Below are 109706 nucleotides of genomic sequence, written 5' to 3'. Positions count from 1 at the left end.
GTTCTGAACCTGTTAGGAAACCTCTCCCTAATGGGGAGAAGGCCATGAAGCAGGCCCCCCGCGCCGTGGTGGCAGCGACTTCCTCGATCTTCTGGCCGGTCACCAAGGACAGCTCGTTTTGCACAGCGCTAAGGGTGTGTTCCATCGGTCGCCCTGCGATTTGATCGGCAGAAACGCTGGAGAGCCCGAACTCGCCGACCTTGCCTGCGGAGATCAGATCCTCGATGCAGGCCTGAACTACGTCGTCCGGCGTATCGGGATCGCTACGATGCTGGAGTAGAAGGTCGATACGATCACGCTTTAGGCGCCTCAATGAGGCCTCGACAGACTGCCTGATCGCTTCGGGCCGACTATCGCGATATAAACTACCCCCAGCATCGGAATAGAGGCCGAACTTGGTGACGATGGTCGTAGTGGGGAGGCCGCAGAGCACTTCGCCCAACAACTTTTCGTTCGCGCCGTTGCCATACAGCGGTGCTGTGTCAAAAAGCGTGACACCGTTATCTAGGGCCGCGGTGATCGTCGCGACGGCTTGCTCACGGTCAACGGCTCCATAAATCCCGGTCAGCGCCATGCAGCCGAGGCCTAGGCGGCGCTTTCCCGCGAGTGCGATCGCCCGGTCTTCAGCGATCCTAGCAGGATCATTATGCTCGCGAGCCATATTCAGACACCGCGGTGTTGGTCGTCGAAAGCTGCGATGGCGAGCGCCAACGCTGCGTCCGCGCCGCCATAGCGAAGAAGGTGGCGGTCGGGCATGAACCTATCGACCACTCGGGCCACCTCCTCGGCGGCCCTCACGCGAAAAAGCACATCCCCGTCTCGCCCCTCACCGAGTTCGACGGATGGATCAAGTACCGTAACGAAAGCGAGGTCGTATTCGGGCGCCCAAGCCTCGCAGATCCTCTCCAGTGCCTGTAAGCGGGCCGGTGCTATCGACCTGGAGGTGTGCAGGAGCGCAGCCTGAAGGTATCCGAGAGCGTCCGTCACAGGACGGTCCACGAGGATGACGTCTGCCGAGATGGTGGCCTCGGTTTCCAGCTCGATGGCCCTCGCAATCAGCCAGGCCGTGCTTTCAAAGGTGTGGTCCGTAAGGATCGGGAAGCCTTTCTGCTTGGCATTGGCCGCGCTGTCGTGGACGTAGACCACGGCAAGCCCGCGCTGCTCAAACAGCTCCTTCAGCCGTGTGAGGAAGGTCGTCTTGCCGGTGGAATGCGTTCCTGCGACCGCAATGCGGAATGGTGAGCGTCTCATAGAAACGAGCCCTGGGCGCTGTCGAGAATGTCCGCACCGGCAAGAATCGCGCGCTGGTCTTCCTCTGTCCGGTCACGCAGCATGTGGTCCAGAAGGATAGCTGACAACACCGCATCAAAGGGAGCAGAATGGCTGTTCCCGCCGGTGATTTTCTCAGCCCGTGGGCTCAGGCCCAGCTTGGATCCGAGGTACTCCAGCCCGTGCTTCTCCTCTGCGGGGAGTAGGCGCCGCGCGATCTTTAACGTGTCATAGGCCGCTGTGGGTTCCCACCCTTCAAGTGCCTGGCTGAGGATGTCTACCTCGACTTTGACATTATGACCGACGATGGCCTTGTCCTCCAGCCACATTAGGACGTCATCGGCCACATCCTCGATATCGGGCGCATCGACCACGTCCTCATCCCAGATGCCATGGATGTGGGATGCCATCGGGGAGATGCCCTTCTTCGGCTTGAAGCGCCAATGCTTGCGGCGCCCGGTCAGGGTCAGCCCCTTCATCTCGGCGATCGCCAACTCGACGATCTCAGGGGGAGATTTTCCGCTGCCCTCTACATCGACAGCCCACATTATCTCGTTCAATTCCAGCCCTCCTCGGCGCGGCCGTGTCGCTCAGGCAGATGCGGCTGCGTACGATCATGTACCTGGAACCCTAAGGAATGCTGGATGAAATAGCGCTGCTGCTCGGTGCTGCCCTCAACAATCACCTTTCCTTCAGATACTTCAATCCGTCCAGGGTCCAGACCGACCATCTGGACGAGCGATGACAGCCGGTTGGGTGAGGGCCTCCGATGCCCCGCCGCGCAGATCCTGATCTGGTCCGGCGGGCAGATGTCGCATATTTCCCGGATGCCATAATGACCGTTGTAATCGGCTTCGCCGTGCGCGTAGGCGATACCACAAGAGGTCTTGCGGAAAATCGGAGCGCCAAAGTATCGACGCAGGATGTGTTGCTCGACCTCGCGCGGGAGGATCTTGCGCCTAGGCACGTCATGATAGATATCTTCGACACCTGCGGAGCGAAAGTGTGCGCGGATTTGCTCCCGATGAAACAGGCCAGTGAAGACGGTGGCGTCTGCGAAGCGCGACAGCGCACTAGCCCTGGCGATACATTCATCGGTGTCGTTCACACCGGCTATTATAGGGCGCCAGTAGAGGATCCTCTTTGTACGGCTGGCATGCTTACAAAGTACCTCAAGCGACCTTTCCGCGATTACGCTATCGACCGGTTCGAGACGAGGGTCCGCAATGCCAGACCAAGTCACCAGAACCGTGACCTTGAGATGACGTAGGCGCTCAAGGCGCTCGGCATCCTCAGGCGTGACCTTCCAGCGGGTGATTACTAGCACGTGATTTCCAAACCCATGCCCATCTAGCAGTTCGAGAGTGTGCAGCATGTGCTGCTTCACGAGAGGCAGAAAGGGGTCAGTCGCGCGATTGAATATTTGGACGGGGGTGACATGAGGAACAAATGCCCAATGCGAGATCAACGCGCTTACAGCCTCTTCATCATCCACCACGAGGTGGGGCCGCTTCATCTCGAAGTTGTCGAACATATGCCGTACGCAGTAGCCGCAATCGAGCGGGCACCCGACAACGTGGTTCAGACTGAGGCCGGACTTTCGGTATTCTACGACATTGCGAAGGGAGGCGGGGAGATTCCTGGGTGCTTTTCTAAGATGCCTTTCCCGCTCCAGATCGCCAACCGCTTCCATTGCAACTTCCTCCTCAATCCCGTGTCCTTTTCGCCAGAAGGGCGGACATTTCTATTCCGTAATGACGGTTATATATAATTTGCTCGTGGCGAAATGCCGAGAAAACGGAGCAGACTTTCGGGGGCTACGATGTTCATCCCTGTACCTCGCTCGCGCTCACCGGTATCTACAATTCTGTTAAATATGGCCATTCTGTTAGCATCCATCTCTATTCCACCCCAGACAGCCTGCTGGATGTATCTAGAAACAAAGCCAGCGAGGACATCGGCAATCTGAATGCCGATGCTGTCGTGAGAGCAAACGAACTCCAGCTCCGCTGATGCTGAGAACTCGAAATCCGCCGTCTTTAGCGGCAGCTGCATGTTTAGAGCGTTGAAACTCTCCATCACCCCCTTATTCTGGCGCAAGACGTCTCCGAACTGAAGCTGCTCGTCATGGAAGAGCGTCACGCCCGAGACCTGCTTTTCTAGGAAGCGGTTGATCCGGGCATAAACGTGGGTGAAGGATGTCAGATTTGGCAAGACCCATAGAAGCTTGCCCTTTGGTGAGGTGTCCGGGATTGGCAGTGCATTCTCCACCGCCTTTGCCTTCGGAAGCTTTCGAAAATCCTTGAGGCTGTCACGGGTAAAGCGGACGAAAGCATCGGCAACCCCTTCAGTTGGAAGCCGGCTTGTCTCAGCCCACCGGATGATCTGCTTGTAGAAGTCGCGGACCTCGGCGTAGTCACGGCTCTGGCAGCAAGCGACGAAGGCCTGGGCTAACTCAGGCGGCCCATAAATCGCCATATGATCCGCCATTACCCCCTTTATCCATAGCGAGCGCGGCTGGACGTCGCATGCCCCGAGATAGGGAACGACGATCCGATCTATGATATTCGCGATAACGAAATAGTGTTTGTCAACGGCCTCGATGAAGATCGGGCAACCGCGCTCCTCGAGCAGATCGAGAAGGTCGGAGACGAATTGTGGCCGTTCATAGGCTTGTCGAGATTTTACTTCTGGAGATTGCATGCGATGCGCTGTCCTGAGGACATTGAACCTCTCCATGAACGCATCGTCGAGCTCGCAGCCCACAGCGGCAAGCGTGAACATACGCTGCTCAAAGCCATAGGTTTCGCCCCCTGCCTTGGTCAGGTCGCCAGTATTTCCGCTTTCATCGATATAGTATGCCAAGGGCGCAGAATGGGCACGGTCGATGAAGGCTTCTGTCTGTCCCATGGTTTGACGGCCCTCTTATGCCTGTTCGAAAAGTCACTTGTTCCAACCTGAACGATCATTGATCATTTGACCAGCTAGTAGCCATCGCACTTTCAATTGCCCAGTTCGACCCGGTTGAACTCCCGAGGTCCGTGGTGAGCTGGACCACCCTTGGTCTTATGATTTCTGTAGCACCCGTGGCATTATGGCATCCATCACGCGCGTTTCACTGCGCCACTCATCGCAAGAACGTTTGGACAAATGTGGCAACGCAGCATCCCGGTCATTCGAATGCTGGTTTTGGGCGGTATGCGGATCGGCACGAGGCAGGCATCGAGGACGTGGTCGTGCAGTGGAGGCGATGGACCGTTCGAGCGGCAAATCGCACCTGTGATCGGGGGCGTTACGTTGGGCGGGGCGCCTGGAGCGTGATGCGCATGGCCTGTCACGGGTAAGCAAATCCGCCGGTGAATTCGTTGCCGGTCAGGCTGATGAGCATCCGCCGTTGCCATCGTCTCCGTTCCTTGCTCGTCCCATGTCCGCTCCATACGGCCCTTTCAATGGCCTGATCTGGCCGAAGATCGGCTACGCCTCGACCGGCTTGGCGCAACAGCGCCGCCATAGCTTTCTTCCCCTGACGGCAGAGCCGCCATTCCGCGCGGAACAAGAAAGTTCTGCCTTTGCTGTCCGGCCCCCGGCACGCCGGGGGTGCGCCGTCGGTCGTCTCCGGCCTGTCGATCGCCATCGGGCCGCAATGGTGCGGACCCGGAAACGGAAAACGGAGACTTAAAATGGCAACCATCGGCACCTTCAAGAAGGCCGGCAACGAATTCACCGGCGAAATCGTCACCCTCAGCGTCCAGGTCCAGGGCGTGCGCATCGTTCCCGACACCCGCGCCACCGGCGAGAACGCCCCCAGCCACCGGGTCCTGGTCGGCCGCGCCGAGATCGGTGCCGCCTGGTCCAAGCGGTCCAATGAGGGCCGCGACTATCTGGGCCTCAAGCTGGACGATCCGAGCTTCACCGCCCCGATCTACGCCAACCTCTTCGACGACGAGGACGGCGAGAGCTACGCTCTGATCTGGTCCCGCCCCAACGGTCGCCGCGGCGAATAACGCCGTCGCGAGGCCCCGGTCGAAAGGCCGGGGCCGACCGCCAAGCCGGGCAACCGAATCAGTTCCCGAAATTTGCAAGGCCAAAGCGGAACCGCGATGTAAACACGTCAGAATTTTAGTGGCGAATTTTCATTATGCGACTATAATAGTCGTAGTTCTGGCGTTTGCGCCGGGCCGGATGGGAGGTGATCTGCATGATCACCGCCCGACAATCACGGGCCGCGCGGGCGCTTCTTGGCTGGACACAGGAGCAGCTTGCGGATGAGGCCCGGGTATCTTTGACCGCGCTCAAGCGCCTCGAATCCGAAAGCGGGCTCGAGGTCTATGAGACCACGCGCGATCAGGTCCGACGGGCTTTCGAGGCGAATGGCATTCTGCTCCTGAATTCCGACCAGGGGATTGGAGTGATGCATGTTCAGGCGAAGGCCGCCTCAAAGGCCTGACCTTTCCGGCGGGTTTTGCAGGGAGCCGAATTGCGCTAACGCCGTGCTCACAAAACTGTCGACTGGCTGTGTTAGGTTTGTGCAGCAAACGCCGTGGGGATGCGCGTGACGATCAGCAGCTTGCAGGGTGTGCCGCCGCAGGGGGGCGTGGTCACGGAGTATGACCGTCGCCACATGGCGCAGTATATGCGTTTGCTCGATGCTGCAGACGAGGGCGCGAGCTGGCAGGAAGCGGCGCAGATCATCTTGGGCCTCGATACGCAGAAAGAGCCGGAGCGGGCGCGCCTGGTCCACGACGCCCATCTTGAACGCGCGCGCTGGTTGAGTTCCGAGGGCTATCGGCAGTTGGCGGCGGGGCGAACCGGCTGAGGAGGTGATGCGCCGTGCGCATCACCTGATGCCTTGTAGCGGGCTTCCCAAGTGATTGATCTCTTGGAATCCTTTCTCATGATCAACCTAGGGGAGAAGCGATGCCATGCAACCTGATCGCTCGAATTGGCGTGACCAGGCCGCCTACGACTATCTCGATAATCTGGCCGCGCCGGACCTCGGCTGGGAATGCCTGCGCCGCAATCCCGAATATCAGCATGATTACGCGAAGCTCGCAGGAGAACCCCCGGAGAGGGTTGATCTGATGGATCAGGTCGGCCGTCGATGGGGGTTGTGCTTTCCCGATCCGACCCGGGCTGCCCGCTTGCGTAGCGGAGGTGTTCTGGTGTCCGGCGGTCGACACGAGTGCCGTGGTGCTCGTTGCCGCCCCCGAGGCACTTGGCGGAGAGGCTGATCGTCTCAGCGAGGACATCGTCGCCTCGACGGACAGACCGTCCCCGATGGGGGAGCACCTGCGCCACAGGCTGCCGGACGGGACGTACCTGCATCTTGTCGCCCCTTCTGGGTCCCGCCACAGGCTTGTGGCCACCGTTCCTCTCGGCCCTGAGGGTCTCGACCGCATCGAGGCAATCCAGCGGCTCCTGGCGAACCAGCACCGCCGTCGATCCATCCCCCGCGACACCCGTCTGACCGCGCAACAAAAAGCGCGCCTCCGGCGTGTCCTTCAAGCCTCGGACGCCGCCTTCCATGGTGCGACCCAGAAGCAGATCGCCGAGGTCCTGTTCCGGACCGGTCGCCTGGACCGCGATGAATGGCAGGTCTCCTCGGCCCGCTTTGCCGTCTCCAGCCTCCTTCGCGAGGGGCGTGACCTGATCGCTGGCGGCTATCGCAAGCTCCTTCGCCACCAGCGCCGCCTCTAGTTCGGCGATCCCGCGCCGCGGTGTGCGGATTTACCCCTGCTACCTTCCCACTGCATCTGACCGGACGCGCTTCGCCATCGTGACCGTCATCAGCCGCTGTTTCGCGGCACTAGTCACACACAGTAGGGAGACGCCCGATGTCCGCCATCTCAACCGAACTTCCCCCGCGCTATCTGCGCACCAAGGAGGCCGCGCAGTTCCTGAGCCTGTCGGCTCGGACGCTGGAGAAGCACCGGACCTATGGCACCGGTCCCGCGTACCACAAGCTGGGCGGACGCGTGGTCTATGCGATCGAGGACCTGCAGGCCTGGGTCGGACGCGGCGCTGTCACCTCGACATCCGACCCGCGCGGGCAGGTGTTGCCGGCGAAACGCCACACGCTCGCCAATCTGCCGCAGCCCCGCCGCTTCGTGCGCTGACGCAGCGGCAATGCCGTCATGACCGATGGACGCAAACCCCGTTCCGAGCGCGGACAGCTCGATCTGTTCCGCGCGCTGCCCGGGGATTTCGCCCCCAGAGATGCGCAGGACCTCATGGCCTATCCCTTCTTTTCTCTCGCCAAGTCGAAACGGGTCGCACCGATCGACTTTGCCGCTGGCAGCGTCAGCATCCGGGTCGAAGCGGTTCCCGATCACGGCATGGCCACAATCTGGGATGCCGACATCCTGATCTGGGCGGCGAGCCAGATTGTCGAGGCGCGTGACGCGGGGCTGCGCACCTCCCGGCTGATGGCGGCCACCCCATATGAGATCCTCACCTATGTCGGCCGCGGAACCAGTGCGCGGGATTACCAGCGCCTGAAGGCGGCGCTGGATCGTCTCCAGTCGACGACGATCTCCACCTCGATCCGGCAGCCGGCGGAAGGACGCCGCCATCGCTTTTCCTGGATCAACGAATGGCAGGAGCGCAGCGACAGGGATGGGCGGCCGGACGGCATCGAGTTGATCGTGCCCGACTGGTTCTACCGGGCCGTGCTCGACAATGCGCTCGTCCTCACCATTGATCGGGCGTATTTCGACCTGACCGGCGGACTTGACCGCTGGCTGTATCGCCTGGTGCGCAAGCACGGTGGTCGGCAGCGGGATGGCTGGCGTTTCGACTTCCATCATCTTCACCAGAAGTCCGGGGCACTGTCGCCCTTCAAGCGGTTTGCCTTCGAGCTTCGCGACATCATCAGGCGGCAGCCGCTTCCGGGCTACACGCTCTTTCTCGAGACAGAGGTTGGTGGCCGCAAGCTGTTGGCTTTCGAGCCTACTCCGGGCTGTAGAAAACCTGTGAATGGGCTCGTGCTATCGGGAACCCGGGCTATCGTGCTATCGGGAACCGGAGACTCGTGCTATCAGGAACCCAAACAGGGGGTAACGCACGGAAACGAAATAGGAAACCGCCCCCTTAACTTAGAGTCTAACAAAGAGTCTAACTTTGAAGAGCGCGCGCGTGATGTGGAAAACCTCATCCGTGCCACCGCAAAAAGCCTCAGCCAGGCCGGTAAGACGAAGGCAGCCGTCGCCCCATCGGTGCCGCGAACGGCTTCCGATCAGGGTGTCGCAGCAGCCTCCGATCATCCAGATACGCCCCGCCTTCCTCTCGAATTGCCGGGAGGTGGCGAATGATCATCGCTCTGCTCAATCAGAAGGGTGGCGTCGGCAAGACGACGCTGGCGCTCCATATTGCTGGTGAATTGGCGATACAGGGCAAGCGTGTCACCCTGATCGATGCCGACCCGCAAGGCTCCGCCCTGGACTGGTCGCAGCAACGCGCCCGCGAAGGTCTGCCGCGGCTCTTCGGCACCCTCGGCTTGGCCCGTGACACCCTGCACCGCGAAGTCCCTGAACTTGCCCGCACAGTCGATCATGTCGTTATTGATGGCCCACCGCGTGTTGCTGGGCTCATGCGCTCAGCGCTGCTCACCGCCGATCTGGTGCTGATCCCGGTACAGCCCTCGCCATTCGATGGCTGGGCCTCTGTCGAGATGCTGTCCCTCCTTGGGGAGGCCCGCATTTATCGGCCGGAACTTGTCGCCCGCTTCCTGCTCAACCGCTGCAGCGCGCGCACCGTCATCGCCCGGGACACCGCCGAGGCGCTGGCGGATCACAATCCTCCAGTGCTTGCCAGCACGATTGGTCAGCGCGTCGTCTTTGCAGATGCGGCGCAAACCGGTCGCCTCGCCAGTGACATCAACCGTCAATCGCATGCTGCCCGAGAGATCGCGGCGCTGACATCTGAGATCGGGCGCCTCGGTCTTGGAAAGGTGGCGGTATGAGCGGGCGCAATGACAAGCGTGGTTTCGCCGCGCGGCCAGTCGATGCCGAGACCTGGATCAAGGTTGGCGAGGCGCCATCTGCACACGGTCGCGCGGCGGCGATCTACACGGCCCGGCTCACCATCGACATTACCCCGGACCTGCGCGGTCGCATCAAGGTCGCAGCTTTCAGCCGCGGCGTCACTGTCGCTGACATGCTGCGCGAGTTGCTCGGGCGCGAATACCCGGAACCCGAAGGAGAACCACAATGACCGGCTTTGTGATCCCTGGCGTGACCGGAGACGGATCTTTCGACGCCCATTCCGGCGGCGCGCTGACGCGCGTAGAACTGACCTGGGTGGAGAAGCGGATCGAGTTCTGGATCCGGTTCGGCCAAGAAGCCGGAACGCAGATCCTCGACCGCAGCCGCCGCATCGTCTTTTTCCGTCCCGGCGCCGTATTTGGCTTCGTCCGCTGGACGTCGAATGACTATGGAACCGTTGTTTCGCGCATCGACATCGTGCGCGCGATCGCGGCTTGTAACTCCTATCAAACGCTGCCTTTCGTACGCCCCGGTGGCGAGATTTTGTTGAAGATCGAAGGCTGGCCCAAGGTTGAGAAGGTCCTCCGCCATGTCGATGCCATCGAGGGTCTCGGCATCGGTCCTGCCGACGTCGATCCCGACCACTGGCGCCATGTCGCGCATTGGATGAAGGCGGGCGAAGCGCCGCGCGCCTATACGGCGGAACGCCATGCCGCATGGCTCCGGCGTCAGGAGGTGAGCTTCGGTTCGCGCAGCGTGTCGAACGCTCCGGTGAGGCTTTCGAAGAGGCGAACGCAATGAGCCGCGCCCGCTACATCATGGTGACGGTTGCCGCGCTCGCCGCTGTCATCGCCGGCAGCATTCCGACTGCGCCACGGCTGGTCTGGAACGCCTCGGCCAGTGTGCCAATTGGTCTCTACACCATTGCGCCGGTGGGCCGACTCGCGGCGCCAGATCTGGTCGCGGTCATGCCGCCCGAACCCTTTGCAGGTTTCATGGTCGCGCGCGGCTATGTCGGTCGCGATGTGCCGATCCTGAAGCACGTCACCGGGCTGCCGGGACAACGGATCTGCCGTGACGGCGCTGCGATCACCGTCGATGGCAGACACCTGGGGGAGGCGCGAGAGCGCGACAGCCAGGGCCGCGATCTTCCCGTCTGGCAGGGCTGCCGCACCATCGTAGAGGGCGAAGTCTTCCTGATGAACCCGGCGGTCTCTGACAGCTTCGATGGCCGCTACTTCGGTCCGTTCCCCACCTCGGCAGTGATCGGCCGAGCCAGTCCACTGTTCACCGACGAGGGTGGCGATGGCCGCCTCGTCTGGGACGCGCCGGAGCGGTGACGCGCGTCCATCGCGGGGCGCGCAAGCGACCCGCCTCCCATTCACCGCATGAGGAAGGAGCCTCCAATGCCACAGATCGGTCAATTCACCCGCACCCCGTCTGGCTATGCCGGACAACTGCGTACGCTCTCTCTCGACCTGGAACTGACCTTTGTTCCCACCGACGCCGTCGATACCGAGAAAGCTCCCGCCTATCGCATCCATCTCGGTGACGAGGAGGGTCCGGAGGTTGGCGCGGGCTGGAAACACACCGGCGAAACCGCAGGGGCTTTCGTTTCGGTCCTGCTCGATGATCCGGTTTTCCGGCATCCGATACGCGCGCGCCTGTTCCAGTCGGACGAGGAGGGCAGGGCGTGGGGGCTGCACTGGACCCGCCCTAAGAAACGCGACGAGCGGGACTGACGATGATTATGTCCCGCACCCGTCCCGCGTCGGGGAGAGGTGGCATCTGCCGCCGCCTTCTCCTCCTTCTTCTTTCCGGCCTCCTCATCCCGGTCACCGCCACGCAGCCGCTCTTGGCGCAAACCAGTGTGCCCGAACACGCAATCGCCGCGCATCCCTACGCCGCCCAGGTCACCGAGGCGTCGCAGCGCTTCGGCATTCCGACGACCTGGATCATGGCCGTGATGCGGGCAGAGAGCGCGGGCGATCTGCGTGCGGTTTCTTCCGCTGGCGCGATGGGGCTGATGCAGGTCATGCCCGACACCTGGACCGGGCTGCGCATCCGTCATGGTTTTGGCCGAGACCCTTACGATCCGCGTGACAACATCCTCGCGGGCACGGCCTATCTGCGCGAGATGTGGGACCGCTATGGCAATGTCGCGGCGATGCTGGCGGCCTATAACGCCGGTCCCGCCCGCTACGACGAATACCGTTTGGCGGATCGTCCGTTGCCGGCCGAGACGCGCGCCTATGTCGCTGCGCTTGCGCCCGTGCTGCTTGGCGAGCGGCCATCGGGCGGCACTGTTGCTGCAGCCCGGCCGCTCGATTGGCGTGAGGCGGCGATCTTCATCAGCCGCGACGACGGCGGGTCTGCGATCGGTTCTGTGTCGCCTCACCGGACGGTCGGCGGCGCTCCTTCGCCCGTCCCGGCGTTGCCGCAGGCGGGCCTCCCCCCGCAATCTGAGGGCCTCTTCGTCCATCCGGAGACTGGTGAGGTCCGGCCATGATCCGCGCGACGACACTTCGCATGCTATCGTGCTCTGGAGTGCGTTTGAGGGGACGGCCGGTGGTGGCGGGCACCACGACCGAAGGATGGCAGGATAAAAGGGCGCACGGTGCGCGGCGGTTGGGCGGTTGTTTTTGTTCATGTTTTTGCCGCGCTCCGCACCGTGTGGCGCGTGCCTGCACCGTGCGAGATGTGCCTAAGGTTCTGATATTCAGTGTAGTTTCGCACTGTGTGGGGATTTGCCATGCGCGGTGATCGCGAGTTCCGCATCCGCCCGGGGCGTATCCGCTCTACCCGGGCGCAGCAGGCCCGGCCCTTCATCGCACAGGCTCTGGCTGCCGCGAAAAAGGCCGGCGGTGGCGTCTCGCGGGCCGGGCGCGTCACCACGGGCAATCGGTCCAGATTCGGGCGCGGTCAGCGTGCCAGCATTCAGGCCAACCGCCTCATCACCGCCCGCACACGCGGCGCGGTGTTCAAGGCGCGTGTGGTCCGGCACAGCGGGAAATCCGCGCCCCTCGGAGCCCACCTCGATTACCTGCGCCGGGACGGCGTGACCCGGGACGGGGAGAAGGCCAGGCTCTTCGGGCCCGGAACGGAGGATGCCGATGGCCGGGCCTTTGCCGGGCGGTGTCGCGATGACCGTCATCATTTCCGTTTCATCGTCTCACCCGACGACGCGCCGGACATGTCCGACCTGCAATCCTTCACCCGCGATCTCGTCCGGCGGATGGAGCAGGATCTCGGCACATCTCTTGACTGGGTCGGCGTCGATCACTGGAACACCGCCCATCCGCATGTCCATCTGATCGTTCGGGGTACGCGCGACGACGGCCAGGATCTCGTGATCTCGCGGGACTACATCAAGGAGGGCATGCGGGACAGGGCACGGGATCTCATCACCCAGGAACTGGGCCCACGTAGCGATCTCGACATCCGCCGGACACTTGAGCGACAGATCGGGGCCGAGCGCTGGACGCAGCTCGACCGTCAGTTGCTGCGGGATGCAGGGCGTTCGCGCATCCTCGACATGGCGCCGGATGCGGATCGGCAGCCGGATGCGTTTCACACACTGAAGGTCGGGCGGTTGCGCCGGCTGGAAATGCTCGGCGTCGCCGACCAGATCGGACAGTCGCAATGGCACATCAGGGACGATGCCGAGGCAGTCCTGCGCGAGATGGGGGAGCGTGGCGACATCATCAAGCGGATGCATCGTGCCCTGACGGACCGGGGGATCGAGCGCGGGGCCTCGAGCTTTGTGCTTGCCGCGGAGAGGCTCGATGTTCCCGTCATCGGTCGTCTGGTCCAGCGGGGTCTCGATGACGAGCTGAAGGGGACAGCCTATGCCGTCGTCGATGGTGTCGATGGCCGGAGCCACCATGTCCGTCTGCCCCATCTCGACGCTGCCGGTGACAGCGCCGCCGGCTCGATCGTGGAACTCCGCACCTATGACGATGCGCGCGGCCAGCGTCGTGTCGCACTGGCGGTTCGGTCAGACCTGGACCTCGCTGCGCAGGTGATCGCGCCCGGGGCGACCTGGCTCGACCGGCAGGCCATCGCGCGGGAACCGCTTGCGCTGTCGGACCAGGGCTTTGGTGCCGAGGTCCGGCAGGCCCTGGACGCCCGGGGCGATCATTTGACCTCGGAGGGGCTGGCCGAGCAGCGGGGCGGCAGAGTGGTCTTTGCCCGGCGCCTGCTCGGAACCTTGCGCGACCGGGAGCTGCAGGCGGTTGGCGCGCAGCTCTCGGGGGAGACCGGGTTGCCGTTCAACAAGGCGGAAGCGGGCGACTACGTCAGCGGCCTATATCGCCAGCGTCTCGCGCTGGCTTCGGGGCGCTTTGCAATGATCGAGGGCTATGGAGCTGACGGCGCGCTCGGCTTCCAGCTGGTGCCCTGGTCCCCTTCCCTCGAAAAACACCTCGGACGGGACGTTACCGGCGTCGCGCGCGGAGACGGCGGGGTCGATTGGGACTTCGGCCGCAAGCTCGGTCTTGGCCTCTGATCAAAACACAGGAAAGGAGCGACAGTCATGTCCGCAACAAAAATCCTTTGGGGGCAGATCTCCATCGTCTTCCTCATCATTCTGGCCACCACCTGGGGCGCGACGCAATACGTGGCCGCGAGCCTCGGCTATCAGGCACAGCTGGGCCCGCCCTGGTTCGTGCTGTTCGGGACGCCCGTCTACTATCCTCCCGCCATCTTCTGGTGGTGGTATTTCTATGAGGCCTACGCGCCACCGGTCTTTGCGACAGGTGGGATCATCGCCGCCTCGGGGGGCTTCATTGCTATCGGGGTGGCCATCGCTATGTCGGTCTGGCGCGCCCGCGAGGCCCGCAACGTCGCGACCTATGGATCTGCCCGATGGGCGGAGATGGGCGAGGTGAAGGCGGCCGGACTTCTTGATCCGGATGGCGTGGTCCTCGGTCGCTATGACCGGGAATACCTGCGCCACGATGGGCCGGAGCATGTGCTCTGCTTCGCACCGACGCGCTCCGGCAAGGGCGTAGGGCTGGTCGTGCCCACTCTTCTCACTTGGCCCGGCTCGGCCATCGTTCATGACATCAAGGGCGAGAACTGGCAGTTGACCGCCGGGTTCCGGGCCCGGCACGGTCGGGTCCTGCTGTTCGATCCGACCAATCCGAACTCTTCGGCCTACAACCCGCTGCTGGAAGTGCGTTGCGGGGAATGGGAGGTTCGCGATGTCCAGAATATCGCGGATATTCTCGTCGATCCCGAGGGAAGTCTGGAGCGGCGAAACCACTGGGAGAAGACCAGCCACAGCCTGCTCGTCGGTGCGATCCTGCACGTCCTCTATGCCGAGAAGGACAAGACGCTGGCCGGTGTCGCCAACTTCCTGTCCGACCCGCAGCGTCCCGTGGAGTCCACACTCCGCGCGATGATGCGGACGTCACATCTGGGCGGGGCGGGGCCGCATCCCGTGGTCGCCAGTGCCGCCCGCGAATTGCTCAACAAATCCGAGAATGAACGCTCCGGTGTGCTGTCGACGGCGATGTCTTTCCTTGGCCTCTATCGCGACCCTGTCGTCGCCCAGGTCACGCGCCGCTGCGACTGGCGGATCGGCGACATTGTCGGGGGAGCGCGACCTGTCACGCTGTATCTCGTGGTGCCGCCATCTGACATCAATCGCACCAAGCCGCTCATCCGCCTGATCCTCAACCAGGTCGGCCGACGCCTGACCGAAGACCTGCAGGGCAAGGATGACCGGCATCGGCTGCTGCTGATGCTTGATGAGTTCCCGGCGCTCGGCCGGTTGGATTTCTTCGAGAGCGCGCTGGCCTTCATGGCGGGCTACGGGCTGAAGAGCTTCCTCATCGCCCAGTCGTTGAACCAGATCGAGAAGGCCTACGGCCCGAATAATTCGATCCTCGACAATTGCCACGTCCGGGTGAGCTTCGCGACCAATGATGAGCGTACGGCCAAACGGGTTTCTGATGCTCTTGGCACGGCAACCGAGATGAAGGCGATGAAAAACTATGCCGGGCACCGTCTGGCGCCCTGGCTCAGCCATCTCATGGTGTCCCGGTCGGAAACCGCGCGGGCCTTGCTCACCCCCGGAGAAATCATGCAGCTGCCGCCTTCAGAAGAGATTGTCATGGTGGCAGGCACTCCGCCGATCCGCGCGACGAAAGCACGGTATTACGAAGATTCGCGGTTTACCGAACGGGTCTTGCCGCCACCCGACTTGGTGGAGGTGGGCGCCTCGGGGAAGGATGACTGGAGCGGTCTGGCCGTACCAACGCAGGACGTCGAGCTGGAGCCAGTCTCCGAGACGGGACCGGAGGATGAGGACCCGACAGCGTCAGAGCGCCGTCTTCAGCCGGAGCTGGCGCAGCCTCAGCCGGTCGACAAGCAGACGCTTCTCGAGAACGAGTTTGAATTCGACCCACCCGAGGATGAGGAGGATGGCGCCGTCCGTAACCGCAGTGTCATGCAGCAGATGCGTGGTGTTGCACGTCAGATCTCCCTCAATCCCGATGATGGCATGGAGCTTTGATCATGACCACCAGCCGCAAGAAGACGAAGATTTCGGTCTACCTCGATCCTGAGGTCATGCAGATGCTGGCGGAGTTTGCCGCCCGGCGTGATCGATCCCAATCGATGGTGGCCGAGGCAGCGATCGCATCCTTTCTCTCCCCGGATGACGCAGAGCGCCGCGAGGCGGTTCTGGCCAGGCGCCTGGATCAAATCGACAGGCGGATCACCCGGCTGGAACGCGATGTCGGGATCTCCGTCGAAAGCCTGGCGGTGTTCATCCGTTTCTGGCTTGCGACAACACCGGCTCTGCCGGAACCCGCGGCCAAAGCGGCGCGGGCAAAGGCTGGGGAGCGCTACGAGGCGTTTATCTCAGCTCTCGGTCGGCGCCTCGCACAGGGGCCGAAGCTGCGGCAGGAGGTGTCGGAGGATGTGGACGGGGGGCTCAGGTAGCTGAAAGGATGTCACCTGTCTCAGCCGCAGACGTCGGAACTGTAGCCGTGATCACCGTGTCCGGGTTGATCGGCCCACTGCCGCCGTTCAGGATCGCGCCTCGCTGCTATGCGGCATTCACCATACCTGCCGTTCGATACACAGTGCAGCATTTTCAAAGGTCAGACGGGAGCGATGCGGGACGAAGCTGCCGGTCGCTCTGCATCATGCGGATCAGCATTCTAACGCGCGGCGATAGAGATCAAATCAAGCCCTGCCGCGAAATTTCCATCAGCACCTTGTCGAGATATCGCGTGTTGGTTGGCCAAACTGACCCATTGATTTGGTCTACACATTCGGCCACGGTGGCGTCAGGCAGGCTAAAGAGTAGAGCAGCTTGTTCGTCGTTAGGCTCAGCGCACAGGGTATTAGCATGAGCAATTTCTTATGACCAATGCGCATACCGATAAGTATTCAGCCGGCGAGCAAGGTCTTGGATATATCTATCAGGCGCGTCTTTCCCTGCTGCACCTGCTTCAGTTGCCGGAGGATACGACCGTTTGTCTCGAAAAGGACGATGATCTCGATTTCATTGCTACCGACGGTGGCAAGTCCCTCGCTTCACTCAAACACAAAGCAGTCGGTGACAAGTTAACCGATCTGTCGACCGATTTCTGGAAGTCCGTCAATATTTGGCTGCTGCGGTATAAGCGGGATGGTCGTGCTGCATCAAATTTGCGGTTCTTCCTGTTCACCACCGGCACGGTATCGTCGGACTCTTTCCTTGCTGGCCTCCTCCCGGATCGACCAGTCGCTTCGGGTGATGCGGCAACACTGGCCCAGCTTGCCAACGAAGCACTCAGCAAGTCGAGGTCGAAACTTATCACGCCGATTGCCGTATTATTCAATGAACTTAGCGATTCAGAGAAGCAGGACTTCCTGGAACGCGTCCTGATCCTCGATGGTAGCCCGCGCATTGTCGACATCCCGACAATCATAAGGGACAAACACATGCGAAGCATCCGGCGCGAGCACAGGGAGTTCGTCTTTCAGAGACTGGAAGGCTGGTGGACCGACGCAGTGATCAAACACTTGACTGGTGCCAGACCGGAAGGGATCTTCGGCTACGAAGTGTCGGACAAGCTCTCAAGCTTCGCCGAAGAATACAAGGCAGACAACCTTCCTATCACCTTCCGCGGAAAGCTGCCTGCCGACGAGATTGACACCGATTCAGATCCACGCCTGTTCGTGGCGCAACTGCGCGAGATTGGTATTTCCTCCAATCGGATCAGGAGCGCGATTCTGGATTATTATCGGGCGTTCGAACAACGATCGGCCTGGGCCCGCGAGAATCTGCTCGTATTGGGAGAGGTCGAGGAGTACGAAGATCGCCTCACCGATGAATGGGGTCGCTATAAAGACGTCGCCTTTGAGAAGCTGACGGACGACAGTGCGGAGGATGCGCTGCGCGAAGCCGGCGCGACTCTCTACAACTGGGCGGAATTTGAGACTGGAAAGATCGAATCTCTACGCATTCGCGCACGGGTGACGGAGCCCTATGTCCTTCGCGGCAGCTTTCACATTCTGGCGGATTCCACCCCCGGACCCAAGGTTTATTGGCACCCAAGATTTCTCGACCGACTTGGCAATGTCCTGGGGGTCGCCTCGTGAAGCGATGGGATCAGCGCCCCTTTGAAATTCGGAACCTTTTCAATCCTGCATTCTGCGGCTTGGTCCTGTTCCGTGCCCTGCACGGCTACGAGGAAGAAGACGATCGCGGCATGCCCTTTTCGCTGTCGCTGCTTGTATTGCCACTGTGCCTACACAAGGATTCGCGCGAGATAATCGCCGGCAGTCCACGCAGTTACCTGCTCAAGACCGCAGAGAAGAACCAGCAAATCATGGTGGGCTTCGCCGACCGTGTCACGCAGATGCTGCCGTATGCCTTCGAGGGGTTCGGTCTGCTTATGGAACGGGGCTGCATCGACGTCTCGGACGACGGTCGCATCCAGACCGTACCCAAGAAGGTCCGCAAGAGCGTCGATGGAACCGCCGAAACCGTCGCCTGCCAGAAGGTGGCTCGGATCGTCGGAAAGGAATTTGCACGCATTGCCGACCGGGCGACGGTTTATGCGACTTTCGGGATTCGACCATGAAGATCAGATCCATCCACATCTACAGCCATGACGGCCAGCGCCGTGACATCCGGTTTAAGGTAGACGGGCTCAACGTCATCACCGGTCGCTCCTCTACCGGCAAGTCTGCGCTCTCCGAGATCATCGAGTACTGCATGGGACGCTCCTCGTTCAACGTCCCCGAAGGCATCATCCGTGACAAGGTGTCTTGGTTTGCCGTGATCTACCAGTTCGAGAAAGAACAGGTGCTGATTGCCAAGCCAACCCCGCCAGGAGGTGGCGCGAGTTGCAGCACGGCGATGTTGCGAAGGGGTGCCCAATTGGAGGTGCCCGAGTTCAAGGATCTGGCGGTCAACACTGACGATGACAGTATTGTCGAACTGCTGTCGCGCTTGCTCGGCATTCCCGAGAACCGCACGGAAGTCGCGCCTGAGCACAGCAGAGTTAGCTACGACGCGAACGTCAAGCACACGTTCTACTATCTGTTCCAGAAGCAGGGGCTGGTCGCCAACAAAGATCAACTTTTCTATCGCCAGAACGAGCAGTTCCAACCGCAGGCGATCCGCGACACGTTGCCAATCTTGCTTGGCGTCTCGTCACACGATCGCTACGAGTTGGAATCCAGGCTGCGCTTAGCGCAGCGCGATCTGAGGATCAGCAACAAGAAGCTGGATCAGGCACGCGACGCTGTCGACACGTCGCACGAACAAGCTATCGGCCTCTACTCGGAAGCCAAGACAGTCGGGGTCATCGGCAACACCGACGAGAACCCGAATGCCGACGGGATCATCGACGCATTGAGGTTGGCTCTGTCGTGGAAGCCCGAAACCGTGCCAGACGACGACGGCAGCCGGGTTTCGTTTCTGGAAGATGAGCTGGCCCAACTGCGTCAGGATCGCCGTGATACGCAGGCCCGGATTGACGCGGCACGACAGTTCGCCAAGCGGGCGCGCGGCTACGAAAATGAGGCCGCCGAACAGATAGACCGGCTGGCCTCAATCAAGGCACTGCCGAAGAACCCCGACAGCGGCGAATGGCGATGGCCGTTCAGCGAACAAAACTTGGCGCTGGAATCCCCGGTCGCCGTCGTTCTGCTCAATGAATTGGAAACGCTCGACAAAGAGTTACGCATCGCCACCGGCCAGCGCCCCAAGCTCGAAGCCTACCTAGCCGAACTGGTCGGCAAAGCGGATGGGATCGCGGGCGATATCAAGCAGAAGGAAGCGGAGCTATCCGCGGCGATCTCAGCCAACGAAGTCATCGCCCAAATGGGTACCCGCAACAACGCGGCCGCGCGCGTGGTTGGCCGTATCAGCCTGTTCCTGGAAACGCTCCTCCCGAATGAGGATCTTGCCAAACTGGAATCGGAGAATCGCCGTCTCAACAACAAAGTTAAGCAGCTTGAGGAGCAGATAGGCGCTGACGACAGCAACGAACGCCTGACCTCGATCCTCAACAACATTTCCGCACAGGTGTCGCAATACATCCAGAAGTTCAACGCCGAATTCGGTCCTTACCCTGCGCGGCTCAACCTGCCGAAGTTGACAATCGTCTTCGATCGACCCGAGCGTCCTGTGCCAATGGGCAGGACTGGCGGCGGCGAGAACCATTTGGCCTACCATCTGTCAGCATTGCTCGCCCTGCATCTATTCGCGGCTCAGAACAACCGTCCGATTCCGCGCTTCCTGTTGATCGACCAACCAACCCAAGTCTACTTCCCCTCCGAGCAGGTATACAGGGATGCCGATGGTTCGGTGCAGAAGACGGAAGCCGACGCCGACCTCGATGCTGTGCGCCGGTTGTTCGAGCTGTTGCTGAAGTTCACCCAAGACGATGTTCCAGGCTTCCAATTGATCGTCACTGAGCATGCGAATCTTCGTGATCAGTGGTTTCAGGACGCACTCATCGAAATACCATGGACTAAACCCCCCGCATTGGTCCCAGAGGATTGGCCGCAAGAAAAGGAGAACTGAGCAGTTGAACGATCGCAATGCCCTGAAGCGCATCCCATCGTTTTCGTCGACCCGGTTTCCTCTCTTGATCACCTGCACCGTGATCGAGTTGCCGCGCGCTTGGCCGAAGTGGGCGCCAGCCGCCAGGTGATCGTGTTTACGCATGACATGGCCTTTCTGCTGCTACTCGACGAAGCGTAAGCATGCGCCGAGGGCCGTCTGGCGGGAATGCTGTCTTTCAGGCTACCGGACGCCCTTATGGACGCACACGAAGCCCCCCGCATTCAGGTTTTGGCGGTTTCCGACTTTGGGCGCCGTCGCCGTTGGACGGATGCCGAGAAGGTCCGGATTGTTAAGGAGAACTACGGTCCAGGCTTGAAGATGGCCGAGAAAGCGCGACGGCATGAGATTTCGCGGTCTGTGCTCGCCGGCATTCGAGTTCGCCAAGAGAAGGCCGCATGATATTGCTCTGTCGTGCCAATGAGATTTCTGAGAGGCTCTCACAGAGTGGAGGTGTTTTATGCAATACAATCGGGAAATGGCTGATTTGGCGTCGGAACTTTTCCGTGTCTTCGCCCAGTTTGAATACTGTCTGAAGGTAACCGGCTACTGCGTTGCTGGCCCTGGCAATGCCGCTAATCCCGACTGGACACGATTTGCCCGTGAACTGCCTCCCCTTACAGAACAAGCGGGTGCGGACGTTGCAGTAGCCATCGCCTACATGCTGGGACATCCTCCGAAAAAGCAGGTCTATGTGGATGATGTGCTTCAATGGCGCATTGTTGCTCCGCAGGCGCAGAACGAAAACGACCTCATCTTCCTCTATGTCAGGCGCGTCCGGAACAACCTGTTTCACGGGGGAAAGTTTAATGGGCGTTTCTTCGACCCTGAGCGGAGCAGGGAATTGCTGGAATATTCCATCACGATTCTGATGGCAGCGATCATTATGTCACCGCGCATGTTGGAAGCCTACGAGCATAGAACCGACTGATGAATTGAAGCTGTTCTTGTCCCCGTGCTTTACCAACCTCCCATTTCGTCATTCAGCATCCGTACTTGGGCTTCGCGCAGTTCTTCCATCGTCTGGATCGTCGGGGTGATCTCAAGCTCATACATGGGGATCTGCCAGCGCTCATACAGGGTCATAACGTCCCCATCCTCCGCGCTCTCGGAGATCAGTCCGGTCGCTTCCATCTGTTCCAGCGTTGCCTGCATTAGCGCTTTTGACGTGTGCAGGGTTTGTTTCTCGGTGAACCGTGTCCCGCTCCAGATGGATGCGACGATGCGCAGGCCATCGAGGCTGAGCACCCCAAGCCGCTGCATAGCATTGGCAACCCGCAGCGCGTCGGATTCTTCCGGCCCAAACAGTGACGGCCGGGTTCGCGGTTCGTGCCAAGCCAGTTCGCCGTTGTCGTATGACTGAATGTCCGCGTACAGAGCGCTTTCCCGTTCGTGGACCGGCCCGCCCGGCAGGATAAACTCTCCCGCGAATCCCTCCAGCGTGTGCTCTTCGCATTCGGTTTGCAAATAGTGCTGGAGCTGGGCAACGCTCACAGGCTTCCAACTCGTCGCCTTCGCGTAAATGAGCCGTGCCAGATGATCGTAAAACCAGCGCATCAGCTTGCCGATATGCTGGTTTACCTGGGCCGGGGGGCAACGAACAATGTCCATTAGGATCAGGATTTTCGCGGCTTCTTCATCCGAGAAGCTGACCATCACGTCTTCTTCCCTAGGACGATCATGTAGGCGAGCGGCAGCATCCTGAAAGCCCTGAGCGCTCGCAAGTAAAATAGGCAAACCTTCAGCAATGAAGGCCAGCCGGTCCTCGTGCCTCATCTGGCACAATCGTAGCCCCTTTCGAAGGCCTATGTCGGGTTTTCTTGCCATGCTGCATGTATAGCGGGAAGCTGCCCGTCACGTCGATCCAAAGGGTGCCTGTGAACGACGGCTATCACCGGTCTTTGCGGGTGCGATGCTGCCCCCTCACCGGCAGCTATCCGCCCGACGGGTCGGTCACGGCCAAGGTCTCGCTGCGGCGCGCGCGAACGGCGGCAATTGCCAATTGCTGCAGGTGCTTTGCTGCTGCGCCGCAAGTCGGCTCACCGCCGATTCTGTGGAAAAACACCCGTTTGCTGGCGCAGAATGCGGCGCCCAGATTTGAGCGCGAGCGCCTTTCCTGTCAGGCTTTTCGCGGTTGCTGCGGTGCAGGAAGGAGCTTGGCCATCTTGCGGAGGTTTTGGGCGGTTGCGGCCAGGAGGAATTCGTCATTTGCGCCGCATGGGCCACGTAATCGGAGCCGGTTCAGGCCCAAGATCCGTTTGAGGTGGGCGAAGAGCATCTCGACCTTCTTCCTCAGCTTCATCGAGATGACGTATTGCTCGGTTTTGGCGATGTCGCGGGCGACCTGCCGGGCATCCTCATGTTCTTCACGGGTGATCTTGCGCGCATCCGCGTTGGGGCAGCACTTTGCCTTGGATGGACAGGCCTGGCAGACCTCTTTCAGCGCCCGATAGCGCGCTGTTCCCTTGCCTGTCGGCCCCCGGTTCGGGTCGGAATAGTTCCGGCGGAATTGCTTCAGCTCGTGCCCCTCGGGGCAGAGGTATTGGTCGTTTGCAGCGTCCCACTCGAAGTCGGCGCGGGTCCAGGTGCCATCGCTGCGTCCAGACTTGTCGAGGACAGGAATGTGGGGCGCGATTTTGCGGTCGACCAACCAGCCCAGCATTGGAGCGGTTCCGTAGGCGGCGTCTGCAATCAGACGCTCGGGATGGAGGTCGAACCTGGCTTTGACGCGCCCCAACATGGTCTTGGTTGAACCGACTTCGGCTTGCCGGTTGGACCGCGTCGCTTCAACATCCACGATGACGCCGTGGTCCGTGTCGATCAGGTAATTGTCGGAATAGCTGAAGAATGCCGGTCCCTTACGGGCGGCCGTCCATTGGCTGGCCGGGTCGGAATGCGACGTGAACTTGGGCTGCACCTCGCTGGCGGCACCGAACGCCGCCTCATCCAGGGTGGCGAGATACTCACGCACAGCGCGGGGCGCGTCGTCCGGATCGACCTGCGCCGGATCCCACTCTTCCTTTGGTGTCGAGTTCTGCTTGTTGGCATCGGCCTCAATCAGACTGGCGTCGATGGCCATGCGCTGGCCGCTGACCAAGCCCTCTTCGATACAGCGGGCCACCGTGGTCTCAAACAGGTGCCGCAGCAGTTCGCTGTCGCGGAACCGTCCATGCCGGCTCTTGGAAAATGTCGAGTGATCCGGGACGCGATCGCTAAGGTCGAGGCGGCAAAACCACCGGTAGGCAAGGTTCAGATGCACCTCCTCGCAGAGCCGCCGTTCTGACCGGATGCCGAAGCAATAGCCCACCAGAAGCATCCGGATTAGCAGCTCGGGATCGACCGAAGGCCGACCGGTGTGGCTGTAGAAATCGGCAAGGTAGGTGCGGATCCCGGACAGGTCGACGAACCGATCAATGGAGCGCAGCAGGTGGTTCTGCGGAACATGATCCTCAAGCGAGAACTCGTAGAACAGCGCCGGTTGCGCCTCCTGCCGCGGTCCCATCATCGCCGATCCTCCCACCCTCTTCAGGAATTGAATCAGCCGACGGCCCTTCGATCAAGCGCGAGTTTTTCAACAAAATACGCCCGAAACCACCAAGTTCGCATGACGGTTGCCACGACGCCTTCCTTCTGAAGTGGATCTGGAGGCAAAGTCGCCGTTTTCCTGTCTTTACACGCCACGCTACTACCCCCTCGGAAACCTGTTGAGCTGTAGGCATTTACGGCTTTCTTAATCGACCCCGATCCAGGGCGGCCTGTTGGAGGCGCCCGCAAGGGAACGGGGCCGGCATGGGAAAGACTGATCAGAGACCAGAGGTGATCCGGAGAGGCGCGCGGATGCTGCGCACCGCGCTCGGGCCGGCGATCGCCGGGTTTCTGGACGACCCCATGACCGTCGAGGTGATGCTCAACCCCGATGGGCGGCTCTGGGTCGACCGACTTTCCGAGGGGCTGGCCGACAGCGGCAAGATGCTGAGCGCAGCAGACGGCGAGCGCATCGTTCGACTGGTCGCGCACCATGTCGGCGTCGAAGTTCATAGCCTGTCCCCGCGCGTTTCCGCGGAACTGCCGGAAACCGGCGAGCGCTTCGAGGGGCTGTTGCCTCCCGTGGTCGCGGCGCCGACGTTCGCCATCCGCAAACCCGCCGTCGCCATCTTCACCCTCGAAGATTATGTCATCGCCGGAACCATGACCTTTATGCAGGCCGAGGCGCTGCGCCAGGCGGTTGCGACCCGTGCCAATATCCTGGTGGCGGGGGGTACCTCGACCGGCAAGACCACGCTGACCAATGCACTGCTCGCCGAGGTGGCCAAGACCTCCGATCGCGTCGTGATCATCGAGGACACCCGAGAGCTTCAATGCGCCGCGTCGAACCTCGTGGCGATGCGCACCAAGGACGGTGTTGCCAGCCTGTCCGATCTGGTCCGGTCCTCGCTGCGCCTGCGCCCCGATCGTATTCCGATCGGTGAGGTGCGTGGCGCCGAGGCGCTTGACCTGCTCAAAGCCTGGGGCACCGGCCATCCCGGCGGCATCGGCACCATCCATGCCGGTACCGGGATCGGCGCGCTGCGTCGTCTCGAGCAACTCATCCAGGAAGCCGTCGTCACTGTGCCGCGGGCCATGATCGCGGAGACCATCGATCTCGTGGCCGTCCTGGCCGGGCGCGGTTCCGCGCATCGTCTGGCCGAACTTGCCCGCGTCGAGGGCCTGGGGCCGGAGGGCGACTACCGGATTTCACCTTTCATTTCAGAACCCACCACTCACGAACCAGGAGACCTCGAATGATCCGTCACGCCCTGCGCATCCGCCAGCACATCGCCACCGCGGCCACCGCCACCTATGTCAGCCTGTTCATCGCCCCGGTCGCTCATGCCTCCGGTTCTTCCATGCCCTGGGAAGCGCCGCTGCAATCCATCCTCGACTCCGTCGAGGGGCCGGTGGCCAAGATCGTGGCGGTGATCATCATCATCGTCACCGGTCTGACACTGGCCTTCGGCGATACCGGCGGCGGATTCCGGCGCCTGATCCAGATCGTGTTCGGCATCTCCATCGCCTTTGCGGCCTCGTCCTTCTTCCTGAGCTTCTTCAGCTTTGGTGGCGGAGCGCTGATCTGATGGCGGTGAGTTTCGAGGTCCTCGACGCAGTTCCGGGGTTCAGCGTTCCGGTCCACCGCGCGCTGACCGAGCCGATCCTCCTCGGCGGCGCACCGCGCTCGGTTGCCATCCTGAATGGCACGCTCGCCGGTGCGGTCGGCCTCGGGCTTCAGCTCTGGCTGGTCGGAATCCTGATCTGGGCCGTTGGCCACATCGCAGCTGTCTGGGCGGCCAGGCGCGATCCGCTCTTCGTCGAGGTCGCGCGCCGCCATTTGCGCATTCCCGGTTATCTCTCGGTGTGAACCCCCATGATGAATCTTGCTGAATACCGCCGCACCGCCTCGCGCCTCGCCGACTACCTGCCCTGGGTGGCGCTGGTCGGGGAGGGCGTGGTCCTCAACAAGGACGGCTCGTTTCAGAGGACGGCGAAGTTTCGGGGGCCCGATCTCGACAGCGCCGTCGCGGCCGAACTGGTCGCGGTCGCCGGCCGGCTGAACAACGCTTTCCGTCGCCTCGGTTCCGGGTGGGCGATCTTTGTGGAAGCACAGCGCTCTGAGGCCGCGACCTATCCGGTGAGCACCTTCCCGGATGCGGCATCGGCGCTGGTCGATGCCGAGCGCAAGGCCGGTTTCGAGGAGGAGGGGAGCCATTTCGTCTCCGGCTATTTCCTGACGCTCCTCTGGCTTCCGCCTGCCGAGGACGCGGCGCGTTCGGAGTCCTGGCTCTACGAGGGCCGCGAGACCTCGGGTGTGAACCCTTGGGAACAGGTGCGCGGCTTCATCGACCGCGCCGATCGCGTGCTGGCGCTGCTCGACGGCTTCATGCCGGACTGCCACTGGCTCGATGACGCCGCTACGCTGACCTACCTGCATTCGACGATTTCGACCAACCGGCACAGCGTGCGCGTGCCCGAGGTGCCGGTCTATCTCGACGCGCTCTTGCCTGACCAGCCGCTGGCCGGCGGCCTGGAGCCGCGCCTGGGCAATCACCATCTCCGCGTCCTGACGATCACCGGCTATCCCGGCGCCACGACCCCGGGCCTGCTCGACGAGTTGAATCGGCTGGCCTTTCCCTATCGCTGGTCGACCCGGGCCATTCTCATGGACAAGCTGGACGCAACCAAGCTGCTGACGCGGATACGCCGTCAGTGGTTTGCCAAACGCAAGAGCATCGCCGCGATCCTCAAGGAGGTGATGACCAACGAGCAATCCGCGCTGGTTGATACAGACGCGGCGAACAAGGCCGCTGACGCAGATATGGCCTTGCAGGAACTCGGCGCGGATCTGGCTGGCATGGCCTATGTCACGGCCACGATCACTGTCTGGGACGAGGACGTCCGCCGCGCTGACGAGAAACTGCGGCTGGTCGAGAAGATCGTCCAGTCCCGCGATTTCACCGTCATGGTCGAGACGGTCAACGCCGTCGATGCCTGGCTCGGAAGTCTGCCCGGCCATGCCTATGCCAATGTCCGGCAGCCACCGATCAGCACATTGAATCTCGCCCATATGATCCCGCTCTCGGCGGTCTGGGCGGGGCCGGAACAGGATGAGTATTTCGGCGACGCTCCGTTGCTCTACGCCAGGACCGAAGGCTCCACCCCGTTCCGGTTTTCTCTCCATGTCGGGGATGTCGGTCACACCCTCGTCGTCGGCCCGACCGGCGCGGGAAAGTCCGTGCTGCTGGCACTGATGGCGCTTCAGTTCCGCCGGTATCCGCGCAGCCAGGTCTTCGCCTTCGACTTCGGCGGCTCGATCCGCGCCGCTTCGCTCGCCATGGGAGGCGACTGGCACGACCTCGGCGGAGAGCTGACCGAGGCGGACGAGAGTTCCGTCTCGCTACAGCCGCTGGCCCGCATTCACGAGACGTCGGAGCGCGCCTGGGCGGCCGACTGGATCGTCGCCATCCTGACGCGCGAGAACATCCAGATCACTCCGGATGTGAAGGAACATATCTGGACCGCGCTGACCTCGCTGGCCTCGGCCCCTGTGGGCGAGCGGACCATGACCGGCCTCGCGGTCCTGCTGCAGTCCAACGAACTGAAGCAGGCGCTTCGCGCATACTGCGTGGGTGGACCCTATGGCCGGCTGCTCGATGCCGAGACCGAACAGTTGGGATCGGCGGATGTGCAGGCTTTCGAGATCGAGGGGCTGGTGGGAACCGGCGCGGCGCCCGCCGTCCTTTCATACCTGTTCCACCGGATCGGTGATCGGCTTGATGGACGCCCCACGCTGCTCATCATCGACGAGGGCTGGCTGGCCCTTGATGACGATGCCTTCGCGGAGCAGCTCCGCGAATGGCTGAAGACGCTGAGAAAGAAGAATGCTTCGGTGATCTTCGCGACGCAGAGCCTCAGCGACATCGACGGCAGTTCCATCGCGCCGGCGATCATCGAAAGCTGCCCGACACGGCTCCTGCTGCCGAACGAGCGGGCGATCGAGCCGCAGATCACCGCTATCTATCGTCGCTTCGGCCTCAATGACCGGCAGATCGAGATCCTCGCGCGGGCCACGCCCAAGCGCGACTACTACTGTCAGTCGCGGCGTGGCAACCGGCTGTTCGAGCTGGGCCTCAGCGACGTCGGTCTGGCCCTCTGCGCGGCGTCGTCCAAATCGGCCCAGGCGCTGATTGCCGAGATCTGCGCCGGACACGGCCAAGACGGCTTCCTCGCCGCCTGGCTGAAGGCGCATGGCCTCGATTGGGCCGCCGAGCTGATCCCCGACCTCACCAATCTCACCATCGACGCGGACGGGGCCTTTCCGGCCACTGCTGTTGTTGAGGACGCCGACATCGACCTTGAAGAAGAGGAAGTCACACCATGACACGCAAGATTACGTTTCGGTTCGCCGGCCCGTCGCTGTTCGCCCTCGCGCTGGCGATGCCCATGGCCATGTCGCCCATCGCAGCGCCGCCCGCACACGCGCTCTTCGGCATCGGCGGGGGACCTTTCATCGTCTACGACCCGACCAACCACGCGGAAAATCTCCTGACCGCAGCGCGGGCTCTGGAGCAGATCAACAACCAGATCGCACAGCTCCAGAACGAAGCGCAGATGCTGATCAACCAGGCGCGCAATCTCGCCAACCTGCCGTATTCCGCGCTCCAGCAGATCCAGCAGAACGTCAGCCGCACGCAGCAGCTCCTGGCGCAGGCGCAGAACATCGCCTTCGACGTGCAGAGCATCGACCAGATGTTCCAGCAGGACTATGGCAACCTTTCCCTGACGGCGACCGACCAGCAACTGATCGCCGAAGCCCGGTCCCGTTGGGAGAACACCGTCGTTGGCCTGCAGGATGCCATGCGCGTGCAGGCCGGAGTCGTTGGCAATATCGAAGCCAATGGCGCCGAGATGTCCGCGCTCGTGGGGCAGAGCCAGAACGCGGTCGGTGCTCTGCAGGCCACGCAGGCGGGCAACCAGCTCCTCGCGCTGCAATCGCAGCAGCTCTCAGATCTGATCGCGGTGATCTCGGCAAACGGCCGCGCCAACGCGCTGACTGAGGCCGAGCGCGCCACCGCTGCTGAACAGGGCCGCATCCAGCGCGAGCGCTTCCTGACGCCGGGCTCGGGCTACCAGCCAGGCAACGCGCAAATGTTCAACTGAGGCCGGGAGGGGAGACGATGGAGGGGAAGGTGCTGGCCCGGATCGCGGCCATCGTATTCGTAGCGATCGCGATCACAGCCACGGTGATCGAGATGACACGCGAGGAAGCTCCCGTGTCGGCCAGCAGTGCGCCCGCGCTCCAGCCGTCTGCCGATCCTCTCCGCGCGACGCTGCGCCGGTGCCAGCAGCTTGGCGAGGCCGCTTCCAGCGATGCCGATTGCCTCGCCGCCTGGGCTGAGAACCGTGACCGGTTCCTCGGTCGGACGCCTGCATCTGACGCGCCGCAGCATTCGGGAGATCACTGAGCCATGGGTGGAACCGGCGTCATCGACAACTTTCTGGGCATCTTCACCAGCTACATCGACAGCGGGTTTGGGCTGCTTGGCGGCGAGGTCGCCTTCATCGCCACCACGCTGATCGTCATCGACGTGACGCTGGCGGCCCTGTTCTGGGCCTGGGGCGCCGATGACGACATCATCGCCCGGCTGGTGAAGAAGACGCTCTTTGCCGGGGTCTTCGCCTATATCATCTCCAACTGGAACAACCTCGCCCGGATCGTCTTCGAGAGCTTCGCGGGCCTCGGTCTGATGGCCTCGGGCACCGGGTTTTCCGCCGCAGATCTTCTGCGCCCTGGCCGCGTGGCCCAGACCGGGCTAGAGGCCGGGCGACCGCTGCTCGAAAGCATCTCCGATCTGATGGGCTGGGTCGCGGTCTTTGAGAATCTCGTCCAGATCCTCTGCCTGTTCTTCGCCTGGGCGCTGGTGATCCTCGCCTTCTTCATCCTCGCGGTGCAGCTCTTCGTTACCCTGATCGAGTTCAAACTCACGACCCTCGCGGGCTTCGTGCTGATCCCCTTCGGCCTCTTCGGCAAGACCGCCTTCATGGCCGAGCGCGTGCTGGGCAACGTCATTTCGTCCGGCATCAAGGTTCTGGTCCTCGCCGTGATCATCGGCATCGGATCGACGCTCTTCGGCCAGTTCACCGCAGGTTTCGGCGGCGTGACGCCGACCATCGATGACGCCATGGCGATTGTTCTGGCCGCCCTGTCTCTGCTGGGCCTCGGAATCTTCGGCCCCGGCATCGCCTCAGGTCTGGTGTCCGGCGGGCCCCAACTCAGCGCGGGGGCGGCCATAGGCACCGGCCTTGCCGCTGGTGGCGCTGCGATCGGGGCCGGAGGGGCAACCATGCTCGCAGCACGCGGAGCTGGATCTGCACTCTCCGGAGGCGCCGCCCTGGCACGTGGCGGCGCCTCCGCGGCGGGTGCTGCCTCGAGCGCCTACACGCTTGGCTCGATGGGCGGAGGTGGTCTCCCCGGCGGGATGGCTGGTGTGGCGCGCGCCGGGGCCGCTGCCGCGGCATCACCGCTCAAGAAGGCGTCCTCTCGCGCGGCTGGCGGGATCCAGTCCAGCTACGCCGAGGGCGTCAAGGGCGGTGTTGCGGCGACGGGCGGAACCACCTCGATGGGCACGGTCGGCAGCGCGGCATCCGAGCCTGGCAGCTCCGGCCCGTCCTTCGCCGATGGCCCGCCAGCCTGGGCGAAGCGCATGCGCCATAGCCACGCCGTGAGCCATGGCGTGCGCGCTGCGGCCCATGCCGTCCGGTCGGGCGACAGCCACGGCTCGGGCTCCTCCGTCAATCTCTCCGAAAGGGATCGCTCATGAACCTCTTCAGGCGCTCCGCCACCCATTATGGCAAGACACCTCAGCCAGAGACGCCCTATCAGAGGGCCGCGCAGGTCTGGGACGAGCGTATCGGCTCCGCCCGCGTCCAGGCCCGCAACTGGCGCTACATGGCCTTCGCCAGCCTGATCCTAGCGGCGGGCTTTGCTGGCGCCCTGGTCTGGCAATCTGCGCGTGGTACCGTCGTACCCTGGGTCGTTCAGGTCGACGCGCTCGGCGAGGCCCAGGCTGTCGCGCCGGCCTCGGCCGACTACGAGCCCACCGATCCGCAGATCGCCTTCCATCTTGGCCGTTTCATCGAACAGGTTCGTTCCATCCCCGCTGACCCGATCATCGTGCGGCAAAACTGGCTGCGCGCCTATGAGTTCACTACGGACCGTGGCGCGGCAGCACTTAACGACTTCGCCCGCGCCAACGACCCGTTCACCCGCGTCGGTCGCCAACAGATCGCTGTCGAGGTGTCCTCTGTCATCCGGGCCTCACCGGGATCGTTCCGCGTCGCCTGGACCGAGCGCCACTACGAGAACGGCCAGCTTTCCACGACCGAGCGATGGACCGCGATCCTGACCGTCTTGATCCAGACCCCGCGCAGCGCCGAGCGCCTGCGCGCCAATCCCCTCGGAATCTATGTCAATGCGATCTCCTGGTCGCGGGAGATGGGCCAATGACTGAACAGCATCTTCATGCAACCAGGTCTCCGGACATCAGGACGCCGATGTTGGTGGCCTTGTTGCTTTCCGCATCCATGCTGGCGGGGTGCGCCAGTAACCCGGTACCGGAATTCAGCTACGACGAGTCCGTGCCGCCGTTGCCCACTCCACCTGTCTCGGTCACCGAGAAACGCCCTCGGCCGCTGCATACGCCGCCCGTCTGGATAGTGGCGCATGGCGGAGCGGCGGCAGGCACACCGACCGGACGTATCGAAAACGCCAATGCCGCCGCCCGGGTCGAGCCGCGCCGCGAGGGCTACTACAATGCGATCCAGATCTACCCTTGGTCGGAAGGCGCGCTCTATCAGGTCTATGCCGCTCCCGGTCAGATCACCAACATTGCACTCGAGCCAGGCGAACGTCTGACCGGCGCGGGTCCGATCGCTGCGGGGGATACCACGCGCTGGATCATCGGCGACACGGAGAGCGGGTCCGGATCCACTGCCCGCGTCCACATCCTCGTCAAACCGACGCGGGACGACATCTCGACCAACCTGGTAATCAGCACTGACAGGCGGGTGTATACGATCGAGCTGCGTGCACGCGAGGCGCTCTACATGCCCTCGGTTGCCTGGGCCTATCCGGCAGCGCCTCGTGGTGGGCGACAGGCTGTGGCAACCGCGCCGACCATTCCGGCGCCCTCTGCCCGCAATCATCGCTACGGCTTGCAGATCCAGGGGGAAAGCCCGCCCTGGCGCCCGGTTTCTGTCTTCGACGACGGCCGCCGCGTCTATGTCGTTTTCCCGGCTGGTATCGCCCAGGGCGAGATGCCGCCGCTCTTCGTGCTCGGCGCCGACGGAGAACCACAGATCGTCAACAGCCGCATTCACCGGAACGTGCTGATCGTGGATCGCCTCTTCGGTGCGGCGGAGCTCCGGCTGGGGGCAGGAGACCGCCAGCAGGTGGTCCGGATCGTGCGCATGGAGGAGCGCGAGGCGGATGCGCGGGCGGAGGGGGATGCGCGAAAGGGAGGGGCGTCATGAGTGACACCGATCCCGCGGCTCCGATGCGTCTGCGTCCCGATCCGCCCCGCGTGACCAGACTGTCGCGCAAGGTTCTGGCCGGTGTCGGAGCGGTCGCGCTGTTGGGAATCGGGGGGGCGCTGATCTATGCGCTCCAGACCCGTGAGGCTGGGCCGGGAGGTGGAGAACTCTATTCCATAGACAACCGACCGGCAGCGGACGGCCTGGAAGGGCTGCCGTCCGACTATACCGGCCCGGTTCTGGGACCCGCACTGCCCGGTGACCTCGGGCGACCGATCCTCGATGCGCAGGAGCGCGGAGTGCCCGTGACCCCTCCGCCGATTGTGGGCCCGACCGTCGATCCGGAAGCGGAGCGCCGCAGGGCAGAGGAGGAAACCGCGCGTCTGAGCGGTGTCTTTTTCCAGACGGCATCTGGCAGGGCGACGACGGCCGGGGTCGGCGTGAACCTTCCGGGTCTGGGCGGCACCGAACAACCCGAGGGCAGCCGGCATACTTCTTTCCTCAACGGTCCGGTGGACCGGCAAACCGTCGCATCGGATCGCATTCAGCCGCCAGCCTCGCCGTACATCCTTCAGGCCGGAGCGGTGATACCCGCCGCGCTTGTCACCGGCATTCGCTCCGATCTCCCGGGGCAGATCACCGCGCAGGTCACCGAGAATGTCTATGACAGCCCGACCGGATCGCTGCTGCTGATCCCACAAGGAACCCGCATCATCGGCCAATACGATGACGGTGTGACGTTCGGCCAACGCCGCGTGCTGCTGGTCTGGAACCGCCTGATCCTTCCCGGAGGCCGGTCCATCGTTCTCGAACGTCTGCCGGGCGCGGATGCGAGCGGCTATGCCGGCCTCGAGGATGGCGTCGACTACCACTGGTGGGATCTTATGCGCGCAGCGGGTCTGTCCACGCTGCTCGCGATCGGCGCGGACCTCGCCACCGATGACGAAGACCGCCTGGTCCAGGCGATCCGCGATGGCGCGGTGGACACGATCAACCAGGCCGGACAGCAGATCGTCCAGCGTCAGTTGCAGGTCGCGCCGACACTGACCATTCGCCCGGGGTTCCCGGTCAGGATCATCGTCACCCGCGATCTGGTATTCGAACCGGCAGGAGGTTGATCATGTCGAAACTGAAGCTTGGGCCGCTGCCCGATGACAAGCCGGTGAAGGTGACAGTGGAATTGCCCGCGACCGTTCATCGCGATCTTGTCGTCTATGCCGAGGTGCTGGGACGGGAGACGGGGCAACCTGTTGCCGATCCTGTCCGGCTGATCGTTCCCATGCTCGAAAGGTTTATGGCAACGGATCGCGGCTTCGCAAAAGCACGTCGCTCGCCCCAATCTGCGAAGCCGCTTGCCTAAGCTTCGCGGCCTTGGCAGATGCCGCCTTTGCCATGGAGAGCAACCTGCGGAACGAGGGATTGTCGTTCGCCGGAGACCAGACCGCCGAAAATGGAAGCATCTCGCCGGCGATGGGCCGGTATGTGATGCCTGGAAGCGCGGCCACTGTCATGGCCTCGCTTACCAGCGTAAGGCCCTGGCCGATCGCCACCAGAGGCAACAGATTGTCCCGGCCGACCGATTGAACCTGGATTTCGGGATGCCGGCCGAGGTCCGCCAACTCCCGCACCAGATGGTCATGGATCTCCTGGCCCGGCGCAGCTTCGCTGACGATGAAGGGCTCATCGGCGAGGTCTCTCCACATCACCTCGTCCAAAGCCGCCAGGGGGTGGAGATCGGGCAGCACAACGAAAACCCGCTCGGACCACAGAGGCGCCCGGTCGCATCCGGGCCATTCCCGGTCGCCGGTCAGGAAGGCGACGTCGAGGCGGAACTGGCGGATGGCCGCGACGTGTTCGGCAGGATTGCCATCGATCAGTTCGATCCTGACGTCTTTATGAGACCGACCATAGCTTGCCAGCAGCTTTGCCAAAAAGCCCGAAGCGATGGACGAATAGATGCCGATCCGCACTCGTCCCTGCTCGGATCGTCCTGCGGCGGCAACTTCGTGAGCGCCTTCGTCTATCGTCTTGATAGCCCGACGCGCGCGATGAAGGAAACGCTGCCCCGCAAAGGTCTGCGATACGCCCCATGCGTGCCGGTGAAAGAGTGACGCGCCCATCCTGTCTTCGAGGTCGGCGATGCAACGGCTGATTGCCGATTGCGATAAACCTAACGAACTCCCTGCCTTTCGGAAGCTGCCATGTTCGGCAGCGGCTATGAAGTAGCGAAGGTGACGAAACTCGATGGAGTCAGGGAACTTGGCGGTCTCCTTCATCCGAGGGCCGCCGTCCGGATCATATGCTCACGGACCATAGGCAAGCCAATTGTCCCTCTCCGATTGTCGAGCATTCACGCGATGACGAGATGTATCGCGCGTAGCGGGTCACAGCCAGATTATACGACATTTGAACACATAAACAACTGTTCAATATTTGTATGGAGACGGGAGATGATCGAGAGAGGCGATGCCACCGCCAGTCCATCATGCCGGGGTCTTAAAACGAGCCCGTGGCGCTTGAGGATCGCGGTCTTGGCATGTCGGATGCTTGCGGCTTACAACAGTGGCAAGGTCAAGCAGATAGTTTCTGAACTTTGCCTCTTGACCTTCCAACGGTGGAAAGCCCCATTTCCCAGAGGACTCAAATCAAGGAGCCCTCCATGTATCTCTTCACCGTTCCCAACATGACATGCGGCAGTTGCGCCAAGTCGGTAACCAAGGCGCTGCAAAGCGTTGATGCCGCCGCGAAGATCGAGACTGATCCGCCCAAGCGTGAGGTCCGTGTTGAATCATCCGCGACCGAGGCGGACCTGCGTGCCGTTCTCACCGAAGCGGGCTATCCGGCCGAAGGCGCCGCGGCGGCCGCCTGATGCTACCTCCTGCCTACTGATCGCGAGCGCCAAGCCGCTACCGAAGGTGTCCCCAGGTTCATAGCAGTGTCAAAATGGGCAGTCCTTGGACTGCCCATTTTGTTTTCGAGGATGAGCCAGATCTTCAACGTCGAAGGTGTCAGCATTGCTCTGTACGCGGTCACTGCCCATCGGCTCTAGAGGCTCCGGGCAGATGGCAAAAAAATCGCGCAGCCGGTTGACAGACATATACTTGAACACCTATTCAATTGTTGACTTGATGTAATCGGAAACGAGCAATGGCAAACTCATCACACTCCCACAGCGACCATGACGGTCACGACCACTCCAAGCACGACCATAGCCACGGTGGCAGCCACGATCATGACCACTCGCATGTCCCGACAGTCACGAAGGACAACGAGCGCAAGATCCTCATTTCGTTCTTCATCATCTTCACTTTCATGATCGTGGAGGCCGTCGGCGGCGTGATCTCGGGCTCGCTCGCGCTGCTTGCCGATTCCGGCCACATGCTGACCGACGCAATTGCGCTCGGCCTCGCCTATGTCGCCTTCCGCCTCGGCCGCCGCGCCGCCGACAGCCAGCGCACCTTTGGCTATGCCCGCTTCGAGGTAATCGCCGGCCTGGTCAACGCCCTTACACTGTTCGGCATCGTCGGCTTCATCGTCTATGAAGCTATCGAACGGTTCCGGGAACCCCAGCCGGTCCTCGCTGGCTCGATGTTCGTCGTTGCCATTATCGGCATGCTCGTGAATCTCTTCGTGCTTTGGTATCTGACGCGCGGAGATTCCGAGCACGTCAACGTCAAGGGCGCCATCCTGCACGTCATGGGCGACCTGCTCGGCTCGGTCGGCGCGATCGTTGCAGCTATCGTGATCTGGTATACGGGCTGGACCCCCATCGACCCCATCCTGTCGGTCTTCGTGTCCCTGCTGATCCTGCGCAGCGCATGGAGCCTGCTCAAGAACACCTTGCACATCCTGCTCGAAGGCGCACCTGTTAACGCCGGAAGCACCCAGATCTCCGAACATCTGCTCAAGACCGTTCCGGGGCTTCAGAAAGTCAGCCATATCCATGTCTGGTCGCTGACCTCCGGTCGTGTGCTGGCGACGCTTCAGGTGCAGCCGACGGAAGATGCCGATATTCGGGGTGTCTGCAAGCAGGTCGAGCATGAGTTGAAGAGGAAGTTCAGCATCGAACACCCGACGATCGGCATCGACTGGGACGGTATGGCCAGTTGCAGCCTGGAGGAGCCGAACACCGCAGCGCTCTCCCATGCGGGTCATTCGCACTGACCGGCTCCACTTGAGGGAAGGGTTCATTCGAAAGATCGGAAAGGTAACGACGTGAATACGGCAGAACCTATCTCATCGCAGGATCTGAACTTTCTGGCCGAGGCCTTCCGCCTGCAGGGATCACCCAGCAGGCGGAAGATTCTCCTGCATTGCGAAGACAGTCCGAAGTCAGTGACCGATATTTCCGAGGCGCTGGAGCTATCCCAGTCACTCGCTAGCCATCACCTGCGTCTTCTCCGTGGAGCGCGGCTGGTGACGCGCGTTCGCCATTCGAAGCAGATGTTCTATGAGGTCACAGACAGGCATGTCGGTGACATCCTGCTCGACATGCTTTCCCATGCGCGTGAGGAAAGACGGAACGATCCGCAAAGCGACGGCATTGCTCGCCACTCATGAGTCCTGAATTTTCCCGCAACACCACGAAGCCGAAGCGCCTGCTTGCGGCAATGTTTGCTACCTCTCGATAGCCGTGCTGCCAAGATCGGCTCGTTACAGGTCGGCCAGACATGAGGCATTTGTCTGCCGGTGCCCTCGACGCCTACAGCCGGCTTCGGATGCTCTCCATCTGGTCAATCTCCTCGCGCTGCGCCCCGATGATTGCCTCGCACAGCGTCTTCAGTTCTGGGTCAGCGAGCTTCGCCTCACGGCACATCAGGATCGCCCCGGAATGATGCGGGATCATCGAGTCGATGAACTGGCCGTCATCAATCAGTGCCTGGCTTCGGGTCGCCCAGAAGGAACCGGCCGTCAGGAGGGCGAAGACGACATAAAGGACAATATTCACGCTGGGGTTCGGAAACATGCCCGGCATCGTCGCTAACATGAAGATGCCCATCGGTGCCCACATGGTTATCGCCATGTAGAGCATGTTCAGATTGTTCCGGAAGTCGCCCCAACCGTCGATCATCGAAAACATCACGACATACATGACGACGAGGCCAAGGATCATGTTGATCCAGAACATCAGATAGGGACGGCCATGGGAGCCGTGGCTATTCCCCGAATGCCCCCCATGAGCCGTGTGGCCGCTCGCCATTTGATCGTCCTTTCGCGGTTGTCAGTGTCCAATGCCCATCGGCTTGAAGATCATCCAGACCGCCATGCTGATCATCATGAGGTTCTCGGTGAGCGACACGAAGCCGAGCGGCACATTGCTGTCGCCGCCAACGCAGGCGCATTTCAGCTCGCGCTTGTCGATATAGACCGCCTTGAACACCGAGACGGCGCCGATGCCACCGATGAACAGCGCGACGGGGATCGACACCCACATCAGCGCGCCGGCCATCATCAGGACACCGGCGAGTGCCTCCGCGAAGGGATAGATGTAGGCATATCGGACCCATCGCTGCGCCAGAAGGTCGTAGTTCAGGAACATGGTAGCGAAGCCTTCCACGTCCTTCAGCTTCTGAAGGGCAAGAAGGCACATCGCGATGGCGATGAACCATTCGGCGGCCTGGACCGTTGCGAGGTTTCCGAACGCCGCCCAGCTCGCGGCCAGCGCCATCAGCGCGGCCATCGCGAACAGCGCGATCACCGGCTTGTAGGTGACGGCATCCTTGTCCTTGACCTCGCCGCCGAAGAACCGGACGAGATCGTCATACCCGCCGATCCGCTTCCCGCCGATAAACGTCTGCGGCGTCGATTGAACATTATGCTTTGCCTTGAAGGCGTCCGTTTCGGCGCGGGTCGTCAGATGGTGATCGTCGACCTCGTAGCCTCCGCGCTTGAGCAGATCGAGCGCCTTAAGCCCGTAAGGACAGGTATGGTTTTCCATCACCATTCGATGAAGCTCGGCGCGTTTGGCAGCATGGGTCGCCATTGTCTGATCCCTTCGATCTATAGTTTCGCCTTTGCGAACACCTCGACCAACTCGTTGAACTTAGCCCGCTGAAGGTCGGCATCGCCCGAGGCGATCGCCTCCTCGACGCAACAGGCGGCATGCGATCGCAACACCTGGTTCTCCACCTTCGACAAGGCGGCTTTGACCGCGTGGATCTGGTTGAGAATGTCGATGCAGTATCGCTCGTCCTCGACCATCTGACCGACACCGCGGACCTGGCCGGCGATCCGGTTGAGCGACGCAATGATCTGCTTCGAGTTTTTATTGCACATCCATCTACCCCTACCCGGTATGGGTATATATACGTTTGAGGAAAGGTTTCGTTCCCGCAAAACCCAAGAGTTTTGCCGGCCTGTCAGCATCGAAGCAAATAATTGTGGGAGTTCCGATGGACGATACTGCAACTGTCCGGCGCAACATCACCGTGCTGACCGCCGCGCAGGCGCTCGGAGGATCGAGCGCGCCGATCGTCATGTCGCTCGGCGGCCTGGTCGGCCAGCAGCTTGCCGACAACCCCGCATGGGTGACGCTGCCGGTCAGTCTCTTCGGTCTCGGGCTTGCAATCGGCACGCTGCCGGCCGCATTCGTCATGCGCGCCTGGGGACGCCGGGGCGGTTACCTGTTCGGTGCTTTATTCGGCGTCGCGGCGGGTCTCATTGCCGCGCTTGGCATCTTCGCGACATCGTTCCTGCTGTTCTGCGTCGGCTGCTTTACCGCCGGTCTCTATGGCTCCTACGTCCAAAGCTATCGCTTCGCCGCTGCCGACGCTGCCGAGGGCGCTTTGAAGGCAAGAGCAATCTCCGAGGTGATGGTCGGCGGGCTCATTGCCGCCGTCATCGGTCCGCAACTCGTCATCTGGACACGCGATTCCTTCCCCAGCACGCCCTATGTAGGCAGCTTCCTCAGCCAGGCGGCGCTTCCGCTACTCTCCATTCCCATTCTCCTGATGCTGCGCACGCTGAAATCGGCTTCGCAGTCGGCGTTGGAAAGCTCGGGCAGATCCCTAATGGAGATACTCCTGATGCCCCGCTACATGCTGGCGGTCGCGGCCGGCGTCGTCTCCTACGGTCTCATGGCTTTCGTCATGACGGCCTCACCGATCGCGATGGTCAACACCGGCCATTCGGTCGACAGCGCCGCGCTGGGAATCCAGTGGCATCTTCTGGCGATGTTCGCGCCGAGTTTCGTTACTGGACGTCTCATGACGCGCTTCGGCAAGGAGCGTGTGACGGCGGCAGGGATGCTGCTCATCGCTGTCTCGGCCGTGGTCGCGCTGGCGGGGCTTGAGCTGATCAATTTCTGGGGGTCTCTCGCTATCATGGGGATCGGCTGGAACTTCAGCTTCATCGGAGCGACGGCGATGGTCACCGACTGCCACACCCCCGGCGAGCGTGCCAAGGCACAGGGCGCGAACGACTTCATGGTGTTCGGCGCGACCGCCGCCGTCTCGTTTCTGGCAGGCAGCGTCCTGCACAGCTCGGGCTGGGCGACGATCAACTGGTTGCTGTTTCCTCCGGTCGCCCTGATCCTCGTGCCTTTGCTCTGGCAGGCGGCGCGTAAGCCGCAAGACTGAACCCAATGTCCCCGCCGTTGCCTTCGGCTGGAACATTGCAGAGTTAAAACCGCACTCAGCGCCTTCGCGGTCGAAGGGCGGAGGATGCGGTTATTGCAGCGAGCGACTAACCGCGCCGGAACGAGGCCGGATCGAAAGATCCTCGTTGTCCTGGTCGGTTTCAAGGCGCTGGAGGATCGGGCAATGCGGGCGATGGTCCCCATGGCAGGCATTCACCAGCATGGTGAGCGTGTGGGCCATGTCTTGCAGAACCACGATCTTCTTCTCCAGCGCGTCGATATGGCCTTGGGCCAGGCGCTTCACTTCCGCGCTCTGCCGCGTCTCGTCGCGCCAGAGGTTCAGCAAGTCGCCGATTTCGGCCACCGAAAAACCGAGGTCGCGCGCGCGGCGGATGAAGCGCAGCATGTGGACGTCGGTATCCGAATAGTCGCGGTAGCCGGAGTCCGTCCGGTCGGCGGCCGGGATGAGGCCGGTCTGCTCGTAGTAGCGGATCATCTTGGCCGAAACGCCTGATGCCTTTGCTGCCTGTCCGATGTTCATCATCAATCTCCCGTATGGTGCGACAGCCGACCCTTCATATAGGGTCGGCTGTCTGGTTCTTCAGTTCGCAACCTTGAAAGTCTTGAGCCGCAGCGCATTGCCGAGGACGAAGACGCTCGACAGGGCCATGGCGCCGGCGGCGAAGACCGGCGACAGCAGGATGCCGTAGCCCGGATAGAGCAGACCGGCGGCGACCGGGATCAGGGCCGTGTTATAGGCGAAGGCCCAGAACAGGTTCTGCCGGATATTGCCAATCGTCGCCTTGGACAGCGCGATGGCGTTCGGCACCCCGGTCAGGCTGCCTGACATCAGCACCACGTCCGCCGCCTCGATGGCGATGTCCGTCCCCGTGCCGATGGCGAGGCCCACATCTGCCTCTGCCAGCGCCGGAGCGTCGTTGATGCCGTCGCCGACGAAGGCCACCTTGCCATACTCGGCCTTGAGGCGACGGATCGCCTCGACCTTGCCGTCCGGCAGCACTTCCGCCACCACCTCGTCGATGCCCAGGCGGGCCGCGATGGCCTTGGCCGTCCGCTTGTTGTCGCCGGTGATCATTGCGACCTTCAGGCCGAGGTCGTGCAGCGCCTTGATCGCGGCAGGCGTCGTCTCCTTGATCGGGTCCGCAACGGCAATGATCGTCGCCAGCTTGCCGTCGATCGCGGCATAGAGAGGTGACTTGCCCTCGTTGCCCAGACGTTCGGCGACCTTGGCGAAGCCCGCCACATCATGGCCGAGTTCGACCATGTAGCGGTCCGCGCCGATCTCGACACGCTTGCCGTCGACCACGGCCTTCACGCCGAAGCCAGTGACCGACTCGAAGTCCGACACTGCGGGCAGTGCGATGCCTTCCGCCTCGGCCGCGTCCACGATGGCGCGGGCGATCGGGTGTTCCGACTTGGCTTCAACGGCTGCGACCAGGCCCAGCACCGTCGTCCGCTCGAAGCCGGCGGCCAGTTCGAGGTCGGTCAGGGCCGGCTTGCCTTCGGTCAGCGTGCCGGTCTTGTCGACGGCTACCACCTTGGCATCCTTCAGCAGTTGTAGAGCTTCACCCTTGCGGAAAAGCACGCCCAGTTCCGCGCCCCGGCCGGTGCCGACCATGATCGAGGTCGGCGTCGCCAGACCCATGGCGCAGGGGCAGGCGATGATCAGCACAGCGACGGCATTGACCAGCGCGAAGGTCAAAGCGGGCGAGGGGCCGAAATAGAGCCATGCAGCGAAGGTGAGCGCGGCGACGGCGAAGACTGCCGGCACGAAATACATCGTCACCTTGTCGACCAGAGCCTGGATCGGCAGCTTCGAGCCTTGCGCTTCCTCGACCATGCGGATGATCTGCGACAGCACGGTATTGCCGCCGACCGCCGTGGCGCGGATCGCGAAGGCGCCCTTCTGATTCACGGTTCCGGCAACGACCTCGCTGCCGCTCGTCTTGGACACCGGGATCGGCTCGCCGGTGATCATGGATTCGTCAACATAGCTTTCGCCTTCGATGACCTCGCCGTCGACCGGGATACGGTCGCCGGGGCGGACCTCCACGACGTCGCCGGACAGCACCGAGTCGATCGGCAGATCCACCGTATTGCCGTCACGGCGCACGCGCGCCGTTTTGGCCTGAAGGCCGACCAGACGCTTGATCGCTTCCGAAGTGCGGCCCTTGGCGCGGGCCTCCAACAGCCGGCCGAGCAGGATCAGCGTGACGATGACCGCTGCGGCTTCATAATAGACGTTCACCGTCCCGGCAGGCAGGAAGCCCGGCGCGAAGGTCGCCACCAGCGAATAGAGGTAGGCAGCGAGTGAGCCGACGGCGACCAGCGAGTTCATGTCGGGAGCCAGCCGCCAGATCGCGGGAAGGCCCTTGTCATAGAAGCGGATGCCGGGCACGAACAGTACCAGCGTCGTCAGCACGAACTGAAGATACCAACTGTTCTGCATGCCGATGGTCGCGGCGATCATGTCGTGCGCGCCCGGAATGAGGTGCGACCCCATCTCCAGGATGAAGACCGGCGCGGTCAGCACCGCCGCGATGGTAAAATCGCGGGTAAGCTCCCGGCGTTCGGCTTCCTTCTTCTCGGCGCGATCATCGACCTCGGCCTGGCTCGACCCGGTTGCCGCTGCGATCACCTTGGCGTCGTAGCCCGCGTTCTCGATTGCCGCGATGACGGCCGCCGCGGCGGCGGTTCCCTGGATCGTGGCCTTCTCGGTTGCGAGGTTGACGACGGCGTTGGTGACACCCGGCACGGCCTTGAGGGCTTTTTCGACACGCCCGACGCAGGAGGCGCAGGTCATGCCCTCGATCGCGACCTCAAGCGAAGCCGCCGCCGGCGCAGTGAAACTTGCCGAAACCGCGTAGCCTGCGTCTTCCACGGCCTTCACGACGACCGCTCGGCCCACCGGGCCGTTCGTCGTGATGCTGGCTTTCTCGGTAGCTAGGTTGACCACGGCATTGGCAACGCCGGGGATGGCCTTGAGGGCCTTTTCCACCCGCCCCACGCAAGAAGCGCAGGTCATGCCTTCGATCGGCACCTCAAGGAGAGCAGATTTCGGCGCACTGAAGCTGGCCGGCACTTCATAGCCAGCTTTCTCGACAGCCTTGACGAGCGCTATGCGATCAACCGTGTCGTTCGTCGTGATGCTTGCCTTCTCGGTCGCCAGATTGACGACCGCGTTGGCGACGCCGGGGACGGCCCTCAGGGCGCGCTCGACACGGCCGACGCAGGATGCGCAGGTCATGCCCTCTATAGGCAGGGAAATTGCTGCATTCATCTTGTCAGCAGCTCGAACAGGGGCATCCATTGCCGCCTCCTTTCCAAGTCAGAATTCGAGTTCGGACACTGATATGCTCCTTCCAACGATGGGAAGGTCAAGGGTAAAAATTACTTTTCGATTCCTCTTGACCTTACCATCTTTGGAAACCCCAACTTGAGGACCATGAGAACCGAACCCAAAGGAGAAAGCTCATGGAACTCAAGATCGAAGGCATGACCTGCGGCGGTTGCGCCAAGTCCGTCACCAAGGCGATCCAGTCGGTCGATCCGACCGCCAAGATCGACACCAACCCAGCCCAGCGGACAGTCAAGGTCGAGACGACCGCAACCCCCGCTGTCCTTCAGCAGGTTCTCGAAGAGGCTGGGTATCCGGCGACCGTGAATTGAACAGGAGCAAGATCATGCACAAGCTGACCCCGATTTTCATTGGCGGCGCACTCGCCATCAGCGCCGGCCTCGCCATCGCACAAAGCCAACTGAACACGGATACCACCATGCAAGGCCACGAAATGCCGGGGCATTCGATGCCGGCCTCCGACAACCCATCCACGCAGGCTTATATCGAAGCCAATGATCGCATGCACAAGGACATGATGGTCGAGTTCACCGGCGATGCCGACATCGACTTCATGCGCGGAATGATCCCGCACCACCAGGGCGCGATCGACATGGCGCGGGTCGTTCTGCAATACGGTACCGATCCTGAGGTTCGTAAGCTGGCCGAGGACGTGATCTCGGCCCAAGAAGGCGAGATCGCCATGATGCGGGAATGGCTCACCGCACGCGGGCAATAAGAATCGCACCCGCGGCAACGCCTCGCAGATCCACAAATTTGGGGGCATTCTGCGAGATCGCCCATACCGGGCCGGGCTGTCCAGTTTGAAACGGCACATGAAAAGCCAGCAGCGAAGTCGTTCGCGGCTGGCTTTTGTCACTGGCGGACTCGGACCGCGGCAGATCACTCTACCGTCGCTGCCGCCACTTGCTCTTCCGGCGTGAAGAAGACATCGGCGTGCATGTCTTCGGGACGCAGGCCCCGCGCGAAAACCACGTCCATCGCCGCATCGACCATCGGGGGCGGACCTGCAACATAGGCTTTCCACCCGTCGAAGTCGGCGAGATCCTCGACCACCGCATCGGTCACGAAGCCGTGCCGATGGAGTGCTGCCTGCATATCCGACAGGACAGCCGTAAAGCTGAGGTTATTATGACGGTCCGCCAGTGCCTCGAAATGCTCGACGAGATAGAGGTCGCGCGCGCCGCGTGCGCCAAAGTAGACATGGATCGGCTGCTTCATGCCGTGAGCAAGGGCCGTTTCCACGATCGACTTGATCGGCGCCAGACCGGAACCGCCAGCGATGCACAGGATCGGGCCGGAATGATGCTGACGGAGGTAGGAGGAGCCTAGCGGAAATTCGAGCGTCACCTTGTCGCCGGCTTTCAGCGCGTCATGGACGTGCTGTGACGTGATGCCCCCCGGAACCTTGCGAATGTGGAATTCGAGGCTGTCGTCGCCGTGACGATTGGCCATGGAGTAGCTGCGCGCAGGCACACCATCGAATCCGACCTGGGCATACTGACCGGCCGTGAAGAGCAGGGGAGAGCCGTCGGCAGGCGCGATCCGAACCAGCTTGATGTCGTGAGTGAGGTCATCGAGGCCGATCACGATGGCATCCAGCCGTCGAGGAGCCGTAACGGCATCATCGTCATCGCTGCCCAGCCAGGCGACTGCCGCATCGGTCTTCGGCACCGCACGGCATGCCAGGATCAGGCAATCGGCCTTCTCTTCCTCGCTGAGGGCGAAGCGAGAATGCTGGAGCAGCTCCACCTTACCCTCGATCAGGCGGGACTTGCAGGAGCCGCAGCGGCCGGACCGGCAACCGTGAGGATAGGGGATGCCGGCGGCGAGCGCGGCGTCGAGAATTGTTTGGCCCTCATGGACCTCAAGGCTGGTCCGCGCCTGCCGGATGTCAACAAACTTGCTCGTCATCTGCGTCTCCTCACAGGCTCCCGGCGAGCCCGAGCGCCTTGACGAGGCCCGGCTTCTGGCTCGGGAAGGTCCCGTAGAAGACGTCCGATCCGATGATGGTGATCGGAGCGACCCGGACGCCGGTCCGGGCCTTTGCCTCCTCGGCGATCTTCGGGTCGGTGAGGTCGCGTTCCTCGTAGGCGAGGCCCTGTTGGTCGAGCCAGCGTTTGAGCGTGTGGCAGTCCGGACAGGTCGGTGTGGTGTAGATGAGAATCTGGGGGGTGCTGCTCTCCGTCATCGGTCTTGCCTTTCTCTGAATTCGACATGGTTGCCCCGCTGCCTAGCCGCGTAACGGCGGGCGGATTTGGCAGGATTGTCGTCAGCGTGCGGCTTCCAGCGCTTGTAAGGTCAAGACTGTTCTTGCGCGGAAAAGGAAAATTCGAGATGTGACGCAGGGGCAGAGAAGGGCAGCGCCAACTGTCCCGCCGATCGACAGCGACCGTGTTTCGCATTGTAATTGCGCGCCCATCCGGTAGATTGGGCGGGACCAAACAACGCGGACAGCTCTTGGCGGTCAAATGCCGGCAGGTTCCGTCCCAAAACTCAGGTAAATCTAGCAGATGACTGCTCTCAAGAAGACAAACATCAAAAAGCCGGACGAACGTGCGATCTCCGCACATGCGGAGGCTGAAGGCCATCTCCTGCTTCCTTCGCTCTCACAGAACGAGGTCACGATCCTGGCGGAAACGTTTCGGCTGCTTGGCGATCCCTCACGGTTGAAAATCCTGTTGAGTTGCGTCCCGGCGCCGATCTCGGTGGGCGACATCGCCGAGCGGCTCGACCTGTCCGTGACCCTCGTCAGCCACCATCTGCGCCTGCTGCGCGGGGCGCGTCTCGTCAAGGGCGATCGCCAGGGCAAGCAGATCTTCTACGAGATCGCCGATCATCACGTCAGCCATGTTCTTCAGGACATGGCGACGCATATTTCGGAGGACCATGCGGACGACTGATCTGCCGGGAAAACAGCACTATTTTCAAATGAACACTTGAATAGCTGTTCAAGTGTGTTATTTACTCCTTCCGAAGCCGCGCATGGCGTCTGAGCACGCGCGCCCGCTGCGGCGGCCGGAAAGGAGATCGGAATGACAACTGGACTTTCAACGCCGGGCGCTGATGAGCGGCTCGGCTTTCGCGTCGACGGCATGGATTGCGCAAGCTGCGTCGGCAAGATCGAGACGGCCTTGGGCCGTCTGGGAGGTATCTCCGAGGTAGCCGTCAACTTCGCTACCGAGACACTCTTGCTATCCCGCGATGCGACGAGCAAAACGACCTCGAAGGATATCGCCAAAAAGATTCGCTCGCTCGGGTTCGACGTGACGGAACTGCCGGCTTCTGCGATTCCCGCCGCGCCTGTGCAGCGCTCCGACGCCCATGCCGGTCATGATCACAACGGCTGCGCCGGCGATCACGGTGCTTGCGGTGGCGATCACGACCACGCTCACCACGATCATGATCACGGCCACGGTGGCTGCTCTGGACATGATCATGCGGGCCATGCGCCAACTCCGCGCGCCGCACCGGTCTCTCCGCCCAATGTCTCGATGCGCGTCGAGGGGATGGATTGCGCAAGCTGCGTCGGCAAGATCGAGGTCGCGCTGGCGCGGATGCCAGACGTTTCCGACGTGCGCGTAAACTTCACGACCGAAACGCTCGAACTGACGCTCGGCGCCGGCGCGCTCACCAAGGTCGCGGACATCGAAAAGACGATCAAGAGCCTCGGCTTCGGGGTGTCCAACACACGCGAGCTTTCGGCTTCGTCCGATGCGGCCATCGACGTCGAACCCGCGCCAGCGATGCGCAATCAGCGCTGGTGGCAGACCCGCAAGGGCAAGCACGTCATCGGCCTCGGCCTGCTGATGGGCTCGGCCTACGTCGTTGCCCAGTTCATCCCGCTTTATGCGGAATGGATTTTCGCTGCTGCCGTCATTGCCGGTGTCATTCCCTTTGCTCGCAAGGCGTTCGCGCTCGCGACCTCGGGTTCTCCCTTCTCCATCGAAACGCTGATGGTCGTCGCCTCGATCGGCGCCCTCGTGATCGGCGAGGCTGAGGAGGCGGCGGCGGTCGTGTTCCTGTTTGCTGTCGGCGAGCTGCTCGAAAGCGTCGCGGCCGGGAGAGCGCGTGCCGGCATAAAGGCTCTCGCGTCGCTGGTGCCAAAAACGGCTGTTCTCCTCGACTCGAATGGCGGCCAGCGCACCGTGCCGGCATCGGCGTTGCGAGTGAATGATCTCGTTCTCGTGCGGCCGGGCGACCGCGTGCCGGCCGACGGACAGATCCTACAGGGAACCTCCAGTCTGGACGAGTCGCCCATTACCGGCGAGTCGGTGCCGCGCTCGAAGACCACTGGCGAAAGTGTGTTCGCCGGTTCGATCAATGTTGATGGTGTCCTCCAGGTCAGTGTCGAGAAGACTGCCTCTGACAATACCATCTCGCGCATCATCCAGCTAGTTGAGCAGGCGCAGTCGGCCAAGGCCCCGACCGCTCGGTTCATCGAGAACTTCAGCCGGTATTATACTCCGGCGGTGATGCTGATCGCCGCGCTGATCATCACCGTCCCGCCGCTGGCGATGAACGGCGATTGGGACACGTGGATCTACCGTGGTCTCGCCCTTCTACTCATCGCATGCCCCTGCGCGCTCGTTCTTTCGACGCCTGCAGCGATCGCCTCGGGCCTCGCCGTGGGTACGCGCCGCGGTCTGCTGATCAAGGGCGGCAATGCGCTCGAAACGATTGGCAAGGTTCGCGCCATTGCTTTCGACAAGACGGGAACGCTGACCGAAGGCAAGCCGCGTGTCACCGAGGTTCTCGCGCTCGGAAACAATGAAGAAAGCGATGTCATTGCTCTGGCAGCGGCGGTTGAAACAGGTTCAAGCCATCCGCTTGCCAAAGCAATCATCGGACGCGCCGAAACCGACGGTATCGCCGTTCCGCTCGCTCGGGACGCATCGGCGACCGCCGGCAAGGCCGTGCATGCGACTGTAGCCGGGCGTCGCCTCGCAGTCAGTTCCCCGACCCATGCCGCCAAGGCGGCAACGCTCGGCGCGCTGGAACGCAGCGCCATCGAGAAGCTCGAGGATCTCGGCAATACGGTTGCCGTTCTTTTCGACGAGCAGGCAAGGGAAGTCCTCGGTCTCATAGCCCTGCGCGACGAACCGCGCCGTGACGCGCGCGAGGGCGTTGCCCAGCTCAAGGCGATGGGCGTTCGCTCCGTCATGCTGACCGGAGACAACCAGCGCACCGCCCAGGCGATCGCCAAGGGTCTCGGTATCGAGTGGAGCGCCGAGCTGCTTCCGCAGGACAAGCTCGATCTCGTCAACGAGATGAAGCGGAAGACCAAGGTGGCCATGGTCGGCGACGGCATCAACGATGCTCCGGCGCTGGCGACGGCGGACGTCGGGATCGCCATGGGCGGCGGAACCGATGTGGCGATCGAGACCGCGGACGCCGCCCTGCTCAAGAGCCGTGTCACGGACGTTGCCCATCTCGTCGCGCTTTCGCGCGCCACCATGGCCAACATCCACCAGAACGTGATCTTCGCTCTTGCGCTGAAGGGAGTGTTTCTCGTCACCAGCGTCCTTGGGCTTACTGGCCTCTGGATCGCGGTACTCGCAGATACGGGCGCGACCGCCATTGTCACACTGAACGCTCTGCGGCTCCTGCGGTTCAAGGGTGCCAAATCCCCAGAGGATAGCGGCCGTGACGAAGGAATGCCTTCACGCCAGCTTATCGCGGCCGAAAGTCACTAATTCCCTGCACTAAAGACGTCGCCAGTCATCAAGACTGGCGGCGTCGGCCAACCGGGCCTGCTGGTTCACCGATCTAAATTTGGGAACGGCGCCGGCTCGAAGATGTCGGCGAAGTACGGAATGCGGCAGTCCGCGGCATGAACTGATGATCGCGTCAAGGGCCTATACGGAAATCGTTTTCCAAAGGTCTTGACCTTCCTATCGTTGGAAACCGCACCTTCGTCGAAAATGCACTCGCCGCGCCCTGGTCGCTGGGTACGCGCGCCCTATGAAGGTGAACGAGAATGAGTAAAAAAGCCGCCGCTCTGCGATTGGTCGGTGCTGCTATCGCGGTCGGTACTCTTGCAATCATATATCGAGAGGACATTGGCCCGTATACAAAGGGCCTGATGTCGCTGGTCTCTTCGACATCGGCATCGGAAGCTGAGGCACAGCCGGCGCAGATGCCCGTCCCGCAAGTTCCCGTGGCTGAAGTCATCATTCGCCAAGTTGCGGCTTCTACGGAATTCACTGGCCATCTCGAAGCGATGAAGACCATCGAACTGCGTTCGCGTGTTGGCGGTGCAATCGATACCGTGAGTGTCCCCGAAGGCGGTATGGTGCAACCTGGAGACCTTCTCTTCCAGATAGATCCCAGACCTTTCGAGGTTGCATTGAATGCAGCAAAGGCTCAGTTGCAGCAGGCCAATGTCCTGCTTGAACAAGCCGAGACCGACTTCAGGCGTACAGAATCGCTGTCTCCCAATGGTACGGTATCACGCAAAACACTCGATGACGCGCAAGCGCTGCTCGGTCAGCGCCAAGCCCAGGTAGAGATTGCCAAGGCGGCTGTCGCGGCTGCCGAGCTCGACCTTTCCTACACAAGGGTCACTGCCCCAATTGCCGGACGCGTTGACCGGGTTCTTGTCACGGAAGGCAATCTTGTTGCAGGCGGCAATGCCGGTGCGGCTACGTTGCTCACCACGATCGTCTCGGTCGATCCACTCTATGTTTATTTCGATATTGACGAGGCCACCTATCTCGGCTTCGTCGGTAATGCGCGCGCGCCCGAAACGGGCAAGGTCGCGGAAAAGCTTGTTGTCCAGCTCGGTCTGATGACCGATACAGGCTTTCCGCATACCGGCCAACTCGACTTCCTTGGCAATCGTGTCGACCGGAGTACGGGCACGATCCGCGCCCGGGCCATCGTCAGGAATTCCGACGGCAGGCTGACTCCCGGCCTCTTCGCACGGGTCAAACTCGTTACCGCGCAACCGGCTCAAACCGTTCTTATCGACGATCAGGCGATCGGCATCGATCAGGGACGGCGCTACGTCCTGGCGCTTGGCCCCGAGAACAAGGCGGAATACCGCCCCGTCGAAATCGGACCTATGGTCGACGGTCTGCGCGTCGTCTCCAAAGGTCTCACTCCGACTGACAAGATCATCATAAAGGGCCTTGTGCGCCCCGGTATGCAGGTTGTCCCGCAGATGGTCTCAATGCTTCCAGGGCAGGCTGCTGACGGCGAGCGGGCCTCCGGGCAAGCGCAGGAGGCGCGTCGATGAACATTCCGCGCTTCTTTGTCGACCGCCCGATCTTCGCGGTCGTTCTCTCCGTCTTGATGCTGATCGCCGGCGGCCTGACGCTGCTGAAGCTCCCGCTCAGTGAGTACCCGCAGGTGACGCCGCCGACAGTCCAGGTCACTGCGAGCTATCCGGGCGCCAATCCCGAAGTGATTGCCGAAACAGTCGCCGCTCCGCTGGAGCAGGCGATCAACGGCGTCGAAAACATGCTCTACATGAGTTCGCAGGCAGCGACCGACGGACGCATGACCCTGACAATTGCGTTCAAACAGGGCACTGACCCCGACATGGCGCAGATTCAGGTGCAGAATCGGGTTTCTCGCGCCTTGCCCAGGCTTCCGCTGGAAGTGCAACGCATCGGTGTCGTGACGCAGAAAACCTCCCCCGACATCCTTATGGTTGTCCATCTCGTCTCACCTGATGACCGCTATGATCCGCTCTATCTGTCGAACTTCGCGATCCTTCAGGTGCGCGACCAACTGGCCCGCTTGCCGGGCGTGGGCGACGTCATCCTCGGGGGCGCTGGCGAGTATTCAATGCGGATCTGGCTCGACCCTGCCAAGGTGGCCGCGAGGGGGTTGACTGCCAGCGACATCGTCGCGGCGATTCAGGAACAGAACGTGCAGGTAGCAGCCGGCTCGGTCGGTCAGCAACCGGAAGCCTCGGCTGCCTTTCAGGTCACCGTCAACACGCTTGGGAGGCTTTCTAGTGAGGAGCAGTTCGGCGAGATCGTCATAAAGGCTGGTACGGACGGCCAGGTTACCCGTTTGCGCGACGTCGCCCGTATCGAACTTGGCGCAGATTCCTACGCCCTTCGCAGCCTGCTGGACGGCAAGCCGGCACTCGCGATGCAAATCATCCAAAGTCCTGGCGCAAATGCGCTCGACGTGTCGAGCGCCGTCCGCACCACCATGGCCGAGTTTCAAAAGGGCTTTCCGGAAGGCATCGAATATCGGATCGCCTACGATCCCACGGTGTTCGTGAAGGCGTCTCTCGAGGCCGTGGTCATGACGCTGCTAGAAGCCGTCGTGCTGGTGGTCATCGTCGTCGTGCTGTTTCTCCAGACCTGGCGGGCGTCGATCATCCCCCTCGTCGCCGTTCCCGTCTCCTTGGTCGGCACGTTTGCGCTCATGTATATGTTCGGCTTCTCGCTGAACACCTTGTCCCTCTTCGGCCTCGTTCTCTCGATCGGCATCGTGGTCGACGACGCGATCGTCGTGGTCGAGAACGTCGAGCGCCACATCGCGCTTGGAGAAACGCCGAAAGAGGCGGCGCGCAAAGCCATGGATGAGGTGACAGGACCGATCGTCGCCATCACCTCCGTCCTGTCGGCCGTCTTCATTCCATCCGCGTTCCTGTCTGGCTTGCAGGGCGAGTTCTACCGCCAGTTTGCGCTGACGATTGCGATCTCGACCATCCTGTCGGCGATCAACTCTCTTACGCTCTCTCCCGCGCTTGCTGGCGTGCTGCTGAAGCCGCACCACGGTGACGTGAAGCGGGACCTTCCTACACGCGTGATCGACTTTCTGTTTGGCTGGTTCTTCCGGCTGTTCAATCGCTTCGGTCGCACCTACCGGGTGATGGTGCAGGCGGACGCACCGTTCCGCATGCAGCCCGAGGACATCGGCCGCCTTAAGGTGCGCAATTCAGCCGGCGACATGATCCCCCTCTCGGCCTTGCTCACCATCAAGCACAGCTCTGGCCCCGATCGGGTTATGCACTACAACGGCTTTCCGTCTGCCGATATCAGCGGAAGTCCCGCGCCCGGATATTCGTTCGGGCAGGCGACGGCAGCGATGGAGCGCATCGCATCGGAGACCCTGCCGCCCGGCATGGCCTTTGAATGGACCGATCTCGCCTATCAGGAGAAGCAGGCCGGCAACACCGCCATGTTTGTCTTCCCGCTGTCCGTCCTGCTCGCGTTCCTGATCCTCGCGGCGCAGTACAACAGTTGGTCGCTTCCTTTCGCGGTGCTGCTGATCGCTCCAATGGCGCTCCTCTCGGCGATCGCCGGGGTGTGGTTCACCGGCGGCGACAACAACATCTTCACGCAGATCGGATTTGTCGTTCTGGTCGGTCTTGCCGCGAAGAACGCAATCCTGATCGTTGAGTTCGCCCGAGCGAAGGAGGACGAAGGGGTCGATCCGTTGGCTGCCGTCCTCGAAGCGGCTCGCCTGCGTCTGCGGCCGATCCTGATGACGTCGCTCGCCTTCATTGCCGGCGTGGTTCCGCTCGTCATCGCCACCGGAGCGGGCGCCGAAATGCGGCACGCCATGGGCATCGCCGTCTTTGCCGGCATGCTCGGCGTGACGCTGTTCGGCCTGCTTCTGACGCCGATCTTCTATGTGGTTGTGCGCCGGCTTGCGATCAGGCGGGACCCGTCGCCCCAACAGGCGACCAAAGCCCATGCCTGAGCAGGTCGACACACGATTCCGCGCCGGGGCGGCCCATGGGCCGTCGCCGCACCCCGGCGCGGTCGGGCCTTGAGGGCCTCAGCGATAGAACACGCAGCAAATCATCAACACGCGGCTATCCGGAAGGAACTTCAAACATGGATATCGGCATCGGCGAACTCTCTCAGCTCACCGGCGTCAAAATTCCGACGATCCGCTACTACGAGCAGATCGGGTTGCTGCGCGAGCGCTCGCGGAGCAAGGGAAACCAAAGACGCTACGACCACGGGGCGGTCCATCGCCTTCTCTTCATTCGCCGCGCCCGCGATCTCGGGTTCAGCATCGAGGCGATCAAGGACCTGTTTCGACTTGCCGACGCCTCGTTCTCAAGCCCGGCCGAGGCGCTCCGCATCGCAAAGGAGCAACTCGCTGCGGTCGAGGAAAAGATCGCTCAACTGGAAACACTCGAAAAGGTGATCCAGCTCGTTGCTGAAAGCGAGAATGACGGGGATCTGATCCCGCTCGATATTTTGCCCTCTAATGACAGCGACCGCGATGGCGATGCTGAGGTGAAAGCTTCAAGCAGAGGCCGAGGATCGATTCACTAGCCTCATCCCAAGGACCTGCGAAGTTGAGATACTATTCCCATGTGAAAAGGAGCCAGAACTGCATCGTGGTCGGTGCGGGACCGGCGGGCCTGATGCTCGGTCTCCTACTGGCCCGGTCGGGGAACCGCCGTCGGACAACGCCGACCTGGTTCTCGACCTGTCCCTTCTCCCAGCCGGATGCCGGGGTGCAAGCGACGGGATCGACGAGGTAATGGCTGCACATCTGCTGGAACCGGCGGTTGTAGGCTCGGTCGCGGCCGACGAAGATCGTGTCGACCGCGGTCTTCATGTTGTCGTAGATGCCCCGCGTGCAGGTGCCCCCGAAGAAGGCGAAGGCCTTGTCATGGGCGTCGAAGACCATCTCCTGCGTCTCGCGGGGATAGGCACGCACGAACAGCATCCGGCTGTGACACAGGCGGACATGTGCCACCTTCACCGTGGTCGTCGCGCCGTCGATCACCACGATCTCGTGGCTCCAGTCGAACTGGTAGGCCTCGCCTGGATCGAAGGTTAGCGGGACATGGGCGGCCGCAGATGCCACCGCTTCCTCCTTCGACCAGGAGGCCGCGTATCGCCGGACCGCATCATAGCCACCGTCATATCCTTGAGCCCGGAGTTCCTCAAAAATGCGGATGCGAGTCAGTCGCTCGCGCTTGGGCTTCCGCGCGTTCACCGCCAGCATCTCGTCGAGCATGTCTTGCCAAGGCCCGATCTTCGGCAACGGCTGAATGGTTCGCTCATAGGTGAGCTCCGTCGCACCGGACCGGATCACCTTGCGCACCGTGTTCCGCGATACTCGCAGCTCCCGGCAGATCTGCTTGATCGACTTCTTGTCCTGAAAATACGCCCGCCGGATCTTCGCTATCGTCTCCACGACCAACATCCCACACTGTGCTCCCCGATGACCTCGGGGGCATCATCCACATCAGTGTAAGGGGGTCATTTTTGGACGCCGATCACCCCGCTACGGGGTCAATTTTGATGGTGTGGATGCCCCCGCCCGACGGCATCGCGATGTGTCAAGATGGTGATGCTGAAGTCACCATAGGGAGAGGAGGCATCCATGGATGAGATTAGCATCGTCGGCGTCGATCTGGCAAAGCAGGTCTTCCAGCTTCATGGCGCTGCGGCGGACGGGCGCGCGCTTTTCCGCAAGAAACTGTCGCGGCCACAGTTCGCGAAGTTCATGGCGGCACTGCCGCCATGCATCGTGGCCATGGAGGCCTGCGGGACCGCGCATTACTGGGGCCGGGAACTCGCACTGCTCGGCCATGACATCCGGCTCATCCCGCCTGTCTATGTCAAACCCTTCGTGAAGCGGCAAAAGAACGATGCCGCGGATGCGGAAGCGATCGCCGAGGCGGTCCAGCGACCGAACATGCGGACGGTGGCGGTGAAGAGCTCCGCACAGCAAGCCCGCGCGATGCTCTTCCGGACCCGCGATCTGCTCGTTGGTCAACGCACCCAGCTGGTCAACGCACTGCGTGGCCATCTCGCCGAACACGGCATCGTTCTGGCCAAGGGCATCGCCAACGTCGAACGTCTCGCCCTTCGTCTGGAAGACGATGACCTGCCAGACTTGGTCCGGCACTTGGGGCGGATCTATCTCGATCAGATCGCGCAACTGGGGGCTGAGATCGAAAAACTCGACAAGCGCATCGTCGCGGCCGCGAAGCAAAACGGGGAGGCCCGAAGGCTTCAGACCATGCCTGGGATCGGCCCGGTCTGCGCGATGGCGATTACGGCTTTCGCGCCGGACATGCGTGAGTTCCGTAGGGGACGCGACTTCGCGGCCTGGCTGGGCCTTGTGCCACGACAGCATTCGAGTGGCGGCAAACAGAAGCTGGGTCGGACCTCTAAGATGGGGCAGCGCGACATCCGACGCCTGCTGATCGTGGGGGCGATGTCGATCGTCCATTGGCGAGGTCGCGACGGCGGGCGGCCAGGATCATGGCTCGCGCGTATGCTGGCCCGAAAGCCGCGCATGCTGGTGGCTATCGCGCTGGCCAACAAGATGGCACGCATGGTCTGGGCCATGCTCGTGCGCGAAGAGGACTACCGGGATCCAACCGGCGCGGTCTGCTGACCGCGGCGCGCGGAGCGTCGGCGATGTGAGGAGAGCGACGACCCGTATGGGCAAATGATCGAACAGATCCGGGTTGGGAAAACCAGTGGCGTGCAACGAGCCGCGAGCTCGCAATTTTGATCTGGTCCCCGATCCGCGCATCACCATACCGGCCCGCGGCATGTCTTGGCCGCACCTGAGAGGCCTGAAACATGACCGCACTCGATCACGCGCTCAAAAGGTCAGAGAAAATCCTTGCATCGAAGGGGGCATCCAAACATGCATGCCGGTTCACACAAGTGCGCTCCTCCATTGCCCGGCGCCTCGGGATGGAGATCGGTGCGCTTGCCCCGGTCGATCGTGACGTCGAGGGTGTGGTCGAGATGATGCTGGATGCGACGCAGAACTATGCGTCCCCCCTCACCGCGGAACGGCTCTTCGCCTGGCATGCCGCACTGTTCCCGACCGGGCGCAGCGGCATGGCCCGGATCGCCGTCGGCGCATGGCGCCCCCCGGAGACCGGACCGATGCAAGTCGTCTCCGGCCCCTACGGGCGTGAGCGCGTGCATTTCGAAGCGCCGAAGGCAGAACGCCTGCCGGACGAGATGGCGGCGTTCCTGGACTGGTTCGAGACGCGCGATGCCACGGATCCGGTCATCCGCGCGGCCATCGCCCATCTCTGGTTCGTGACGATCCATCCGTTCGAGGACGGGAATGGGCGTATCGCCCGCGCCATCGCCGATATGGCTCTGGCCCGATCCGAGGGGAGTGCGCAGCGCTTCTACAGCATGTCGGCCCGGATCCGGCGTGAGCGAGGAGAATACTACGCCATGCTGGAAAGAACGCAGAAGGGCGGGTTAGACATCACCGGCTGGCTCGACTGGTTCCTCGGATGCCTGGACCGGGCTTTCGACGGCACTGAAGAGGTTCTGGGCCACGTTCTGCACAAGGCACGCTTCTGGGAGGCCATGGCAGGCGAGATCTTCAGCGAGCGTCAGCGCGCCGTGATCAACCGGCTGCTCGATGGATTTGAGGGAAAGCTGACATCCTCGAAATGGGCAAAGCTGACCAAGGTTTCCTCCGACACTGCGCTCCGCGACATCACGGACCTGGTTGACCGGGGTGTGCTTGAGAAGGAGGATGCTGGTGGCCGCAGCACCAGCTACAGGTTGGTTGGGCGGGCGCGGGGCTGAAGGTTGGAGGCTACCTGGTCAGTTCCGACTCGTATCCGTAAGCAAGTCAGCGGGCCGCCAAAGCGGTTTTCAAAGCCGGCAGAACAGGTTATGCTAAGCGGCAAGCTTCGGGATTTGACGCTCGACCAATCGCAAGTATCGTTGGTTGCACGCCCCCGCAACCAAATTAGGCCCGCTATCTCAACGAGATAGCGGGCTTTTTGATTCTTGAGCCATGCTACCAAAATGTATCTGGGTACCATATAGGTACCACACAGAATAAAGCCAGAGCCAAGGCTGCAAAGCGAAAGCGCATTGTCGCAGGCGGGAGGATCGGCGCAGATCACTTACAAAATTGTTGTCCTTCCGCCCTTGACCCTGTGTCCTTCTCCCACGAACTGGTCACATCCGCAGGCGAAGCCGGGGAATTTCGTGAAGCCCGAAAGCAACCTTGGAACGGCGGCGCCCGTGTACTGGCCTTCCGCGTGACCGGTAGCATTTCGCGGGCACCCTTGACTCCGTATCATGGTACGGAGTGCAGACTTCGTGTGGGCGAACCGGAATGAGTGACAGAACGATCAGCAAAGCGGCCGAGCATGCAGGCGTGGGCGTCGAGACCATACGCTTCTACGAGCGCAAGGGGCTTATCGACCAGCCCCTGAAGCCGCGAGGCGGCGGCTACCGCGTCTATTCGACAGAGGCCGTCGAGCGAATCCGCTTCATTCGGCAGGCTCAGGAGCTCGGCTTCTCGCTGCGAGAGATCGACGAGTTGCTGTCCTTGCGCGCCGACCCGGACACGGACTGCGCGGACGTGCAGGCCCAGGCCTCCGCCAAGCTGGAGGAGGTCGAGCGAAAGATCGCACAACTTCGGACGATCCGATCTGCCCTCAAGGAACTGATTGCCGCCTGTCCGAAGCGGGGGCCGGCGGCCGGACGCTGCACCATCCTGGAAGCGCTCAGTCCACAGCAGAGAAGGAGATGACATGACACAGAAACGCAAGGTGGAGATTTTCAGTGCTGGTTGTCCAGCCTGCGAAGAGACAATCGCGCTAGTGAAAGACCTCGCCTGTCCGTCCTGCGAGGTCGAGGTTCTGGATATGAAACGCGCGGACGTCGCGACCAGGGCGAAGGCGTTGGGCGTCCGTTCCGTGCCGGCTGTCGCCATCGACGGCAAGCTGGCGGATTGCTGCGCGGGGCGCGGACCGCAAGCCGACAGTCTGAAGACAGCCGGTCTCGGTCAGCCACTGTCATGATCTCGTCCGGTTTGCGCGGGAGAAGAATATGAGACCGGGCACCAAAGCGGCCGTGACGATCCATGTGCTGTTCGCCGCCATCGCGATCATGCTGGCGACGCTAGGGACCGTCTCTGCACAGACTGAGCGGGCTGTCTATGTTCTGCAAGCCGATGGGCTTGCGTGCCCGTTCTGCGCCTATGGCATCGAGAAGCAACTCGGCCGGATCGACGGCGTCGCAACCGTGTCAACGGATATCGAGAGTGGCACGGTGACCGTCACCATGAGCCCGGGCGCCAGCCTGACGGAAAAGCAGGCCAAGGAGGCCGTGGACCGGGCCGGCTTTACCCTGCGCGGATTCAAATGGAAAACGGACTGAATGTGCCGGTCCCGGATATTGGCGTCGACCGGCTGGACCATCTCTCTGGTCTTCATAGCAAGTGCGGCCGCTACCGCCGCGCCGCAGACTTTCAACACGGCGCTGCCGGTGGCGGAAGGTGAGTTCGTTTTTCGCGAGCAGTTTCTCTATCGCAAAGCCAGCGGTGACCCTTCCCGGGCCGACAGGGAGGTCGAGGTGCTGGGCGCCATCTCGGTTCTGGGCTACGGCATGACCGGGGATTTCGCGGGATTTGCCGTGCTCCCCTATCTGGACAAGGAGCTCGGCCTGACAACGGCCAGCGGGGCGCGCATAACCCGGAGCACCAGCGGCATCGGCGACGCACGGCTCTTCGGTCGGTACACGGTCTACCGAGATGACGCGCCGGGCCGCACCTTCCGGATTGCGCCGTTCGCCGGCATAGAATTGCCGACGGGAGACGATGACGACAGCGATGGCCAAGGCTCGTTGCCGGCGACGCTGCAGCTTGGCTCCGGGTCGTGGGACCCGTTCGGCGGCGTGGTCGCGACCTACCAGACGCTGGATTACCAGATCGATGCGCAGGCGAGCTACAAGCTCAACACCGAGGCGAACGGGTTCGAATTCGGCGACGAGGCGCGGCTCGACGCCTCGCTGCAATACCGTCTGTGGCCGCGTGAGCTGGGACCCGGCGTGCCGGGCTTTCTCTACGGGGTGCTCGAAGGCAATCTCCTCTATCGAGGAAAGAACGAGATAGGCGGCATTGATGACCGCGACTCTGGCGGGACGTCGCTCTTCCTCTCGCCGAGTCTACAATATGTGACCAAGCGCTGGATCGTCGAGGCGATCGTTCAGGTGCCGCTCGTGCAGGACCTGAATGGCGACGCGCTTGAGGATGACTTCACCGTGCGCGCCGGCTTCCGGCTCAATTTCTGAGGCAATTGGGTATGCGACGCAAGACAGCCATGAGATGGATCGTTGCTCCGATCCTGACCGTGGTTGCCCTGCTGCTCGGCGCCTACCTTGCTTTTGTCCCCTTCGCCAAGGAGCCTGGCTACGTCTTCGTCACGAGTTGGGGAACCAAGGGCAACGGACCGGGTCAATTCCATGACCCCACAGGCGTTGCCGTAGCCGGAGCTGAGGTATTCGTCGCCGATTCCCGCAACGGCCGCATCCAGGTTTTCGACCTGGACGGCACCTTCCTGCGCAGCTTCGGCGAGCCGGGCGACGCCGGGGGCCAGCTTGGCCGTCCCATGAACCTGACCATTCATGACGGCAAACTCTATGTCGCAGAATATTTCAACGACCGCATTCAGGTGTTCGCGTTGGGCGGAACGCCGACGCGCACGATCGGGAGCGCGGGAAGCGGGAAAGGCGAGTTCAACGCGCCGGGCGGCGTTGCCGTTGCCGACAACGGCGACCTCTTCGTCGCCGATTTCTACAATCAGCGGGTTCAGCAACTGCGGCCAGACGGGACCTTCGTCAGACAGTGGGGAACCACTGGCGAGATCGGGACCGGTGCCGGAAGGTTCAACTACCCGACCGACGCGGCTTTTGGTGCCAACGGAACGCTCTATGTCGCCGATGGCTATAACGACCGAATCCAGGCCTTCAAGGCGAACCAAGGCTTCGTGCGAAAGTGGGGCGGACCGCTCGCGATGAACATCTTCGGTCCCTTCAGTGGCTGGTTCGCGACCGTGACGGGATTGGCGATAGGTCCTGAGGGAAACATATTCGTCGCGGACTTCTACAACGACCGCATCCAGAAGTTCGCACCCGACGGCACCTTTCTGATGGCCTTCGGCGAAAGCGGTGACGGCACCGGACAGTTCGGTCATCCGATAGCGGTAGCCGTCGCCGATGACGGAACCGTCTTCGTGGCCGATTTTCTCAACAACCGCGTCCAGAAATGGCGACCGTCTCAAGCGGATTGAAGACGTTCCACTCTATGAAGAAGCGGGCATTTTCGGACGCCTGCAAAATCCTTCGCCTGTTGACGAGCTCTGATACCTGAAACCGAAGATTGCGGTGGCGGCACGCCATTTGATACGGAAATAGCATGACGACAATTGCCGCATATATCGGTGCCGCTCTTGCGGAGATCGCCGGATGCTTCGCGTTCTGGGCGTGGCTCCGTCTCGACAAGTCGATCTGGTGGCTCGTGCCTGGCATGGCCTCGTTGGCATTCTTCGCCTTTCTGTTGACCCTTGCCGACGTTCAGGCGGCAGGGCGCGCCTACGCGGCTTACGGAGGCGTTTATATCGCCGCATCGCTGATGTGGCTCTGGGTCATAGAGGGCGTTGGTCCCGATCGCTGGGATTTGATCGGCGCCAGTGTTGTCTTGATTGGGGCCGGTATCATCCTCTTCGCGCCACATAGTTCTTGAGCGCTATCGATGTTCATCGTCGTGTATCGTCAGTCTGCATCCTGCAAGGCGTCAATGATCGGACAGTCCGGAACGTCGCCGCCCTGACACTTGGCCGACACCTCGGAAAGCATCACCTCCAAGCGACGTAAATCGGCGATTTTCTCTCGGATGCTGTCGAGGTGGCTCTGGGTAAGATCCAGCACTTCGCCGCAGGTATACGCATTGGAATCAACCAGGCTGAGTAGGCTGCGCAACTCGTCTATGGAAAAGCCCAACTCACGGCCGCGCAGGATGAAGCCGAGCCGCGCCTGATCCGCAGGCGCATAAAGGCGATGGCCGCCATGGGACCGGCTGGGTTCTGCCAGAAGTCCGATCTTCTCGTAGTAGCGGATCGTCTCGATGTTGCAGCCCGAGCGCTTCGACAATTCGCCGCGCTTGATCGGGCCTCTCGCCACCGTGAACGCCATCCCGAAAAAACCTCTTGAACCTGTAGTTACTACAGACCCTAAGTTAGCACCCATTGGAAGAATGGAGCAAATATTGTGGCTCAAGCCGATGAGCATGCAGGATTGAGCACCGCGACTGGCGACGAAGGCCGCAAAACCTGGGTTGCCGCCGGCGGCATCCTGGGCGCAATCGCAGCGTCATCGTGCTGCATCCTGCCGCTCGTGCTGTTCAGCCTCGGGATCGGCGGTGCATGGATCGGCAACCTGACAGCCCTTGCGCCCTATCAGCCGGTCTTTGTGGCCATCACGCTCGGCTTTCTCGGTTACGGCTACTGGCTCGTCTACCGCAAGGCCAAAGCAGTTTGTGCCGATGGGTCGGCCTGCGCTCGGCCATTACCCAATCGGATCGTGAAGCTAGCCCTGTGGCTTGCGACGGCACTGGTCGCGGCGGCGATTGCCTTTCCGTACGTCGCGCCGATGTTGCTCGGCACTTAGAAACCTAGAGAAGGAGAGCCATCAGCATGAAGGCCACCCTAAGAACGGTTATTTTCGCCGGGACTCTTTTGACCACGACCTCGGCATTCGCGGGGGAGCAGACCGTGACCCTGGAGGTCAGCGGGATGACCTGCGCGTCCTGTCCCTACATCGTCAAGCAGACGCTGGCCGCTGTTGACGGCGTGACGGATGTCGAAGTCTCATTCGCGGAGAAATCCGCGGTCGTCACCTATGACGACAGCAAAACCGAAGTGGCGGCGCTAACCGCCGCGACTGGCGATATGGGCTTTCCCTCCACGGTGAAAGAATAGACGACCGTGAATGAAAAACTCCTCGCCGGTCTTGTCGCCGCTCTTGCCATCGCGCCTCTCTGTGCCGTGTGCATTCTTGGGCCGGCAGTGATCGCCTCGATTTTCACGGGCATTGCGGCCGGGTTAGGCGGTTTCGATGTGGTTGTCACGGTTGGTCTCGCCCTTGTCGCGGGAGTCGCCGCAGTCGCGATTGTTCGTAATCGAAGAGTGCGGCACGCCCCGGCAAAACCAGCAGGAGAAATGAACTAGTGAACGACAAAAAGCTACTTCGCACGGGCTCCATAGGGGCGGTCATTGCCGCCATCTGTTGCTTCACGCCCGCCCTGGTCGTTCTCGTCGGGTTTGTCGGTCTGTCGGCGATCGTCGGCTGGCTGGACTACGGCTTGTTCCCGATCTTGTTCGCCTCCATGGGGCTGATCGCCTATGCGCTTTATCTGCGCTCCGGCCGTAAAGGTCCGTCGCCGACGCCCGTGATCGTCGTGGCGGTGGTTGCACTTTCCGCGCTGCTCTTCTGGCTCGAGTTCAGATATGCGCTGCGTATCTCCATCGCGGCCACGCTTACCGTCGCTGCCTATGCCTATTACCTGCGCGCCTGTGTGCGGCGGCAAAGCGGTCAATCAGCCGATACAGAGGAAACAGTCTATGACCGATGATTGTTGCGATACCGGCAAGCCAAACGGGAAGTATGATCTCGCCGTCATCGGCGCAGGATCGGCTGGATTTTCGGCCGCCATCACCGCCGCCGAACAGGGCGCGCAGGTGGTCTTGATCGGACACGGAACCATTGGCGGCACTTGCGTCAATGTGGGCTGCGTGCCTTCAAAAGCCCTAATCCGCGCCGCCGAGGCCGTTCACCATGCCAATAGCGCCTTCCGGTTTGCTGGGGTCGAGGCCGTAGGCCAGGTTAAAGACTGGAACGCTCTGCGGGCGCAAAAAGACGAGCTCGTGGCCTCGCTTCGCCAGGCTAAATACATCGATTTGCTGCCGGCCTACAACGGCGTTGCCTACCTCGAAGGAAAGGCCCGTCTCGGTAATGGCGGCGTCACCGTGGACGGAGAGCAGATTGATGCCGGCAAGGTAATCGTCGCAACGGGATCGCACGAGTTTGTGCCGGCCATTTCTGGCATAGAGGATATTCCCTATCTGACCAGCACAATGGCTTTCGAGATGAAGAGCCTGCCCGAATCCATGCTCGTGATTGGTGGGGGTTACATCGGCTGTGAGTTGGCGCAGATGTTTGCCCGTGCCGGCGTCAAGGTCACGATCCTTTTCCGCCGCCGGCTTCTGCCGGAAGGTGAGCCCGAGATTAGCCAGGCCCTTGCTGGCTATTTCAAAGAAGAAGGCATCACCGTACGGCGGGTCGACGGATACGACACCATCGCCACGAGCGACCACGGCGTTGCCCTGTCCGTGACCGTCGATGGCACAGCTGAAACGCTTGAGGCTCAGCGGGTTCTCTTGAGCGCCGGCCGCAAGGCCAATACCGACGGGTTAGGACTGGAAGAGGCCGGCGTGACGTTGTCGCCAAACGGCGGCATCGAGGTCGATGACCGGATGCGCACTACCAAGGCCGGCGTTTACGCTGCCGGCGATGTGACCGGACGGGACCAGTTCGTCTATATGGCCGCTTACGGCGCGAAAATCGCGGCATTCAACGCCCTGAATGGCGATGGCCGAAGCTACGACAATCTGGCGATGCCGTCAGTCGTCTTTACCGACCCGCAGGTGGCGAGCGTTGGCCTTACCGAAGCGGCGGCCGGGACGCGGGGAATTGACGCGAGAACCTCCATTCTGTCTCTCGACAATGTTCCGCGCGCTCTTGCGGCCCGCGATACGCGCGGGCTGATCAAGCTGGTCGCCGATGGTGCAACCAACAAATTGATTGGTGCCCATATCCTGGCCCCGGAGGGTGCCGACAGCATCCAGACGGCGGCGATCGCGATCAAGCAGGGCATGACCTACACCGAGCTTGGAGACTTAATCTTCCCATACCTTACCACGGTGGAAGGCTTGAAGCTTGCTGCCCAGACTTTTGACATGGATGTGTCCAAACTCTCCTGCTGTGCCGGGTGAAGCTCGAAGGAGGCAGATGCCTGTGTCAAATTGGACCTGGACAACGGTTTGAAGGGACATTACTTATTTGCACATGAGTAAGCTCGTCCGTATTCTTGTGATTGTCTTGCTCGCAGCATTTGCTGCGGGGACGGTCGCCCATGCGGCGAGCGCGACGAGCATGACCGTGAAAATGTCGCTCGCCGACATGAACGACGGCAATGTGGAAGATTGCCCCAGCTGCTCCGGGGATCAAGGCACGGTTCCAGTTTGCGACCAAGTCTGCGTGCCTTCTCTTGTGGCCGCCCCGGTAGGCACTGCACTGGCTCTGCCGCTGTTCGCATATGACTTTGCTGCCGCTCCGATGGGCGATTCCGCCAGCCTATCTGGTCCGCCCGATCCATATCCTCCTCGAACTAACATCCTGATCTGACGCTACCCGGACTCCGTCCGTAACAAAGCGTCGACCGATCGCGTGTGGCCTCTCCCGGCTGCTCAAGACGGTATGATTCCGCATGGATGCGCGAGCGCGCCACCACGCGGGTAGCACGAACCATCAGGATGGCTGCCCATGTCCCACTTTCTTTCGTCGGCGCTGACGCGTCGCGCCTTCCTTGCATCGACCGCTTCGGCTGCGGCAGGAACGATGCTTCCTCTTTCATCGCCGGTCCATGCGGCGCCAGTGAAGGATATCAGGCTGCGCGCAGCGCCCGGCCTCACGCGCCTGGTGCCTGAGCCACACGGCGAAACGCCTGCCTGGTGCTATAACGGGGTTGTCCCTGGCCCAGAGCTCCGCGTGCGCCAGGGTGAGCGCCTGCGGGTTCTCGTTGAGAACGGCCTCGACGAAGAGACCACCGTCCACTGGCACGGCGTCCGGCTGCCCAACGGCATGGATGGCGTGCCGCATCTGACGCAGCGCCCGATCGGCCCGGGCGAGACCTTCACCTACGAATTCGACGCTATCGACGCCGGCACCTTCTGGTACCACCCGCACCAGCGCAGCTTCGAACAGGTGGGGCGCGGTCTGTATGGCCCGCTTATTATCGAAGAAGCCGAGCCGGTTCGGGTTGACCGCGATGTGACATGGGTGCTCGACGACTGGCGCCTCACGAAGTCCGCCGCCATCAGCGACGACTTCGGCAACGGGCACGACATGAGCCACAACGGCCGCGTCGGCAACACGGTCACCATCAATGGCCGCGTGCCGGACACCTTCGCGGCCAAGCAAGGCGAACGGATTCGCTTGCGCCTCATCAACGCCGCGAACGCACGAATATTCGGCCTCGATTTTCAACGCCACCAACCCATGGTGATCGCGCTCGACGGCCAACCCGTGACGCCCCATGCGCCGGACGGTCGCCTGGTCGTCTTGGGTCCGGCAATGCGCGCCGACGTCGTTCTCGATATGGCCGCGAGGCCGGGCAGTCGGGTCTCCGTGATCGACCGGTTCTACCGAGGGCTCGAATACCGGCTTGTCGATCTCGCCTATGACTCCGCGCCGCTCAGGGACCGTGCGCCCGACTGGTCTTTGGCGTTGCCGGCCAACCCCCTGCCGGAGCCGGACATCAAGAATGCTGTCCGCCACGACGTGGTGTTCAACGGCGGAATGATGGGCGGGATGGTCATGGCCGAGATGGGCGGCAGCATGGGCGATGACTCATCGGGCGAAATGATGGGTGGCAGAGGCATGATGGGGCGCATGGGCCCGATGATGGGGATGATGCACTCCGGCAAGATCTGGTTCATCAACGGTAAAGCGGCCGAAGGCCACATCATGGAACCGATGTTGACGCTGGACCGCGACCGGTCGCACGTCATCGCCATGACAAACGCGACCGCTTGGCATCACCCCATCCATCTGCACGGCCATTCCTTCCGCGTGATCACGCGCAACGGCCAGCCGACACGCCACCGCGAATGGCAGGACACGGTGCTTATGGCACCGCGTGAAAAGGTCGAGATCGCCCTCGTCGCCGACAACCCCGGCGACTGGATGTTCCACTGCCACATCCTCGAACACCAGGCGGCGGGAATGATGGGCGTCATCCGCGTTGCCTGAACGGAGCACAGGTCGTGAAACATTTGCTCGTCGTGCTAACTATTACCGCAGGTGTGGCGTTATCCTCCGCTGCTGCCGCCGAGGGCGATGTGGTGCGTGGTGCACAAGTGTACCGAGCCTGTGTCGCCTGCCACGCACTTGAGCCTGGCCTTCATCTCACCGGCCCGAGCCTCGGCGGTATCTGGAACCGGCCAGCGGGCCGGGCGGAAGGGTTCACCCGCTATTCGGACGCGCTACGCGACGCCGACTTTCCCTGGGACGTGGCGGCGTTCAACGCTTGGCTCGCGGACCCTCAGGCGATGATCGAGGGCACTTCGATGGTTTTCCGCGGTATCGCGGACGCGGGTGCGCGCGCAGATCTTATTGCCTTTCTCGAACGCGCCGGGGGGGCAGAGGGCGCAGCGCAGCTCGTGGCCAACGGCGTGATCTCTGAGGTCTATTTGCGCGGTCAGGCGCCAAAGCCGATACGCGATGCGCCAGACAATGCGCGCGTGGTCGCGATGCGCCATTGCGGCGACGGTTACACCATCGAGACAGCAGATGGCGCACACGCTGTCTATTGGGAAAAGAACATCCGACTGAAGATCGACAGCACCGAAACCGGACCGCCGCCGGGATTCGGTGTGGTCCTCGGCGCCGGCATGCAGGGCGATCGCTACTCGGTCATCTTCGGCAGTCTCGCCGATCTGGAACACCTCGTGTCGGAAAACTGTAAAGACCGCTGAAATCAGCAAAGGAGAACTCACATGCGCAAACTCATCATCGCTATCGCTTCAGCAGCCGTACTTGGTGGCGGGACATATCTGGCGACCGGTACGAATGCCGCTGCCGAAGAGGTCACCCTCTACAAGAACCCGCAATGCGGCTGTTGCGAGAACTATGCCAATTATCTGCGCGACAATGGCTTCACCGTGACAGTCAAGCCGACCCACGAACTCGTGCCCATGAGCCGTAAAGCCGGTATCCCGGACGACTTCCAGGGCTGCCACCTCGCCTTCATCGAAAACTACGTGGTGAGCGGCCACGTGCCGGTTGACACGGTCAACAGGCTTTTGACCGAACGTCCGGACATCAAAGGCGTGACGCTTCCAGGGATGCCCATGGGCTCGCCGGGGATGAACGGCGTCAAGCGCCAGCCTTTCACAGTCTACGAGGTCGGCGAGGGCCAGCCCAAGGTCTACACAGTCGAATGACGGTAAGCCCGAATTTGCGTTTGCCGTCCGGCCTGCTTCTCGGTGCAGCGGCCCTCGCCGCAGCCGTCGCGGCTGGATGGGCTTTCTGGCCGTTATCTTTCTCCGGGCGCGCCGACCCGGACGACTCGCGCCAGGTGGCACTCGGAGAGGCAGTGTACCGAGCAAATTGCGCAAGCTGTCATGGTGCGAACCTGGAAGGCCAGCCGAACTGGCGAAGCCGCAAACCTGACGGGCGGTTGCCGGCGCCGCCGCATGACGAGACCGGCCACACCTGGCATCACCTGGACGAGCAGCTGTTTCGCATCACGAAGCTTGGCCTCAAACCACCGCTGGCCCCGGAAGGGTACGAGAGCGACATGCCGGCGTTCGGCGGCGTACTTTCCGACGACGAAATCTGGGCGGCGCTTGCATTCATCAAGAGCCGCTGGCCGACAGACGTTCTTGCCCGTCAGCCCTCAGCTGACAAAGGAGCAAGCCGATGATGAACGAAATGATGAACGGCATGGGCGGCATGATGTGGGGGATGGGATTGTTCTGGCTGCTCGTCTTGGTCCTGGTAGGGCTCGGAATCGCAGCGCTCGTTAAGTATCTGTTCTTCAGCCAGCGCCGGAGGCATGACGATGATTGATTCGTCTCCGGCAATCACATCGGACCTGGAGCGGCAACGGACTTGGCCACGGCCGGCATTCTTGATTCCGGTTGTCCTGTTCTTGGTGATCGGCGTGGCGCTCGGCTGGGGGCTGACAAGAAACCCGAGGGAGATCCCTTCGGCGCTGATCGGAAAGCCGGTTCCAGACTTCGCTCTGCCGCCTGTGCAGGGGCGCACCCTCGGACTTTCGGCCGCAGACCTTCGCGGAGAGGTTTCCCTCGTCAACGTCTTCGCGTCCTGGTGCACCGCCTGCCGAGCGGAGCACCCGCTCTTCATGCGGCTGTCCCGGTCCGGCGGTGTGCCGATCCATGGTCTGAATTACAAGGACCGGCCCGCCGACGCCGCCGAGTGGCTCGACACGCTGGGCGACCCCTACATGCGGACGGGCGCCGGCCTCGACGGCCGGGTCGGCATCGAGTGGGGCGTTTACGGTGTGCCGGAAACCTTCGTTGTGAGCGCCGATGGGACCATCGCATACAAGCACATCGGTCCCGTTACGCCGGAGGCACTCAACGAGACAATCCTGCCGCTCGTCGAACAACTGAGGTCCACGGGACAGGGGAGCCCGCCATGAGGATCCTCCCGACCGTGCTGCTGTTGGCCGTGTTGGGGCTTCCGGGCGCCAAGGCCGCCGAGCCCGTTGGCGTACCGCTGCACGAGACGTCGCGTCCTTTGCCAGTGCTCGCTTTCACCGACGCGGAGGGCCGGCCGCGAACGCTCGCCGACTTCCGGGGCAAGATGGTTCTGCTGAATATCTGGGCCACCTGGTGCGGGCCGTGCCGGCGCGAAATGCCGACCCTGGACCGGCTCCAGGCGCGTCTCGGCGGCGATCGCTTTGAGGTCATCGCACTCTCCATCGACCGCGCGGGCATCGGCGTCGTCCGCGCGTTCTTTGACGAGACCGACATTGAGAACCTCCGAATCTTCATCGACGAGAGCGGGCGCGCTGCCCGCGACCTCAAGATATTGGGCCTGCCGGCCACGCTGCTCATCGGGCGTGACGGGCGGGAGCTCGGGCGCCTCGTCGGCCCGGCGGAGTGGGACACACCGGAAATGATCGCCTTCTTCGAGACGGTGATTGCCAAACATACAGGAAAGGGAACAAGACCATGACCATCGAAGGCAGCCCCGACGGTGCCGTCCAGCCTGCGCCATCACGCACTCTTTCGCCCTGGCTGACACAGCGGCGGATCCTCACGTACGCGGGCATCGCGACCGTGACCGTCGGACTCTTTCTGAACTGGAACTGGCTGACAGCAATCGGAGCCGCGCCGATCTTGATCGGCCTTCTGCCCTGTGCCGCGATGTGCGCGCTCGGCCTGTGCATGCGTGGCGGCACGAACGCGTCGTGCTCGACCAGCACCGAAGGGGACGGAACGCAGCCAACTGCGGATGATTCTCGTCCCAGATTAGCCGGGTCACAGTGACCCAATTTCACCAACAAAAGGAGACCGACCATGCGGAATACATTTAGGGCCTTGGCTGTTATCGGCGGTTTGTTCGCTGCGACATCCCTGGCGCTCGCTGACGAGCAACAGCCGCGTCAGCCCGAAGGACAGATGCCGGGAATGATGCAGGGCAAAAACGGGATGTCCGGCATGATGCAAATGATGCAGCAGATGGGTCCGATGATGGAGCAATGCCGCGAAATGATGGCCGCCATGACGGAGCAAATTAAGTCACGCTCGCACGCACCGGACTCTCACGACGGCTGACTGTTATCGGCCCGCTCGGGCGTTTTGCCCGGGCGGCCGCACTTTGAGGTGACTCGATGGCTTCATTCACATCCCCGAGTCTGGTCCGTATTCGATATGCCCTCTGGGGTCTCATTGTCGTTGCGGCGCTCGTTCTTGCGGGTCTTTACATGAGGGGAACGCCGGCCCCGCAGGAAAGCCGGCAGGCGACCCAATCTGGTGAAGCGGCCGTCCGCTCGGAATTCACATTGACCGATCACACCGGAAAACGCGTAACCGAGGCCGATTTTCTCGGACGCTGGCAGATGGTGTTCTTCGGGTTCACCTATTGTCCCGATGTTTGCCCCACGACACTGGCCTACATGGCAACTGTCCTCGACACGCTCGGAGAAACCGCGGACAAAATCGCGCCCCTCTTCATCACGGTCGACCCCGGCCGCGACACGCCGAAGGTGATGGCCGACTACGTCTCGGCGTTCCATCACAGGCTCGTCGGCTTAACCGGCAGCGAGGTGGACGTCGCCGCCGCGGCTGACGCCTTTCGCGCCTACTACGAACGGATGGAGGAGGACAGCGCCCCGGACGGTTATCTCATGACGCATTCGGGCCACATCTACCTCATGACCCCCGAAGGGCGCTTCGAGGCTGTCTTTCGCGAAGGCGACCAGCCCCCGGAAGAGATGGCCCGGAAGATTCAAAACATCATGGAGAAATACGGAAAATGAGAACCGCGCTTCTGATCGTCGCGGTCCTGACTTTGTCGCCGTTTTCAGCGATGGCCGAGGAGACGGTCCGGATCATCGAGCCGTGGGCCCGAGCCTCTGTTCTCGCGTCCCGTCCCGGCGCCGCCTATCTGACTATTGAGAGCGCTCGCGACGACCGGTTGCTCTCGGTCGAGAGTCCTGTGGCTGACCGGGTGATGATCCACGCCACCGAGAACAACGACGATGTTAATCGAATGGTGCACTTCGACGCGCTGGATTTGCCGGCCGGCAAGTCGGTCGTGCTCGCTCCGGGCGGTACGCATCTGATGCTGATGGGCCTGAAAGAGCGGCTTATTGAAGGTGCGCGGGTTCCCGTCACCCTACGATTCGAAAGGGCCGGCGAGGTCACGATCACTGTCCCGGTGCTCGGCATCGGAGCCAGGGGTCCGACGGAGGATATCCAATGAAGGGCCTCCTGATCCTAGGCCTTCTAGTAATGACCGTGCCGGCTTTTGCCCATCATCCCGGAGAACGATTGGACGAGGTGATGGCCGGGAGAGAGCCTGCCTTCGAGCCGACCGACCTCCGATCGATGCCGGACCTCGCGCTGACCAATGAGCAAGGCGCAATGCTGACCCTCCGCGACCTTCGAGAGACCATCGTTGTTTTGAGCTTCGTGCCCCGCGATTGCGGTGCCCCCTGTACGGAGCAACAGGACATCCTCGCCTCTGTGCAGAAGCAGGTGAACATCACGCCTATGAAGCAGATGGTAAGGTTCCTGACGATCCATGACCGCAGCGTCTCTATCGGTGCGCGATGGGACCACGCCAACTGGCAATCAGCGGCGCCACGAGACGAAACGGTGGCCGAAAGTGCCCGCCGTTTCACCGCGCTGAGCGATCGGAACCCGTCGTCCCCGCTCGTTCACGTCATTGATCGGAGCAGCCGGCATGCCGGCCTGTTTCACGGAACCGGATTCCAGCAAATCAACCTCGTCCTCTATATCAACGGCCTGACAAACGCGCCCGTGGTTGCTGACAAGTCAGTACCCGATACTTGGTGGGATAGCGTCTTGGGGCTGTTCAAATGAGCGCTCCCGGGACAGCGAGCACGCGCGGTCGTAGCGACCATACGTTCCCATGGCTGAGGACGTTGCGACGCTACATGGGTTTCGTGGCGGTTGCGAACCTGATCTGGGAATTCGCGCACATGCCGCTCTACACGCTGTGGGAAACAGGCTCGGCAGGAGAAATCATCTTCGCTGCCGTTCATTGCACCGGTGGAGACATCCTCATCGCGCTCAGCGCTATCATGCTTTCCCTGTTCCTTCTCGGCAACGGGGCGTGGCCCGCCGAACGCCGATTTCCTGTCGTCGTGGGCACTGTCGCCTTCGGCCTTGCCTATACGATTTTCAGCGAATGGCTGAACATTGAGATACGGCAGGCTTGGGCGTATCGCGACCTGATGCCGATAATCCCGGTTCTCGACGCCGGGCTCAGCCCGGTCCTGCAATGGATCGTCATCCCGCTCGCCGGCTTCCGTTTCGCTTTGGGATTGCCTGTGGTTCCTCGAAAGAGGGTGACCGTCGATGCTTGAGCTGTCCGGAATCGGCCTGATTGCCGCATTTCTGGCCGGCGCCGTATCATTCGTTTCACCCTGCGTGCTGCCGTTGGTGCCGGGCTATGTCTCCTACGTTGCCGGTCATTCCGCCGGCACGGTCGATACGGAGCCGGCCCACCGTCGACGACAGGCAGTAGGCTTGGGCCTCTATTTTATTGTCGGGTTCTCCACCATTTTCATGGCCTTGGGCGCAAGCGCGACCACACTCGGCCAGATGCTGCTTAGCTACCGGTATGAACTCAATCTCGTGGGCGGTGCCATCGTGATGCTTTTCGGTCTGTTCATGATCGGAATGGCAAAGGTCGCCGTGATGCAACGGGAGTTCCGGTTCCACCTATCCCTTCCTGGCGGGCGGCCGCTTTCGGCCTATGTCCTCGGTCTTGCCTTCGGATTCGGCTGGACGCCCTGCATAGGGCCGATTCTCGGCGCCATTCTAATGGCCAGCGCCGCGTCCGCGACCATCCCGGAAGGCGTCACCCTGCTCGCCATTTATTCCGCCGGTCTCGGCATCCCGTTCCTGCTCGCCGCCGCATTTACAGACCGCCTAACACGTCGTCTACGCACCATTGGGCGCATCGGCCGGAGGCTGCACCAGGGGGCGGGCGCCGTGATGATCGTTATGGGGTTCGCGATGATCACGGGACGGCTGAGCGCGCTGTCCTACTGGCTGCTCGACGCCTTTCCCATCCTGGGACGGATTGGCTGACAGTTCTCTGTCAAGGTGACCGGCGAGAGGACCCAATCTATCGTCGATTAAACAAGTGCGAATACTATCTGTTGTGTGCGTGCTAATCTTCGAGCAACCGCCGCCGATCCTCGAACTCCTTCTTTTCGATCTCACCGCGCGCGAAGCGATCCTTGCTCGCTCATCACCAAGGCCACGCCGCACACCGGGCATTTCATATTGGATTTCGAGGTCGCGTCCGAACCACTTTTGTTCACGCTCGCTTTATATCCTCCTGAATCTGGTTTGCTCGGCACATTTGTTCATCCGGGGCCTGCGGTGAATACCGCAAGCAGACTTAGTACAATGTAGTACCTCCAGTTACTAGAGGTTCAGGATAGGTGACTTAAAAAAAACTGACATAGATTTCCTCACTGTTGACGACCTTCGCACCAGTCGCCTGGTCGGCCCGCCAGCCAACGATCAGCAGGAGCCCAGATCTCCCCGGGCGTGATGACCTTAGGATTGCGCCATGGCTTATTTTAGGGAACGCGGAAGGCCCGCGTTCTTCCTCGCGGAAGCCGATGGTTTCGAGCTTGTCCTTCAGAGCTTGGGTATGGTTGCCGCCGGATCGTAGGTCAGAGTGATCCTCGCCGCCCTGGGCAGGATATTCACGTCGGAGAGGCCGGGTAGGCTCTCGATGCCTCGTTTGAGCGTCGCCGCGCCGTGCTCGCAGTCAAGGTTGGCCGCGCGGCATTCGATGGTCCGGGTCGCTAAGGTCAAGGAGCGCGTCTTATCCTGCGAATTTTCCTTCAGCATATTTATACATGATGATATATAAAGATGACGGAAGATGAAAACTATGCTGATGAGCAACCGGGTGTTGGCCTTCGGCCTTCAGGCGAAGCTATTCCGAGGGCTGTCGGACCAATCAAGGCTTGCGATCCTTGAGGCTCCCCTTAGCGGACCCATGCCGGCGTGCGAGATCGTTGAGGCGACAGGACTGTCGCAGACCAAAACCTCTAACCATTTGAGATGCTTTTGCGATTGCGATCTAGTCGCCGCTGAACAGGAAAGATGGTTCGATTACTGTTACCTGAGCAAACAACGAGCAGAAACGCTGCTACGACTGGCAAAAAAGTCGAGTTCGAACGATTCACACGGCAGTTCGATATCGCGGCGCGTGAACGAAAAGTGACGATCAAGAGCATTCTGGTGCCCGTTACTGATACCGCTTCGAGTCGGAGTGCGGTTGAGGTCGCGTTTCTCACTGCGCAACGGTTCAACGCTCATGTCCGGGGGCTTCATGTCCGTCCTCATCCTATAGACAACTTACCCCACATTTCCGAAAGCATGGCCACGAGGACTGGCCAACTGGTCAGCAAGGCTAAGGAGCGGGTCGATCAGGCGGCACGGCACGCTCATCACCTCTTCGAACGGGTCCGAAGGGAAGTGGGCGTAAAGCAGATAGACGAACCTCCAGCGGCAGGGGCGAGTGCCTCCTGGGCGCTCGCCACCGGCAAGGCTCCTTTGTTAGTGGCGGAGAGTGGCCGCGTTTTCGATCTTGTGGTTGTTGGTCGAGGGACACTGGATTCGAACCACGACAACCGAGCGATATTTCAGGCGGCCTTGTTCGGAACCGGGCGACCGGTACTCATTGCGCCCCCCGAGGCCCCGGCCCGGTTGGGGCGATCAATAGTCCTCGCATGGAACAGAAGCGCCTTGTCCGCTCGGGCCGCCGCGGCCGCGTTGCCGTTTTTCCATCAGGCGGATCAAGTGACGATTATCCATGTGGCCACGGGAGTGAAGGCAGGACCTCCTTCAGACGAGATCGCCCGCTGCCTGGCATGGCAAAACATCCGCCCAGTGGTCAGGGAGCTGACGCCCCGGCGCGGCGGCGTGGGCGAGGTCATTCTGTCCGAAGCGGCGGCCGTGGGAGCCGATTTACTGGTCATGGGCGCTTACTCCCACAACCGTTTCAGAGAGGCCATTCTCGGCGGAGTGACCAAGCAAGTCATTGCGGACGCTAGCCTCCCGATCCTTATGACACACTGACAGCCCTATCGGTGTTTAGGGAGCGTGCAACACGAAACAGACCACGATTCGCCGTACACCATAGCGGAAAAGTCGAGCGGCAATAGCGGCCCTATGGTTCGAAAGCAAGGTCGGGACGTAATATATGATGACAGGCAGCATTCCAATAAGAATGGCGGCGCTCCTCTTGGCGGCAGGACTCTCTCAGTTTTCGTTTGTGAGTTCGGTCAATGCTCAGGACTCTTCAGGGTGCGAAAAACGGAGCCTGATAGTGATTAACGCAACTCAATCGGAGCTTGTTGATGCCTGTAAAGCCCTCACAGATGTCGTGACTTACTTTCGCAACATTGGCTTTGGCGCCAGTCCAGATATCTCGATCACTTTTCAAGATCGCAGCCTTGGCACGTCGGGCCACGCTTCTAGTGCGTATGGTTATTTCGATGCAACTCGGTCCGAAATAGCGATGTTTCGAGCGTTTACTGCCCAACCTTGGGGATTGGATTGGGACCGTCAGCTTGCCTCGTCTTTTCTCCGTCACGAGTTGGTTCATGCGGCCCTTCGAGCCAACCTAAAGGATGATTCTGCACGCCTTCGGCCTGAGTGGCACGAGTTCATCGCTTACACTGTTCAGTTGGCTCTGATGGACGCTCGGCTCCGCGCCCGTCTGCTCGAAAGATATACTCACGTCGGTGCTTTCGCCCACCTTACGGAAGTAAACGAATTCACCTCTCGCATGAATCCCGAGACGTTCGCAATATCAGCCTACAAGACCTATTTGGTCAATGGTGCGGACAAATTCATTCAGAAATTGCTTCGTTTCGAGGTGCAGCCACCGCCTATGTCGTATCCCTTTCCGGTACTGCCGGGTCAGATCCCTGGGCAATGAGGACCGGTCAAACTGTAACCAAGGGATGCCCCGTTGGCTGACCTCGACTAGGATCGTGAAGGTTTTGCTCGGCGCGATGCCGGGCAATTGGTGCAGGGGATTGCTGTAGCGCTGGCTGATACCGTCCCTAAGGAGGTGTAAAATGACCTATGCGTCCTTGGGGTCGTTCTTATCGTTGCCGCTGAGCAGGGCTTGACGGGTTTGGGCCATAGCGGCCGAGGAGATTGGGCTAGCTTAGAATTCGGCCTCGACAAGCAGTCCGGCCAGAGGCCGACGATAACTTTCCATGGCTTTGAAGTCTACGACAACTCGTTGCTCCACGGTCGACAGTGCCAGACGAGGCGGTCGTGCTCCTAGAGCGTTTTCAACACTGTCAAGCGCCGCCAAATGGTTGCGGCCGAGGTTATGCAGCATATGCGAAGCGCTCCCTATCATCTCATCGCCTAGAGTCAGATCGATCTCAGGAATTAGACGCGAAAAACGAGATCCTACTGGAGAACTATCACTTGTCTGGCGGTCCTGAGGATCCGGCCGAGGGCGTCATCAAGCAATGCGATCACTAGACTAGTTCGCCGAAGGAATACCACCGACAATTTGTGTCTTCTAGGTATCTCTCAGAATTATTTTTTGATCCAGGCATAGTAGATCAATGCAACCGCAACAATGGGCCAAAACACCATAAGGATTGAATTGAATGTTGGATTAAGCGTAAAAGCCCAAAATTTAAGCGGGAGAACGCCACTTAAGCCAAGTGCCCAGTGGATTGTGATTTCCTCGACCGCGACCCCAGAGAAAAACTTCGCAAATTCCTTTTTTTATTGGTCATCATTTCCACATTCGTTCTCTAAAAGCGTCAGGCGTCATTCCTCCAGAATCCGTCGTTTTTCCTCGAATTCCTCTTTTTCGATTTCACCACGCGCAAAGCGATCCTTAAGAATATCGATGGAGTGCTTCCGTGGGGGCACGGCAGGCGACGCCGAACCACCATGCCCGGTCCCCCCAAGCCATCGGACGATGAGCACAACGACCGCGACGGCAATTGCCAGAAACAAGATCATCATGACAGGGCCCAAGAACCAACCGTACCAGCCGTCACCCCACATCATGTGACGCCCGTAGTAGGGATCAGCTTGCTGAGCCCAGGCGAGCGCGCTGTACCCCAATGCTGCCAAGGAGGCAGCACCCATAACCGCTAGTTTTTTCATTTCGATTTCTCCTTATCTGTCGCGACGGCAGCATCGACCCTATTTGCCTTCCTGCTCCTTGCGCGTAATCTCGCCTGTCTTTGCGTTGACATGCAGCTCGAATTTTTTGCCGTCGACGTCGCGCGCCATGACCCAATACTGATCTCCCTCGCGCTCGCGTTCGATTTTGGAGACCTCCGGATAACCTTGTTCCTTTAACTTTGCTATGACTTCGTCCTTCGAGAGGGCGGCCTTGTCTCCCTTGTCTTTCTTGATAATCTCGCCCGTCTTCGCATCGACGTAGATTTCGACCTTTTTACCTTCGGCGTTCTTCGCCATGACTTCGTATCGATCGCCTTCGCGTTCGATCTCGGAGATGTCGGAGTATCCTTGTTCCTTCACCTTCGCGATAACCTGTTCCATCGAAAGCTCGCTCTTCTCGGCGGCCGGTTCTTCCGCTGGCGCCTGACTTGCTTGCGCGATCACATCCGCGGCCGCATTAGCCTGAGTTTCGCTTGGCTCATTTGAAGCCGCGGCGGTTCCGGCGACCCCCGCGGTGAGTGCAGCGATGGCGACGATAGTTGCAACGCTGTTACTGCAACGTGGAAATTTGAAGGTCATGCTGTTTCTCCATTTGGCTTGATACGAATTTTGCGACTTGAAACGGCGGAGTCCAAGACTCAGGCGTAACGAACCTCACGGGCCATGCCGGCCTCCATGTGATAGATGTTATGGCAGTGGAAGAACCAGCGGCCGGGATTGTCCGCGACGAAATCGAACTCGGCTCGGCCCATATGCGCCCCCACCAGCACCGTGTCCTTCAGGGCGTTGCCGACGCGGAAGAAGTGTCCGTGCAGATGCATCGGATGCAGCATCATGCTGTGGTTGCTCATGCGGAAACGAATCCGCTCGCCTTTGTTGATCATCAGCGGATCGGCAGCGGGATAGGCTTGGCCATTGATGGTCCAGGCCGAGCCCATCATCCCGCCTCTCAGCATCAGATCGAAGACGCGGTCGGGCCGGCCGGCCGGCAATGTCTCCAGCCCCTGCAAGTCCTGATAGTACAGCTGGCGTCCGCCTCTGAAGCCTTCGGGTACGCCGTCCCTCAAAGCGGAGGCTGCGGCGTCGGTGTAGCGAAGCACCGCGCGCCCGGGCGGCGCGTTGCCCTCGATCGCGGCGATAACGATAGGCCACACGCCCGGGTTGGTCGCCTCCACGATCACGTCATAGCGTTCGGCGGCGCCGAGGACGAGACTATCGACGGTAACGGGCTCGACGGGGCGGCCGTCGCAATGGGTCACCATCATCCGGTGGCCGCCGATTGCCGCGCGAACAGTGGTTGCGCCCGACGGGTTGATGAGGCGAAGCCGTACGCGCTCGCCGCGCTTGGTTTCGAAAACTTGCGGGTCGTCCGGCAGCCGGCCGCCAATGAGCAAACCCTGATAGGGGGGCATCTGGCGCTCCATATCCATCCAGCCGCCCATCATGCCGCCGCCCTGCCGGTTTCCGCCCCACCAGCCGTCATTGCAGCCGTCGCCCATTGTGCGGCCCATCATTCCCCTTCGACCGCCCATGCCGCCGAGCGGCTGCGGATCGCCGGGGAGATAGTCATCAAGAACGAGGGCGTAATCGCGATCGTAGGTGACGTGAGGCGTTGCCTCCTCGATCACCAGCGGGCCGATGAGGCCGCGATCGATCTGCAAACCGACATGGGAATGGTAGATATAGCTGCCGGCCGGCGTCGCCTCGAATTTGTAAACGAAGCTCTCGCCAGGCGCGATCGGCTTTTGCGTCAGGCCGGGGACACCGTCCATTGCATTGGGCACGGGCACGCCATGCCAGTGGACGGTCGTTTCTTCCGGCAGTTGGTTTTCGACGATAATGCGGAGCTGCTCGCCCTCCTTGACGCGAATCTCGGGTCCGGGAAACTGGCCGTTATACAGCCAGGTTTGATAGACCTTGCCTGGGGCCACCTCGGCCTCGCCCTGCTGGGCAACGAGGCGGAACTCCCGCAGCGGGCCGGTTACACCGCTATCCTGCCTTTCTATGGTATCGGTAGCGGCGGCAATATCCGCAGCGGAACGCGATCCCTCGGCGGCCAGAGACCGGCCCAACAGACCCGCTGACACGATACCCGTCCCGGCACTCCACAAAAACTTACGTCGGTCCATCTTCTGGCCTCTCTTTCCGAAAAAATCCGTCATTGATCACCGGCACTTCGCCGCCGCGCCCGGGTCTGGCCCCGGCGGGAGCCGCGAGCTTTCGGCGATCTGTTTCACAGTCTTTCATCGCAGCGATCCTTCGCCTGGTGCGTCACCCGCCGCTTCCAGTTCCCCTGTCTTTGCCTGAGCTTCCGCAGGTGCGCAGTACAGCTCATAGAGCACGGCAATGACCCTTGTGGCGGCGTCGCCCGCCAGCGAATAGTGGACCATCTGCGCGTTCTTCCGGGAGGCAACTAGCCCCTGGTTCCTCATCCGAGCGAGCTGCTGCGATACCGCTGGCTGTGGCAGTTCGAGCAACGCCGCCAATTCGCCGACGGATTTTTCGCCGTCTGCAAGCTGACACAGGATCATGAGGCGGTTCTCGTTGGACAGCGCCTTCATCAGATCGCTGGCCTGTCTTGCGGCCCGCTGCATCATTGTGATATCCATGTATGCGAACATGCTGTAACATGCATATAGTGTCAAGGTCGAGTTTCGATAGCGTGCTTCTCTGATCCGTGGAAACGACAGCGGCGTGACGCCAAGCTGCTCCGCCACAGGCCGTAAAGCGCGAAGACAGACCAAACCTGAATGAGAAACTTATGCGCCCTAGCGTCACACCATTCTTTGATCAGACGACCAATACGGCCTCCTACGTCGTGGCCGAGCCCGAGGGGCAGCACTGCGCCATCATCGACCCTGTCCTCGACTATGATCCGCACGCGGGCCGCACGAGCACCGGGTCCGCAGACCGAATCATCGCCTTTGTCCGCAAGAACCGCCTGACCGTTGACTGGATTCTGGAAACCCACGTCCACGCCGACCACCTGACCGCCGGTCCCTATCTAAAGGACGCGCTCGGTGGACAAACGGCGATCGGCGCACACGTCACCGCGGTGCAGGCCATATTCAAGAGCGTTTTCAACGCGGATGACGGTTTTCACACCGACGGCTCGCAATTCGACCATCTGTTCGCTGACGGAGACACCTTCAGCATCGGTGCCCTGCCGGCGCGCGTCATGCACACGCCGGGTCATACACCGGCCTGCGTGACCTACGTTGTTGGTGACGCCGCTTTCGTTGGCGATACCCTTTTCATGCCGGATTACGGAACGGCGCGCTGTGACTTCCCCGGCGGGGATGCCCGTGAGCTCTATCGCTCGATCAGCAAAATCCTTCGACTTCCACCAGCGACAAGGATGTTCCTGTGCCATGACTACAAGGCTCCGCAGCGTGACACCTACGCCTGGGAGACCACAGTCGCGGAGCAGCACCATCAGAACGTCCACGTCCGCGAAGGCGTCACCGAAGACGAGTTCGTCCGCCTGCGCACCGTGCGAGACAAAAGCCTGGATGTGCCGGCCCTGCTCTTGCCGTCCGTGCAGGTCAATATGCGCGCTGGCGAGATGCCGCCGCCCGAAAACAATGGCGTCTCTTATCTAAAGATCCCGATCAATGCTCTCTAAGAGCCTGGTCAAGCCGGAGCGCGGACGGTGAGCTTTAAAGCAGGGGACAAGGGGATGAAGCCTGTTGGGCCGGCTCTTTTTTACCGGTGCCGATAGCGATTCCGCGCCGCTGCGGCGCGTCAGTCGGCGGCGACCTTTTCATATCATCCGTTTCAGCCGGTCGCTCTGCCTCTCCACTGTCGTAAATCGTGCTGCGAAAAGCATCGACGCACAAAACACCACACTTTATGGGCCATATGATCTCCCTCAACGTTCGTGTCCTTCCGCGGCCGAATCGGCCGCATGGCGCGCTTCTTTGGCGTGTTCAAGAATCTCCCAACCGCCTTTGATGATGACCCCAACCAATACCAACCCGATCAGCAGGTCGGGAAGCGGGGACTTCAAAACCATCACCGCGAGGCCGGACGCGACGATGCCGAGGTTCACAATCATGTCGTTGGCGGTGAATATCCACGACGCCTTCAAGTGCACACCGCGATCGCGGTGTGAGCGCAAAAGCCGCAGACCAACGGCATTGGTCGCCGCGTTCGCGATGGCGGTTACGATCATGGCCAATCCGATCGGTTCAGATGCCCCGAGAAAACGGCGGATGACTTCACCGAACAAGCCGAGGGCCAGCGCGATCAAAAGCACGCCTGACAAGCGCGCGGCACGCGATTTGGCCACAACGGTCCGGCCCACCGCGTATAGGCTGACGACATAAACGGCGGCGTCCGCGACGTTGTCGAGCGCGGCGCCCAAAAGGCCGGTTGAGTCCGCAACAATCCCCACAGCGCCGGCGACGATGACCTGCGAGAAGTTGATGCCGAGCAACCACTTGAGCGCGGATTTCTCGGCGGCATCGCCTTCGTCAAGCCGCGTGTCTTTTCCAGACGGGGCCATGCATCATTCCCTCGTCGTTGATCCCGCCTGGGGAAATGCTTCATCATATCATTAATGGCTGATATAGCGAAACACTGGGTGGAAAAGCAATCCCGCTCATGCGCCGCACTAAGGCCCACCGTCTGTAGGCCAATCTGTCTTGGGGATTATCCGACGAGTCACGGGGTCCACAAAGAGGACCGTCGGAAGGGATGCTTAGCAGAACTGCCGACTCCGAACGGTCGCGGCACGTCAGTCGGCGGCGACCTTTGCAGGTGACCTGGCGGTGACCGGTTCGCGTGTGCCGCCCGCTTTCCTCTTTGGCTTTGCAGGCGACCTTCTCCTACCGGCCGTTTCAGCCGGTCGCCTTGCCTCTCTACTGTCATAGTTCGTGCAGGCGTAAATCCGTTGGCCCGCTTCCGCAAGGAACTCATCGGCCAGGCGAAGCAGTTTCTCGATCTGCGGATCGCTCAGGCGATAATAGACGAAGCGACCCTCCTGTTCGGAGGCGACCAGTCCGCACTCGCTCAGGCACCTCAAGTGGTTTGAGGTGTTGGATTGCGTCAGCCCGCATTTTTCGACGATTTGCCCGACCGCTAACGGCCCATCACGCAGCGTTTCGAGAATCGCAAGACGCGAGTGATCGGACAGGCCTCGGAACAGTTTGGCTTGAAGCTCAAACATCTCGGCCGGTCTGGACATCATCATATGGTTTACCCTTCTAGCATCGTTTCATATCATCATATCAGCGGCTGGTGAATTCTGTCTATGCACAGGATTCAGCTGGGCCGTGCGTGCAGTTTGCGCTGACAAGCGGCCGTTCCGAATAGTCCCCCGAGGATCTCCAATTATGGCTTTCATTGTCGTTTAACCAAATATATCATCATATCAGTACTTACTGATTTATTGTTTCTATCGGAGATGCCATCCATGACCCAAAAAACGCTGACCGTCGAGTGCCGCGTGGCCAATCTCGATTGTGAGAATGATGCCGCGGCGCTCAAGCGGGAGATGACGGAAACCGTCGGCGTGGCCGACATTATCGTCTTTCCGAAATCGGCCAAGGTCAGGGTGAGCTATGACCCCGGAGCGGTGAGCGACGGGGAGTTGAAGGAAAGGCTCAGCGAGATCGGCTTTCCGCCGCAGGCGAGGGGAGAGCTGCCGACCTTGCCGAAACCGTGGCGTAACCTCAAGGTCATAACCTCGGCGGCGTCCGGCCTCCTGTTGTTGATCGGTTGGATTGCCGGATTCTGGCCCGCGTTCGAGGTTCTTTCCCTGCCGCTTTACCTTTCGGCGATCGTGGTTGGCGGATACTTCTTCGGTCGTGAAGCGTTACAGGCTCTCATCTTTGAGCGGAAGATCGGCATCGAGTTTCTCATGTCGATCGCGGCGATCGTTGCCGCCGCCATGGGGCAGCCGGCCGAAGGCGCGATGCTCGTCTTCCTGTATTCCATCTCCGAAGCGGCCGAGGGGTACACGGAGGAAAAGACCCGTTCAGCCATCCGCGCGCTCATGGCTCTGGCGCCCAAGGTCGCGCTGGTCCGCCGTGATGGCGCCGAGCTTGAAGTGCCCGTTGAAGACCTGGCCCTCGACGACGTTTTTATCGTACGTCCGGGCGAATCCGTCGCCACGGACGGTGAGATCATTAACGGTATCTCCAGCGTCAACCAGGCGCCGGTCACCGGCGAGAGCGTCCCGGTCGAAAAAGCGCCGGGCGACACGGTGTTTGCTGCGTCCATCAACGGCGAGGCAGCCCTGGAGGTGCGCGCAACACGCACATTCGCCGATAACACGCTCGCCCGGATCATTCAGATGGTCGAGGAGGCGCAGGAGCGTCGCGGCAAAAGCCAACGCTTTATCGAGCGATTCGGCGTGCGCTACAGCCCGGCCATTCTGGTGGTCGGCATCGTGCTTGCGCTGCTCCTGCCTCTTGCATTCGGCATGGACTGGCGAGATGCGATCATGCGGGCGACCATATTCATTGTCGCCGCCGCCCCCTGTGCCCTGGTGATCTCCATCCCGATCACCATGGTAGCCTCCCTTGGCACCGCGGCGCGTAAGGGCGTGCTCGTCAAAGGCGGCGTCTATTTCGAGGAGCTTGGCAAGGTTCAGGTCGTCGCTCTCGACAAGACCGGAACCCTGACGCGCGGTGAGCCCGAGGTCACGAATATCATCCTAAGTAAAAACGCCCCCGCCGGTCCGGCGTCGGACGACGCATTGCTCGCGCTCGCTGCCGGTGTTGAACGGCGCAGCGAGCATCCCCTTGCGCGCGCGATCATAGATGAAGCCGAAGAGCGCGAGCTGAAGTTCCCTGAAGTTTCGGACGCGCGCTCGCTGACTGGGGCCGGCGCTCAGGCACAGATAGACGGCGCCACCGTGTTTGTCGGGAATCCTGCCTTGTTCGAGGACAAGTTGGGATTGAGCCTTGGCGACCTCGTATCCGACATCCACCGCCTCCAGAGTGACGGCAAGACGGTGGTGATCGTTGGCAGCGACCAAGCACCCTGGGGGCTTCTGGCCCTGCGCGATAATCTCCGCCCTGACGCGCGGAACGCGATCAAGGGCTTGCATGATATAGGCGTGCGACGGGTCGTGATGTTGACCGGGGACAATCCACGCACCGCCCAGGTGATTGCTTCGGAGGCCGGCATTGACGAGGTCTATGCCGATCTCAAGCCGGAAGACAAGGTCGCCAAGGTTAGGGAACTCACGGTCGCCTCCGGCCATGTCGCCATGGTGGGCGACGGTGTGAACGATGCGCCAGCCCTGGCGGAGGCCACGGTCGGCGTCGCGATGGGCGCCGCCGGCACGGACGTTGCTCTTGAAACGGCGGACGTGGCGCTTATGGCCGACGACCTCAACAAGCTTGTCTACGCTCTCGGATTGGCTCGTCGCACACAGACGGTCGTTCGTCAGAATCTGGGCCTGTCTGCCGTCGTTATCGGGGCGCTCATTATCGGCGCCGTCTCCGGTCAGTTCTCGTTGCCGGCTGTCGTGGTTGCCCACGAGATCAGCGAATTCCTCGTGATCGGCAGCGGCCTGCGAATGCTGAAAGGGTGAACCACCATGCGGATTGCCCTAGCAATTGCAGTCGTATTTTCGACGCTCACCATTGATCTCTCTTCGAAGTGGCTTATCGAAGCGAACGTCACGCACGTGATCCCTGTGATGCCTTCTTTCAATATCACTCTTGGCTACAACCGGGGTGTGAGTTTCGGTCTCCTTAATTCGGACAGTCCGTATGCACCCTATGCGCTGGCGGCCTTCGCGCTCATAGTCGTCATCATTTTTTCGGTCGCGCTTTGGCGATCAGACAGTCTCCTACAGACAGCAGGGTTTGCCGCCATCATCGGCGGCGCGCTCGGCAACGTTGTTGACCGTCTCGGCGATGGCGCGGTGACGGACTTCCTGGACTTCTATATTGGCCAGTACCATTGGCCGACCTTCAACCTCGCAGACACGTTCATATTCTGCGGCGTGATTCTCCTCTTGATCTCATATGCCCGTGCCGAAGCGACCCCGAGTCTTGAGAGTGAACAACCGTCGAGTCGAGAGCCATGAACAAAACGTGCCAGTCTATCCGTGACCTTCCGGGCATCAGGGCCATCATCACTCTGATGGTGCTATTGGGCTTCTTGACGGCCTTCAGCGGCCCTGCGGAGGCGGCCGCGAGCCCGTGGGTTATCCACGATGAGGCGCGGGTTCGCTTGATCGCCGCCGCCGACACGGCGGGCAAGGCAGGCGATCTCAATCTGGGCATCCATTTCGAGATGGAGCCGGGTTGGAAAATCAACTGGCGATTCGTCGGGGATGCCGGCGTCCCCACATCCGTTGACTGGACGGGCTCGGATAATCTGCTGCGCCCGGAAATTATATGGCCCGTGCCGCTTCGCTTCTCGATCTTTGGGTTGGAGACCTTTGGCTATTCCGGCGAGGTAGTCCTGCCGATCAAGGCAGAGGTAGAACGGCGCGGCGAAGCCGTCACGCTGCACGCGACGGTCAAGTACCTGGTCTGCAAGGACATCTGTATTCCCCACGATGATGTTGTAAGGCTTGATCTGCCCCCTGGGGTAGGCACACCTTCGCCTGAAGGGGATCTTATCAGCCGGTTTCAAGACCTCGTGCCGGGAGATGGGTCTGCTATCGGTCTGTCGCTGGAAGATGCCGTACTGACAGGACCGCTTGCTGAACCGCTGCTTCAGGTTGCGGTTCGCTCTACCGTCCCCTTTGACACGCCGGACGTAATCATTGAAGGGCCGCCGGAGTTCAATTTTGGCAAGCCTGAAATCAGGTTGGAGGCGGATGGCAGGCGCGCGATCCTAAGTGTCGCAACAGCAAAGAGTCTGTCGAACGATAGCGTGCTCGAAGGCAAACGCCTGGTCCTCACCGTTACAGATGGCCAGCGTGGTATGGAGCAGACCGTCATCGCGCGTTTCGCTTCGCCACTGACCGTCTCTGGAAGTCCTGCCTCGGCGTTTCTTGGAATTCTCGGGCTGGCCCTACTGGGCGGATTGATCCTCAACCTGATGCCGTGTGTGCTTCCGGTATTGTCGATGAAGCTGCTGTCCGTCGTCAGCCAGGGCGGACGGGCGCGACGTGACGTGCGGATGAGCTTCGTTGCTTCCGCAGCGGGTATCCTATTTTCGTTCCTCGTATTGGCAGGGGGCCTTGTTGCCCTGAAAGCCGGAGGCGTGGCGGTTGGCTGGGGTATTCAGTTTCAACAGCCTCTGTTCCTCGTCGCCATGGCGCTGTTGGTCACCCTGTTCGCTTACAATCTCTTCGGATTCTTCGAGATTGCCATGCCCGGCTGGGTCGGGTCGTTGGACGCACGCGCGGCCGGCCACGGCACCGGGACGCACAGCTTAGCTGGTCATTTCATGACTGGTGCGCTGGCAACCTTGCTGGCGACCCCGTGCTCGGCCCCGTTTCTGGGTACGGCCGTGGGCTTTGCACTGGCGCGCGGCGCCGGTGAGATATTCCTGATCTTTGCGGCGCTCGGCCTTGGCCTGGCGCTACCGTATTTGCTGGTCGCGGCAGTGCCGGGCTTGGCAATGCGTTTGCCGCGCCCAGGAGCTTGGATGGTGATTGTCCGCCGCATTCTCGGGCTTGCGTTAATGGCAACGACAGTATGGCTCCTCAGCGTTCTGTCCGTCCAGGTCGGACCCCCGGCAGCAATAGTTGCGGGCATACTGCTGCTCGCCATCGGTTTGACACTGTGGGTTGGGCGAGACGGCCGTGGATTGCAAAGGCGTGCGGGTTTAGGCCTGACCGCGTTGCTGGCGGTATCGGTGTTCGCTTTGCCAGCCAGCCTGGGTATGCCGCAAGATCCTGCTTCCAGGTCGGTGACGGTTGACTATTGGCTACCGCTCGATGCACCGGAAATTCCGTTGCGGGTTGCCGAAGGCAAGCTCGTTTTCGTCGATGTGACGGCCGACTGGTGTATCACCTGTCAGGCCAACAAAAAGCTTGTGCTTGACCGCGCAGAGATCGTCGAACGCCTCACGTCCGAAAACGTGGTAGCGATGCGCGGCGACTGGACGTCACCCAGTGACGAAATCATGCGCTACCTGGAAGGTTTTGGCCGCTACGGCATTCCATTCAACGCGGTCTATGGCCCCGGTGCACCCAATGGGATTGCCCTGCCAGAGCTTCTGACCGTGAACACGGTCATGGATGCATTGGGCCGGGCCGCCGGCAATGGGTCGGCCGATACGGCTGGACTGAACAACAAAGGTGATTAGGAAGGGAGTGCGGCCAGCCTGTTGCTTGACCGGAGTTTATATCTACGGAGAGAAAAATGTAAAAGAGGAGTTTAGAACGACCAGCGTTAAAGAATTTTTGCATGGTCCCTCGCGGCTATCGCATAACTGGCGCCTTCATGTTTTCACAACCAGAAACGCAGGACAACGCCCGCAACACCGACGACAAAGAGCAAATTGAGGAGGTGGTGCGGGAATTTATTCTGTGCAATCCCGACGTCATTATTCAGGCGATGCAAACCCATGGGAACAACCAGAGAGCAGCGCAACCACGTCGCCGAAGCCGCTGGCATTGGGGCCATCATCGGCGGCGCGGCGGCGAATATTGCCGACGCCGCCATTTTCTATGGCGTCGTTCTGCTCATTGCGCCGCTTTGCCTCTACAGAGCTAACCGGTCTCGACGACCCCAGAAGGATATGGAGAGTTGAGATCATGAGAAGCGACAACTGATCAAGCGACTGATATGAACAAAGGAGTACACAAATATCGCAACCTTATTTCGACATTAGATGCTGCTCTGGTTATTATTGATGATCGAGAGGGTGTGGCTTCATCGAGCGGCGCGGCGAAAGACAGTGAACTCGTTCGTGTAGTCGAGCTAATGAAGGCAGCGAGCGCTTTCGCCGTGCCGGTAATTGTCACGACGATCGATACCGAAGAATTCGCTGGCCAGGTATCCGAGCTGCTCCTTGACCTGGTTCGTGGTTCAGAAGTCATTCAACGATCCGCGGCAAACCCTTGGGACGACGACGCCTTCCGTAACAAGATACATACCGTCGATCGTTCTAGGCTGGTGATTGCCGGCCGGTGCACCGAGGTCTCCGTGACGTTCGCGGTATTGAGTGCCCTCGAGGAAGGTTTTGACGTGTACATCGTGAAGGATGCGACGGCGGGCACGTCTCAGCAGCATCATGAAACGGCGATTGAACGAATGGTCCAGGCCGGTGCTGTTCCGGTAACAACGCGGCAAATCATTTTTGAATGGCAGCGTGATCTGGGGAGTGAACCTGGATCCCAGGGAAGCCCGCCGGGCAAGAAAAGTCGGCAAAAAAAGCCATAGGTGCGACCGGGCCTGGGCACCCGCCCGGCCTTACGGCCGGTCGCCGGGCTGTCGTGAACCGAGCCCGCGGACGCGGTCTCGGCCCTTCGGGCTTCCATCCCTGGCGCAGGCCCGAACCTTCGGTTCGGGATAAGGACGCCGCCCTTACGGACGGCGAAGTTTTGTCAGGCCTTTCCCGGTGCGGGGGGCGGCCGGACACTCCCTTGTAGCCTCGCCGGGGCGGCCCGCAACCGCCTTGGCTTTATGTCCGTCTAAATCAGCTTTCTCGTCCTACCAAGACAGTTGCGTCCCGCCTGATCCGGCGAGGCTCCGGTCGCTTACCGCCCGCCCCCCTTCCGGGGAAAGGCGCGCGCAGGGGACCAGAGGGAGCCGCAACCATGGAACCAAGAACCGCAAACGCAGCAGCACGCGGAAAACGTGGGCGCGGGGGAAGCGGCCGCGCCAAAGGCGCGAACAAGCCCTCCCTCTATGATGAGGTAACGGCCCGGATCATCGCCGAGCTTGAGGCAGGCCGCGCGCCTTGGGTGCAGCCTTGGGGAACCCCGGAGGCGAAAGCCGGGCTTGGGCTGCCGAAGAACGCGCTTACCGGACGGGCCTATTCCGGCGTCAACATCCTGATCCTGTGGCACCACGTGGTGCGCGCAGGCTTCGCGACCCAAATATGGCTGACCTACCGCCAGGCCCAGGAGATGGGCGGCCACGTCATGAAGGGCGAGCGCGGCGTCGCCGCGTGTCACGCCGATACGTTCATTCCGAAGGCCGAGCGCGAGCGCGCCGCGAAGGACGGCGACGACCCCGAGCGCGTGCCGTTCCTCAAGCGCTTCACCCTGTTCAATGTCGAGCAGTGCGAAGGGTTGCCGGACGACGCCTATCAGGGCGCGACCCCGCTGCCCGAAGCCGACATCGTTCCGCAGGCTGAGCGCCTGATCGAGGCGACCGGCGCGGACTTCCGCGTCGGGGGGACGAAGGCCTTCTATGTCCCCAGCCAGGACTTCATCCGCGTGCCGCCGCAACCGGCCTTCTTCGAGCAGATCAACTATTACCGCACCTGCTTTCACGAGCTTGGTCACTGGACCGGACACAGGGACCGGCTCGCCCGCGACCTCTCCCACAGCTTCGGATCGAAACCCTACGCCCGCGAGGAACTGGTCGCGGAGATGGCGAGCGCCTTTATCTGCGCGAGCCTCACCATCACGCCGACCGTGCGGCATACGGACTATCTCGGCGCGTGGCTTGAAGTCCTGAAAGAGGACAACCGCGCGATCTTCCGCGCGGCGAGCCACGCCTCGAAAGCCGCCGACTTCATCCTCGCCTTTCGGGGCACCGAGACGGCCGCGGAGACAGCGGCATGACAGACGCGCCGAAGCTCCCCACCGAAACGACGCCGGAAGGCGAGCAGATCGTCGCGCCAGGCGTGAAGCCGATAACCGTCAGGGACCGGCTCGACTGGCGCGCCCGACAGCCCATGGCCCCGAAGCGCAATCCCAATACCGAGCAGAAGCCCTGCGACCTCGGCCTGTTCGACGTAGAGGGCCGCCGCCAGATCGACTGGATCGACGAGGCGCGGAAGGGCAAACCATGACCCGCGATCCCTACTGTATCGCGGGTCCCGCCGTGATCTCGTTCTCGGGCGGGCGCACGTCCGGCTACATGCTCAAGCACATTCTCGACGCCCATGGCGGCGCGCTGCCGGACGACGTGGCCGTCGTCTTCGCCAACACTGGCAAGGAGCGGCCCGAGACCCTCGATTTTGTGCAGGAATGCGGTGCGCGCTGGAACGTCCAAATCACATGGGTCGAGTACGACTGGGACGAACCGCACCGCACACGGATCGTTTCCCACAACGGCGCGGCCCGAAACGGCGAGCCCTTCGAGGCGCTGATCGACCGCAAGGGCTTCGCGCCGAACCCGCGCTTGCGGTTCTGCACGAGCTTCCTCAAGCGCGACCGCATCGACTCCTACGCCCGCTACTGGCTCGGCTGGACAAGCTGGTCGAGCGTTTTGGGCCTGCGCGCCGACGAGCCAAAGCGCGTCCATCGCCAGCGGAGTTGCAGCGGACGCAGGCGCACCGGCGCGACCGTCCAGCTTCCCTTGGCCGATGCCCATGTGACCGAAAGAGACGTGCTCGATTGGTGGGCGGATCAACCCTTCGACCTCGCGCTCAAGTCCCATGAGGGCAATTGCGACCTCTGCTTCCTGAAAGCCCGCTGGAAGATCGAGGCGATCATGCGCGACCGGCCCGACTTGGCCCGCTGGTGGATTGCTCAGGAGGCCAAGCCCGGCAAATCGAGCGCCAAGGGCCATTGCCCCGACATGCGCCTCTTCCGCATCGACCGCGAGCCCTATGCCGCGCTCGCCGATCAGGTTGCCCGCCAAGGCGTGCTGGCGCTGTCCGATCCCGCATCGGAGATCGATTGGGAGCGCGAGGACTGTGTGCGCACGGACTGAGTTTCGCGCCCGGTTCCGGGCGCATCACCGCTCTGGCAGACCCGGAGCCCAACCCAAGGAGCAACCCCATGCAACTCCAACACATTGAACTCAGCAAGCTGAAAGACGCCGCCATCAACATGCGCCACGCCAAGGCCGCGCCGAATGTCGCCGACATCCTGCCCAGCGTGAAGGCACGCGGCGTGCTGGTGCCGCTTCTGGTGCGGCCCAACGGCGACGGCGCAAGCTTCGAGATCGTCGCGGGGCGGCGGCGCTACTTCGCGGCCAAGGCTGTCGCGGACGACGGCGGCGCGGTCGAGCCGCTCCCCTGTGCCGTCATGGAACCGGGCGACGACGCGGCGGCGCTCGAAGCCTCCATGCTCGAAAATCTCGCCCGGCTCGATCCCGACGAGATGACCCAGTACGAGACCTTCGTCCGACTGACCAAGACCGGAAAGTCGGTCGCCGACATCGCGGCCACCTTCGGCATCACCGAGTTGATGGTAAAGCGCCGCCTCGCTTTGGGCGAGCTTCTCCCCAAGATCAGGGAGGCTTACCGCAACGAGGACATCGACGCCGAGACCGTCCGACATCTGACCATGGCGACGAAGCGCCAGCAGCGCGACTGGCTCAAGCTGTTCAACGACCCGGACGAATACGCCCCGCGCGGCTGGCAGTTGAAGCAATGGCTGTTCGGCGGCCAGCAGATTTCGACCGAAGTCGCGCTGTTCCCGCTCAACGCCTACAAGGGCCAGATCGTCACGGACCTATTCGGAGAGAAGGGGTACTTCGCGGACGCCGATCAGTTCTGGCAATTGCAGAACGAGGCTATCGCCGCCAAGCGCGACGCGCTCTTGGAGGACGGCTGGACCGAGGTCGAAATCCTCGAACCGGGCCAGCGCTTCCATTCATGGGAGCATGAGAAAAAGCCGAAGAAGGACGGCGGGCGAGTCTATATCACGGTCTCCCACGGCGGCGAAGTGGAGGTTCATGAGGGTTGGCTGACCGCCAAAGAAGCGAAGGCCAAGCGCCGAGCTAAGGCGTCAAAGGACGACCCGGCCACGGACGGCAAGCCCGCCCGGCCCGAACTGACCAATCCGGCGCAGAACTATATTGAACTGCACCGCCACGCCGCCGCGCGCCACGCGCTGTTGAACCATCCGGGCGTCGCCCTCCGACTCATGGTCGCTCACGCCATCGGCGGCTCGGCGCTGTGGCGCACCGAGGCTGACCCGCAGGCCACGCGCAAGGAGGAAACCGCCGAGAGCGTCGCCAAGTCCAAAGCCGAGACGGCGCTGGCCGAGGAACGCAAGGCGGTCCTGAAGCTGCTCGGACTGCCCGCCCACGGTCATTCCGTCGTGCGCTCGAACGGCGACGACTATCGAGTGGTCGAGCTTTTCGCAGCGCTATTGAAGCTCACCGACGAGGACGTGATGCGGGTGTTGGCCATCGTCATGGCCGAGACCTTGGAGGCCGGAACCGCCGTGGTGGAGGCGCTCGGCGCCCATCTCAAGGTGGACATGCGCGACTATTGGGAAGCGGACGACGCCTTCTTCGACTTGCTCCGCGATAAGGCGGCGGTCAACGCCATGGTCCGCCATGTCGGCGGCAAGGCGGTCGCCGACGCCAATGTCAGCGCCACGACCAAAGTCCAGAAAAAGATCGTCCGCGATTTCATCACCGGCGACGGCCGGAAGAAGGCCGAAGGGTGGTTGCCGCGCTACATGGAGTTCCCGTTCAAGGCCTACACGAAGAAGGGCGGCGGACGGCTCACCGACAACGTGGCCCGCATCAAATCGCTCATGTCCTGAAACCGGCGGCAGGCGGGAGCGGCCCTCTCACCCGAACGGGAGGGCCGCGAGCGCTCGCCTCGGATCGTGTGGGAGATAGAAGAAGCCCCCGCGCCGGATGGCGCGGGGCTTTGCCGTTCAATAGTACGCGGGATTGCGGATCGCCCTGCTGGACGGCGGAACGGTCTGATCCTCAGCCGCAGGTCGGTTTAGCGTATGACGAAAGGCCGGTTCACGGCGAGCAAGAGCCGTCAGAGCGAAGGCCGCAATCACCTTGCCTTGGCGTTTCCAGCCGCCACCAATCTTCCATCCCATCTTGGTGAGACCCTGGCTAGGCAGCGGTGTTGCGGCCCTTCCGTTGGATGGCAGGAAGGGCTGTGGCGTAATTTCTCGGCTGTCCGCCGCGAGCCAAATTACTTCCTCGCCGGCCTCGGAGCCGTCACATGGATCGCGATGCCTGCACCACCCCGTCTCCCGGTCGATGGCTAGCGAAACGCCCATAACCCCGCTTCTGCTTGATGGACCTATGGCGAACGGCGGCCGCATGAAACCGGCGTTACGCACTTTTTTCCCCGGCCTTCGGCCTTCCTCGCGAGACAAAAAAGTGCGCCCCGCCGGTCCTCCGCTACGCTTCGGCCTGTCGGTTCATGCGGCCCCCGCACGCCATGGCCGGTCCCGCGTCAGCAGGGTGATGGGCGCCCCGCGACAGCCAACAGGAGACTGAAAGATGGCACAGGCACTTGGATATGTGACGAAGACCGAGACCGGCGGATACGAAGGCATGCTCGCGACGATGAGCCTCAAGAAGCGCATCCGCATCCTGCCCAACGCGCGGAAGGAGTCCGACGCACAGCCCGACTTCCGGGTTTATACCGAGGACCGCGTTGAGATCGGCGGCGGCTGGAACCGGGTCGGCAAGGTGAGCGGCAACGAGTACGTCTCGCTGACCTTCTCCGCCCCCGAGTTTGGCCCTTCGAAAATCTACGCCAACCTCGGCCGGGCCGCCGGACAGGACGATCCCGACGTCATGGCGATCCTCTGGAACCCGCGCGACTAGCGGCAAGTCCTCGCCCCCGCGCCATCCGGCGCGGGGGCATCCTTTTGAACTGCAAACTCGAGGTTTCCGATTCGCTTTGCAACAAATTGTTCATACTTCTTAACGGCTCGTTGACGTTTGCCCGTTATAGTTGAGCAAGGCGATGGACCTCTGAGTGGGTCGATGGCGTGGCGCTTTAGGCGCCTGGCGAGAGAGGTATGCGCAATAAGAGAGGGGCTTGTTTGAATACGCGGCGCTGACCGCACCGCCCGCCGTCGTCCTGTGTGAAAGGAGAAGGCAATGGCGGTTTTTCAAAGCCCCTTTGCGCCAGGCGCACCGCTCTTAAGCGACTACGACCATTTGCGGCTATTGGCCCGCTCGCGCGTCGCTTGGGAGTATCTTAGGCGAAATCCAGAGTACCAAAGCGACTGGCGCAGCTCTGTGCCGGGGCGCCCCCGACCCGTCCCCTTGACCGACGGAACGATCCTGCTCCGGGCGCGGCGACGCTTTCTGCGCGCCGAAGCCTGGGGCCTTTATACTTTTCGCCGATCCTGACCAAAATGCGGTTGAAGCCGAGGTCTTCTGGCGGGCTGGGGACTATGGCCGCGTGATCGTAGCCTATGTGCGCGACGGCAAGGATCGCGGGTTTGGTAGCGTCGTTTCCCTCCCGGAGATCGCCTGCCGAAAGACGCTTCTGAAGACCGCCGACGGTGAGCAGCACCTTCTCTTACGCGACCGAAGGCGGGTGGCGCAGGTGAGATGCGTAGGCCAAGACATCCGCGTCGATCCCTTCGCGCTCGAACTTGTGGTAGATCAGTTCCCCGACGTTGAAAGCCGCCAACGCTACATCCGGCGATTTGCGGACCTCTATCGGGGTCGGCGTCTCGGCGGCCCGAAGAGCGGATGGACGGTCGAGGCGATGCGCCATCGCGACGCCCTGGCGGCGCTGGACCGGCGAATGGAGGGGTACTCCTATCGCAAAATTGCGGTCTTTCTCTACGGCGAAAAGGCGGTCGGGGACGACTGGACCAGCCCAGACCAATCAATGAAGAACCGCGTCATCCGCAGCGTCAAACGCGGCGCCCGGATGATGAACGGCGGCTACAGAGCGCTGCTCGCCTGACCGCTCCGGCGCCGAGCGGGGGTATCGTTCCGGCGAATGGCTGCCGACGATACTGCCGCAGAGGCGCAGGCCCGCTCATCCTTCCCCGGCATGGAGCAGTTTCGCTGATGTCGGAGGAACTATGACTGAGCATGACATACAGGTGGCACAGGACGGGCCTTTCTTGACGACGCAAGAGGCGGCGCGTTTCCTCAAGCTAAAGCCCAACACGCTGGAGAAGATGCGCGTCTATGGCGGCGGTCCGCAATACCGCAAGCACGGTCGGCACGTCCGCTACCACATCGACGATCTGACCGCCTGGTCGGACATGCGGAAGAAGGATTCGACTTCCGATGTCTGAGCAATTGACGCGCGTCGAGATCGCCTTCTACCCGGAACATCTGAACCACTGGCTGCGTTTCGGCGAACCCGACGAGCAGCATGATCTGGACCGGCGTCGCGCGCTCGCCTTGTTCAAACCGGGGCGCGTGTTCGGCTATGTGCGCTGGTGTGCCAACGAATACGGCACGCAGGATTGGCGGTTCACCATCGTCAAAACCGTCGCACCTTCGCTTTTGTTGAGCCGTATCGAGGGCATTGATCCCGGCGGCGAAGTGCTTCTACTCGTCACCGGCAACACCAAGGTCAAACGCGCTTTGTTGCAGATCGACGCGCTTGAAGCGGGCGGCTTCGAGCCGGTTGACGTATCTCCCGCCTATTATCGCCACGTCCACAATCGGATCAGTGCGGGGCAGCCGGTCCGGGCCTATTCGACGGCCCAGCATGAAGCGCATGTGGCGGCTGGGTTCGTGAACAAAGGGGTGGCGTCATGAGCCGCATGCTCCTGTTCGGGACTGCGCTTCCGGTGCTCGCTTTGGCGTTCGCGTCGGTCGTCAACCTGCCGAAAAAGCTGATCTACAACGCCTCCGAAAGCGCACCGGTCGGCTTCTACTGGATTGATCAGCAGTCGATTTCGCGGGGCGATTACGTTTATGTCCGGGTGCCTGAGCGGGTTCGCGATCTCGTCATCGAGCGCGGATATTTGCCGCCCGACGTGCCGCTTGTGAAGCGTGTTGTCGGCTTAGACGGCGACCGAATCTGCCGTGCCGGGACCGAGATTTCCGTCAACGGAGCGGTGGTCGCGACGGCGGAAAGGCGAGATGGACTGGGCCGAGCAATGCCCGACTGGCACGGCTGTCACATCCTAACCGACCGGACGGTTTTTCTGCTGCAAGACCATCCGCGATCCTTCGATGGCCGTTATTTCGGCCCGGTAGATCGGCGGCTGATCATCGGACGGGCGACGCCTTTGCGCTTGGCCTGGCGGAAGGACAATCGAAGTTGATCCAGCGAAAGAAAGGAGTTGGAGCGTGGGAGGGGTCTGAGGTGGCGGAGGGCAAGATAAAAGCAATGGCGTCAAAGACGCCCAATGCCTTGTCTGCACATCTCTTTTTTGGCGCCTGGCCGATTTAGACGACTCCCCGTTTCGGCGTAACCCTTTAAGCCGGTTTGGATATTCATGATGTCACCTTGTTTCCGTCGTTGTGGGCGCTGATCTCGACCCCATGGCTACAGACGGCGAAGACCGCTTCAAACCGAAGCTCGGCAAGATCCGGTCCCTCGGCGACAGGAAGGCCAAGACCTATCTGCAGCGGGTGCTGCATGCGGCGAGTCTCTCCGGACCGGGCTTTCGGCGCATGGGAGCCTCCGCGTTCAGCGGGTCCCGGATCGGGCGCGGCGGCGGATGGGGAACGGGCGCGGCGATGCGGCGTGGACGGATCACCGGTCGGCGGCGGGTCATCGTCAAGACGCGGATTGTCAAGCTGCAAGGCCAAGGCATCGGCGCGGCCAAGGCGCACCTCAAATATATCCAGCGCGACGGCGTCACCCGAGAGGGCGAGCCCGGCCAGCTCTATGACGCGACGAGCGGCGAGGCGGACGGCAAGGGTTTTCTGGAACGCAGCGACGGCGACCGCCATCAGTTCCGCTTCATCGTCTCGCCGGAGGACGGGGCCGAGCTTGACGATCTCAAGCCCTTCGTGCGCGGCCTGATGGCCGAGATGGAACGCGACCTCGACACCCGCCTCGACTGGGTGGCGGTCGACCACTTCAACACCGACAATCCTCACAGTCATATCGTGCTGCGCGGCAAGGACGAGCTTGGCAAGGACTTGGTGATCGCGCGCGACTATATTTCCCATGGCATCCGCGAGCGGGCGAGCGAGCTTCTGACCCTGGAGCTCGGCCCGGTCACCGAGCTTCAAATCCAGCAGGGCTACGCGCGCGAGGTCGACCAAGAGCGCTTTACAAGGCTCGACCGTGAAATCCTGGCGCAAGCGGAGGACGGCATGGTCGATCTGCGTCAAGATCCGAAAGGCAACTTCGCGCGCTTCAAGCACACACTGAAGATCGGCCGCCTGCAGAGGCTCGAACGCATGGGCCTTGCCGAACCGGCCAGGGCCAAGCGCTGGCGGCTGGCGGCAGGCCTAGAAACCACGCTACGCGATATGGGCACGCGCGGCGACATCATCCGGACGATGCACCGCGAGATGCGGAGCGCGGGCGTGGAGCGGGCCGGCGCCGATCACGCGATCTTCGATCCCGCGCAGCCGACCGCGCGGATCGTCGGGCGGGTCGTGGCGCGCGGTCTCTCCGACGAGCTCAACGACCGGCACTATCTGATCGTCGACGGAACGGACGGGCGCACCCACTATGCGGAGGTGGGCGAGCTTGCCGATCCCGGCGATTACAAACCGGGCGCCATCGTCGCCGTCGAGAGCAAACCGGTCGAACCGCGCCGCGCGGATCGCACCATCGCCGAGATCGCCGAGCAAAGCGGCGGTCTCTACAGCGAGGCGCTGCACCGCGCCGCCGATCCGCGCGCGTCCGCAGAGTATGTCCGCGCTCATGTCCGGCGGCTCGAAACCATGCGCCGGGCCGGCTTCGCCGAGCGCTTCGCCGACGGCTCTTGGGCGATCCCCGAGGACTTCCTCGACAAGGCGCGCGCCTATGAGGAGCGCAATCGGATGCGCCAGCCCGCGCGCCTGGTCCTGATGTCGAGCGTCGGACTCGACCAGATGGGCGAGAGGGAGGGTGCGACCTGGCTGGACCGTCAACTCGTGTCCGATCGGCCGGAACCATTGCGGGCCAGCGGCTTCGGACGGGAGGCGCAGGACGCCATCGAGCGACGCCGCCGTTGGTTGTTGAGTCAGGGTCTCGCGCAGGAGAGCGATGGCCGGGCTGTCTACCAGCGCAATCTGCTGATCGAGCTTCGGCGCCGCGAGGTGAGCGCTGCCGCTGAGAGGTTATCGAAGGAGCTTGGCAAATCGTTCGCGGAACCGCTCGATGGCGAGCGCATCGAGGGCGTCTACCGAAGGCCGCTCAGGCTCGCCAGCGGCAAGTTCGCCGTGATCGAAAAATCGAAGGAGTTCACGCTGGTACCGTGGCGGTCGGTCCTGGAACGCCGGCGTGGTCAGATCGTCGGCGGCGTGATGCGCGGGGCGACGGCGTCCTTCGAGTTCGGCAGGAAGCGCGGGATCGGAATAGGATAACCTAGTCGGCAGGTGCCTCGTTCGCTTGCGGCCCGTCGCTCTCCCCATCGATGTGCAAATACTGATAATAAAACAGCGCCTTAATGAGATGATGCAAGCGATGCATCTCTCGGTAGGCGATCAGAATACGTCTCATGAATTCGAGGAAGGATAAGGTTCTTGGGGCGCTTGCTTCCAAGCCATCCTTTCGTGGGTGGTAGGTTATGACCTGACTGACTTCATCGTATTCGGTTTTGAAGTGGGCAATGGCATTGCGCAACTGATTGTCGGCTGCACCGTCTTGCATTTCATACCAGGGGTCGTCGATGAAACCCATCTTTCGACCGAAATCGACCTTAGCGAACTCATCAAGGTTTGCTGGAGTGAAATCTCTTCCATTGGCCGTAAGTCCGATTCCCGGCAAAAAAGCATCATGATTAGCGCGCTTTTGAAGATTATTCACCGCTGCAACTAGGACAAACTGCCGTGACACAAGCTCGGCGATATCTTTGTATAGGTCCTTGTAGCTCTGAAATTCGGCCGTCGAAACACGCATGGCCACCGGTGCGGATTTGTACTCTTCGTCGAAGTCGAGAAATAGCGCTGGCCGCAATGCCAGCTCGGCACTCAAGATCCTTGAATAGATGCTCAAGCAGTCGTGCTGCAGTGTCGTCAAAAATCTCGTCGCAAGGATTTCCTCTACGAATTTTCTTAGAGCTGGTCTCGAGTCCTTATGTATCGGGCCAAGCGTGGTGAGAAACAGATCAACAGCATCTTCGTTCGCTCCTGGCGGTGCGAAGGGCCACATCATGACGGCGAGAAGATTGTAGAGCGCTGCGTTATAGTCTTCCGGCTTTTCTGAAGCGACTTCGGTCTTGAAGCGTTTCTTAGCTACTAACTTAAACGGCGTTTTCTTGTCGCGTACGTAGTGCTTTAGGGCTGTCGCAAAAACACGCTGATCGCCATGATGTTCGTCTAGGTACCTTAACCGCTGCGCATGAAGCTGCATCTCTTCATGGCCTATGCGCTGAGCTGCTCGCATGAACGGCGTTTCGCCCATGACGTACTTCTCAAACGTGACGGGGAAATCGAGATGGAGATCGACAAAATTTGTCTCCTGATCGAATGGCTGCATTGTTTCGATCTGATCCGCTCCGACAATATCGGCCGATGTGGGCCGGATGGTCAGATCGATGGTCTGGGCACAGGTTTGACAAGCGAACCCGAGAGGCTGGACAGATCGATTAGACATGCCAATCCGACAATTGGTTGGCTCTCCGCAACTATGGCACCTCAAGGTGATGTTGATGTTCAAGTAACTCTCCCCCGCCCATCCGCTGCGGGCATAGGCTTGCGCCGCGTTTCAAAACGTCCTGAACGAACGTTTTTGGAAATCTTCAATCTGCGTCAGTCTCTACATCGCACGAACAGTTTCTCCGCCCCACCCAGGAACAACGCTTCCGGAGAAAACCCGCCGCTGGTGGCCGCAAGCCTAAGCTCTGACCCGTCTACGTCTTTGAGGTCGAACTGGACAGTCTCATTGATGACGCCCGACTGGAGGTCCTGCCGGAAGCGGTCATATTCGACCCGGTGGTTGAAGCTCATGATGACCGTGCCGTCGCGCAGCTCCCATCGGCCGGTGCGCCATGGCAGGAGGCCAACATCCTGGTTTGACGCGCGCCACCATTCGACCGTGCCGGCGCCGTCGCGCTCGAACAGGATCACGCTCTCGTTGGCGCAGTCGGACTGACTGGCGGACCAGACACCGGTCAGCGCGGCGCGGTCACCGCCGGTTACCCGCCCAATCAGCCCTGCCGGCTGCGCCTGCGCAACACTTTCCGCAAGCGCCGCGTTATAGGTGGCGCGGATCTCGGCGATCTCCGCGGCGCGCTCGTTTGCGCGGGCTCGATCCGCCGCCTCCCGTTCGGCCTTTGCTGCGGCCAGCCGCGCATCCCGATCCGCAATGATCGCTGCGGCGGCATCATCAGCGCCGCCGGCGGCGACGGTGTTGCGGCGAATCCGAAGTTGATACGCGCCGGTAAACGAGGAGACCATTGCGTCGAGGACGCGGGCGTCGCCCATAACCCGGCCCTGCGCATCGGGCGCGCCATTGCCGACAATGATCCCGGCGACCTTGCGCTGGTTCGACGGATTGGCGCCGAGCGAGCGGCAGAGCTCGGCATAATGGTTCATGCCAGTGAGCGCGGCGGTTTCGATCAGGGCATCGTCGCGCAGTTGATCTCGATTTTCGAACAGAAGAACGATCTCGCCGAGCTCGTGGCATTTCGGGTCGCCGGGATTCAGAACATGGAGGGCGACATCGACGGGCTCGTCATAGACGAACCAGGCGGGTCCGCCGTCGAAGGCACGGACCTCATATTCCACCGCTGTTGCTGCGTTGGCAATGCTGCACGCGGCAAATGAGAGCACCGCGAGACCCCGCAGGGCGGAACGACAAGCGAAACGCATAGATCATCTCCTTTTCAGCCCCCGCGAATCCCCCGTCAGACAGCGTTTGCGCGCTTTCGCGATACGCCACCGCTTCAATCCAACACCATCAAAGATCATAGCGATTCCGGCCGTCAAAAATAAGTCCGGATGATCTTGGGTTATCTTTCCCTTAACTGGCGCTTGCTTCTTTATTTATGAACACTTGGATCATCTTGGAAGTTACCTCATTGATTAAACGCTGATTTCACCGCGATCTTTTGCTGACTTCACAGGGCGTTTTGCTCGAACGAAAGCGGCAAGAGATCGATGACTCCAACCAAGCTCCTTATCGGCCAGATAATCACCGTCTTCGCCATCGTGATCGGTGTGGTCTGGTTCGCGACGCAGTGGGCGGCAGGACAGCTTGGGTACCAGCCGCGCCTCGGCCCGGCTTGGGTATCGATCGGCGACTATCCGGTCTATCTGCCGTGGCGGCTATTCGAGTGGTGGTACGCCTATGAGGCCTACGCCCCGGCGATTTTCAACCGCGCCGGGGCCATGGCGGCGGCGGGCGGCGTCCTCGGCGTCGTCGTCGCCATTATCGGATCGCTCTGGCGGGCGCGGCAGAACCGGCTGGTCACCACTTACGGTTCGTCGCGCTGGGCGTCGAAGACGGAGATCGAGAAGGCGGGGCTGTTGGACCCCGCGGGCGTTTTTCTCGGGGTCCTGAAAGGCCGCTATCTGCGCCATGACGGGCCGGAACACATCATGTGCTTCGCGCCGACGCGATCCGGCAAGGGCGTGGGGCTCGTCGTCCCGACCTTGCTGAGCTGGCCGCATTCCGCCGTCATCCACGACATCAAGGGTGAAAATTGGCAGCTAACCGCCGGCTGGCGAGAGCGCTTCTCGCATTGTCTTTTGTTCAATCCGACGGATCCGGCGAGCGCCAGATACAACCCGCTCCTGGAGGTGCGTAAAGGCCGCAACGAGGTCCGCGACGTCCAGAACATCGCCGACATCCTGGTCGATCCCGAAGGCAGTCTGGAGCGGCGGACACACTGGGAGAAAACCGGCCATTCACTCCTCGTCGGCGTGATCCTCCACATCCTTTACGCCGAGAAAGAGAAGACCCTCACCCGCGTGGCGGCCTTCTTGTCCGATCCCTCACGCTCCTTCGAGCGGACGCTCCGGGTCATGATGAGCACCAACCATCTCGGTACGGAGGACGGTCCGCAAGTCCATCCGGTCGTTGCCCAGGCCGCACGCGAGCTTTTGAACAAGTCGGAAAACGAGCGCTCCGGCGTCCTTTCTACCGCCATGTCCTTTCTCGGGCTCTATCGCGATCCGACGGTAGCGGAGACGACGAGCGCCTGCGACTGGCGCATCGCCGATTTGATGGACGCGGAACGGCCGGTCTCGCTTTACCTGGTCATTCCGCCCTCGGACCTGTCACGCACCAAGCCGCTGGTGCGTCTCGTGCTCAACCAGATCGGCCGCCGGCTCACTGAGCGCCTTCAGGGCGATCCTGACCAGCGACACCGCCACCAACTCCTGATGATGCTCGACGAATTTCCCGCGCTCGGGCGGCTCGACTTCTTCGAGAGCGCGCTTGCCTACAAGGCCGGCTACGGCATCCGCAGCTTTCTGATCGCGCAGTCGCTCAACCAGATCTCCAAGGCCTATGGCGAGAACAACGCCATTCTCGACAATTGCCATGTCCGGGTCGCGTTTGCGTCGAACGACGAGCGCACGGCCAAACGCATCTCGGACTCGCTCGGCACCGCGACGGAGCTGCGCGCCCAGCGTAACTATGCCGGCCACCGGCTCGCGCCCTGGCTGGCGCACGTCATGGTCTCGCGGCAGGAGACGGCGCGGCAACTCCTGACTCCCGGCGAGGTGATGCAGCTCCCGGCGGACGAGGAGATCGTCATGGTCTCCGGCCAGCCGCCGATCCGCGCCAGGAAGCTGCGTTACTTCGAGGACGCCAACTTCACGGGCCGGGTGTGCCCCCCGCCGGGCCTATTGGCGGACGGTCACTATGCGGATCGTCCGCCCTCCCGCCCCGACGACTGGTCGGGACAGGTGCGCAAGCCCCACGCCGATCTCATCAAGCCCTGGTCCGAACTCGTTTCCGGTGGCGAAGAGGACGAAGGCGGTCTCAAGCGCCACCCCGCGCTGCCGGAAGAAGCGCCTGCGAAACATCAGCCTGAACGCGCGCCGGACGCGGGGCTGGTCGATGACGAGTTCGATCCCGCTGACGCCCGAAGGATGGATCAGCTCGCCCGCAATGCCGCAACCGTCCGCCGCGCCCACGCCATGGACCAGGCCGACGACGACCTGATCCCGAGCTTTTAGGGGAGATGCCGCCCATGAAACCCCGTCTCTGCGTCTATCTCTCCGATCAGGTGGATCAACGGCTTGGCGTGGCGGCCCGCCGGCCCGGCGCGTCGAAGTCCGCCATCACCGATGCGGCGCTTGCTGCCTTCCTGTCGCCGGAGCGGGACGATCAGCGCGACGCGGCGATCATCCGGCGGCTTGACCGCCTGTCCCGTCAGTTGGACCGGCTCGAGCGCGACCAGACGATCGTCTCTGAAAGCCTGGCGCTCTTCGTCCGCTACTACCTGACGATTACCCCGCCACTGCCCGAAGCGGAGCAGGACGCCGCACGCCCGCTCGGCAAGGAGCGTTTCGAGTTCTTCGTGGCGCAACTCGGCCGCCGCCTCGCGGGCGGCAAGATCATGATCCGCGACGTCCTCGAAGAGATCGCACCCAGCGAAGACGCCTTCTTCACCGAAGCCGAGATCGACGCGCTTCGTGCCGCAAAGGCAGCCTCATCTCCTAACGGCGGCGCCGGGAACGGTGGCGACCCGGAGGAGGCGAGCGATGACTGACCGCTTTCACCCCACAACCCTCGACCGGCAACGGACGATGCTGCGCACCGCCATGGGACCCGCGATCGCAACCGCGCTTATCGATCCGGCTGTCATCGAAGTGATGGTCAATCCCGACGGGCGGCTCTGGATCGACCGCCATGGCGACGGCCGCGTCGACACCGGCGAACGGCTAGAGGTGTCAGAGGCCGAGCGGATTATCCGGCTGGTCGCGAGTCATATCGGACAGGAATGCCATCGCGACCGGCCTGTTGTATCGGCGGAGCTTCCGGAAACCGGAGAGCGGTTCGAAGGCCTGTTACCCCCGGTGTCGCCAAGTCCGTGCTTCGCGATCCGCAAGCCCGCGAGAGTGCTCTACCGGCTCTCCGACTATGTCGACGCCCAGATCATGACGCCACTGCAGGCGAAGGCGCTGCGGGAGGCTGTCGAAGCACAAAAGAACATCGTCGTCGTGGGCGGCACCAGTTCCGGCAAGACCACCCTTGTCAATGCGCTCCTCGCGGAGGTTGCTGCGAGCGGCGACCGGGTGATCCTGATCGAGGACACGCGCGAGCTCCATTGCGCGGCCGAGGATTGCGTCAGCCTGCGGACCAAGCCCGGCGTCGCCGCGCTATCCGATCTGGTGCGCTCGACGCTGCGGCTCCGGCCCGACCGGATCATCGTTGGCGAGGTGCGGGGGCCGGAAGCCCTCGACATGCTGAAGGCCTGGAACACCGGCCATCCGGGCGGAATCACCACGCTGCACGCCAACTCCGCCCATGCCGGCCTCTATCGGCTCGAACAGCTCATCCAGGAAGTGGTCGTCACGGTCCCGCGCCGGCTGATCGCCGAGGCGATCGACATCGTCGTGTTCCTGAAGGGTCGCGGGTCGACGCGCCGTGTCGAGACCGTCGCGGCGCTCGAAGGCCTCGCCTCGGACGGAGATTACCGGCTCAAGCCGCTGACCCCGATCCAACTCGTTCCATGCGTTTGACAAGAAGGAGATCTAAATGAACCTGTTCGGACCCGATCTTTACTCCCGTTTCCCATACCGGCAGGCGGTTTATCTCGGCCTTCTCATCGGATTGGCCTTTGTCTGGGCCGGTCCTGCCAACGCCGCCGGCTCCGGCATGCCCTGGGAGGCGCCGCTCACCGCGATCCTGGAATCGATCGAAGGGCCGGTCGCCCGCATCATCGCCGTGATCGTCATCGTCATCACCGGACTGTCGCTCGCCTTCGGCGAGTCGAGCGGTGGGTTCCGGCGACTGATCCAGATCGTCTTCGGACTCTCCATCGCCTTCGCCGCGACGAGCTTCTTCCTGTCCTTCTTCTCCTTCGGCGGCGGAGCGGTCATCGCATGACGGGCTCTCATCGCATGAGCGTGGCCGGTCACATCGAGGGCTTCGAGATCCCGCTGCACCGTGCGCTGACCGAACCGATCCTGATGGGCGGTGCGCCGCGGGGAGTGGCGATCTTCAACGGCACGCTCGCCGCCGCGTTGGGCTTGGGTCTTCAGCTCTGGCTGGCGGGCCTCATCGTCTGGATCGTCGGCCACAGCGCGGCTGTCTATGCCGCCAAGAAAGACCCGACCTTCATGGAGGTGCTCGTCCGGCACATTAGGCACAAGGGACATCTGTCGTGCTGAACCTTACCGAATACCGCAAGCGCCCTGCGCTGCTGGCCGACTATCTGCCCTGGGCCTGCCTCGTGGCGCCGGGCGTCGTCCTCAACAAGGACGGCAGCTTCCAGCGCTCGGCGCGCTTCCGCGGTCCCGACCTCGAGAGCGCCACCGAGTCCGAGCTTATCGGCACCTGCGCCCGCATCAACAATGTGCTGCGCCGCTTCGGATCGAACTGGGCGCTGTTCTTCGAGGCCGAACGCCACGCCGCGCGCGATTATCCGGCGTCCGACTTTCCTGACCCGGTCTCGCTGCTCGTGGACGAGGAACGGCGTGCTGCGTTCGAGCAGACGGACGCGCTGTTCGAGAGCAGTTATCTCCTGACCTTCGTCTATCTGCCGCCCGCCGAAACCATCGGCCGCATGGAAGGCATGCTGGTTGAGGGCGGGGACACAAGTCCGGGTCGGGGCCGGCCCGGTTCCGACTACCGCGACCATCTCGATGCCTTCGTTCAGCAGACGGATCGAGCGCTCGATCTCCTGGGTCAGCTCATGCCCGAGGTCGCGCCGCTCTCCGATGAAGAAACGCTGACCTATCTGCACAACTGCATTTCGAATAAACGGCATCCGATCGCGGCGCCCGAGATTCCTGTCTATCTCGATGCGGTCCTGGTCGACACCTCGCTGACCGGCGGGTTGGCGCCGATGCTGGGCGACGCCCACCTGCGCGTCCTGACCGTGCTCGGCTTTCCGGGTTCGACCACGCCGGGGCTGCTCGACGCTCTCAACCATCTCGGTTTCGAGTACCGCTGGATGACGCGGTTTTTGACCGTAGACAAGGCAGCGGCCGAAAAGGTGATCAAGCGCTTTCGACGGCAATGGTTCGCCAAGCGCAAATCAATCGCCGCCATCATCAAGGAGGTAATGACCAACGAGCAGTCGGTGCTTGTCGACACCGACGCCGACAACAAGACCGAAGATGCCGACATAGCGCTCCAGGAGCTCGGCGCCGATCTGGTCGCCTACGGCTATGTCACGACCACGTTCATCGTCTGGGATGAGGACGCGGGCACCGTCCGCGAGAAAATCCGCGCCGTCCAGCGTGTGATCGACGGGCGCGGCTTCGCGACCATCGAGGAGAGCGCCAACGCCGTCGAAGCCTGGCTGTCGTCGCTGCCCGGCCACGTCTACGCCAATGTCCGGCAGGCGCCGATCAACACGCTCAATCTCGCCCATCTTATGCCGCTCTCCGCCACCTGGGCCGGGCCGGCGCGCAATGACCATCTGGACGGCCCGCCGTTGATCACCGTGCGGACAAACGGCACGACACCGTTCCGGCTGGTCACCCATATCGGCGACGTCGGCCATACGCTGGTGGTCGGCCCGACCGGCGCCGGTAAATCGGTGCTGCTGTCGCTGATCGCGCTACAGTTTCGGCGTTACCCGGACGCGCAGATCACCCTGTTCGACAAGGGCGGGTCGGCGCGTGCGGCGGTTCTCGGCATGGGCGGCGACTGGTTCGATCTAGGCGCCGCTACGGAAGGTGTTGAGGACGCGCTCGCCTTCCAGCCGCTTGCCAGGATCGATCTGACGGCGGAGCGGTCCTTCGCGCAGGACTGGGTGCTCGGGCTTCTCGCCCACGAAGGCGTCGCGGTCACGCCGGAAGTCAAGGATGCAGTCTGGTCGGCGCTATCGAACCTCGCTGCCGCGCCGCAGCCGGAACGCACGCTGACCGGCCTCGCGACGCTGCTGCAACGAAGCGAACTGCGCCAGGCGCTTCAACCCTACACGCTTGAAGGCCCTTACGGCCGGCTGCTCGACGCCGATGACGACCGGCTCAAGCTAAGCGCCGTCCAGTGCTTCGAGATGGAAGAGCTGATGCACGAGACCGGCGCGGTGCTGCCGGTGCTGACCTATCTGTTCCACCGGCTCGAGGAGCGTTTCGACGGACGCCCGTCGCTGCTGATCCTCGATGAAGCGTGGCTCTTTCTCGACAACCCGGCCTTCGCCGCGCGCATCCGTGAATGGTTGAAGACGCTTCGTAAGCAGAACGTCTCCGTGGTCTTCGCAACGCAAGGCCTGTCGGACGTCGCCGGCAGTTCCATCGCGCCGGCGATTATCGAGAGCTGTCCGAGCCGCATCTTCCTGCCCAACGACCGGGCGATCGAGCCCCAGGCGAAAGCGGTTTACGAAGCCTTTGGCCTTAACGACCGTCAGATCGAGATCATCGCCAGCGCCGTGGAAAAGCGCGACTACTACTTTCAGTCGCGAAAGGGCAACCGGCTATTCGATCTCGATCTCGGACCCGTCGCGCTCGCCTTCACCGGCAGCAGCACCAAGCCCGACCACGCCCTGATGACCGAGCTGATCGCCGCCCACGGCGAAGAGGAGTTCGCGGATTCATGGCTGCGCGCCAAGGGACTCGATTGGGCCGCCGACCTGATCGTGCCCGATGAACTTCAGCACACAATCGAGCAGACAAAGGAGACCTTTCATGAAACCACCGCTTGAGATGGTAGGCGCGGTCGCGCTCGCCGCCGTGCTGGCCGCGCCGCCGGCGATGGCTGAGGAGAGTTGGCCGCACTGTTGGCGGGATGACGATTGCCCCGGCTATTTCTTGACTGTCATGACCGCCAGGGGCGATGCGCGGCTTTCCGTGTCGCGGTCCTGCAGCGGGGCGTGGGAGCATATCTGGAATAAGCGCGACGCCCGCGAGACCATTCGCCAATGGATCGACGACGAGGCTGCGACCGCGCGCGGATCGCTCTGCATTCCGCTTCATCCGGATGTGGACGAAATCCGCGTCGCCTCGATCGGCGGCCATTGCGGCGAAACCGACTTTCCAGAGATCGCCGCGGCCAACCGGCCAGGCGACGGCGCCGTCCTGCAGCGCGGCTATGGCGGGATAGCATCCGCGACCTTTGAAGGTTGCCACGCCCGTATCGGACTGAGCCCGGATGTGAGCGAGGTCGCCTATGGCGGCGTGGCGCTCGACTTCACCGACGGCTACGTCTTCGGCGACACCTACGCCGATGGCCATTTCTACGGCGTTTATGACGGCTTCGGAACCGGCCGTGTAAGGCCCTTCGGTGCCTCCGTCGCCGCCATCAGTGAATTCAACACTTACCACTACCGCGTCGAGATCCTGGCCAACGGCCGGGAGAGCTGGACGTGGGGAGACGATGAGGAGAACGACAAATGAAACTTCTGAAACACCGACTTCTGTCCGCTTGCGCCGCTCTGGCGCTCAGCTTGTCCACGTTGAGTATCACCGCGCCACCGGCGCACGCGATCACGGTCTTCGATCCGGCCAACTACAGCCAGAACCTGCTGACCGCCGTTCGCTCGCTGCAACAGATCAACAACCAGATCCAGCAGCTCACCAACGAGGCGCAAATGCTGGTCAACCAGGCGCAGAACCTCGCCAACCTGCCGACCTCGGTGGCCGGGAACCTACAAGCCTCCTTGCGCCAGGTCGATACGTTGATCCGGAACGCGCGAGGCATCGCCTATCAGGTATCGGAGATCGACAGCACCTACCGCAGGCTGTTCCCCGAAGAGTATGCCGCGGCCGTCTCTAACTCCCGGATCGTCCAGGACGCGCAGGAGGCATGGCTGCTCGCCCGTGGCGGCTTCCAGCATAGCCTCGAAGTCCAGGCCGAAGTGGTGGGCCAGGTTCGCACCGACACTTTCGTCCTCGACCGACTGGTCGCCGAGAGCCAGGGGGCGGTCGGCAATCTGCAGGCGGTTCAGGCCGGCAATCAACTGACCGCGCTGGCCGCCAAGCAATCGATGCAGCTCCAGACCTTGCTTGCCGCCTCCGCCCGTGCCGACGCGCTGGAGAGCGCTAGCGCCATCGCCGCCCGCGAACAGGCCCGCGCCCGCTTCGCGCGCTTCATGGGCGATGGCAGCAGCTACAGCCGCTAGGGCTTAGGGATACGCGTAATGGATGATGTCGGCGTCATCGATCAGTTCACGGAGACCTTCGTCAGGTACATCGATTCCGGCTTCGGATTCCTCGGGCCGGACGTTGCGTTCCTGACGACGATCCTGATCGGCATCGACATCACGCTCGCCGGCTTGTTCTGGGCACTCTCCGACGACAAGTCGGTTATTCCCGCTCTCATCAAAAAGGTGCTCTATGTCGGCGCCTTTGCCTTCATCCTGAACAACTTCTCCTTCCTTGCCGATGTCATCTTCGACTCGTTTGCGGGACTGGGGTTGCGGGCGAGCAATTCTCCTATCACGGCCGACGACCTGATGCGGCCGGGCTTCGTCGCCAACACGGGCTTTGTCGCCGCCGATCCGCTTCTCAGAGAGGTGAAAGAGCTTCTCGGACCCATCGCCTTCTTCGAGAACTTCGTTCAGATCGCGGTGCTGATGGTGGCCTGGATCATCGTGCTGCTCGCTTTCTTCATTCTCGCCATCCAGCTCTTCATCACCATCCTCGAGTTCAAACTGACCACGTTGGCCGGTTTTATACTCGTGCCCTTCGCGCTCTGGAACAAGACGGCCTTCCTCGCCGAACGGGTGCTCGGCAACGTGGTCGCGGCCGGCATCAAGCTGATGGTGCTCGCGGTCATCGTCGGCATCGGCTCCACCTTGTTCGGGTCGTTCGCCGCGTCCTTTGCGGGCGACGAGATCACCATCGAACAGGCGCTCTCGACCGTTCTCGGCGCGTTGGCGATCTTCATGCTCGGCATCTTCGGACCCGGCATCGCCGCCGGCCTGGTCTCCGGTGCGCCGCAACTCGGCGCGGGGGCCGCCG

Annotated in this window: 124 protein-coding genes and 3 pseudogenes (1 of these 127 running past the window's edge); 101 read left to right on the top strand and 26 right to left on the bottom strand. The window is 61.9% G+C overall.

All coding sequences use genetic code 11. The features are described 5' to 3' along the window. The 5 genes from TH25_RS17050 to TH25_RS17030 all read right to left on the bottom strand — a co-directional run. Nucleotides 1–661: the 5' portion of an aldo/keto reductase gene (locus TH25_RS17050; RefSeq protein ID WP_064790306.1), read on the bottom strand. The gene continues 284 nt to the left of window position 1, outside the view; only the first 661 of its 945 coding nucleotides appear in the window; it begins with the start codon at nt 659–661; its stop codon lies off the left edge, out of view. A gap of 2 nt (nt 662–663) precedes the next feature. Next, nucleotides 664–1251, bottom strand: coding sequence for an AAA family ATPase (locus TH25_RS17045; RefSeq protein WP_064790307.1), 588 nt, complete (start codon nt 1249–1251; stop codon nt 664–666). Continuing rightward, entirely contained in the window at nt 1248–1829 is a 582-nt protein-coding gene (locus tag TH25_RS17040; RefSeq protein ID WP_082923594.1) for a 3'-5' exonuclease, read from the bottom strand. Before TH25_RS17040 ends, TH25_RS17045 begins: the two co-directional genes overlap by 4 nt. Beyond that, a complete protein-coding gene (locus TH25_RS17035) occupies nt 1826–2962 on the bottom strand; it encodes a hypothetical protein (protein ID WP_064790309.1) in 1137 nt (378 codons plus the stop codon). The genes TH25_RS17040 and TH25_RS17035 overlap by 4 nt, the downstream gene beginning before the upstream one ends. A gap of 68 nt (nt 2963–3030) precedes the next feature. Beyond that, nucleotides 3031–4179, bottom strand: coding sequence for a DUF3800 domain-containing protein (locus TH25_RS17030; protein WP_064790310.1), 1149 nt, complete (start codon nt 4177–4179; stop codon nt 3031–3033). A 770-nt stretch (nt 4180–4949) separates the two neighbouring features. Here TH25_RS17030 and TH25_RS17020 point away from each other — a divergent pair. The 21 genes from TH25_RS17020 (at nt 4950) to TH25_RS16920 (ending at nt 21259) form a co-directional block, all read left to right on the top strand. Then, on the top strand, nt 4950–5273 hold the full coding sequence (locus TH25_RS17020) for a DUF736 domain-containing protein (protein WP_064790312.1): 324 nt from the start codon (nt 4950–4952) through the stop codon (nt 5271–5273). A 194-nt stretch (nt 5274–5467) separates the two neighbouring features. After that, complete coding sequence (locus tag TH25_RS17015) at nt 5468–5716, top strand: helix-turn-helix domain-containing protein (RefSeq protein ID WP_009573769.1); 249 nt, start codon at nt 5468–5470, stop codon at nt 5714–5716. 105 nt (nt 5717–5821) lie between these two features. Next, nucleotides 5822–6085 carry a DUF2285 domain-containing protein gene (locus TH25_RS17010; RefSeq protein WP_258549195.1) on the top strand — a complete coding sequence of 88 codons (264 nt, stop codon included), beginning with the start codon at nt 5822–5824 and terminating at the stop codon, nt 6083–6085. A 106-nt stretch (nt 6086–6191) separates the two neighbouring features. Next, complete coding sequence (locus TH25_RS25740; RefSeq protein ID WP_220151441.1) at nt 6192–6500, top strand: transcriptional regulator domain-containing protein; 309 nt, start codon at nt 6192–6194, stop codon at nt 6498–6500. After that, nucleotides 6460–6966, top strand: a complete 507-nt coding sequence (locus TH25_RS17000; RefSeq protein ID WP_197482602.1) for a DUF2285 domain-containing protein — start codon at nt 6460–6462, stop codon at nt 6964–6966. The genes TH25_RS25740 and TH25_RS17000 overlap by 41 nt, the downstream gene beginning before the upstream one ends. Before the next feature lie 137 nt (nt 6967–7103). Beyond that, nucleotides 7104–7385, top strand: coding sequence for a helix-turn-helix transcriptional regulator (locus tag TH25_RS16995; protein WP_064790316.1), 282 nt, complete (start codon nt 7104–7106; stop codon nt 7383–7385). An 18-nt stretch (nt 7386–7403) separates the two neighbouring features. Continuing rightward, nucleotides 7404–8579 carry a replication initiator protein A gene (locus tag TH25_RS16990; protein ID WP_064790317.1) on the top strand — a complete coding sequence of 392 codons (1176 nt, stop codon included), beginning with the start codon at nt 7404–7406 and terminating at the stop codon, nt 8577–8579. Beyond that, nucleotides 8576–9229, top strand: a complete 654-nt coding sequence (gene parA / locus TH25_RS16985; protein WP_064790318.1) for a ParA family partition ATPase — start codon at nt 8576–8578, stop codon at nt 9227–9229. The genes TH25_RS16990 and parA overlap by 4 nt, the downstream gene beginning before the upstream one ends. Next, nucleotides 9226–9480, top strand: coding sequence for a ribbon-helix-helix protein (locus tag TH25_RS16980; RefSeq protein ID WP_064790319.1), 255 nt, complete (start codon nt 9226–9228; stop codon nt 9478–9480). The genes parA and TH25_RS16980 overlap by 4 nt, the downstream gene beginning before the upstream one ends. Then, nucleotides 9477–10052, top strand: a complete 576-nt coding sequence (locus TH25_RS16975; protein ID WP_064790320.1) for a DUF2840 domain-containing protein — start codon at nt 9477–9479, stop codon at nt 10050–10052. Before TH25_RS16980 ends, TH25_RS16975 begins: the two co-directional genes overlap by 4 nt. Further along, nucleotides 10049–10591: a S26 family signal peptidase gene (locus tag TH25_RS16970; RefSeq protein ID WP_064790321.1), complete on the top strand. Its 543-nt coding sequence runs from the start codon at nt 10049–10051 to the stop codon at nt 10589–10591. The genes TH25_RS16975 and TH25_RS16970 overlap by 4 nt, the downstream gene beginning before the upstream one ends. Before the next feature lie 66 nt (nt 10592–10657). After that, nucleotides 10658–10993, top strand: a complete 336-nt coding sequence (locus TH25_RS16965; RefSeq protein ID WP_064790322.1) for a DUF736 domain-containing protein — start codon at nt 10658–10660, stop codon at nt 10991–10993. An 8-nt stretch (nt 10994–11001) separates the two neighbouring features. Next, on the top strand, nt 11002–11760 hold the full coding sequence (locus TH25_RS16960; protein ID WP_309471288.1) for a lytic transglycosylase domain-containing protein: 759 nt from the start codon (nt 11002–11004) through the stop codon (nt 11758–11760). A gap of 243 nt (nt 11761–12003) precedes the next feature. Beyond that, complete coding sequence (locus TH25_RS16955; RefSeq protein ID WP_064790324.1) at nt 12004–13758, top strand: relaxase/mobilization nuclease domain-containing protein; 1755 nt, start codon at nt 12004–12006, stop codon at nt 13756–13758. 27 nt (nt 13759–13785) lie between these two features. Further along, nucleotides 13786–15771 carry a conjugal transfer protein TraG gene (locus tag TH25_RS16950; protein WP_064790325.1) on the top strand — a complete coding sequence of 662 codons (1986 nt, stop codon included), beginning with the start codon at nt 13786–13788 and terminating at the stop codon, nt 15769–15771. Between the two features lie 2 nt (nt 15772–15773). After that, nucleotides 15774–16202, top strand: a complete 429-nt coding sequence (locus TH25_RS16945) for a hypothetical protein (RefSeq protein ID WP_064790326.1) — start codon at nt 15774–15776, stop codon at nt 16200–16202. A gap of 426 nt (nt 16203–16628) precedes the next feature. After that, nucleotides 16629–17852 (top strand): ABC-three component system protein, encoded by a 1224-nt coding sequence (locus TH25_RS16940; RefSeq protein WP_064790327.1) that lies wholly within the window; start codon nt 16629–16631, stop codon nt 17850–17852. Beyond that, nucleotides 17849–18337 (top strand): three component ABC system middle component, encoded by a 489-nt coding sequence (locus tag TH25_RS16935; protein ID WP_064790328.1) that lies wholly within the window; start codon nt 17849–17851, stop codon nt 18335–18337. The genes TH25_RS16940 and TH25_RS16935 overlap by 4 nt, the downstream gene beginning before the upstream one ends. Then, nucleotides 18334–20289: a DUF3732 domain-containing protein gene (locus TH25_RS16930; RefSeq protein ID WP_064790329.1), complete on the top strand. Its 1956-nt coding sequence runs from the start codon at nt 18334–18336 to the stop codon at nt 20287–20289. Before TH25_RS16935 ends, TH25_RS16930 begins: the two co-directional genes overlap by 4 nt. Nucleotides 20290–20496: 207 nt before the next feature. Then, nucleotides 20497–20730 (top strand): transposase, encoded by a 234-nt coding sequence (locus TH25_RS25735; protein ID WP_064790330.1) that lies wholly within the window; start codon nt 20497–20499, stop codon nt 20728–20730. Between the two features lie 58 nt (nt 20731–20788). Next, nucleotides 20789–21259, top strand: coding sequence for a hypothetical protein (locus TH25_RS16920; protein WP_114089513.1), 471 nt, complete (start codon nt 20789–20791; stop codon nt 21257–21259). 29 nt (nt 21260–21288) lie between these two features. On the opposite strand, the gene TH25_RS16915 is transcribed toward TH25_RS16920, so the two are convergent. Beyond that, nucleotides 21289–22104 carry a hypothetical protein gene (locus TH25_RS16915; protein WP_064790335.1) on the bottom strand — a complete coding sequence of 272 codons (816 nt, stop codon included), beginning with the start codon at nt 22102–22104 and terminating at the stop codon, nt 21289–21291. 343 nt (nt 22105–22447) lie between these two features. Next, on the bottom strand, nt 22448–23833 hold the full coding sequence (locus TH25_RS16910; protein WP_114089512.1) for an IS1182 family transposase: 1386 nt from the start codon (nt 23831–23833) through the stop codon (nt 22448–22450). A 332-nt stretch (nt 23834–24165) separates the two neighbouring features. On the opposite strand from TH25_RS16910, the gene trbB (TH25_RS16905) reads away from it, so the two are divergent. From trbB (TH25_RS16905) to TH25_RS16855, 11 genes are read left to right on the top strand one after another with little or no spacing between them, the layout of a single operon-like run. Then, a complete protein-coding gene (trbB, locus tag TH25_RS16905) occupies nt 24166–25113 on the top strand; it encodes a P-type conjugative transfer ATPase TrbB (protein WP_404969428.1) in 948 nt (315 codons plus the stop codon). Beyond that, entirely contained in the window at nt 25110–25442 is a 333-nt protein-coding gene (locus TH25_RS16900; protein WP_064790337.1) for a TrbC/VirB2 family type IV secretion system protein, read from the top strand. Before trbB (TH25_RS16905) ends, TH25_RS16900 begins: the two co-directional genes overlap by 4 nt. Continuing rightward, entirely contained in the window at nt 25442–25723 is a 282-nt protein-coding gene (locus tag TH25_RS16895) for a VirB3 family type IV secretion system protein (protein WP_064790338.1), read from the top strand. Before TH25_RS16900 ends, TH25_RS16895 begins: the two co-directional genes overlap by 1 nt. Before the next feature lie 6 nt (nt 25724–25729). After that, entirely contained in the window at nt 25730–28240 is a 2511-nt protein-coding gene (gene trbE / locus TH25_RS16890; protein WP_064790339.1) for a conjugal transfer protein TrbE, read from the top strand. Next, the gene (gene trbJ, locus TH25_RS16885) at nt 28237–29019 is read left to right on the top strand and encodes a P-type conjugative transfer protein TrbJ (protein ID WP_064790340.1); all 783 of its coding nucleotides are present in this window, start codon (nt 28237–28239) and stop codon (nt 29017–29019) included. The genes trbE (TH25_RS16890) and trbJ (TH25_RS16885) overlap by 4 nt, the downstream gene beginning before the upstream one ends. A 17-nt stretch (nt 29020–29036) precedes the next feature. After that, nucleotides 29037–29324: a putative entry exclusion protein TrbK-alt gene (gene trbK-alt, locus TH25_RS16880; protein WP_064790341.1), complete on the top strand. Its 288-nt coding sequence runs from the start codon at nt 29037–29039 to the stop codon at nt 29322–29324. A 3-nt stretch (nt 29325–29327) separates the two neighbouring features. After that, on the top strand, nt 29328–30680 hold the full coding sequence (gene trbL / locus TH25_RS16875; RefSeq protein WP_114089511.1) for a P-type conjugative transfer protein TrbL: 1353 nt from the start codon (nt 29328–29330) through the stop codon (nt 30678–30680). Continuing rightward, nucleotides 30677–31366, top strand: coding sequence for a conjugal transfer protein TrbF (trbF, locus tag TH25_RS16870; protein ID WP_064790343.1), 690 nt, complete (start codon nt 30677–30679; stop codon nt 31364–31366). Before trbL (TH25_RS16875) ends, trbF begins: the two co-directional genes overlap by 4 nt. After that, complete coding sequence (gene trbG / locus TH25_RS16865; RefSeq protein ID WP_064790344.1) at nt 31363–32391, top strand: P-type conjugative transfer protein TrbG; 1029 nt, start codon at nt 31363–31365, stop codon at nt 32389–32391. Before trbF ends, trbG begins: the two co-directional genes overlap by 4 nt. Next, complete coding sequence (locus TH25_RS16860; RefSeq protein WP_064790345.1) at nt 32388–33509, top strand: TraB/TrbI/VirB10 family type IV secretion system protein; 1122 nt, start codon at nt 32388–32390, stop codon at nt 33507–33509. Before trbG ends, TH25_RS16860 begins: the two co-directional genes overlap by 4 nt. 2 nt (nt 33510–33511) lie before the next feature. Further along, the gene (locus TH25_RS16855; RefSeq protein ID WP_064790346.1) at nt 33512–33751 is read left to right on the top strand and encodes a DUF2274 domain-containing protein; all 240 of its coding nucleotides are present in this window, start codon (nt 33512–33514) and stop codon (nt 33749–33751) included. On the opposite strand, the gene TH25_RS16850 is transcribed toward TH25_RS16855, so the two are convergent. Beyond that, entirely contained in the window at nt 33684–34667 is a 984-nt protein-coding gene (locus TH25_RS16850) for a LysR family transcriptional regulator (RefSeq protein WP_114089510.1), read from the bottom strand. The two genes, TH25_RS16855 and TH25_RS16850, sit on opposite strands and share 68 nt — an antisense overlap. Before the next feature lie 383 nt (nt 34668–35050). Here TH25_RS16850 and TH25_RS16845 point away from each other — a divergent pair, with 383 nt between their 5' ends. The 3 genes from TH25_RS16845 (at nt 35051) to TH25_RS16835 (ending at nt 36951) form a co-directional block, all read left to right on the top strand. Then, nucleotides 35051–35260, top strand: coding sequence for a heavy-metal-associated domain-containing protein (locus TH25_RS16845; RefSeq protein ID WP_064790348.1), 210 nt, complete (start codon nt 35051–35053; stop codon nt 35258–35260). Nucleotides 35261–35538: 278 nt separating this feature from the next. After that, nucleotides 35539–36555 carry a cation diffusion facilitator family transporter gene (locus TH25_RS16840; protein ID WP_064790349.1) on the top strand — a complete coding sequence of 339 codons (1017 nt, stop codon included), beginning with the start codon at nt 35539–35541 and terminating at the stop codon, nt 36553–36555. Between the two features lie 51 nt (nt 36556–36606). After that, nucleotides 36607–36951 carry an ArsR/SmtB family transcription factor gene (locus TH25_RS16835; protein ID WP_258549194.1) on the top strand — a complete coding sequence of 115 codons (345 nt, stop codon included), beginning with the start codon at nt 36607–36609 and terminating at the stop codon, nt 36949–36951. A gap of 142 nt (nt 36952–37093) precedes the next feature. On the opposite strand, the gene TH25_RS16830 is transcribed toward TH25_RS16835, so the two are convergent. The 3 genes from TH25_RS16830 to TH25_RS16820 are packed head-to-tail and all read right to left on the bottom strand — an operon-like array spanning nt 37094 to nt 38667. Beyond that, nucleotides 37094–37591, bottom strand: coding sequence for a DUF305 domain-containing protein (locus TH25_RS16830; protein WP_064790836.1), 498 nt, complete (start codon nt 37589–37591; stop codon nt 37094–37096). Between the two features lie 21 nt (nt 37592–37612). After that, the gene (locus TH25_RS16825; protein WP_064790835.1) at nt 37613–38374 is read right to left on the bottom strand and encodes a MauE/DoxX family redox-associated membrane protein; all 762 of its coding nucleotides are present in this window, start codon (nt 38372–38374) and stop codon (nt 37613–37615) included. Between the two features lie 17 nt (nt 38375–38391). Then, the gene (locus TH25_RS16820; RefSeq protein ID WP_064790834.1) at nt 38392–38667 is read right to left on the bottom strand and encodes a metal-sensitive transcriptional regulator; all 276 of its coding nucleotides are present in this window, start codon (nt 38665–38667) and stop codon (nt 38392–38394) included. Between the two features lie 116 nt (nt 38668–38783). On the opposite strand from TH25_RS16820, the gene TH25_RS16815 reads away from it, so the two are divergent. Then, nucleotides 38784–39968, top strand: a complete 1185-nt coding sequence (locus tag TH25_RS16815) for an MFS transporter (RefSeq protein ID WP_064790833.1) — start codon at nt 38784–38786, stop codon at nt 39966–39968. Between the two features lie 90 nt (nt 39969–40058). On the opposite strand, the gene cueR is transcribed toward TH25_RS16815, so the two are convergent. Both cueR and TH25_RS16805 read right to left on the bottom strand, forming a co-directional pair. Further along, entirely contained in the window at nt 40059–40511 is a 453-nt protein-coding gene (gene cueR / locus TH25_RS16810) for a Cu(I)-responsive transcriptional regulator (RefSeq protein ID WP_473243028.1), read from the bottom strand. A gap of 57 nt (nt 40512–40568) precedes the next feature. Next, nucleotides 40569–43298 carry a heavy metal translocating P-type ATPase gene (locus TH25_RS16805; RefSeq protein ID WP_082923644.1) on the bottom strand — a complete coding sequence of 910 codons (2730 nt, stop codon included), beginning with the start codon at nt 43296–43298 and terminating at the stop codon, nt 40569–40571. A 164-nt stretch (nt 43299–43462) separates the two neighbouring features. Here TH25_RS16805 and TH25_RS16800 point away from each other — a divergent pair, with 164 nt between their 5' ends. Both TH25_RS16800 and copM read left to right on the top strand, forming a co-directional pair. Then, a complete protein-coding gene (locus tag TH25_RS16800) occupies nt 43463–43657 on the top strand; it encodes a heavy-metal-associated domain-containing protein (protein WP_064790831.1) in 195 nt (64 codons plus the stop codon). A 14-nt stretch (nt 43658–43671) separates the two neighbouring features. Next, complete coding sequence (gene copM / locus TH25_RS16795) at nt 43672–44064, top strand: CopM family metallochaperone (protein ID WP_064790830.1); 393 nt, start codon at nt 43672–43674, stop codon at nt 44062–44064. 164 nt (nt 44065–44228) lie between these two features. Here the strand turns inward: copM and TH25_RS16790 are convergent, their stop codons facing one another. Both TH25_RS16790 and TH25_RS16785 read right to left on the bottom strand, forming a co-directional pair. Further along, complete coding sequence (locus TH25_RS16790; protein ID WP_114089508.1) at nt 44229–45260, bottom strand: 2Fe-2S iron-sulfur cluster-binding protein; 1032 nt, start codon at nt 45258–45260, stop codon at nt 44229–44231. 10 nt (nt 45261–45270) lie between these two features. Continuing rightward, nucleotides 45271–45537 (bottom strand): glutaredoxin family protein, encoded by a 267-nt coding sequence (locus TH25_RS16785; protein ID WP_064790828.1) that lies wholly within the window; start codon nt 45535–45537, stop codon nt 45271–45273. A 322-nt stretch (nt 45538–45859) separates the two neighbouring features. On the opposite strand from TH25_RS16785, the gene TH25_RS16780 reads away from it, so the two are divergent. From TH25_RS16780 to TH25_RS25730, 6 genes and pseudogenes are all read left to right on the top strand, one after another. Further along, nucleotides 45860–46249, top strand: coding sequence for an ArsR/SmtB family transcription factor (locus TH25_RS16780; protein ID WP_197482613.1), 390 nt, complete (start codon nt 45860–45862; stop codon nt 46247–46249). A 132-nt stretch (nt 46250–46381) separates the two neighbouring features. Beyond that, nucleotides 46382–49042, top strand: coding sequence for a heavy metal translocating P-type ATPase (locus tag TH25_RS16775; protein ID WP_082923643.1), 2661 nt, complete (start codon nt 46382–46384; stop codon nt 49040–49042). A gap of 284 nt (nt 49043–49326) precedes the next feature. After that, the gene (locus TH25_RS16770; protein ID WP_114089507.1) at nt 49327–50586 is read left to right on the top strand and encodes an efflux RND transporter periplasmic adaptor subunit; all 1260 of its coding nucleotides are present in this window, start codon (nt 49327–49329) and stop codon (nt 50584–50586) included. After that, nucleotides 50583–53018 carry an efflux RND transporter permease subunit gene (locus tag TH25_RS16765; protein WP_114089506.1) on the top strand — a complete coding sequence of 812 codons (2436 nt, stop codon included), beginning with the start codon at nt 50583–50585 and terminating at the stop codon, nt 53016–53018. The genes TH25_RS16770 and TH25_RS16765 overlap by 4 nt, the downstream gene beginning before the upstream one ends. Nucleotides 53019–53155: 137 nt before the next feature. Further along, on the top strand, nt 53156–53605 hold the full coding sequence (locus TH25_RS16760; protein WP_064788633.1) for a MerR family transcriptional regulator: 450 nt from the start codon (nt 53156–53158) through the stop codon (nt 53603–53605). Nucleotides 53606–53646: 41 nt separating this feature from the next. After that, nucleotides 53647–53703: pseudogene (locus tag TH25_RS25730) on the top strand (hypothetical protein); the annotation flags it as partial. A gap of 26 nt (nt 53704–53729) precedes the next feature. Here TH25_RS25730 and istA read toward each other — a convergent pair. Then, nucleotides 53730–54488 (bottom strand): annotated as a pseudogene (istA, locus tag TH25_RS16750) (IS21 family transposase); the annotation flags it as partial. A 180-nt stretch (nt 54489–54668) separates the two neighbouring features. On the opposite strand from istA, the gene TH25_RS16745 reads away from it, so the two are divergent. The 8 genes from TH25_RS16745 (at nt 54669) to TH25_RS16710 (ending at nt 60815) form a co-directional block, all read left to right on the top strand. Next, on the top strand, nt 54669–55691 hold the full coding sequence (locus tag TH25_RS16745; RefSeq protein WP_064788634.1) for an IS110 family RNA-guided transposase: 1023 nt from the start codon (nt 54669–54671) through the stop codon (nt 55689–55691). Between the two features lie 191 nt (nt 55692–55882). Then, nucleotides 55883–56863: a Fic family protein gene (locus tag TH25_RS16740; protein ID WP_082923446.1), complete on the top strand. Its 981-nt coding sequence runs from the start codon at nt 55883–55885 to the stop codon at nt 56861–56863. 541 nt (nt 56864–57404) lie between these two features. Continuing rightward, nucleotides 57405–57824, top strand: a complete 420-nt coding sequence (locus tag TH25_RS16735) for a MerR family DNA-binding protein (RefSeq protein WP_114089504.1) — start codon at nt 57405–57407, stop codon at nt 57822–57824. Between the two features lies 1 nt (nt 57825). Continuing rightward, nucleotides 57826–58095 carry a thioredoxin family protein gene (locus TH25_RS16730; RefSeq protein ID WP_114089503.1) on the top strand — a complete coding sequence of 90 codons (270 nt, stop codon included), beginning with the start codon at nt 57826–57828 and terminating at the stop codon, nt 58093–58095. 28 nt (nt 58096–58123) lie between these two features. After that, entirely contained in the window at nt 58124–58453 is a 330-nt protein-coding gene (locus TH25_RS16725; protein WP_220151440.1) for a heavy-metal-associated domain-containing protein, read from the top strand. An 18-nt stretch (nt 58454–58471) separates the two neighbouring features. Further along, on the top strand, nt 58472–59365 hold the full coding sequence (locus tag TH25_RS16720; protein ID WP_220151439.1) for a transporter: 894 nt from the start codon (nt 58472–58474) through the stop codon (nt 59363–59365). Between the two features lie 11 nt (nt 59366–59376). Next, nucleotides 59377–60363, top strand: a complete 987-nt coding sequence (locus tag TH25_RS16715) for an NHL repeat-containing protein (protein ID WP_114089501.1) — start codon at nt 59377–59379, stop codon at nt 60361–60363. Between the two features lie 125 nt (nt 60364–60488). Further along, the gene (locus TH25_RS16710; RefSeq protein WP_114089500.1) at nt 60489–60815 is read left to right on the top strand and encodes a YnfA family protein; all 327 of its coding nucleotides are present in this window, start codon (nt 60489–60491) and stop codon (nt 60813–60815) included. Nucleotides 60816–60844: 29 nt separating this feature from the next. Here the strand turns inward: TH25_RS16710 and TH25_RS16705 are convergent, their stop codons facing one another. Then, entirely contained in the window at nt 60845–61264 is a 420-nt protein-coding gene (locus TH25_RS16705; protein WP_114089499.1) for a MerR family transcriptional regulator, read from the bottom strand. Nucleotides 61265–61339: 75 nt separating this feature from the next. Here TH25_RS16705 and TH25_RS16700 point away from each other — a divergent pair, with 75 nt between their 5' ends. The 20 genes from TH25_RS16700 to TH25_RS16610 all read left to right on the top strand — a co-directional run bounded on the left by TH25_RS16700 (nt 61340) and on the right by TH25_RS16610 (nt 72726). Next, entirely contained in the window at nt 61340–61738 is a 399-nt protein-coding gene (locus TH25_RS16700; RefSeq protein ID WP_404969427.1) for a mercuric transporter MerT family protein, read from the top strand. A 26-nt stretch (nt 61739–61764) separates the two neighbouring features. Then, entirely contained in the window at nt 61765–62049 is a 285-nt protein-coding gene (gene merP, locus TH25_RS16695; RefSeq protein WP_114089497.1) for a mercury resistance system periplasmic binding protein MerP, read from the top strand. A gap of 6 nt (nt 62050–62055) precedes the next feature. Further along, nucleotides 62056–62298, top strand: coding sequence for a hypothetical protein (locus TH25_RS16690; protein WP_114089496.1), 243 nt, complete (start codon nt 62056–62058; stop codon nt 62296–62298). Beyond that, a complete protein-coding gene (gene merF / locus TH25_RS16685; RefSeq protein WP_114089495.1) occupies nt 62298–62702 on the top strand; it encodes a mercury resistance system transport protein MerF in 405 nt (134 codons plus the stop codon). The genes TH25_RS16690 and merF overlap by 1 nt, the downstream gene beginning before the upstream one ends. Beyond that, nucleotides 62692–64122: a mercury(II) reductase gene (gene merA / locus TH25_RS16680; RefSeq protein ID WP_181847669.1), complete on the top strand. Its 1431-nt coding sequence runs from the start codon at nt 62692–62694 to the stop codon at nt 64120–64122. Before merF ends, merA begins: the two co-directional genes overlap by 11 nt. Nucleotides 64123–64195: 73 nt before the next feature. Further along, nucleotides 64196–64534, top strand: a complete 339-nt coding sequence (locus TH25_RS16675; RefSeq protein ID WP_114089493.1) for a hypothetical protein — start codon at nt 64196–64198, stop codon at nt 64532–64534. Nucleotides 64535–64672: 138 nt separating this feature from the next. Then, entirely contained in the window at nt 64673–66160 is a 1488-nt protein-coding gene (locus TH25_RS16670; RefSeq protein ID WP_114089492.1) for a multicopper oxidase family protein, read from the top strand. Between the two features lie 14 nt (nt 66161–66174). Beyond that, entirely contained in the window at nt 66175–66885 is a 711-nt protein-coding gene (locus TH25_RS16665; protein WP_114089491.1) for a c-type cytochrome, read from the top strand. Between the two features lie 21 nt (nt 66886–66906). Beyond that, nucleotides 66907–67353, top strand: coding sequence for a DUF411 domain-containing protein (locus TH25_RS16660; protein ID WP_114089490.1), 447 nt, complete (start codon nt 66907–66909; stop codon nt 67351–67353). Beyond that, entirely contained in the window at nt 67350–67835 is a 486-nt protein-coding gene (locus tag TH25_RS16655; RefSeq protein WP_114089489.1) for a c-type cytochrome, read from the top strand. Before TH25_RS16660 ends, TH25_RS16655 begins: the two co-directional genes overlap by 4 nt. Further along, nucleotides 67832–67981, top strand: a complete 150-nt coding sequence (locus tag TH25_RS25095) for a hypothetical protein (RefSeq protein ID WP_181847667.1) — start codon at nt 67832–67834, stop codon at nt 67979–67981. Before TH25_RS16655 ends, TH25_RS25095 begins: the two co-directional genes overlap by 4 nt. Then, the gene (locus tag TH25_RS16650) at nt 67974–68576 is read left to right on the top strand and encodes a DsbE family thiol:disulfide interchange protein (RefSeq protein ID WP_220151438.1); all 603 of its coding nucleotides are present in this window, start codon (nt 67974–67976) and stop codon (nt 68574–68576) included. The genes TH25_RS25095 and TH25_RS16650 overlap by 8 nt, the downstream gene beginning before the upstream one ends. Beyond that, nucleotides 68573–69115, top strand: a complete 543-nt coding sequence (locus TH25_RS16645) for a TlpA family protein disulfide reductase (RefSeq protein ID WP_114089487.1) — start codon at nt 68573–68575, stop codon at nt 69113–69115. The genes TH25_RS16650 and TH25_RS16645 overlap by 4 nt, the downstream gene beginning before the upstream one ends. After that, nucleotides 69112–69429 (top strand): hypothetical protein, encoded by a 318-nt coding sequence (locus TH25_RS16640; protein WP_220151437.1) that lies wholly within the window; start codon nt 69112–69114, stop codon nt 69427–69429. The genes TH25_RS16645 and TH25_RS16640 overlap by 4 nt, the downstream gene beginning before the upstream one ends. 30 nt (nt 69430–69459) lie before the next feature. Continuing rightward, nucleotides 69460–69717, top strand: coding sequence for a hypothetical protein (locus tag TH25_RS16635; protein ID WP_114089486.1), 258 nt, complete (start codon nt 69460–69462; stop codon nt 69715–69717). Nucleotides 69718–69773: 56 nt separating this feature from the next. Beyond that, entirely contained in the window at nt 69774–70421 is a 648-nt protein-coding gene (locus tag TH25_RS16630) for an SCO family protein (RefSeq protein WP_114089485.1), read from the top strand. Next, complete coding sequence (locus tag TH25_RS16625; protein WP_114089484.1) at nt 70418–70867, top strand: copper chaperone PCu(A)C; 450 nt, start codon at nt 70418–70420, stop codon at nt 70865–70867. Before TH25_RS16630 ends, TH25_RS16625 begins: the two co-directional genes overlap by 4 nt. Beyond that, entirely contained in the window at nt 70864–71490 is a 627-nt protein-coding gene (locus TH25_RS16620; protein ID WP_114089483.1) for a thioredoxin domain-containing protein, read from the top strand. Before TH25_RS16625 ends, TH25_RS16620 begins: the two co-directional genes overlap by 4 nt. Nucleotides 71491–71564: 74 nt before the next feature. Further along, nucleotides 71565–71996, top strand: coding sequence for a hypothetical protein (locus TH25_RS16615; RefSeq protein WP_220151436.1), 432 nt, complete (start codon nt 71565–71567; stop codon nt 71994–71996). Further along, a complete protein-coding gene (locus TH25_RS16610) occupies nt 71989–72726 on the top strand; it encodes a cytochrome c biogenesis CcdA family protein (RefSeq protein WP_114089481.1) in 738 nt (245 codons plus the stop codon). Before TH25_RS16615 ends, TH25_RS16610 begins: the two co-directional genes overlap by 8 nt. 561 nt (nt 72727–73287) lie before the next feature. Here TH25_RS16610 and TH25_RS16605 read toward each other — a convergent pair. Next, nucleotides 73288–73503 (bottom strand): heavy-metal-associated domain-containing protein, encoded by a 216-nt coding sequence (locus TH25_RS16605; protein WP_114089480.1) that lies wholly within the window; start codon nt 73501–73503, stop codon nt 73288–73290. Between the two features lie 34 nt (nt 73504–73537). Here TH25_RS16605 and TH25_RS25485 point away from each other — a divergent pair. The 3 genes and pseudogenes from TH25_RS25485 to TH25_RS16590 all read left to right on the top strand — a co-directional run. Further along, nucleotides 73538–73732 (top strand): annotated as a pseudogene (locus tag TH25_RS25485) (ArsR/SmtB family transcription factor); the annotation flags it as partial. Nucleotides 73733–73761: 29 nt separating this feature from the next. Continuing rightward, nucleotides 73762–74739, top strand: a complete 978-nt coding sequence (locus TH25_RS16595) for a universal stress protein (protein ID WP_114089479.1) — start codon at nt 73762–73764, stop codon at nt 74737–74739. A 124-nt stretch (nt 74740–74863) separates the two neighbouring features. Beyond that, on the top strand, nt 74864–75604 hold the full coding sequence (locus TH25_RS16590; protein WP_114089478.1) for a DUF6639 family protein: 741 nt from the start codon (nt 74864–74866) through the stop codon (nt 75602–75604). Between the two features lie 860 nt (nt 75605–76464). Here the strand turns inward: TH25_RS16590 and TH25_RS16580 are convergent. From TH25_RS16580 to TH25_RS16565, 4 genes are all read right to left on the bottom strand, one after another. Continuing rightward, nucleotides 76465–76809 carry an SHOCT domain-containing protein gene (locus tag TH25_RS16580; RefSeq protein WP_114089476.1) on the bottom strand — a complete coding sequence of 115 codons (345 nt, stop codon included), beginning with the start codon at nt 76807–76809 and terminating at the stop codon, nt 76465–76467. A gap of 39 nt (nt 76810–76848) precedes the next feature. Then, nucleotides 76849–77409 carry a PepSY domain-containing protein gene (locus TH25_RS16575; RefSeq protein WP_114089475.1) on the bottom strand — a complete coding sequence of 187 codons (561 nt, stop codon included), beginning with the start codon at nt 77407–77409 and terminating at the stop codon, nt 76849–76851. A gap of 59 nt (nt 77410–77468) precedes the next feature. Beyond that, entirely contained in the window at nt 77469–78959 is a 1491-nt protein-coding gene (locus TH25_RS16570; protein ID WP_114089474.1) for a multicopper oxidase family protein, read from the bottom strand. A gap of 114 nt (nt 78960–79073) precedes the next feature. Next, entirely contained in the window at nt 79074–79427 is a 354-nt protein-coding gene (locus TH25_RS16565) for an ArsR/SmtB family transcription factor (RefSeq protein WP_258549193.1), read from the bottom strand. Between the two features lie 164 nt (nt 79428–79591). Between TH25_RS16565 and TH25_RS16560 the strand changes: the two genes are divergently transcribed. Next, on the top strand, nt 79592–80455 hold the full coding sequence (locus tag TH25_RS16560; RefSeq protein ID WP_114089473.1) for an MBL fold metallo-hydrolase: 864 nt from the start codon (nt 79592–79594) through the stop codon (nt 80453–80455). A 246-nt stretch (nt 80456–80701) separates the two neighbouring features. On the opposite strand, the gene TH25_RS16555 is transcribed toward TH25_RS16560, so the two are convergent. Continuing rightward, nucleotides 80702–81337, bottom strand: coding sequence for a cation efflux transmembrane domain-containing protein (locus TH25_RS16555; RefSeq protein ID WP_114089472.1), 636 nt, complete (start codon nt 81335–81337; stop codon nt 80702–80704). Nucleotides 81338–81568: 231 nt separating this feature from the next. Continuing rightward, nucleotides 81569–82024, bottom strand: a complete 456-nt coding sequence (locus TH25_RS16550) for an ArsR/SmtB family transcription factor (RefSeq protein WP_114089471.1) — start codon at nt 82022–82024, stop codon at nt 81569–81571. Nucleotides 82025–82246: 222 nt separating this feature from the next. Here TH25_RS16550 and TH25_RS16545 point away from each other — a divergent pair, with 222 nt between their 5' ends. The 16 genes from TH25_RS16545 (at nt 82247) to rlxS (ending at nt 98042) form a co-directional block, all read left to right on the top strand. Then, nucleotides 82247–84376 carry a heavy metal translocating P-type ATPase gene (locus tag TH25_RS16545; RefSeq protein ID WP_220151433.1) on the top strand — a complete coding sequence of 710 codons (2130 nt, stop codon included), beginning with the start codon at nt 82247–82249 and terminating at the stop codon, nt 84374–84376. Nucleotides 84377–84382: 6 nt separating this feature from the next. Next, nucleotides 84383–84877 (top strand): signal peptidase II, encoded by a 495-nt coding sequence (lspA, locus tag TH25_RS16540; protein WP_114089470.1) that lies wholly within the window; start codon nt 84383–84385, stop codon nt 84875–84877. Next, entirely contained in the window at nt 84874–87057 is a 2184-nt protein-coding gene (locus TH25_RS16535) for a protein-disulfide reductase DsbD family protein (protein ID WP_114089469.1), read from the top strand. Before lspA ends, TH25_RS16535 begins: the two co-directional genes overlap by 4 nt. Nucleotides 87058–87194: 137 nt before the next feature. Continuing rightward, nucleotides 87195–87467, top strand: coding sequence for a hypothetical protein (locus TH25_RS24795; protein ID WP_147253036.1), 273 nt, complete (start codon nt 87195–87197; stop codon nt 87465–87467). Between the two features lie 72 nt (nt 87468–87539). Beyond that, complete coding sequence (locus tag TH25_RS16525) at nt 87540–88136, top strand: isochorismatase family protein (protein ID WP_114089467.1); 597 nt, start codon at nt 87540–87542, stop codon at nt 88134–88136. A gap of 377 nt (nt 88137–88513) precedes the next feature. Next, on the top strand, nt 88514–89488 hold the full coding sequence (locus TH25_RS16520; protein ID WP_114089466.1) for an ArdC family protein: 975 nt from the start codon (nt 88514–88516) through the stop codon (nt 89486–89488). Then, on the top strand, nt 89485–89718 hold the full coding sequence (locus tag TH25_RS16515; RefSeq protein WP_114089465.1) for a hypothetical protein: 234 nt from the start codon (nt 89485–89487) through the stop codon (nt 89716–89718). Before TH25_RS16520 ends, TH25_RS16515 begins: the two co-directional genes overlap by 4 nt. After that, nucleotides 89715–90584 carry a phosphoadenosine phosphosulfate reductase domain-containing protein gene (locus tag TH25_RS16510; protein WP_114089464.1) on the top strand — a complete coding sequence of 290 codons (870 nt, stop codon included), beginning with the start codon at nt 89715–89717 and terminating at the stop codon, nt 90582–90584. Before TH25_RS16515 ends, TH25_RS16510 begins: the two co-directional genes overlap by 4 nt. Nucleotides 90585–90652: 68 nt before the next feature. Further along, nucleotides 90653–92374: a ParB/RepB/Spo0J family partition protein gene (locus tag TH25_RS16505; protein WP_114089463.1), complete on the top strand. Its 1722-nt coding sequence runs from the start codon at nt 90653–90655 to the stop codon at nt 92372–92374. A 706-nt stretch (nt 92375–93080) separates the two neighbouring features. Continuing rightward, on the top strand, nt 93081–93410 hold the full coding sequence (locus TH25_RS16495; protein WP_114089461.1) for a DUF736 domain-containing protein: 330 nt from the start codon (nt 93081–93083) through the stop codon (nt 93408–93410). 279 nt (nt 93411–93689) lie between these two features. Further along, on the top strand, nt 93690–93944 hold the full coding sequence (locus TH25_RS25725) for a transcriptional regulator domain-containing protein (protein WP_220151432.1): 255 nt from the start codon (nt 93690–93692) through the stop codon (nt 93942–93944). A 52-nt stretch (nt 93945–93996) separates the two neighbouring features. Then, nucleotides 93997–94512 (top strand): DUF2285 domain-containing protein, encoded by a 516-nt coding sequence (locus TH25_RS16490; protein WP_181847661.1) that lies wholly within the window; start codon nt 93997–93999, stop codon nt 94510–94512. A gap of 121 nt (nt 94513–94633) precedes the next feature. Next, on the top strand, nt 94634–94852 hold the full coding sequence (locus TH25_RS16485) for a helix-turn-helix transcriptional regulator (protein ID WP_114089459.1): 219 nt from the start codon (nt 94634–94636) through the stop codon (nt 94850–94852). After that, nucleotides 94845–95324: a DUF2840 domain-containing protein gene (locus TH25_RS16480; protein ID WP_114089458.1), complete on the top strand. Its 480-nt coding sequence runs from the start codon at nt 94845–94847 to the stop codon at nt 95322–95324. The genes TH25_RS16485 and TH25_RS16480 overlap by 8 nt, the downstream gene beginning before the upstream one ends. Further along, nucleotides 95321–95836, top strand: a complete 516-nt coding sequence (traF, locus tag TH25_RS16475; protein WP_114089457.1) for a conjugative transfer signal peptidase TraF — start codon at nt 95321–95323, stop codon at nt 95834–95836. Before TH25_RS16480 ends, traF begins: the two co-directional genes overlap by 4 nt. A gap of 220 nt (nt 95837–96056) precedes the next feature. Further along, nucleotides 96057–98042: a relaxase/mobilization nuclease RlxS gene (gene rlxS, locus TH25_RS16470; protein WP_114089518.1), complete on the top strand. Its 1986-nt coding sequence runs from the start codon at nt 96057–96059 to the stop codon at nt 98040–98042. A gap of 1 nt (nt 98043) precedes the next feature. On the opposite strand, the gene TH25_RS16465 is transcribed toward rlxS, so the two are convergent. Together TH25_RS16465 and TH25_RS16460 are read right to left on the bottom strand one after the other, a co-directional pair. Further along, nucleotides 98044–99336, bottom strand: a complete 1293-nt coding sequence (locus tag TH25_RS16465; RefSeq protein WP_147253035.1) for a hypothetical protein — start codon at nt 99334–99336, stop codon at nt 98044–98046. Between the two features lie 92 nt (nt 99337–99428). Beyond that, entirely contained in the window at nt 99429–100490 is a 1062-nt protein-coding gene (locus TH25_RS16460; protein WP_114089455.1) for a hypothetical protein, read from the bottom strand. 288 nt (nt 100491–100778) lie between these two features. Between TH25_RS16460 and TH25_RS16455 the strand changes: the two genes are divergently transcribed. The 9 genes from TH25_RS16455 to trbL (TH25_RS16415) form a co-directional block, all read left to right on the top strand. Beyond that, on the top strand, nt 100779–102806 hold the full coding sequence (locus TH25_RS16455; protein WP_114089454.1) for a conjugal transfer protein TraG: 2028 nt from the start codon (nt 100779–100781) through the stop codon (nt 102804–102806). Nucleotides 102807–102820: 14 nt separating this feature from the next. Continuing rightward, a complete protein-coding gene (locus TH25_RS16450) occupies nt 102821–103342 on the top strand; it encodes a CopG family transcriptional regulator (RefSeq protein ID WP_258549192.1) in 522 nt (173 codons plus the stop codon). After that, a complete protein-coding gene (trbB, locus tag TH25_RS16445; RefSeq protein WP_258549191.1) occupies nt 103335–104315 on the top strand; it encodes a P-type conjugative transfer ATPase TrbB in 981 nt (326 codons plus the stop codon). The genes TH25_RS16450 and trbB (TH25_RS16445) overlap by 8 nt, the downstream gene beginning before the upstream one ends. Nucleotides 104316–104331: 16 nt before the next feature. Next, nucleotides 104332–104682: a TrbC/VirB2 family type IV secretion system protein gene (locus TH25_RS16440; RefSeq protein ID WP_114089453.1), complete on the top strand. Its 351-nt coding sequence runs from the start codon at nt 104332–104334 to the stop codon at nt 104680–104682. Nucleotides 104683–104696: 14 nt separating this feature from the next. After that, nucleotides 104697–104966 carry a VirB3 family type IV secretion system protein gene (locus tag TH25_RS16435; RefSeq protein ID WP_114089516.1) on the top strand — a complete coding sequence of 90 codons (270 nt, stop codon included), beginning with the start codon at nt 104697–104699 and terminating at the stop codon, nt 104964–104966. Further along, complete coding sequence (trbE, locus tag TH25_RS16430) at nt 104960–107449, top strand: conjugal transfer protein TrbE (RefSeq protein WP_114089452.1); 2490 nt, start codon at nt 104960–104962, stop codon at nt 107447–107449. Before TH25_RS16435 ends, trbE (TH25_RS16430) begins: the two co-directional genes overlap by 7 nt. Continuing rightward, on the top strand, nt 107433–108140 hold the full coding sequence (locus TH25_RS16425; protein WP_114089451.1) for a hypothetical protein: 708 nt from the start codon (nt 107433–107435) through the stop codon (nt 108138–108140). Before trbE (TH25_RS16430) ends, TH25_RS16425 begins: the two co-directional genes overlap by 17 nt. After that, nucleotides 108137–108865, top strand: coding sequence for a P-type conjugative transfer protein TrbJ (gene trbJ / locus TH25_RS16420; RefSeq protein ID WP_114089450.1), 729 nt, complete (start codon nt 108137–108139; stop codon nt 108863–108865). Before TH25_RS16425 ends, trbJ (TH25_RS16420) begins: the two co-directional genes overlap by 4 nt. A gap of 18 nt (nt 108866–108883) precedes the next feature. Beyond that, nucleotides 108884–109706, top strand: an 823-nt coding sequence (gene trbL, locus TH25_RS16415) for a P-type conjugative transfer protein TrbL (protein WP_114089449.1), incomplete at its 3' end; no start/stop codon positions are given.

Source organism: Thalassospira profundimaris, from assembly GCF_003326755.1.
In the GTDB taxonomy this organism is placed as follows: Bacteria; Pseudomonadota; Alphaproteobacteria; order Rhodospirillales; family Thalassospiraceae; genus Thalassospira; species Thalassospira profundimaris_B.
The sequence above is the reverse complement of the archived record's forward strand: the minus strand, read 5'-3'. Positions and strand labels throughout refer to the sequence as shown.

What these genes read in the sequence shown, in the direction of transcription:
- TH25_RS17045 (WP_064790307.1), bottom strand. Translation starts at nt 1,251, where the DNA reads ATGAGACGCTCACCATTCCGCATTGCGGTCGCAGGAACGCATTCCACC.
- TH25_RS17035 (WP_064790309.1), bottom strand. Translation starts at nt 2,962, where the DNA reads ATGGAAGCGGTTGGCGATCTGGAGCGGGAAAGGCATCTTAGAAAAGCA.
- TH25_RS17030 (WP_064790310.1), bottom strand. Translation starts at nt 4,179, where the DNA reads ATGGGACAGACAGAAGCCTTCATCGACCGTGCCCATTCTGCGCCCTTG.
- TH25_RS17020 (WP_064790312.1), top strand. Translation starts at nt 4,950, where the DNA reads ATGGCAACCATCGGCACCTTCAAGAAGGCCGGCAACGAATTCACCGGC.
- TH25_RS17015 (WP_009573769.1), top strand. Translation starts at nt 5,468, where the DNA reads ATGATCACCGCCCGACAATCACGGGCCGCGCGGGCGCTTCTTGGCTGG.
- TH25_RS25740 (WP_220151441.1), top strand. Translation starts at nt 6,192, where the DNA reads ATGCAACCTGATCGCTCGAATTGGCGTGACCAGGCCGCCTACGACTAT.
- TH25_RS16995 (WP_064790316.1), top strand. Translation starts at nt 7,104, where the DNA reads ATGTCCGCCATCTCAACCGAACTTCCCCCGCGCTATCTGCGCACCAAG.
- TH25_RS16990 (WP_064790317.1), top strand. Translation starts at nt 7,404, where the DNA reads ATGACCGATGGACGCAAACCCCGTTCCGAGCGCGGACAGCTCGATCTG.
- parA (WP_064790318.1), top strand. Translation starts at nt 8,576, where the DNA reads ATGATCATCGCTCTGCTCAATCAGAAGGGTGGCGTCGGCAAGACGACG.
- TH25_RS16980 (WP_064790319.1), top strand. Translation starts at nt 9,226, where the DNA reads ATGAGCGGGCGCAATGACAAGCGTGGTTTCGCCGCGCGGCCAGTCGAT.
- TH25_RS16975 (WP_064790320.1), top strand. Translation starts at nt 9,477, where the DNA reads ATGACCGGCTTTGTGATCCCTGGCGTGACCGGAGACGGATCTTTCGAC.
- TH25_RS16970 (WP_064790321.1), top strand. Translation starts at nt 10,049, where the DNA reads ATGAGCCGCGCCCGCTACATCATGGTGACGGTTGCCGCGCTCGCCGCT.
- TH25_RS16965 (WP_064790322.1), top strand. Translation starts at nt 10,658, where the DNA reads ATGCCACAGATCGGTCAATTCACCCGCACCCCGTCTGGCTATGCCGGA.
- TH25_RS16960 (WP_309471288.1), top strand. Translation starts at nt 11,002, where the DNA reads ATGTCCCGCACCCGTCCCGCGTCGGGGAGAGGTGGCATCTGCCGCCGC.
- TH25_RS16955 (WP_064790324.1), top strand. Translation starts at nt 12,004, where the DNA reads ATGCGCGGTGATCGCGAGTTCCGCATCCGCCCGGGGCGTATCCGCTCT.
- TH25_RS16950 (WP_064790325.1), top strand. Translation starts at nt 13,786, where the DNA reads ATGTCCGCAACAAAAATCCTTTGGGGGCAGATCTCCATCGTCTTCCTC.
- TH25_RS16945 (WP_064790326.1), top strand. Translation starts at nt 15,774, where the DNA reads ATGACCACCAGCCGCAAGAAGACGAAGATTTCGGTCTACCTCGATCCT.
- TH25_RS16940 (WP_064790327.1), top strand. Translation starts at nt 16,629, where the DNA reads ATGACCAATGCGCATACCGATAAGTATTCAGCCGGCGAGCAAGGTCTT.
- TH25_RS16930 (WP_064790329.1), top strand. Translation starts at nt 18,334, where the DNA reads ATGAAGATCAGATCCATCCACATCTACAGCCATGACGGCCAGCGCCGT.
- TH25_RS25735 (WP_064790330.1), top strand. Translation starts at nt 20,497, where the DNA reads ATGCTGTCTTTCAGGCTACCGGACGCCCTTATGGACGCACACGAAGCC.
- TH25_RS16920 (WP_114089513.1), top strand. Translation starts at nt 20,789, where the DNA reads ATGCAATACAATCGGGAAATGGCTGATTTGGCGTCGGAACTTTTCCGT.
- TH25_RS16915 (WP_064790335.1), bottom strand. Translation starts at nt 22,104, where the DNA reads ATGAGGCACGAGGACCGGCTGGCCTTCATTGCTGAAGGTTTGCCTATT.
- TH25_RS16910 (WP_114089512.1), bottom strand. Translation starts at nt 23,833, where the DNA reads ATGATGGGACCGCGGCAGGAGGCGCAACCGGCGCTGTTCTACGAGTTC.
- trbB (WP_404969428.1), top strand. Translation starts at nt 24,166, where the DNA reads ATGCTGCGCACCGCGCTCGGGCCGGCGATCGCCGGGTTTCTGGACGAC.
- TH25_RS16900 (WP_064790337.1), top strand. Translation starts at nt 25,110, where the DNA reads ATGATCCGTCACGCCCTGCGCATCCGCCAGCACATCGCCACCGCGGCC.
- TH25_RS16895 (WP_064790338.1), top strand. Translation starts at nt 25,442, where the DNA reads ATGGCGGTGAGTTTCGAGGTCCTCGACGCAGTTCCGGGGTTCAGCGTT.
- trbE (WP_064790339.1), top strand. Translation starts at nt 25,730, where the DNA reads ATGATGAATCTTGCTGAATACCGCCGCACCGCCTCGCGCCTCGCCGAC.
- trbJ (WP_064790340.1), top strand. Translation starts at nt 28,237, where the DNA reads ATGACACGCAAGATTACGTTTCGGTTCGCCGGCCCGTCGCTGTTCGCC.
- trbK-alt (WP_064790341.1), top strand. Translation starts at nt 29,037, where the DNA reads ATGGAGGGGAAGGTGCTGGCCCGGATCGCGGCCATCGTATTCGTAGCG.
- trbL (WP_114089511.1), top strand. Translation starts at nt 29,328, where the DNA reads ATGGGTGGAACCGGCGTCATCGACAACTTTCTGGGCATCTTCACCAGC.
- trbF (WP_064790343.1), top strand. Translation starts at nt 30,677, where the DNA reads ATGAACCTCTTCAGGCGCTCCGCCACCCATTATGGCAAGACACCTCAG.
- trbG (WP_064790344.1), top strand. Translation starts at nt 31,363, where the DNA reads ATGACTGAACAGCATCTTCATGCAACCAGGTCTCCGGACATCAGGACG.
- TH25_RS16860 (WP_064790345.1), top strand. Translation starts at nt 32,388, where the DNA reads ATGAGTGACACCGATCCCGCGGCTCCGATGCGTCTGCGTCCCGATCCG.
- TH25_RS16855 (WP_064790346.1), top strand. Translation starts at nt 33,512, where the DNA reads ATGTCGAAACTGAAGCTTGGGCCGCTGCCCGATGACAAGCCGGTGAAG.
- TH25_RS16850 (WP_114089510.1), bottom strand. Translation starts at nt 34,667, where the DNA reads ATGAAGGAGACCGCCAAGTTCCCTGACTCCATCGAGTTTCGTCACCTT.
- TH25_RS16845 (WP_064790348.1), top strand. Translation starts at nt 35,051, where the DNA reads ATGTATCTCTTCACCGTTCCCAACATGACATGCGGCAGTTGCGCCAAG.
- TH25_RS16840 (WP_064790349.1), top strand. Translation starts at nt 35,539, where the DNA reads ATGGCAAACTCATCACACTCCCACAGCGACCATGACGGTCACGACCAC.
- TH25_RS16830 (WP_064790836.1), bottom strand. Translation starts at nt 37,591, where the DNA reads ATGGCGAGCGGCCACACGGCTCATGGGGGGCATTCGGGGAATAGCCAC.
- TH25_RS16825 (WP_064790835.1), bottom strand. Translation starts at nt 38,374, where the DNA reads ATGGCGACCCATGCTGCCAAACGCGCCGAGCTTCATCGAATGGTGATG.
- TH25_RS16820 (WP_064790834.1), bottom strand. Translation starts at nt 38,667, where the DNA reads ATGTGCAATAAAAACTCGAAGCAGATCATTGCGTCGCTCAACCGGATC.
- TH25_RS16815 (WP_064790833.1), top strand. Translation starts at nt 38,784, where the DNA reads ATGGACGATACTGCAACTGTCCGGCGCAACATCACCGTGCTGACCGCC.
- cueR (WP_473243028.1), bottom strand. Translation starts at nt 40,511, where the DNA reads ATGATGAACATCGGACAGGCAGCAAAGGCATCAGGCGTTTCGGCCAAG.
- TH25_RS16805 (WP_082923644.1), bottom strand. Translation starts at nt 43,298, where the DNA reads ATGGATGCCCCTGTTCGAGCTGCTGACAAGATGAATGCAGCAATTTCC.
- TH25_RS16800 (WP_064790831.1), top strand. Translation starts at nt 43,463, where the DNA reads ATGGAACTCAAGATCGAAGGCATGACCTGCGGCGGTTGCGCCAAGTCC.
- copM (WP_064790830.1), top strand. Translation starts at nt 43,672, where the DNA reads ATGCACAAGCTGACCCCGATTTTCATTGGCGGCGCACTCGCCATCAGC.
- TH25_RS16790 (WP_114089508.1), bottom strand. Translation starts at nt 45,260, where the DNA reads ATGACGAGCAAGTTTGTTGACATCCGGCAGGCGCGGACCAGCCTTGAG.
- TH25_RS16785 (WP_064790828.1), bottom strand. Translation starts at nt 45,537, where the DNA reads ATGACGGAGAGCAGCACCCCCCAGATTCTCATCTACACCACACCGACC.
- TH25_RS16780 (WP_197482613.1), top strand. Translation starts at nt 45,860, where the DNA reads ATGACTGCTCTCAAGAAGACAAACATCAAAAAGCCGGACGAACGTGCG.
- TH25_RS16775 (WP_082923643.1), top strand. Translation starts at nt 46,382, where the DNA reads ATGACAACTGGACTTTCAACGCCGGGCGCTGATGAGCGGCTCGGCTTT.
- TH25_RS16770 (WP_114089507.1), top strand. Translation starts at nt 49,327, where the DNA reads ATGAGTAAAAAAGCCGCCGCTCTGCGATTGGTCGGTGCTGCTATCGCG.
- TH25_RS16765 (WP_114089506.1), top strand. Translation starts at nt 50,583, where the DNA reads ATGAACATTCCGCGCTTCTTTGTCGACCGCCCGATCTTCGCGGTCGTT.
- TH25_RS16760 (WP_064788633.1), top strand. Translation starts at nt 53,156, where the DNA reads ATGGATATCGGCATCGGCGAACTCTCTCAGCTCACCGGCGTCAAAATT.
- TH25_RS16745 (WP_064788634.1), top strand. Translation starts at nt 54,669, where the DNA reads ATGGATGAGATTAGCATCGTCGGCGTCGATCTGGCAAAGCAGGTCTTC.
- TH25_RS16740 (WP_082923446.1), top strand. Translation starts at nt 55,883, where the DNA reads ATGACCGCACTCGATCACGCGCTCAAAAGGTCAGAGAAAATCCTTGCA.
- TH25_RS16735 (WP_114089504.1), top strand. Translation starts at nt 57,405, where the DNA reads ATGAGTGACAGAACGATCAGCAAAGCGGCCGAGCATGCAGGCGTGGGC.
- TH25_RS16730 (WP_114089503.1), top strand. Translation starts at nt 57,826, where the DNA reads ATGACACAGAAACGCAAGGTGGAGATTTTCAGTGCTGGTTGTCCAGCC.
- TH25_RS16725 (WP_220151440.1), top strand. Translation starts at nt 58,124, where the DNA reads ATGAGACCGGGCACCAAAGCGGCCGTGACGATCCATGTGCTGTTCGCC.
- TH25_RS16715 (WP_114089501.1), top strand. Translation starts at nt 59,377, where the DNA reads ATGCGACGCAAGACAGCCATGAGATGGATCGTTGCTCCGATCCTGACC.
- TH25_RS16710 (WP_114089500.1), top strand. Translation starts at nt 60,489, where the DNA reads ATGACGACAATTGCCGCATATATCGGTGCCGCTCTTGCGGAGATCGCC.
- TH25_RS16705 (WP_114089499.1), bottom strand. Translation starts at nt 61,264, where the DNA reads ATGGCGTTCACGGTGGCGAGAGGCCCGATCAAGCGCGGCGAATTGTCG.
- merP (WP_114089497.1), top strand. Translation starts at nt 61,765, where the DNA reads ATGAAGGCCACCCTAAGAACGGTTATTTTCGCCGGGACTCTTTTGACC.
- merA (WP_181847669.1), top strand. Translation starts at nt 62,692, where the DNA reads ATGACCGATGATTGTTGCGATACCGGCAAGCCAAACGGGAAGTATGAT.
- TH25_RS16675 (WP_114089493.1), top strand. Translation starts at nt 64,196, where the DNA reads ATGAGTAAGCTCGTCCGTATTCTTGTGATTGTCTTGCTCGCAGCATTT.
- TH25_RS16670 (WP_114089492.1), top strand. Translation starts at nt 64,673, where the DNA reads ATGTCCCACTTTCTTTCGTCGGCGCTGACGCGTCGCGCCTTCCTTGCA.
- TH25_RS16660 (WP_114089490.1), top strand. Translation starts at nt 66,907, where the DNA reads ATGCGCAAACTCATCATCGCTATCGCTTCAGCAGCCGTACTTGGTGGC.
- TH25_RS16655 (WP_114089489.1), top strand. Translation starts at nt 67,350, where the DNA reads ATGACGGTAAGCCCGAATTTGCGTTTGCCGTCCGGCCTGCTTCTCGGT.
- TH25_RS25095 (WP_181847667.1), top strand. Translation starts at nt 67,832, where the DNA reads ATGATGAACGAAATGATGAACGGCATGGGCGGCATGATGTGGGGGATG.
- TH25_RS16650 (WP_220151438.1), top strand. Translation starts at nt 67,974, where the DNA reads ATGATTGATTCGTCTCCGGCAATCACATCGGACCTGGAGCGGCAACGG.
- TH25_RS16645 (WP_114089487.1), top strand. Translation starts at nt 68,573, where the DNA reads ATGAGGATCCTCCCGACCGTGCTGCTGTTGGCCGTGTTGGGGCTTCCG.
- TH25_RS16640 (WP_220151437.1), top strand. Translation starts at nt 69,112, where the DNA reads ATGACCATCGAAGGCAGCCCCGACGGTGCCGTCCAGCCTGCGCCATCA.
- TH25_RS16635 (WP_114089486.1), top strand. Translation starts at nt 69,460, where the DNA reads ATGCGGAATACATTTAGGGCCTTGGCTGTTATCGGCGGTTTGTTCGCT.
- TH25_RS16630 (WP_114089485.1), top strand. Translation starts at nt 69,774, where the DNA reads ATGGCTTCATTCACATCCCCGAGTCTGGTCCGTATTCGATATGCCCTC.
- TH25_RS16625 (WP_114089484.1), top strand. Translation starts at nt 70,418, where the DNA reads ATGAGAACCGCGCTTCTGATCGTCGCGGTCCTGACTTTGTCGCCGTTT.
- TH25_RS16620 (WP_114089483.1), top strand. Translation starts at nt 70,864, where the DNA reads ATGAAGGGCCTCCTGATCCTAGGCCTTCTAGTAATGACCGTGCCGGCT.
- TH25_RS16615 (WP_220151436.1), top strand. Translation starts at nt 71,565, where the DNA reads ATGGGTTTCGTGGCGGTTGCGAACCTGATCTGGGAATTCGCGCACATG.
- TH25_RS16610 (WP_114089481.1), top strand. Translation starts at nt 71,989, where the DNA reads ATGCTTGAGCTGTCCGGAATCGGCCTGATTGCCGCATTTCTGGCCGGC.
- TH25_RS16605 (WP_114089480.1), bottom strand. Translation starts at nt 73,503, where the DNA reads ATGCTGAAGGAAAATTCGCAGGATAAGACGCGCTCCTTGACCTTAGCG.
- TH25_RS16595 (WP_114089479.1), top strand. Translation starts at nt 73,762, where the DNA reads ATGGTTCGATTACTGTTACCTGAGCAAACAACGAGCAGAAACGCTGCT.
- TH25_RS16590 (WP_114089478.1), top strand. Translation starts at nt 74,864, where the DNA reads ATGATGACAGGCAGCATTCCAATAAGAATGGCGGCGCTCCTCTTGGCG.
- TH25_RS16580 (WP_114089476.1), bottom strand. Translation starts at nt 76,809, where the DNA reads ATGAAAAAACTAGCGGTTATGGGTGCTGCCTCCTTGGCAGCATTGGGG.
- TH25_RS16575 (WP_114089475.1), bottom strand. Translation starts at nt 77,409, where the DNA reads ATGACCTTCAAATTTCCACGTTGCAGTAACAGCGTTGCAACTATCGTC.
- TH25_RS16570 (WP_114089474.1), bottom strand. Translation starts at nt 78,959, where the DNA reads ATGGACCGACGTAAGTTTTTGTGGAGTGCCGGGACGGGTATCGTGTCA.
- TH25_RS16565 (WP_258549193.1), bottom strand. Translation starts at nt 79,427, where the DNA reads ATGATGCAGCGGGCCGCAAGACAGGCCAGCGATCTGATGAAGGCGCTG.
- TH25_RS16560 (WP_114089473.1), top strand. Translation starts at nt 79,592, where the DNA reads ATGCGCCCTAGCGTCACACCATTCTTTGATCAGACGACCAATACGGCC.
- TH25_RS16555 (WP_114089472.1), bottom strand. Translation starts at nt 81,337, where the DNA reads ATGGCCCCGTCTGGAAAAGACACGCGGCTTGACGAAGGCGATGCCGCC.
- TH25_RS16550 (WP_114089471.1), bottom strand. Translation starts at nt 82,024, where the DNA reads ATGATGATGTCCAGACCGGCCGAGATGTTTGAGCTTCAAGCCAAACTG.
- TH25_RS16545 (WP_220151433.1), top strand. Translation starts at nt 82,247, where the DNA reads ATGACCCAAAAAACGCTGACCGTCGAGTGCCGCGTGGCCAATCTCGAT.
- lspA (WP_114089470.1), top strand. Translation starts at nt 84,383, where the DNA reads ATGCGGATTGCCCTAGCAATTGCAGTCGTATTTTCGACGCTCACCATT.
- TH25_RS16535 (WP_114089469.1), top strand. Translation starts at nt 84,874, where the DNA reads ATGAACAAAACGTGCCAGTCTATCCGTGACCTTCCGGGCATCAGGGCC.
- TH25_RS24795 (WP_147253036.1), top strand. Translation starts at nt 87,195, where the DNA reads ATGTTTTCACAACCAGAAACGCAGGACAACGCCCGCAACACCGACGAC.
- TH25_RS16525 (WP_114089467.1), top strand. Translation starts at nt 87,540, where the DNA reads ATGAACAAAGGAGTACACAAATATCGCAACCTTATTTCGACATTAGAT.
- TH25_RS16520 (WP_114089466.1), top strand. Translation starts at nt 88,514, where the DNA reads ATGGAACCAAGAACCGCAAACGCAGCAGCACGCGGAAAACGTGGGCGC.
- TH25_RS16515 (WP_114089465.1), top strand. Translation starts at nt 89,485, where the DNA reads ATGACAGACGCGCCGAAGCTCCCCACCGAAACGACGCCGGAAGGCGAG.
- TH25_RS16510 (WP_114089464.1), top strand. Translation starts at nt 89,715, where the DNA reads ATGACCCGCGATCCCTACTGTATCGCGGGTCCCGCCGTGATCTCGTTC.
- TH25_RS16505 (WP_114089463.1), top strand. Translation starts at nt 90,653, where the DNA reads ATGCAACTCCAACACATTGAACTCAGCAAGCTGAAAGACGCCGCCATC.
- TH25_RS16495 (WP_114089461.1), top strand. Translation starts at nt 93,081, where the DNA reads ATGGCACAGGCACTTGGATATGTGACGAAGACCGAGACCGGCGGATAC.
- TH25_RS25725 (WP_220151432.1), top strand. Translation starts at nt 93,690, where the DNA reads ATGGCGGTTTTTCAAAGCCCCTTTGCGCCAGGCGCACCGCTCTTAAGC.
- TH25_RS16485 (WP_114089459.1), top strand. Translation starts at nt 94,634, where the DNA reads ATGACTGAGCATGACATACAGGTGGCACAGGACGGGCCTTTCTTGACG.
- TH25_RS16480 (WP_114089458.1), top strand. Translation starts at nt 94,845, where the DNA reads ATGTCTGAGCAATTGACGCGCGTCGAGATCGCCTTCTACCCGGAACAT.
- traF (WP_114089457.1), top strand. Translation starts at nt 95,321, where the DNA reads ATGAGCCGCATGCTCCTGTTCGGGACTGCGCTTCCGGTGCTCGCTTTG.
- rlxS (WP_114089518.1), top strand. Translation starts at nt 96,057, where the DNA reads ATGGCTACAGACGGCGAAGACCGCTTCAAACCGAAGCTCGGCAAGATC.
- TH25_RS16460 (WP_114089455.1), bottom strand. Translation starts at nt 100,490, where the DNA reads ATGCGTTTCGCTTGTCGTTCCGCCCTGCGGGGTCTCGCGGTGCTCTCA.
- TH25_RS16455 (WP_114089454.1), top strand. Translation starts at nt 100,779, where the DNA reads ATGACTCCAACCAAGCTCCTTATCGGCCAGATAATCACCGTCTTCGCC.
- TH25_RS16450 (WP_258549192.1), top strand. Translation starts at nt 102,821, where the DNA reads ATGAAACCCCGTCTCTGCGTCTATCTCTCCGATCAGGTGGATCAACGG.
- trbB (WP_258549191.1), top strand. Translation starts at nt 103,335, where the DNA reads ATGACTGACCGCTTTCACCCCACAACCCTCGACCGGCAACGGACGATG.
- TH25_RS16440 (WP_114089453.1), top strand. Translation starts at nt 104,332, where the DNA reads ATGAACCTGTTCGGACCCGATCTTTACTCCCGTTTCCCATACCGGCAG.
- TH25_RS16435 (WP_114089516.1), top strand. Translation starts at nt 104,697, where the DNA reads ATGAGCGTGGCCGGTCACATCGAGGGCTTCGAGATCCCGCTGCACCGT.
- TH25_RS16425 (WP_114089451.1), top strand. Translation starts at nt 107,433, where the DNA reads ATGAAACCACCGCTTGAGATGGTAGGCGCGGTCGCGCTCGCCGCCGTG.
- trbJ (WP_114089450.1), top strand. Translation starts at nt 108,137, where the DNA reads ATGAAACTTCTGAAACACCGACTTCTGTCCGCTTGCGCCGCTCTGGCG.